88 protein-coding genes, 3 tRNA genes and 1 other RNA gene (1 of these 92 cut by a window edge) are annotated in these 94,492 nt (G+C 64.9%); 61 read left to right on the forward strand and 31 right to left on the reverse strand.

Features of this window, described 5'->3' with window-relative positions; genetic code table 11:
* From QZ409_RS02970 to QZ409_RS02990, 5 genes are all read left to right on the forward strand, one after another.
* Positions 1-1,588: the 3' portion of a putative nucleotidyltransferase substrate binding domain-containing protein gene (locus QZ409_RS02970; RefSeq protein WP_296706949.1), read on the forward strand. Its footprint begins 209 nt before the window's first position; only the last 1,588 of its 1,797 coding nucleotides appear in the window; its start codon lies off the left edge, out of view; its stop codon occupies positions 1,586-1,588.
* Between the two features lie 9 nt (positions 1,589-1,597).
* Positions 1,598-2,269: a 3'-5' exonuclease gene (locus QZ409_RS02975; protein WP_296706951.1), complete on the forward strand. Its 672-nt coding sequence runs from the start codon at positions 1,598-1,600 to the stop codon at positions 2,267-2,269.
* A 52-nt stretch (positions 2,270-2,321) separates the two neighbouring features.
* Positions 2,322-3,113 carry an enoyl-CoA hydratase gene (locus QZ409_RS02980; protein ID WP_296706953.1) on the forward strand — a complete coding sequence of 264 codons (792 nt, stop codon included), beginning with the start codon at positions 2,322-2,324 and terminating at the stop codon, positions 3,111-3,113.
* 10 nt (positions 3,114-3,123) lie between these two features.
* Positions 3,124-3,885 carry a class I SAM-dependent methyltransferase gene (locus QZ409_RS02985; RefSeq protein ID WP_296706956.1) on the forward strand — a complete coding sequence of 254 codons (762 nt, stop codon included), beginning with the start codon at positions 3,124-3,126 and terminating at the stop codon, positions 3,883-3,885.
* Positions 3,886-4,151: 266 nt separating this feature from the next.
* A complete protein-coding gene (locus QZ409_RS02990; protein WP_296706957.1) occupies positions 4,152-4,541 on the forward strand; it encodes a helix-turn-helix transcriptional regulator in 390 nt (129 codons plus the stop codon).
* An 81-nt stretch (positions 4,542-4,622) separates the two neighbouring features.
* Here the strand turns inward: QZ409_RS02990 and QZ409_RS02995 are convergent, their stop codons facing one another.
* Together QZ409_RS02995 and QZ409_RS03000 are read right to left on the reverse strand one after the other, a co-directional pair.
* Positions 4,623-5,630, reverse strand: coding sequence for an NAD(P)H-quinone oxidoreductase (locus QZ409_RS02995; protein ID WP_296706959.1), 1,008 nt, complete (start codon positions 5,628-5,630; stop codon positions 4,623-4,625).
* A 13-nt stretch (positions 5,631-5,643) separates the two neighbouring features.
* Positions 5,644-6,393, reverse strand: coding sequence for a sulfite exporter TauE/SafE family protein (locus tag QZ409_RS03000; protein WP_296706961.1), 750 nt, complete (start codon positions 6,391-6,393; stop codon positions 5,644-5,646).
* A 210-nt stretch (positions 6,394-6,603) separates the two neighbouring features.
* On the opposite strand from QZ409_RS03000, the gene QZ409_RS03005 reads away from it, so the two are divergent.
* Positions 6,604-12,066, forward strand: a complete 5,463-nt coding sequence (locus QZ409_RS03005) for a glycosyl transferase family 36 (RefSeq protein ID WP_296706964.1) — start codon at positions 6,604-6,606, stop codon at positions 12,064-12,066.
* Positions 12,067-12,076: 10 nt separating this feature from the next.
* Here QZ409_RS03005 and QZ409_RS03010 read toward each other — a convergent pair whose 3' ends face one another.
* From QZ409_RS03010 to QZ409_RS03030, 5 genes are read right to left on the reverse strand one after another with little or no spacing between them, the layout of a single operon-like run.
* Complete coding sequence (locus tag QZ409_RS03010) at positions 12,077-13,288, reverse strand: sodium:proton antiporter (RefSeq protein ID WP_296706966.1); 1,212 nt, start codon at positions 13,286-13,288, stop codon at positions 12,077-12,079.
* 18 nt (positions 13,289-13,306) lie between these two features.
* On the reverse strand, positions 13,307-14,467 hold the full coding sequence (locus tag QZ409_RS03015; RefSeq protein ID WP_296706967.1) for an ABC transporter permease: 1,161 nt from the start codon (positions 14,465-14,467) through the stop codon (positions 13,307-13,309).
* Positions 14,464-15,393 carry an ABC transporter ATP-binding protein gene (locus tag QZ409_RS03020; RefSeq protein WP_296706969.1) on the reverse strand — a complete coding sequence of 310 codons (930 nt, stop codon included), beginning with the start codon at positions 15,391-15,393 and terminating at the stop codon, positions 14,464-14,466. The genes QZ409_RS03015 and QZ409_RS03020 overlap by 4 nt, the downstream gene beginning before the upstream one ends.
* Positions 15,390-16,382 carry an HlyD family efflux transporter periplasmic adaptor subunit gene (locus QZ409_RS03025; RefSeq protein ID WP_296706971.1) on the reverse strand — a complete coding sequence of 331 codons (993 nt, stop codon included), beginning with the start codon at positions 16,380-16,382 and terminating at the stop codon, positions 15,390-15,392. Before QZ409_RS03025 ends, QZ409_RS03020 begins: the two co-directional genes overlap by 4 nt.
* Positions 16,379-17,002, reverse strand: coding sequence for a TetR/AcrR family transcriptional regulator (locus QZ409_RS03030; RefSeq protein WP_296706974.1), 624 nt, complete (start codon positions 17,000-17,002; stop codon positions 16,379-16,381). Before QZ409_RS03030 ends, QZ409_RS03025 begins: the two co-directional genes overlap by 4 nt.
* A gap of 150 nt (positions 17,003-17,152) precedes the next feature.
* On the opposite strand from QZ409_RS03030, the gene QZ409_RS03035 reads away from it, so the two are divergent.
* On the forward strand, positions 17,153-17,872 hold the full coding sequence (locus QZ409_RS03035) for a CBS domain-containing protein (RefSeq protein ID WP_296706977.1): 720 nt from the start codon (positions 17,153-17,155) through the stop codon (positions 17,870-17,872).
* On the opposite strand, the gene QZ409_RS03040 is transcribed toward QZ409_RS03035, so the two are convergent.
* Positions 17,869-19,782: a hypothetical protein gene (locus tag QZ409_RS03040; RefSeq protein WP_296706980.1), complete on the reverse strand. Its 1,914-nt coding sequence runs from the start codon at positions 19,780-19,782 to the stop codon at positions 17,869-17,871. The two genes, QZ409_RS03035 and QZ409_RS03040, sit on opposite strands and share 4 nt — an antisense overlap.
* 216 nt (positions 19,783-19,998) lie before the next feature.
* On the opposite strand from QZ409_RS03040, the gene ettA reads away from it, so the two are divergent.
* Positions 19,999-21,651 carry an energy-dependent translational throttle protein EttA gene (ettA, locus tag QZ409_RS03045; protein WP_296707136.1) on the forward strand — a complete coding sequence of 551 codons (1,653 nt, stop codon included), beginning with the start codon at positions 19,999-20,001 and terminating at the stop codon, positions 21,649-21,651.
* Between the two features lie 69 nt (positions 21,652-21,720).
* Here ettA and QZ409_RS03050 read toward each other — a convergent pair whose 3' ends face one another.
* From QZ409_RS03050 to QZ409_RS03070, 5 genes are all read right to left on the reverse strand, one after another.
* Complete coding sequence (locus QZ409_RS03050) at positions 21,721-22,026, reverse strand: hypothetical protein (RefSeq protein ID WP_296706982.1); 306 nt, start codon at positions 22,024-22,026, stop codon at positions 21,721-21,723.
* Between the two features lie 101 nt (positions 22,027-22,127).
* Positions 22,128-22,607 carry a ferritin family protein gene (locus QZ409_RS03055; protein WP_296706984.1) on the reverse strand — a complete coding sequence of 160 codons (480 nt, stop codon included), beginning with the start codon at positions 22,605-22,607 and terminating at the stop codon, positions 22,128-22,130.
* Positions 22,608-22,698: 91 nt separating this feature from the next.
* Complete coding sequence (locus QZ409_RS03060) at positions 22,699-23,598, reverse strand: 2Fe-2S iron-sulfur cluster-binding protein (RefSeq protein WP_296706987.1); 900 nt, start codon at positions 23,596-23,598, stop codon at positions 22,699-22,701.
* Positions 23,599-23,997: 399 nt separating this feature from the next.
* Entirely contained in the window at positions 23,998-24,882 is an 885-nt protein-coding gene (locus tag QZ409_RS03065) for a pyridoxamine 5'-phosphate oxidase family protein (RefSeq protein WP_296706989.1), read from the reverse strand.
* 3 nt (positions 24,883-24,885) lie between these two features.
* Positions 24,886-25,521, reverse strand: coding sequence for a glutathione S-transferase (locus tag QZ409_RS03070; RefSeq protein ID WP_296706991.1), 636 nt, complete (start codon positions 25,519-25,521; stop codon positions 24,886-24,888).
* 118 nt (positions 25,522-25,639) lie between these two features.
* Between QZ409_RS03070 and QZ409_RS03075 the strand changes: the two genes are divergently transcribed.
* Both QZ409_RS03075 and QZ409_RS03080 read left to right on the forward strand, forming a co-directional pair.
* Positions 25,640-26,530, forward strand: a complete 891-nt coding sequence (locus QZ409_RS03075; protein WP_296706993.1) for a LysR family transcriptional regulator — start codon at positions 25,640-25,642, stop codon at positions 26,528-26,530.
* 122 nt (positions 26,531-26,652) lie between these two features.
* Positions 26,653-27,441, forward strand: coding sequence for a GDSL-type esterase/lipase family protein (locus QZ409_RS03080; protein ID WP_296706995.1), 789 nt, complete (start codon positions 26,653-26,655; stop codon positions 27,439-27,441).
* 13 nt (positions 27,442-27,454) lie between these two features.
* Here the strand turns inward: QZ409_RS03080 and QZ409_RS03085 are convergent, their stop codons facing one another.
* Genes QZ409_RS03085 through mobA form a run of 3 tightly spaced genes read right to left on the reverse strand, consistent with a single transcriptional unit; the run spans position 27,455 to position 28,817 of the window.
* On the reverse strand, positions 27,455-27,958 hold the full coding sequence (locus tag QZ409_RS03085) for a DUF2478 domain-containing protein (RefSeq protein WP_296706997.1): 504 nt from the start codon (positions 27,956-27,958) through the stop codon (positions 27,455-27,457).
* Positions 27,955-28,179 (reverse strand): sulfurtransferase TusA family protein, encoded by a 225-nt coding sequence (locus QZ409_RS03090; protein WP_296706999.1) that lies wholly within the window; start codon positions 28,177-28,179, stop codon positions 27,955-27,957. The genes QZ409_RS03085 and QZ409_RS03090 overlap by 4 nt, the downstream gene beginning before the upstream one ends.
* The gene (gene mobA / locus QZ409_RS03095; protein WP_296707001.1) at positions 28,176-28,817 is read right to left on the reverse strand and encodes a molybdenum cofactor guanylyltransferase MobA; all 642 of its coding nucleotides are present in this window, start codon (positions 28,815-28,817) and stop codon (positions 28,176-28,178) included. Before mobA ends, QZ409_RS03090 begins: the two co-directional genes overlap by 4 nt.
* Positions 28,818-28,890: 73 nt before the next feature.
* On the opposite strand from mobA, the gene QZ409_RS03100 reads away from it, so the two are divergent.
* The 3 genes from QZ409_RS03100 to metH all read left to right on the forward strand — a co-directional run bounded on the left by QZ409_RS03100 (position 28,891) and on the right by metH (position 34,753).
* Positions 28,891-29,889 (forward strand): metalloregulator ArsR/SmtB family transcription factor, encoded by a 999-nt coding sequence (locus QZ409_RS03100; protein WP_296707003.1) that lies wholly within the window; start codon positions 28,891-28,893, stop codon positions 29,887-29,889.
* A 7-nt stretch (positions 29,890-29,896) separates the two neighbouring features.
* A complete protein-coding gene (gene metF / locus QZ409_RS03105) occupies positions 29,897-30,811 on the forward strand; it encodes a methylenetetrahydrofolate reductase [NAD(P)H] (protein ID WP_296707005.1) in 915 nt (304 codons plus the stop codon).
* A gap of 222 nt (positions 30,812-31,033) precedes the next feature.
* On the forward strand, positions 31,034-34,753 hold the full coding sequence (metH, locus tag QZ409_RS03110) for a methionine synthase (RefSeq protein WP_296707007.1): 3,720 nt from the start codon (positions 31,034-31,036) through the stop codon (positions 34,751-34,753).
* A gap of 37 nt (positions 34,754-34,790) precedes the next feature.
* Here the strand turns inward: metH and QZ409_RS03115 are convergent, their stop codons facing one another.
* Positions 34,791-35,858: an HPP family protein gene (locus tag QZ409_RS03115; RefSeq protein WP_296707010.1), complete on the reverse strand. Its 1,068-nt coding sequence runs from the start codon at positions 35,856-35,858 to the stop codon at positions 34,791-34,793.
* Between the two features lie 191 nt (positions 35,859-36,049).
* Here QZ409_RS03115 and QZ409_RS03120 point away from each other — a divergent pair, with 191 nt between their 5' ends.
* The 3 genes from QZ409_RS03120 to QZ409_RS03130 all read left to right on the forward strand — a co-directional run bounded on the left by QZ409_RS03120 (position 36,050) and on the right by QZ409_RS03130 (position 38,016).
* Positions 36,050-36,955 (forward strand): extensin family protein, encoded by a 906-nt coding sequence (locus tag QZ409_RS03120; protein WP_296707012.1) that lies wholly within the window; start codon positions 36,050-36,052, stop codon positions 36,953-36,955.
* Between the two features lie 130 nt (positions 36,956-37,085).
* Positions 37,086-37,394 (forward strand): DUF2853 family protein, encoded by a 309-nt coding sequence (locus QZ409_RS03125; RefSeq protein WP_296707015.1) that lies wholly within the window; start codon positions 37,086-37,088, stop codon positions 37,392-37,394.
* Positions 37,395-37,497: 103 nt separating this feature from the next.
* The gene (locus QZ409_RS03130; protein WP_296707018.1) at positions 37,498-38,016 is read left to right on the forward strand and encodes a DNA-deoxyinosine glycosylase; all 519 of its coding nucleotides are present in this window, start codon (positions 37,498-37,500) and stop codon (positions 38,014-38,016) included.
* On the opposite strand, the gene QZ409_RS03135 is transcribed toward QZ409_RS03130, so the two are convergent.
* On the reverse strand, positions 37,988-38,740 hold the full coding sequence (locus QZ409_RS03135) for an N-acetylmuramoyl-L-alanine amidase (protein ID WP_296707021.1): 753 nt from the start codon (positions 38,738-38,740) through the stop codon (positions 37,988-37,990). The genes QZ409_RS03130 and QZ409_RS03135 overlap by 29 nt on opposite strands.
* A gap of 78 nt (positions 38,741-38,818) precedes the next feature.
* Positions 38,819-39,109 carry a hypothetical protein gene (locus tag QZ409_RS03140; protein ID WP_296707024.1) on the reverse strand — a complete coding sequence of 97 codons (291 nt, stop codon included), beginning with the start codon at positions 39,107-39,109 and terminating at the stop codon, positions 38,819-38,821.
* 246 nt (positions 39,110-39,355) lie between these two features.
* On the opposite strand from QZ409_RS03140, the gene rnpB reads away from it, so the two are divergent.
* From rnpB to QZ409_RS03265, 25 genes are all read left to right on the forward strand, one after another.
* An RNA gene (rnpB, locus tag QZ409_RS03145) (RNase P RNA component class A) lies at positions 39,356-39,746 on the forward strand.
* Between the two features lie 356 nt (positions 39,747-40,102).
* Positions 40,103-41,083, forward strand: a complete 981-nt coding sequence (gene rsmH, locus QZ409_RS03150; protein ID WP_296707026.1) for a 16S rRNA (cytosine(1402)-N(4))-methyltransferase RsmH — start codon at positions 40,103-40,105, stop codon at positions 41,081-41,083.
* 1 nt (position 41,084) lies between these two features.
* On the forward strand, positions 41,085-41,543 hold the full coding sequence (locus QZ409_RS03155) for a hypothetical protein (protein ID WP_296707029.1): 459 nt from the start codon (positions 41,085-41,087) through the stop codon (positions 41,541-41,543).
* A 3-nt stretch (positions 41,544-41,546) separates the two neighbouring features.
* Positions 41,547-43,454, forward strand: a complete 1,908-nt coding sequence (locus QZ409_RS03160; RefSeq protein ID WP_296707031.1) for a penicillin-binding protein 2 — start codon at positions 41,547-41,549, stop codon at positions 43,452-43,454.
* Positions 43,454-44,896: a UDP-N-acetylmuramoyl-L-alanyl-D-glutamate--2,6-diaminopimelate ligase gene (locus QZ409_RS03165; RefSeq protein ID WP_296707033.1), complete on the forward strand. Its 1,443-nt coding sequence runs from the start codon at positions 43,454-43,456 to the stop codon at positions 44,894-44,896. Before QZ409_RS03160 ends, QZ409_RS03165 begins: the two co-directional genes overlap by 1 nt.
* Positions 44,893-46,338 carry a UDP-N-acetylmuramoylalanyl-D-glutamyl-2,6-diaminopimelate--D-alanyl-D-alanine ligase gene (locus QZ409_RS03170; RefSeq protein ID WP_296707035.1) on the forward strand — a complete coding sequence of 482 codons (1,446 nt, stop codon included), beginning with the start codon at positions 44,893-44,895 and terminating at the stop codon, positions 46,336-46,338. The genes QZ409_RS03165 and QZ409_RS03170 overlap by 4 nt, the downstream gene beginning before the upstream one ends.
* Before the next feature lie 2 nt (positions 46,339-46,340).
* Positions 46,341-47,483 (forward strand): phospho-N-acetylmuramoyl-pentapeptide-transferase, encoded by a 1,143-nt coding sequence (gene mraY / locus QZ409_RS03175; RefSeq protein ID WP_296707037.1) that lies wholly within the window; start codon positions 46,341-46,343, stop codon positions 47,481-47,483.
* A complete protein-coding gene (murD, locus tag QZ409_RS03180; RefSeq protein ID WP_296707039.1) occupies positions 47,483-48,904 on the forward strand; it encodes a UDP-N-acetylmuramoyl-L-alanine--D-glutamate ligase in 1,422 nt (473 codons plus the stop codon). Before mraY ends, murD begins: the two co-directional genes overlap by 1 nt.
* A gap of 58 nt (positions 48,905-48,962) precedes the next feature.
* Entirely contained in the window at positions 48,963-50,120 is a 1,158-nt protein-coding gene (locus tag QZ409_RS03185) for a putative peptidoglycan glycosyltransferase FtsW (protein ID WP_296707041.1), read from the forward strand.
* A 2-nt stretch (positions 50,121-50,122) separates the two neighbouring features.
* Positions 50,123-51,214, forward strand: a complete 1,092-nt coding sequence (gene murG, locus QZ409_RS03190; protein ID WP_296707042.1) for an undecaprenyldiphospho-muramoylpentapeptide beta-N-acetylglucosaminyltransferase — start codon at positions 50,123-50,125, stop codon at positions 51,212-51,214.
* A 27-nt stretch (positions 51,215-51,241) separates the two neighbouring features.
* On the forward strand, positions 51,242-51,745 hold the full coding sequence (locus tag QZ409_RS03195; protein WP_296707045.1) for a DinB family protein: 504 nt from the start codon (positions 51,242-51,244) through the stop codon (positions 51,743-51,745).
* Positions 51,746-51,769: 24 nt separating this feature from the next.
* A complete protein-coding gene (gene murC / locus QZ409_RS03200) occupies positions 51,770-53,179 on the forward strand; it encodes a UDP-N-acetylmuramate--L-alanine ligase (RefSeq protein WP_296707046.1) in 1,410 nt (469 codons plus the stop codon).
* Entirely contained in the window at positions 53,176-53,877 is a 702-nt protein-coding gene (locus QZ409_RS03205) for a glutamine amidotransferase (RefSeq protein ID WP_296707048.1), read from the forward strand. Before murC ends, QZ409_RS03205 begins: the two co-directional genes overlap by 4 nt.
* A complete protein-coding gene (gene murB, locus QZ409_RS03210) occupies positions 53,874-54,803 on the forward strand; it encodes a UDP-N-acetylmuramate dehydrogenase (protein ID WP_296707051.1) in 930 nt (309 codons plus the stop codon). The genes QZ409_RS03205 and murB overlap by 4 nt, the downstream gene beginning before the upstream one ends.
* Positions 54,804-54,969: 166 nt before the next feature.
* A complete protein-coding gene (locus tag QZ409_RS03215; protein WP_296707052.1) occupies positions 54,970-55,893 on the forward strand; it encodes a D-alanine--D-alanine ligase in 924 nt (307 codons plus the stop codon).
* Positions 55,894-56,036: 143 nt separating this feature from the next.
* Positions 56,037-56,879: an FtsQ-type POTRA domain-containing protein gene (locus tag QZ409_RS03220; protein ID WP_296707053.1), complete on the forward strand. Its 843-nt coding sequence runs from the start codon at positions 56,037-56,039 to the stop codon at positions 56,877-56,879.
* A complete protein-coding gene (ftsA, locus tag QZ409_RS03225; RefSeq protein WP_296707057.1) occupies positions 56,876-58,189 on the forward strand; it encodes a cell division protein FtsA in 1,314 nt (437 codons plus the stop codon). Before QZ409_RS03220 ends, ftsA begins: the two co-directional genes overlap by 4 nt.
* A 93-nt stretch (positions 58,190-58,282) precedes the next feature.
* Positions 58,283-60,112: a cell division protein FtsZ gene (gene ftsZ / locus QZ409_RS03230; protein WP_296707059.1), complete on the forward strand. Its 1,830-nt coding sequence runs from the start codon at positions 58,283-58,285 to the stop codon at positions 60,110-60,112.
* A 360-nt stretch (positions 60,113-60,472) separates the two neighbouring features.
* A complete protein-coding gene (gene lpxC / locus QZ409_RS03235; protein WP_296707061.1) occupies positions 60,473-61,423 on the forward strand; it encodes a UDP-3-O-acyl-N-acetylglucosamine deacetylase in 951 nt (316 codons plus the stop codon).
* 311 nt (positions 61,424-61,734) lie between these two features.
* A complete protein-coding gene (locus tag QZ409_RS03240) occupies positions 61,735-62,616 on the forward strand; it encodes an outer membrane protein assembly factor BamD (RefSeq protein ID WP_296707063.1) in 882 nt (293 codons plus the stop codon).
* Positions 62,617-62,672: 56 nt separating this feature from the next.
* Positions 62,673-64,343 (forward strand): DNA repair protein RecN, encoded by a 1,671-nt coding sequence (gene recN / locus QZ409_RS03245; RefSeq protein WP_296707064.1) that lies wholly within the window; start codon positions 62,673-62,675, stop codon positions 64,341-64,343.
* A 49-nt stretch (positions 64,344-64,392) separates the two neighbouring features.
* Positions 64,393-66,489, forward strand: coding sequence for an NAD-dependent DNA ligase LigA (gene ligA, locus QZ409_RS03250; RefSeq protein ID WP_296707067.1), 2,097 nt, complete (start codon positions 64,393-64,395; stop codon positions 66,487-66,489).
* Between the two features lie 91 nt (positions 66,490-66,580).
* Positions 66,581-66,862 carry an acyl-CoA-binding protein gene (locus QZ409_RS03255; RefSeq protein ID WP_296707070.1) on the forward strand — a complete coding sequence of 94 codons (282 nt, stop codon included), beginning with the start codon at positions 66,581-66,583 and terminating at the stop codon, positions 66,860-66,862.
* A gap of 79 nt (positions 66,863-66,941) precedes the next feature.
* Entirely contained in the window at positions 66,942-67,391 is a 450-nt protein-coding gene (locus QZ409_RS03260; protein ID WP_296707072.1) for an iron-sulfur cluster assembly scaffold protein, read from the forward strand.
* 149 nt (positions 67,392-67,540) lie between these two features.
* Positions 67,541-68,038, forward strand: coding sequence for an Hsp20/alpha crystallin family protein (locus QZ409_RS03265; RefSeq protein ID WP_296707074.1), 498 nt, complete (start codon positions 67,541-67,543; stop codon positions 68,036-68,038).
* Between the two features lie 134 nt (positions 68,039-68,172).
* Here the strand turns inward: QZ409_RS03265 and xth are convergent, their stop codons facing one another.
* Both xth and QZ409_RS03275 read right to left on the reverse strand, forming a co-directional pair.
* Positions 68,173-68,952: an exodeoxyribonuclease III gene (gene xth / locus QZ409_RS03270; RefSeq protein WP_296707076.1), complete on the reverse strand. Its 780-nt coding sequence runs from the start codon at positions 68,950-68,952 to the stop codon at positions 68,173-68,175.
* 3 nt (positions 68,953-68,955) lie between these two features.
* Complete coding sequence (locus QZ409_RS03275) at positions 68,956-70,230, reverse strand: FAD-dependent monooxygenase (protein WP_296707078.1); 1,275 nt, start codon at positions 70,228-70,230, stop codon at positions 68,956-68,958.
* Between the two features lie 125 nt (positions 70,231-70,355).
* Here QZ409_RS03275 and QZ409_RS03280 point away from each other — a divergent pair, with 125 nt between their 5' ends.
* Positions 70,356-70,928, forward strand: coding sequence for a redoxin family protein (locus QZ409_RS03280; RefSeq protein ID WP_296707080.1), 573 nt, complete (start codon positions 70,356-70,358; stop codon positions 70,926-70,928).
* Between the two features lie 61 nt (positions 70,929-70,989).
* Here the strand turns inward: QZ409_RS03280 and QZ409_RS03285 are convergent, their stop codons facing one another.
* The 3 genes from QZ409_RS03285 to QZ409_RS03295 all read right to left on the reverse strand — a co-directional run bounded on the left by QZ409_RS03285 (position 70,990) and on the right by QZ409_RS03295 (position 73,611).
* Positions 70,990-71,529: a hypothetical protein gene (locus tag QZ409_RS03285; RefSeq protein WP_296707081.1), complete on the reverse strand. Its 540-nt coding sequence runs from the start codon at positions 71,527-71,529 to the stop codon at positions 70,990-70,992.
* A 51-nt stretch (positions 71,530-71,580) separates the two neighbouring features.
* Complete coding sequence (locus QZ409_RS03290; protein ID WP_296707083.1) at positions 71,581-72,723, reverse strand: MBL fold metallo-hydrolase; 1,143 nt, start codon at positions 72,721-72,723, stop codon at positions 71,581-71,583.
* A gap of 213 nt (positions 72,724-72,936) precedes the next feature.
* Complete coding sequence (locus QZ409_RS03295; protein WP_296707085.1) at positions 72,937-73,611, reverse strand: alpha/beta hydrolase; 675 nt, start codon at positions 73,609-73,611, stop codon at positions 72,937-72,939.
* A 52-nt stretch (positions 73,612-73,663) separates the two neighbouring features.
* On the opposite strand from QZ409_RS03295, the gene QZ409_RS03300 reads away from it, so the two are divergent.
* Positions 73,664-74,011 carry a hypothetical protein gene (locus tag QZ409_RS03300; RefSeq protein ID WP_296707087.1) on the forward strand — a complete coding sequence of 116 codons (348 nt, stop codon included), beginning with the start codon at positions 73,664-73,666 and terminating at the stop codon, positions 74,009-74,011.
* A gap of 33 nt (positions 74,012-74,044) precedes the next feature.
* On the opposite strand, the gene QZ409_RS03305 is transcribed toward QZ409_RS03300, so the two are convergent.
* Both QZ409_RS03305 and QZ409_RS03310 read right to left on the reverse strand, forming a co-directional pair.
* Positions 74,045-74,605, reverse strand: a complete 561-nt coding sequence (locus QZ409_RS03305) for a TetR family transcriptional regulator (protein WP_296707089.1) — start codon at positions 74,603-74,605, stop codon at positions 74,045-74,047.
* A 23-nt stretch (positions 74,606-74,628) separates the two neighbouring features.
* The gene (locus QZ409_RS03310) at positions 74,629-75,099 is read right to left on the reverse strand and encodes an HXXEE domain-containing protein (RefSeq protein ID WP_296707091.1); all 471 of its coding nucleotides are present in this window, start codon (positions 75,097-75,099) and stop codon (positions 74,629-74,631) included.
* A 159-nt stretch (positions 75,100-75,258) separates the two neighbouring features.
* On the opposite strand from QZ409_RS03310, the gene pyrC reads away from it, so the two are divergent.
* Genes pyrC through dprA form a run of 3 tightly spaced genes read left to right on the forward strand, consistent with a single transcriptional unit; the run spans position 75,259 to position 78,391 of the window.
* Positions 75,259-76,584, forward strand: a complete 1,326-nt coding sequence (gene pyrC / locus QZ409_RS03315; RefSeq protein ID WP_296707094.1) for a dihydroorotase — start codon at positions 75,259-75,261, stop codon at positions 76,582-76,584.
* The gene (gene plsY, locus QZ409_RS03320) at positions 76,584-77,183 is read left to right on the forward strand and encodes a glycerol-3-phosphate 1-O-acyltransferase PlsY (RefSeq protein ID WP_296707097.1); all 600 of its coding nucleotides are present in this window, start codon (positions 76,584-76,586) and stop codon (positions 77,181-77,183) included. The genes pyrC and plsY overlap by 1 nt, the downstream gene beginning before the upstream one ends.
* Entirely contained in the window at positions 77,180-78,391 is a 1,212-nt protein-coding gene (dprA, locus tag QZ409_RS03325; RefSeq protein ID WP_296707098.1) for a DNA-processing protein DprA, read from the forward strand. Before plsY ends, dprA begins: the two co-directional genes overlap by 4 nt.
* Positions 78,392-78,401: 10 nt before the next feature.
* Here dprA and QZ409_RS03330 read toward each other — a convergent pair whose 3' ends face one another.
* Together QZ409_RS03330 and ruvX are read right to left on the reverse strand one after the other, a co-directional pair.
* The gene (locus QZ409_RS03330) at positions 78,402-78,722 is read right to left on the reverse strand and encodes a hypothetical protein (protein ID WP_296707100.1); all 321 of its coding nucleotides are present in this window, start codon (positions 78,720-78,722) and stop codon (positions 78,402-78,404) included.
* Positions 78,723-78,976: 254 nt separating this feature from the next.
* Positions 78,977-79,387 (reverse strand): Holliday junction resolvase RuvX, encoded by a 411-nt coding sequence (ruvX, locus tag QZ409_RS03335; protein ID WP_296707138.1) that lies wholly within the window; start codon positions 79,385-79,387, stop codon positions 78,977-78,979.
* Positions 79,388-79,565: 178 nt separating this feature from the next.
* On the opposite strand from ruvX, the gene QZ409_RS03340 reads away from it, so the two are divergent.
* From QZ409_RS03340 to QZ409_RS03370, 7 genes are all read left to right on the forward strand, one after another.
* A complete protein-coding gene (locus QZ409_RS03340) occupies positions 79,566-80,264 on the forward strand; it encodes a metal-dependent hydrolase (protein ID WP_296707102.1) in 699 nt (232 codons plus the stop codon).
* A gap of 24 nt (positions 80,265-80,288) precedes the next feature.
* Positions 80,289-80,792, forward strand: a complete 504-nt coding sequence (locus QZ409_RS03345) for a DUF3455 domain-containing protein (protein ID WP_296707104.1) — start codon at positions 80,289-80,291, stop codon at positions 80,790-80,792.
* Between the two features lie 121 nt (positions 80,793-80,913).
* Positions 80,914-81,201: an Asp-tRNA(Asn)/Glu-tRNA(Gln) amidotransferase subunit GatC gene (gene gatC, locus QZ409_RS03350; protein ID WP_296707106.1), complete on the forward strand. Its 288-nt coding sequence runs from the start codon at positions 80,914-80,916 to the stop codon at positions 81,199-81,201.
* 51 nt (positions 81,202-81,252) lie between these two features.
* Complete coding sequence (gene gatA, locus QZ409_RS03355) at positions 81,253-82,749, forward strand: Asp-tRNA(Asn)/Glu-tRNA(Gln) amidotransferase subunit GatA (RefSeq protein ID WP_296707108.1); 1,497 nt, start codon at positions 81,253-81,255, stop codon at positions 82,747-82,749.
* A gap of 16 nt (positions 82,750-82,765) precedes the next feature.
* Positions 82,766-83,101, forward strand: a complete 336-nt coding sequence (locus QZ409_RS03360; protein WP_296707110.1) for a chorismate mutase — start codon at positions 82,766-82,768, stop codon at positions 83,099-83,101.
* Entirely contained in the window at positions 83,098-84,567 is a 1,470-nt protein-coding gene (gatB, locus tag QZ409_RS03365; protein ID WP_296707112.1) for an Asp-tRNA(Asn)/Glu-tRNA(Gln) amidotransferase subunit GatB, read from the forward strand. Before QZ409_RS03360 ends, gatB begins: the two co-directional genes overlap by 4 nt.
* A gap of 1,082 nt (positions 84,568-85,649) precedes the next feature.
* Positions 85,650-86,450, forward strand: coding sequence for a hypothetical protein (locus tag QZ409_RS03370; RefSeq protein WP_296707114.1), 801 nt, complete (start codon positions 85,650-85,652; stop codon positions 86,448-86,450).
* Positions 86,451-86,575: 125 nt separating this feature from the next.
* Here the strand turns inward: QZ409_RS03370 and QZ409_RS03375 are convergent, their stop codons facing one another.
* The gene (locus tag QZ409_RS03375) at positions 86,576-87,049 is read right to left on the reverse strand and encodes a hypothetical protein (RefSeq protein ID WP_296707116.1); all 474 of its coding nucleotides are present in this window, start codon (positions 87,047-87,049) and stop codon (positions 86,576-86,578) included.
* Between the two features lie 144 nt (positions 87,050-87,193).
* Positions 87,194-87,287: transfer RNA gene (locus QZ409_RS03380), tRNA-Ser, on the reverse strand.
* 242 nt (positions 87,288-87,529) lie between these two features.
* Here QZ409_RS03380 and QZ409_RS03385 point away from each other — a divergent pair.
* The 8 genes from QZ409_RS03385 to QZ409_RS03420 all read left to right on the forward strand — a co-directional run bounded on the left by QZ409_RS03385 (position 87,530) and on the right by QZ409_RS03420 (position 94,017).
* Positions 87,530-89,443 (forward strand): OmpA family protein, encoded by a 1,914-nt coding sequence (locus QZ409_RS03385; protein WP_296707118.1) that lies wholly within the window; start codon positions 87,530-87,532, stop codon positions 89,441-89,443.
* 10 nt (positions 89,444-89,453) lie between these two features.
* Positions 89,454-90,671 (forward strand): hypothetical protein, encoded by a 1,218-nt coding sequence (locus QZ409_RS03390; protein ID WP_296707120.1) that lies wholly within the window; start codon positions 89,454-89,456, stop codon positions 90,669-90,671.
* A 223-nt stretch (positions 90,672-90,894) separates the two neighbouring features.
* Positions 90,895-91,476: a cold-shock protein gene (locus tag QZ409_RS03395; RefSeq protein ID WP_296707123.1), complete on the forward strand. Its 582-nt coding sequence runs from the start codon at positions 90,895-90,897 to the stop codon at positions 91,474-91,476.
* Positions 91,477-91,625: 149 nt separating this feature from the next.
* Positions 91,626-92,102, forward strand: a complete 477-nt coding sequence (locus tag QZ409_RS03400; RefSeq protein WP_296707126.1) for a DUF192 domain-containing protein — start codon at positions 91,626-91,628, stop codon at positions 92,100-92,102.
* A 55-nt stretch (positions 92,103-92,157) separates the two neighbouring features.
* A tRNA-Pro gene (locus QZ409_RS03405) sits at positions 92,158-92,234 on the forward strand.
* A 69-nt stretch (positions 92,235-92,303) separates the two neighbouring features.
* Positions 92,304-92,609 (forward strand): ETC complex I subunit, encoded by a 306-nt coding sequence (locus QZ409_RS03410; protein WP_296707128.1) that lies wholly within the window; start codon positions 92,304-92,306, stop codon positions 92,607-92,609.
* A gap of 56 nt (positions 92,610-92,665) precedes the next feature.
* Positions 92,666-92,742, forward strand: a tRNA-Arg gene (locus QZ409_RS03415).
* Between the two features lie 219 nt (positions 92,743-92,961).
* Positions 92,962-94,017 (forward strand): saccharopine dehydrogenase NADP-binding domain-containing protein, encoded by a 1,056-nt coding sequence (locus QZ409_RS03420; RefSeq protein WP_296707130.1) that lies wholly within the window; start codon positions 92,962-92,964, stop codon positions 94,015-94,017.
* Positions 94,018-94,296: 279 nt separating this feature from the next.
* Here the strand turns inward: QZ409_RS03420 and QZ409_RS03425 are convergent.
* A partial coding sequence (locus tag QZ409_RS03425) for a hypothetical protein (RefSeq protein WP_296707132.1) occupies positions 94,297-94,492 on the reverse strand: 196 nt, incomplete at its 5' end.

Here is a 94,492-nt window from a genome sequence, read left to right on the forward strand (position 1 = left end):
CAAGGATTTCTTCGACAGCCGCGCCGTGGTGCAGGGCGTCGGGGTCAGCGGCTTCACGGCGCGCGAGGAAACCCTCTGCGCCCTCGCGCCCCGCGCGGACGTGCTGCGCCTCATCAATTCCAATCCGCGCTTCGGCGCCTTCTTCTACAGCGACATTTCGCGCAAGCTCGAAGCTCTGGCTCAGAAGGACGAATCGAGCCAGATCGAATCCATGATGCGCGCGCGGGTGAGGGATCTCTACCTGATGCCCGCCGCGATCATCGACTCGTTCCAGAGCATCGCCTCGGCCGGCCGCATCATGCGCGACATCGACTGCAACGCGCTGCTGGTGCGCGACGGCGAGCGCACCGGCATCGTCACCGGCATGAATCTGTCCAAGGCGGTCGTGCTCAAGGGCATGACCATCGAGGAGCCGGTGAAGAGCCTCGCGCAATTCGATCTCGTCACCGTCGAGCCGGACGATTTCGTCTCGCAGGTTTTGCTGCTGATGACGAAATACAACAAGCGCCGCATCGTGGTGAAAGAGGGCGACCTATATGTCGGCATCCTCGAAGACATCAATGTGCTGAGCTTTTTCGCTGGCAATTCCCAGCTGGTGGTCGGCCGCATCGATCGCGCCTCGACCCTCACGGAGCTGAGCGCGGCCGCTAGGCAGATCGCCGAGCAGGTGCGGCCTTTGCGCCGCCAGGGTGTGAAGTTCGAAGTGGTGGCGGAGATCATCTCGGACCTGAACCGCCGCCTGTTCGCCAAATTATTCGATCTCCTGTGCCCGCCTGAAATGCGCGACAAGGCCTGCCTCATCGTGATGGGCAGCGAGGGTCGTGGCGAACAGACCATCCGCACCGATCAGGACAATGGCCTTATCCTGTCCGAACCGGTAGACGAGGCGGCGCTGAACCGTTTTCGTGAGCAGTTTTCCGCCGCGCTGGCGGAGTTCGGGTTCCCGCCCTGTCCCGGCCATGTGATGGTCGACAACCCGCTATGGTCGCGCACGATCGCCGAATATATGTCCGACTTCAGGTCGTGGACCACGACGCCCGACGAACAGTCGTCGATGAATATTGCGATCTTTTTCGACGCCGAGGCGGTGGCGGGCGACGCCTCGCTGCTTGCCCGCGCCAAGAAGGATCTTGTCGAAAAGATCGCCAACGAACGCGTGTGCCTCGCGCGTTTCGCCAAGGCCATCGAGGCCTTCGAGCCGCCCATCGGCCTGTTCAATACGCTGAAGACCGCGGAAGGCGAGGGCGACGCGCTGGATCTGAAGAAGGGCGGCATCTTCCCCATCGTCCATGGCGTGCGCTCGCTGGCCATCGAGCAGGGGCTGGAGGAGACCAACACCTTCAAGCGGCTGGCGAAACTGGCGGAGCTTGGCATGATCAAGGAGGATTTTGCGCGCGATCTCGCCCGCGCGCTCGATTATCTCATGACCATCCGGCTCGATGCGCAGATCGACGCGGCGAAGAGCGCCAGCCTGCTGAAGCCGGCGACGCTGACCAGTATGGACCGCGACCTGCTGCGCGATTCCTTCCAGATCGTGAAGCAATTGCGGGAACTCGTCCGCCGTCGCTTCAACCTGCATATGTTCTAGGACTCCGTCATGGCTCTGCGCTGGCTGATGCGGAAGTTGGATCACGTGACGCTGCGCGACAAGAGCTATCGCTTCTTGTTCGAGCCCGGCCCGCCCGACGAGGTCGTGTCGATCGATTGCGAAACGACCGGCCTCGACCCCAGCCGCGACGAAATCATCTCGGTGGCGGCGATCAAGATCCGGGGCGATAGGATATTGGCGAGCGAGACCTTTCAGGCCGTGGTGAGGCCGCGCGTGGCGATCGCGGCGGAGGCGATCAAGGTGCATGGCCTGCGCGAGATCGATGTCTGCAACGCGCGCCCGATGATCGAGATCATGCCCGATCTGCTGCGTTTCATCGGCGGAAGGCCGCTGATCGGCTATTATATCGATTTCGATATCGCGATGCTCAATAATGACGTCGCGGAACTGCTCGGCATCCATCTGCCCAACCCGCGCATCGAAGTGTCCGGCATATATTACGAGCGCAAATATGGCGATGCGCCGCCCGGCACGCAGATCGACCTGACCTTCGCCAATATCCTGCGCGATCTGAACCTGCCGCTATTCAACCAGCACGACGCCTTCTCGGACGCGCTGATGACGGCGATGATCTATGTGAACCTGAAGGATTACGTGGCGCGCGACATCCGCATCGCCCGGCCGCGCATCAAGCCATCCAGCGATTTCCATGGCATGTAAACCTGGGCCGAGAGCGTTGTAAGCTTGCCTGGATCGGCTTATTCAAGGCGCGATGAGGCCACAGGAGCGAGCTTTGAGCGACGTCACCCTTTTCGAGAACCGCGACGGCATCGCGCATTTCGTGTTCAACCGCCCGCAGGCGCGCAACGCGCTTACATTCGAAATGTACGAGCATTTGCGCGAGGCCTGCGAAAAGGCGAATGAGGATCGCTCCATCCGCGCGCTGCTGATCTATGGCGCAGGCGACAAGGCCTTCGCCGCCGGCACGGATATTGCGGAATTTCGCGCGCTGCAATCGGCTCAGGACGCCGTCGATTACGAGATCAAGATCGAGCGCGTGCTCTCCGCTCTGGAGACATGCCGCGCGCCGACCATTGCGGCCATCGCCGGGGCCTGCACCGGCGGCGGCGCGGCCATCGCCGCCTGCTGCGACCTGCGCGTCGCGGCCAGCAACGCCAAATTCGGCTTTCCGATCGCGCGCACGCTCGGCAATTGTCTGTCGGTCGCCAATTACGGCCGTCTCGCTCACATTATCGGCGCGGCGCGGGTCAAGGACCTGCTTTTCACCGCCCGCCTGATCGACGCCGATGAGGCCCGGCTGTTCGGGCTGGTCGGCGAGATCGTCGCGCCGGAGGCGCTGGCCGCTCGGGCCGAGGAACTGGCGAAAACCGTGGCGGGCCATGCGCCCCTCACCCTGCGCGCGACCAAGGAGGCTTTGTTGCGGCTGCGCCCGCCGATGGAGACGGGCGAGGATCTCGTCGTCATGTGCTATCGCAGCGCGGATTTCCAGGAAGGCATGGAGTCCTTTCTCGCCAAAAGGCCGCCGCAATGGCGCGGAGAATAGGATCGCGGTGATGCAAGATCATGATGCGCTGACAGAGCGCCAGTTTGGCGCTCATGCGCGGGCCTATGTCGAAAGCGCGGTCCATGCCGGTGGCGCCGATCTCGCCGCGCTGACCGCGCGCGCCGCGCGGGTCGCGCCAAAGCGGGCGCTGGACCTCGGGGCTGGCGGCGGCCATGTCGCTTATGCTTTGGCGGGCGTTTCGGGCGCCGTCGCGGCTGTCGACCTGTCGGCGGATATGCTGGCGGTCGTCGCGGCCGAAGCAGAACGCCGCGGACTCGGTAATGTCGAGACCGTTCAGGCCTCGGCGGAAAACCTGCCTTTCCCCGACGCCTGTTTCGACTTTATCGCCAGCCGTTTTTCCGCGCACCATTGGCGCGACGCCCGCGCCGGATTGCATCAGGCCCGCCGCGTGCTGCGCGCGGGCGCCCCCGCTGTCTTTATCGATATTGTTTCACCCGCCGACCCAGCGCTCGACACACATCTCCAGGCGATCGAATTGCTGCGCGACGTCTCGCATGTGCGCGATTACAGCCTTGCCGAATGGGGCGCGATGCTGGCGGAGGCGGGCTTTTCCGTCGAGTCTCGCGAAAGCTGGCGTCTGCGCATGGATTTCGCCGTCTGGACCAGCCGCATCGGCACGCCGGCCCCGCTCGCGGAGGCGATCCGTCTGCTTCAGCAAAAGGCCAGCGCCGAAACCCGCTCTTTTTTCGCGGTCGAAGACGACGGTTCCTTCCTGCTCGACGCCGCGATGTTCATTGCTGTCGCCACGTAACATTAATGTTTTTCGCGGAAAGGGTGAGTGGGACGGAAGCATTGCTTGCGAGTAATCGTTAAGTATTTAACATTGTTTGCTGACGTAACGTGAAAACATGCTTAAATTCATGATTAACCCTTCATTAAGTTGCATAGCTGCCGCATTTTTGTAGAAATTTATTCAAATGCAAACGAATTCCCGCCCGCCCTCCAGAGCGGCCTGTATGGCCGCAAAACAGGCGGCGGAAGGACGGTTTGCCCCATTTCGATCCCGTGAAAAATCACATGAAGACCAATAATTTCATCGACCGGCATGTCGGAGCCAGATTGCGTTTCCTGCGGCAGGACCGGGGCGTGACGCCGGATGTCCTGTCCCGGATACTTGGGATTTCGCCCAGCCGCTTGGACGATCTCGAAGAGGGCCGGGAGCGCATTTCAGCCGATCTGATGCGGGTATTGTCGCGCGTCCTGCGGGCGCCGCCATCGGCGTTTTTCGAAGGCTTCTCGGTGACGGCGGCAGGCCTGGTGCGGTTGACGGACGACGACGCCCGGGCGGCGAATGACGAAGAGCGGCTGTTGCGCGATTTCGCCCGTATCCGCGATCATGACGCGCGCCAGCTGGTCCTGACGCTCGTTTCGAGCTACGCGGAATTCGAGGGCATGGCCAATGGATGAGTTCGGCCAGCGCGTTGCGACAACGGACTCGGCAATAACGTGCATCTGACGGCGGAAATTCTCCCCTTGCGGGTGAGTTGATTACTTTCCAGTCAGCAGCACGATCTTGCCGAGATGGGCCGAGGTTTCCATCAGCTCATGGGCGGCGCGCGCCTGTTCCAGCGGGAAACGCGCGTGGATCATCGGCTTCACCGCGCCTCTGTCGAGAAGGGGCCAGACCTGTTCCCGCAGGGCGGCGGCGATCGCGGCCTTGGTCGCCAGCGGGCGCGAGCGTAGGGTCGAGCCGGTGAGCGTCAGGCGCTTGAGCATCACGCTCATGAAGTCGAAATCCTTGACCTTGCTGCCCTGCAGGAAGGCGATCTGCACCAGGCGACCATCGGGCGCCAGCGCCGAGACATTCTTCTGCAGATAGGGGCCGCCGACCATGTCGAGGATCACATCCGCGCCCTTCTTGCCGGTGAGCGCTTTCACTTCGGCGACGAAATCCTGCTCGCGGTAATTGATCGCGACATCCGCGCCGAGGCCCTTGCAGAATTCGACCTTTTCCGCCGAGCCCGCCGTGGCGAAAACCCGCGCGCCGAAATGTTTGGCGAGCTGGATCGCGGTGGAGCCGATGCCGCTCGATCCGCCATGGACCAGAAACGTCTCGCCGGCTTTCAGCGCGCCGCGCGTGAAGACATTGTCATAAACGGTGAAGAAGGTTTCCGGCACGCCTGCCGCCTCGATCAGGCTCAGAGGCTTGGGCCTCGGCAGGCAGAGAGCGGCGTCGGCGAGGCAGAATTCGGCATAGCCGCCCGAGCCGACCAGCGCGCAGATTTCGTCGCCGATCTTCACATTGTCCACATTTTCGCCGACCGCCACGACCCGACCGGCGATTTCAAGGCCGGGGACTTCGCTTTCGCCGGGCGGCGGCGGGTAGAGCCCCGCGCGCTGGATGCAATCGGGACGGTTGATTCCGGCCGCGACGACCTCGACCAGAACCTTGCCCGCGCCCGGCGTGGGGACCGCGGCCTCGCGCAGCTTGATCACCTCCGGGCCGCCGGCGCCGTCGAAGAAGATTTCGCGCATTTTTGCGGGCAATGTGGACAAGGCGAGCTCCCGGTCAGAAGGCTTTGAGATAGAAATGCAGGCTCAGCGCGAGGCCGATGAAGATCACGAACAGGCGCACGAAAAGCGGCGGGATGCGCGATCCGGCATGGGCGCCCGCGAAGCCGCCGGCGATGGAGCCCGCCGAGAGGATGATCGCCTCCAGCCAATGGATGCGGCCGGAAAACAGGAAGACCCCGGTCGCGGTGGCGTTCATCAAAGTGGCGAGCAGCATTTTCAGGCTGTTCATCAATACGATGTCCTTCAGCCCGTAAAGCGTCAGCGCCGCCAGCATCAGGATGCCGATGCCGCCGCCGAAATAGCCGCCATAGATCGCCACGAAACATTGCGCGACCAGCACGCCCGTCGCGCTGAGCAATTGTTTCTCGGCCTGCTGGGGCATGACCATGCCCGCCGCGAAGACGAGGGTCGCGCCGAGCAGCAGGAAAGGCACGGCGCGCTCGAAGAACTGCTCCGGCGTCGCGAGTAGCAGAAGCGCGCCGAGAAAGCCGCCGACGAGCGAGATGATCGCCAGTATCTTGCCGTCGATGCGCGGATCTTCGAGCGATTTCTTCAAGCTGCTGCGATAGGCGAAGGTCGTCGCCACCTGCGCGGGAAAAAGCGCGATGGTCGAGGTGGCGTTGGCGTCGATGGCCGGCAGGCCCGCCGCGATCAGGGACGGAAAGGTGAGGAAGGAGCCCCCGCCCGCCAGGGCGTTGATGAAACCCGCGCCAAAGCCGGCGAGAACGACAACGAGGAACTGCATGGATGGGATTTCCGGCGGCGCCGCAAGGCCGCCAGCGCGGCTTCTCCTTTAGCCTTATTCCTCCAAAAGGCCAAACTGTTGTTGAAAGGACAGGCAAATTCGCCGCGTGACGCGGGTCAGGCGCTCAATTCGCCAAAATTGCACTATCATGGCTGCCTGAACAGGCCGATTCCTTTCCGCTCGCCGCCAGATCAAACGCGAAGGCCCAGAATGTTGGCTCCTGCTCCGTCCAAATTCGCCACGCCCGCGCAACATGGCCCGTTGCGCTTTCTGAGCGCCTTGCTGCTGGCCGGCGCGGTGTGGGCCTCGAGCCAGGGCGCGGCGTCCACCGCCCTTTATGGCGGCGCGATGGGCGCTCTGGCCTTGCTCGGCTTTTCCATCGCGCTTTCGGGCGCCGGACGTGGGCGGCTCGCCTTCGCCGTCGATTTCGTCGCCCTGTCCGCGCTCGGCCTGGCGGTCGATCCGCATCTCGCGCTCTGGGCCGCGCCGCAGAATTATCCCGATATACTGCGTCTCTCCCCGGTCGGGGGCCTTGTCGCAATTCTGCTCTATTACGCGGGAGCGCTGGGCGGCTGGATGACGCGCGGGAAGCGAACCGGCGTCGAAGCCTGCGTCGCTCTGCTGGTCCTGCCATTCGTGTTCAATCTTCTGCTCGGCCTCGGCTCGCCTCTGCTCGACCGCGCGGCCGGCGCGCTCACCTTCGGCGCGCCGCTGCCGCTGGCGCGCGTTTTTTTACGCGGCCTCGTTCTCTTTGTCGTCAACGAGGCCATAGTCTATGGCGCCTGCCTCGCCATGGGCCGTCGCGTGGCCCATGGCGCACTACTTCACGGCGTCTTGCTGCTCGCCGCTTTCTGCGCCGCCGCTACGCCGCCGATCGCCGCCGCCGGTTCGACGCCCTTTGTCGCCGGACTCGTCGCGCCTTTGCGCATCGCGGTTTCCGCTTTCGCGGCGGCGCTGGCGCAGGCAGGGCTGTGGGCCGAGGTCTATCTCGTCACCGCCGTGCTTGGCGATATTTTGCACGACGCGCCGCCGGTCGGGCGCAAGCTCTATGAGATCTGGCGCACGGGCGCCGCCAAGGGCGCCGTCTATGGCGCGGTCTTCATCGGCCTGCTGCTGGCCTTCGACGCCTTCATCGGCCAGCCCGAGGCGGTCGCGCTTCTGCTGCGCTCGGGCTCGATCGGAGCGGCGATCGTGGGCGCGCTGCTGTTCCCGCTGGCGCGGACCATTCTGGAATCGACCGATTCCACGCCGCCCTTCCACAAGCGCCTTGCCGCGCAATATCATTCCGCGAGCAATTTCTGCGCGGGCGCCATTTGCGGAATCGGCCTGTTGCAAGCGTTCGGGCGCGGGTTGCCCTCGGCGCCGGGCGATGAGCGCTTCCTGTTCGGCTTGGCGGTCGGCGCGCTCGCCTATGTCGGCGCCTTGCTCTATGGCGATATTTCGGACATGGCCGGCGGGCTGCGCACCCGCCCGCGCGGCTGGCGTCCCTATGCGCTCGGGGCGCTGCTTGGCGGCGTGCTCGGCGGCGCGATCTCGTGGTATTTCGACCTCGGCCAGCTCGGCGTCGTGCGCGCCCATTTTTTCGATCACGTCGCGGTCAATTACGGCGCGCTGGGCCATGCCGAAAGCGCTTACGTCATCACGCCCTTCTTCTCGAAATGGGGCGCGACCAATATGGGCATGGTCGAGGGCGGCGTGAAACTGCTCTATCTGGAATCGCTCTCGGGCGTGATCCAGTGGATTTTCGCCGCGCCTTTGTTCAGCATCAACATCTTCTTCCTGACGGCGCTGCTGAAGCGCGATCTCGCGCCGCTACGCCAGCTGTTCAGCGCGGAGGGCGCGCGCGCCCTTGCCGACAACGCCATCGTGGTGCTGCGCTGGGGCCTGTGGATGGCGCCGATCATCTATGCCTTCCTCAAGGTCGCGCCCGATCCGCAATGGTATAATCAGGACGGCCTGATCCGCACGACTGTCGCGACCTATATGAGCGCCGCGCTGCCGCCGTCGCAGTTCCGCGACTGGAGCCTCGCCGTGTTCACGGCGCTGCTGACCTATGACTGGCTGCGCGTGCTGATCTGGTTCGACCACATGGGCCTTCGCGTCGCCACATTGGTGAACCTGTCCTTCGTCGGCGGCGACATGGCCGACGAGCGCGCCGCGCGCTTCCTCGGCGCCAAGGCGCGCTCGCGCGTGATCCCGGAAGGCATTCGCCGTTTCGGCACCTGGGCGCCGCTGCTCATTCCTTTCTACATTCCGCGCGGGGCCGAATGGGACAAGGCCTGGAGCGGTGCGGAGGCGGCGGCGAAGGGGCCGGTCGCCCCGCTCTCCAGCCTGCTGATCGGCTATGGCCTGTTCGCGCTCGGCGCCTGCCTCGCCTTGACGATCTTCATCCTGACCCGCCCGCGCGCGGGGGCCAAAAGCGCCGCCGCGACCGGCGCGGTCGGCAACGGCCTGCTCACGCTGAATCTGGGGCGCGACGGACAGGGCTCCTTCCGCGTCGAGGCGGCGGCGCGGCGCGGGCCGCCAATCGACATGACCCGCATGGCGGACGATCCGATCCTGCCTCGCGGCGCCTTCCTCTATTTCAGCGAGGCGCGGGAGAGCGGCGCGCCGCGCCTGTGGTCGCTCGGCAAGGCGCCGACCGGCGCGGGCTTCGGCGAATTCGAGAGCGTGTCGAAGGTCCAGGCCCTTTTACGCGGCGAGCGCAATGGATTGCGCTGCGAGGCCGTCGTCGAACTGGCGCCGGGCGAGGCCGTCGCAATCTGGCGCGTCCGGCTGACCAACCAGCTCAATGTCGCGCGCAAATTGCGCGTCGCCAGCTATCGCGACCTGGTGATGAACGATGGCGGCGTCGAGCGGCGCGACGCGGCCTATAACGCGCTTCATGTCGGCACTTTTTTCGTGCGTCCCCTCGGGGCGATCTTCGCCCGCAACCGCCTGCTAAAGAATCAGGCCGGCGACTTCGCCGACAAGCGCCTTTCGCGCGAGATCGCCTTCCACGCCGCGCAGCCGAATGAAGCGGCGCGGCTGATCGGCTATGAAGATTCGCGCGGCCGCTTCTTCGGCCTCGGCCAGCGCCGCGACCCGGATGTGTTCGCGCAGGGCCTGACCCTGCGCGACCCCGCCGACGAAGGCCTGCTCTATACGTTCGAGCCTTGCGCCGCCCTGATGCTGGAGGTCGATCTTCCCGCCGAGGGCGCGATTGAACTGGTCTTCCTCGACGGCTGGGCCGAAGACGAAGTCAGCGCGGCGAAGCTCATCGCGCGGCATGGCGGCGCGACGCTCGCGCCCGACCAACTGGCCGAAACCTTCGCCCGTCGCCGCGTCCTCGCGCCCGCCATCGTGCCCGCCGGGGCGCGCTTCGCCTTTTCCGCCGATGGCCGCGAAGTGAAGACCGCGCCGGGAGCGCCGCGCCCCTTCGCCCATGTCATGGCGGGACCGCATGGGTTGGGCGTCGTCGCCTCGCATGACGGCGATCTGTTCGCCTTCCATCGCAACGCCCGCGCCAACAGCTTGACGCCCTTCCGCATGGGCGAGGGCCGCAACGCCCCGCCCGGGCAGGCGATCTATGTGGTGGAAAAGGAAAATGGCGAGGCGCATTGCGCGACCCTGCTGCCTTTGCGCCGCGCGGACACGCGATATGATGCGGCCTTCGGGCGCGGCTACGCGCTCCATCGCAGCGAGAGCCCACGGCTCGGTCTGGAGCTGACGAGTTTCGTCGCGCCCGACGAGGCGGTCGAGGTGCTTCAGCTCACCTTGCGCAACCGCACCGACCGCGAGCAGTTCTACCGCGTGGTTCCGATGCTGGAGATCATCCTGGCCGAAACCCCGCCCGACGGTCTCGGCGCCGTAAGGACGCAAGCCGACCCGAGCGGTAACGCGCTTTATTTCGCTAATCCGGGCAATGCCTTCGTGGGCGGCTGGGCCTTTGTCGCCACCTCGCTCGACGCCGACGCCAGCGAAACGTCGCGCGCCAAAATTCTTGGCCGTAATCCTGGCCGCGCGACAAGCGATCCGCTGCCGCCATTCCTGGCCGAATTCGGCCATGCCGACTCCGGCGCGGAAGATGACGGCCGCCGCGCGGCGGGTTTCTCCGGCGTGATCGCCGCACCGCCCAACGGCGAGGCGCGGGTCTGCGTCGTCCTCGGCGCGGCGCCCACGCTCGAAGCCGCGCAGGCCTTTGCCGCGCGCGCCGCCTCGCTCGATTTCGCGACAGAGAAATTCGCGGCGCTGGAGAAATTCTGGGAGGACCTGCTCGGAACCTTGCGCATCGAGACCAACCGGCCTGAATTCGACCGCCTCGTCAACGACTGGCTGCCCTATCAATTATTGACCGCGCGCCTGTGGGGGCGCACCGGCCCGTCGCAGCGTTCGGGCGCCTATGGCTACCGCGATCAGTTGCAGGATGTGCTGCCGCTGGTCGCGCTCGCGCCGGAATTGGCCCGCAAGCAGATCCTGCTGCATGGCCGCCAGCAGTTCGTCGAAGGCGATGTGCTGAAATGGTGGCATGAGGCGCCCTCGGGCGACGTCGGCATCGGCGAGCGGACCCATGCGTCCGATCCGCATCTCTGGTTGCCCTATGTCACCGCGCGCTACGTCGCGGCGACCGGCGACATGGCGGTTCTCGACGAGATACTGCCCTTCGTCGAAGGCGCGGACCTGCCGCGCGGCGTCGAGGGCGCGGTGGTCGCGCCGACGCTTTCGCACGAGAGCGCCAGCCTTTACGACCATTGCCGCCGCGCCATCGCTTATACATTGGGCCGCGTTGGCAAGAACGGCCTGCCTTTGATGGGGGCCGGCGACTGGGACGACGGGATGAATCTGGTCGGCTTCCGGGGCAAGGGCGAGAGCGTCTGGGTCGGCTTTTTCCTCTATGACATCCTCACGCGCTTCGCGCCGCTCGCCGAGGCGCGCGGACAGCAGAAGCTCGCGGAAGATTACCGCGAGCGCGCGCTGAACTTGCAGGCGGCGCTTGATTCCTGCTGGCGCGGCGACCGTTTCGTGCGCGCCTTCGGCGACGACGGCGCGGAATTCCTGCCGCTCGGCGCGATGTCCTCCGCGTGGCCGGCGCTCTCCGGCGCCGTGCAGAGCGAGCGCGGGCGCAAGGCGCTGGAAAACGGCCTCGCCGCGCTCGACAAGGGCGATCGCGTGCTGCTGGTGACGCCGCCCTATGACGAGAACTCCAAGCCCTTCCCGGGCCGCAGCGCGGATTATCCGCCCGGCGTGCGCGAAAACGGCGGGCAATATACCCATGGCTCGTCCTGGTTCGTGGACGCTCTGGTCAGGCTGGCGGAAAAGGCGGCGGCGGAGGGCGACGCCGCGCAGGCGTCGCGCGATCTCGCCCGGGCGTTTCAAGTCTGGGAATCGCTGTCTCCGCTGACCAAGACCGGCCCTGACAAGATCGACCTTTACGGCCTGCCGCCGCACCAGCAGCCAGCCGACGTCTATGATGGACCGGGCTATGAGGGGCGTGGCGGCTGGGCCTGGTACACCGGCGCCGCCGCCCGCATGACCTCCGCCGCTTACGCCTTGCTGGGCGTTCGCGTCGAGGAAGGCGAGCTGAAGCTGCGCGCCGACGCCTTCGATGACAAGGCCGGCCTGCGCCTCAAGAGCGTGACCTTCAAGGGCAAGCGGATCGAGGCCGAAGCGCGCGAGGGCGTCGAGGCCTCCTGATCTTCGACGCTCAATTCGGCTTCGGCAGGAAACCCAGCAGCCGCAGCAGAGGCGGCATGGTCAGGCCCTGCACGACGATGGAAAAAGCCACCACGCCGAAGGTGACGACGACGATCTCGTCGCGCAAAGGCAGCGAGGCGGGCAGCGACAGGGCCAGCGCGAGCGCGAGCGCCCCGCGCAATCCGCCCCACCACAAGACATGCTGCTCCGGCAGCGAGACGGCGCTTTTCGCGCCGCGCAAGGCGAGGCTCAGCGGATAGACGGCGGCGGCGCGGGCCGCGAGCGCCAGCGCGATGATCGTGGCGATCACGCCTTGACCATAATGCTCATAATGCATGACGGCGACATTGGCGCCGATCAGCAGGAAGATCACGGAATTGGCGAGAAAGGCCGCGAATTCCCAGAAATTGCTCATGGCCTCGCGGCCTTGCCGGCTGAGGAAGGACCGCTCCCCGGGGCTGAACACGCCGAAATTGCCCATGATCAGCCCGGTCGTGACGGTGGCCAGCACGCCGGAGACGTGAAGCTTTTCCGCCGCCAGAAAGGACGCGAAGGCGGCGATGGTCGAGAGCGTCAATTCGACCAGATGTTCCGACGTGTTGCGCGAAAGCAGAATGGCGGCGGCTCCCGCCGCCGCCCCGATCCCAACGCCGCCTCCGACGATACGGGCGAGCGTCAGCGCCGTCTCGGCGGCGCCCGGGGCATGTTCCCCGGCCTGAATCCAGGCGAGGACGAGGGCGAACAGCACGGCGGCGGCGCCGTCGTTGAACAGGCTCTCGGCCTCAACCAGCAGGCTGAGGCGGCCGTGAAACTTGTTGTCCTTGAACATGGCGATGATCGCCACCGGATCGGTCGCGGAAATCAGCGCGCCGAACACCAGCGCGGGGGCCAGCGGCCAGTCCAGCAGCCAGACCAGCCCCATCGCCATGACCGCCATGGCGAGGATTGTGCCGAAGATCGAAAAGGTCAGAATCGGCGCGAGATCGGCGCGCAGGTCGCGCCAGCGCAGGGCCAGCGCCGCTTCGAACAGCAGCGGCGGCAGGATGAGATCGAGAATGAGTTCCGAGGTGAGGTCGGGGCCGACGTCGAACCTGGAAAAAGCGAGCAGCGCGCCGACGCCGACGAGGCCGATGGTGTAAGGCAACTTGACGCGCCGCGCGGCGATGGCGACCAGCATCGCCACGCTGAGCAGGACGAGAATTTCTTTCAGGCTATCACCCATCGCGGTTCAATCTCTCGTTCAGTCCAGTGTCTGGCGGAACCGCAGCACCGCGATGGTCATGGCGGCGAGGGTGAAGGCGCCGAGCGCCGCCGTATCAGAGGTGAGATCGGCAAAGCCCGCGCCTTTCAGCATCACGCCGCGCACGATGCGCAGATAATGTGTGAGCGGCAGGATCGAGCCGATGTCCTGCGCCCAGTCCGGCATGCCCCTGAAGGGGAACATGAATCCGGACAGCAGGATGCTCGGCAGGAAGAAGAAAAAGCTCATTTGCATTGCTTGCAGCTGGTTCTTGGCGATGGTCGAGAATGTATAGCCCACGGAGAGATTGGCCACGATGAAAAGCATGGTCAGCGCGACGAATGTGCCGAGATTGCCGACCACGGGCACGTTGAAAATGAAGCGCGCGGCAAAGGCGATGAGCGCCATCTGGAGAAAGCCGACCATGGCGTAGGGCAGGATCTTGCCGAGCATGATCTCGACCGGGTTGATCGGCATGGCGAGCAGGGATTCCATCGTGCCGCGCTCGACCTCGCGGGTCACCGAAAGCGCGGTGAAAATCAGCATGGTGAGGGTGAGAATGGTGCCGACGAGGCCAGGTACGATGTTCAGCCGGGTCTCGCCCGCCGGATTGTACCGCTTTTGCAAACGCACCTCGTAAGGCGCGGGTTTGGAGGAAAGGCGATGCAAAGGCCCGAGCAATTCGCGTGTGAAGACCTGCGCGGCCATGCCGTTCAGCGCCATGGCCGCGCCATTGACGGCGGTGGGGTCGGCGGCGTCGGCGATGACGAGAATGGCCGGATTTTCCCCGGCCGCCAGATTTCGGGCGAAGTCCTGCGGAATCTCGACGACAAAATTGACATCGCCCGCGAGCAGCAATGGATCGATCTGTTCGGGGGCGGCGAGGGCGTAGCGGATATCGAAATAATCCGTCGCCTTCAGCGAGGTGATGAAGAGGCGCGAGAAGGCGCTGTGATCATTGTCCAGCACGGCGGTCGGCAGGTGCTTGGGGTCGGAGTTGATCGCGAAACCGAACAGGATGAGCTGCATCACCGGAATGGCGATCATGGTGGCGAAGGTCAGCCGGTCGCGCCGCAGCTGGATCAATTCCTTGACGAAGACGGCGTAAAGCCTTTCCAGCGAGGCCGGCAGAAGCGAAGGTTTTTCGGGCGCGGCGCTCATGAATAATTGTCCTGAGCGCGGCTCATCATGTCGATGAAGACATCTTCGAGATTGGGGGCGTCGCGCTCCCACACGAGTTCCGGCGAGGAAAATTGTTTCGCGACTCGCTCAAGCGCGGCGGCGTCGCGGCCCGCGACATGAAGTTTGGCCCCGAAGGGCGCGACCATGTCCACGCCGGGCGTATGCTTCAAGGTCTCGACGAGTCCCGCCAGATTGTCGCCGGAGACGACGAAGGTCGAGAGTTGCGACTGGGCGATGATTTCCGCCACGGTCCCGCGCGCCAGCAGATGGCCATAGGCGATATAGGCGATCTCATGGCAGCGCTCGGCCTCGTCCATGTAATGGGTCGAGACCAGCACGGTGAGGCCCTCATGGGCAAGCTGGTGGATCTCGTCCCAGAAATCGCGCCGCGCCTTGGGATCGACGCCGGCGGTCGGCTCGTCGAGCAGCAGCAGTTCCGGCTTCGGCATGATGCATGCGCCCAGCGCGAGACGCTGCTTCCAGCCCCCCGACAATTCGCCCGCGAGCTGGTCGGCGCGTCCGCCAAGACCAAGCCGCTCGATCGCTTCGCGCGCGCGGGCGGCGGAATCGCGCAGGCCGTAGACGCGGCCGATGAATTCGAGGTTTTCGCGGATGGTCAGATCGGCATAGAGCGAGAATCGCTGCGTCATATAGCCGGTGCGGCGCTTGATCTCGCGCTGCTGGGTCAGGATGTCGAAGCCGAGGCAGGTTCCGTCGCCGCTGTCGGGCGTCAGCAGACCGCACAACATGCGGATGGTCGTGGTCTTGCCGCTGCCATTGGGACCGAGAAAACCATGGATGCGGCCCCGCCGTACCTGCATCGACAGGTCTTCGACCACGCGCTTGCCGTCGAAGCTCTTGTTGAGCCCGCGCACGTCGATGACGATTTCGGGCGCCTCGCTCATTTCGGCACCTCCGCCGCGACGAGCCGCGCCGTGATAGGCAGGCCGAGCGGCAGCAGGACGGAGGGGTTATCGAGCCGCGCATCGACGCGGAACACCAGCTTGCCGCGCTCCTGCAGCGAGAAAATGACCGGCGGGGTGAACTCCGCCTGTTGCGAAATAAAGGTCACGCGCGCTTCAAGGCCGGGCGGGCAATTGTCGCAAGCGACCGCAATTTTCGCCCCCAGTGAGAGACGCGCGAGCTGCGGCTCGGGAACGAAGAAGCGGATCTTGCGGTTCTCGGGCGGCAACAGGACGAGAATGGGCTGACCGGCGCCTACGATTTCGCCGGGCCAGAAATAGACGTCCTGCACGATGCTCGCCGTGGGCGCGGAAACCGACTGGCGCGCGATTCGCACGTCGATTTGCTCCAGCTGCGCGCGCGCTTGATAGACGGCGGCTTCGGCGCCGGCGATTTCTTGATTGCGCGACGGCAGCAACCCAGCCTCGATCTGACGTTCGGCTTCGGCGAGGCTCGCCTTGTCGCGGTCCAGCGCGAATTTCGCCTGGTCGCGCGCGGCGATCGTGGTCGCGCCCCGGGGCAGCATAGCCTGCTGGCGGTCATATTCCGTTTGCGACAGGACCAAGGACGCCTTGGCGCGCTCCAGACCCGCGCGCAGAACCGCGATCTGCTCCGGCCGCTGCAGAGACGCCTGAAAATTCTTGAGATTGGCTTCCGCCTGTTCGACGCGCGCCTTGGCTTCGACGCGTTGCTGGTCGAGCACGGGCGTCGCCATGGTGAAGAGCGGCGCGCCCTTGGCCACTTGCGCGCCCGGCGCGACCTCGAGCCGCAACAGGCGCTCGCCCTCGATGGGGCCGATCTGGACGAGGTCGCCTTCGACATAGCCGGTGAACAGATCCTGCGGCCTGGATGTCGCGAAGATCTTGCTCCCGAGCCAGCCGAGCGTCAGCAGGACGAGAATCGGCGCGATATATTTAAGGCGGTTTTTCATGTGGTTTTCTTGGTGAGGGCGCGGATGAGCAGGTCGAAATGGGCTTCGATCAACGCGTGGGAATCGAGCGGCTCGATGCGGGCGAAGACGACGCTCCAGATCACGGCGACGAGGGCGGGCGCCATGATTAGATGCGGGAAGCGTGCGGGCTCGTCGGAGACGAATTCGCCGCTGGCGACGCCCTTGGCGACAATCGCCCGGATCATCACCATGCCGCGCGAAATGATCTCGCGATGGTAGAATTCGGCAAGCGCGGGGAAGCGGCCGCCTTCGGACAGGACGAGATGCAGGACGCGCCTGCGGTCGGGGTCCTGCAGCGCGGAGCCGATGGCCTGGCCGACAAGCCGCAGCAACTGGCTCGCGGGAGCTGGGGAGGCGGCGACGGCAAGTTCGACAGACTGCAAGGTCACGCCGATCGTGCTCTTCACGATGGCTTCGAGCAGGTCATCCTTGGATTTGAAATAGAGATAGATCGTGCCCTTGGCGACGCCCGCCGCCATGGCGACATCTTCCAGCCGCGCGGAGGAAAAGCCTTTTGCCGCGAAGACGTCCAGCGCCGCCGCGCGGATGGCGCGCATGCGGTCCTCGCGCTCGCCTTCGGTGCGGGCCTGCCGCGCCATGTTCGCTCCGGGCTCAGATTTATGACTGACCATACAGTCATAATTGAATTCCCGCAATCCCTCGCATTGATCGGCGTCAAGGATTAGACTCACGCGAGGATTACACTGATGTCGCGCCGGCGCATGACGCCGCGCGAAGGGGAGGCGACCATGTTTGCGTCCGAATTCATGACGAGCCCAGTCAAGACGATCGGTCCTGACGCGACGATCGAGGAGGCCATCGCGCTCCTGCTGTCCTTGCACGTCTCAGGCCTGCCGGTGACGGATGCCGAGGGGCGGCTGGTGGGGCTGGTCAGCGAGGGTGATTTTCTGCATCGCGCCGAACTCGGCACGGCCAAACGCAAGCCGCGCTGGATCGAATTCCTGCTCGGTCCGGGCGAGGTCGCCGAATCCTATGTGATGAGCCATGGGCGCAAGGTCCATGACTTCATGACGCGCGACGTTGCGACAGTTGGCGAAAGCGCCTCCGTCAACGAAGTGGTTGAAGTGATGGAGCGCCGCAAGGTGAAACGTCTCCCGGTGGTGAGCGGCGATCGCGTCATCGGCATCATCACCCGATCCGACTTGTTGCGCGTGCTTTCGAAAGTGGTCGCGCCCAAGCCGGCGAGCGCCGCCGACTGCACGGACGAGGCCATTCTCGACAGGCTGCTGGCGGAACTGCGCGAGCAGGGGTTCGCCTCGCCCAAGACCCTCGACGTGACTGTGGAGCAGGGCGTTGTCACCTTGATCGGCGAGATTTTCGACGAAAGGCAGCGTCCGGCGCTGGTGGTCGCGGCAGAAAACATTGCCGGCGTGAACAGGGTGGTCGACAAGCTGGTGTGGATCGAGCCCTTCTCCGGCATGACCATTGGCAAGACCCAAGGTTTTTAGGCGAACAGCTCCATCGCGACGTGGCGGGCGAGCGCGGCTGCGCGCCACGCCTCGTCGCGGCTGATCGGCCCGCCAATGGCGGCGACCTTCGCGAGCGTCTCCTGCAGTGCCGCCGAGCCTTTCGGCGCGAAAATCTCAAGATTCGCTGACAGGGCCTGTTCCAGAGCCTGCCGATCGGCCGGCGTCGCGCCGATATCCGCGGCGAGGAACAAGGCGAGGGCGGCGGCGAGTCCCGGCGTCGCGTCCGAGGCCGGATGAAGGAAGCGGAACAGGTTGCGCAAGCGCTTTTGCGCGCGTGGGTTCTCTCCGGCCAGCGGCGCGAGCGCCTCCACGAGGCTTGATTCGAGCGGCGACAGGGCTGAGTCGAGTGGGGCCAGCGCGAGAGGCGCGTCCAGGGCGCCGACGACGAGCCGCAGAGGCAGCTGGACGCGGCGGGCGAGGGTTTCGGGCGCCGCGCGGAAAAGCTGGGCGTCCAGCGCATAGACCGCGATCAGGCCGGGGCGCGCGAGCAGGTCGTTGAGCCGGTCGAGCAGCGCGGCGGGGGCGGCGATGCTTTCGAAACCATCGACCGCGACCACGATCCGGCCCGGCGCGCCGGGGAACGCGGCGCTCCCGAGCAGGTCCGAAACGGATGCAAGGAAGCCCAGCGCGACGTCGCGCTTACGGGCGGCTTCGTCGGTTTCCATGAACAAGGGCGGGTTCTTGGCCGCGCCTGCGGCGGCGGCGCGGCGCTCGGCCTCCTCCACCTTCCCGGCGAGAGCATGGGCTTCGCTTCCCAGCATTTCGACATTGCGCGCATGATGGGCGACGCTCTGATCGATTTCATGGCGCTTGGCCGCGACGTCCTCGTCGAGCAGGCCGGCGGCCTGGACGAGCGGATGCATGAAGTCGAAGGCGCGCCAGACATTGAGGCCGAGCAGGGCGAGCGCGATCAAGGCGAAACCCTGCGCCGCCAGCGGCAGCCAGTCGAGCCGGCTTTGCAGGAAATCGGCGGTCTGCGCGCCGATCGAGCCGGAGCTGGCGATCACGCCGAGCCAGACCGGCTTGTTGGCGGCGAGCCAGGCCAGGCCCGTGTTGACAGCCAAGCTCGCGGCGGAGAGCAGCAGCAGCCGGGTCTGGCCGCGAAAAGCGTAAAGGCCGCGCAGCGAAGCGAGCAAGCGGGAGACGAGTCCGCCGCTCTCATTGACGTCGCGGGTCAGGTCCTTGAACACCGCGAGCGGTTCGCCGGTGAAGCCGAACCGGCGCAGGCGCGGCTCGACGGCGCTGCGCATCTTGCGCGCATAGACGTCGACGCGGGTTCCCGGGGTGTCATAAAGCAGCGTTTCCTTGATGGCCGCGCGGCGGGTCTCGTTCTGGGCGAGCGCCTGCTTTTCCTGGCTTAGCTTGCGCCGCAGGGCGTCGAGCCGCTCATGGGCCGCCCGGGCGAGGGTGGCGGGATCGGCGCCGAAATGCGCGCCTTCCTGCGCCGCTTCCTGCGCCAGCGCGCCATGACGCAGCGACAGGGCGCGATAGAGCGCGGCGGCCAGCGCCCGCTCCGGCTCGGCGGCGATGTCGCCGGCGCGCAGGGCGACGACCATGGTCGCGCCGGGCGCGGCGAGGCTTTCCGTCAGCCAGCGCAGCGCGCTCGATTTGCCGGCGCCGGCGGGCGCGAACAGGCCGGCGGCGAAGGGCGAGGGCGCGTCAGGCCGGCGAAGAAGGTCAGAAAGGCGCTTCAGAAGGGCTTGGGTCTGCGGCGCGAAACCCGCCTTGTCCGGCTTGGCGGGGGCGTCGTTCTCGAAGGCGCTGGCGGCGGCAAGCGGAGCGGGGGCCGCCGCAGCAGGATTGGTCCAGGGCATTAAAGGCTCGGTCCGGCGCGAATCCGTGGCGGGGTGAAGCTCGGGCATGCGATGTTCGGGATGGACTGCGGACAAGGCTGAGCTCCTGTATCGGGCGCGGCGGCCATTTTAGCCTGAATAGCGGAAATCCGAAGCGCTGATAGGGCCAAAAGTGACTTTTTCTGCGGCGCTTCATATTGGCGCAACGCCAAAAAGGTTTTCTCTTTTCTGCCTCTTGCTCTAAAAGACGGCCAGCGAAATTCCCCTCCGCCGGCGCCAGTCGCCGGCCCAATCTTGAAAGCATTCACGCCCATGGCGCGGCAATTCGTTTATCACATGCAGGGCCTTACCAAGACCTGGCCCGGCGGCAAGAAGGTTCTCGACAACGTCAATCTGTCCTTCTACCCGGACGCCAAGATCGGCGTGCTTGGCGTCAATGGCGCGGGTAAATCGACCCTGTTGCGCATCATGGCGGGCATAGACAAGGAATATTCCGGCGAGGGCTTCGTCGCGGAAGGCGCCCGCGTCGGCTATCTGCCGCAGGAGCCCAAGCTCGACGACAGCCTCGACGTGCGCGGCAATGTCATGCTCGGCGTCGCCGACAAGAAGGCCGTGCTCGACCGCTACAATGAACTCGCCATGAATTATTCCGACGAGACGGCGGACGAAATGACCGTCCTGCAGGACGAGATCGAGGCCAAGGGCCTGTGGGATCTCGACAGCCAGGTCGATCAGTCGATGGACGCGCTCGGCTGCCCGCCCGACGACTGGCCCGTGGAAAAACTCTCGGGCGGCGAGCGCCGCCGCGTCGCCTTGTGCAAATTGCTGCTTGAGCAGCCGGAACTGCTGCTGCTCGACGAGCCGACCAACCATCTCGACGCCGAGACGGTGAACTGGCTCGAAGGCCATTTGCGGACCTATCCGGGCGCGATCCTGATCGTCACCCATGACCGCTACTTCCTCGACAATGTCACCGGCTGGATTCTCGAACTCGATCGCGGCCGCGGCATACCCTATGAGGGCAATTATTCCAGCTGGCTGAAGCAGAAGCAGAAGCGCCTGACTCAGGAAGGCCGCGAAGACGAGGCGCGCCAGCGCGCCATCGAGGCGGAAAGCGAATGGATCGCGGCTAGCCCCAAGGCGCGCCAGGCCAAGTCCAAGGCGCGTATCCAGCGCTATGAGGACCTCGTCGCCAAGCAGAACGACAAGGCGCCGACGACCGCGCAGATCGTCATTCCGGTCGCCGAGCGGCTGGGCCAGAACGTCATCGAATTCAACCATCTCTCCAAGGGCTTCGGCGACAAGCTGCTGATCGACGATCTCAGCTTCAAGCTTCCGCCGGGCGGCATTGTCGGCGTCATTGGCCCCAATGGCGCGGGCAAGACCACGCTGTTCCGCATGATTACCGGGCAGGACAAGCCGGATTCCGGCGAGATCTCCATCGGCGAGAGCGTGCAGCTCGGCTATGTCGACCAGTCGCGCGACTCGCTCGACGGCAAGAAGAATGTCTGGGAAGAAATTTCCGGCGGCAATGACATCATCTATCTCGGCAAGCGCGAGATCAATTCGCGCGGCTATTGCTCGACCTTCAACTTCAAGGGCTCCGACCAGCAGAAAAAGGTCGAGATGCTCTCGGGCGGCGAGCGCAACCGCGTGCATCTCGCCAAGATGCTGAAGAAGGGCGCGAATGTCCTGCTGCTCGACGAACCGACCAATGATCTCGACGTCGACACCCTGCGCGCGCTGGAAGACGCCTTGGCGGATTACGCGGGCTGCGCTGTCATCATCAGCCATGACCGCTTCTTCCTAGATCGCGTCGCCACCCACATGCTGGCCTTCGAGGGCGACAGCCATGTGGAGTGGTTCGAGGGCAATTTCGCCGATTACGAGGAAGACAAGAAGCGCCGGCTCGGCGTGGACAGCGTCATCCCGCACCGGATGAAATACAAGAAATTCTCGCGCTGATTTTTCTTGCGCGACTAAAAAGTTAGCCGGGCCTTTGGGGCCCGGCTTTTTCGTTTGGGGCAATTGAGTTCAGCCCCAGGTTTTCCCCAGCGCGCCGAGGTTCGAGCGCGCCAGATCCTCGGGGGTCATGGCGACGCGGAATTCGACATCGGCTTCGAAGGTCAGATACCAGGGTTCTGCAAGGGCCGGGATCGCCGAGGCGTCCTTGACGTCCACCACCAGCGTCCCGCCGCGCTGGCCGGCCATTTCCGTGAAATAGGCCGCCTCGGGTTTGATCGTTTCGAGAATTTTCCCGATTCTCGGCCCGGCGGAACCGTCGCGCACGAAGCTGTTGAAGGGTTCCGTGGGTAGAGTGACAAACATGAGCATGCGCATGGGCGACCTCCCCGATCGTTGCCCTTGCAGGCTATTCGCTCGGGGCGCTCTCGCCAAGGCCGCATTAGGAGCGCCGCCTACCGGGAAGGCGTCGCGGAAGCTCAGCCTTCGGCGGGCAGCGGCTCGCCTGCCCGCGAGGCCGCGAGCCATTTCTTCAATTCGCTGACGTGCTCCTGCTCCTCGGCGACGAATTCGGTGGCCAGCGCCTTGACTTCCGGGTCGTTTGTCGTATCGAGGACGGACTTGTAATAGGCATAGCCGGCAGTTTCGGCCGCCAGGGCGATCTGCAAGGCCTCTTCGCGGCCAAGCATCGGGTCCGCGCCCCAGACGGCGGCGGCTTCCGGGCTTTCGAGATCGGGCCAAACGAAATCCTCGGGCTTCATCTCGGGCATGTCGTGGAAGCCGGACCGGGCCGTGGCCGTTTCCAGATGAAGTTTGGAATAATGCGCCAGACGCCGGAACAGGCGGGCGACCTCGCGATTGCCGCCGCTCTCCATGGCGTCGGCCAATTCGCCGAACCGCGCCGCCGCCTCGCGTTCGAGATGAACCGAATAGACCAGAAATTCTTCAACCGTCTGCATTGTCCCATGCTCCTGATTTTACACGAAAGACGTCGGCGGCGGGTGACGCCAAGGCTCACAGGCGAGAACCTGTGAGCCTTGGTTAGCCGCATCAGACCGCGTGCGACTTGCTGAGCCATTCCTCGCGGGCGATCCAGGCTTCCAGCACTTTCACATGCTCGGCTTCTTCCTTGACGAATTCCTTCGCCATGGCGACGACGTCGGGCAGCTTCGAGGTTCCGGCGACGGCGTAATAGAATTCATAGCCGCGCTTTTCTCCGGTCAGAGCCGCGCGAAGGGCGTCGAGACGCGTAAGGTCGGCGTCGCCCGCGAGCAGCGAGGTGCGCTCCGGCGTGACGTGATCCGGCCAGACATAATCGGCGGGTATCTGCGCCGTCAGGTCCTTGCCATTGGCGCGCGACTTAGCCTCGTTCAGATGCAGGCGCGAATAGCCCGAAAGCTGGCGGAAAAGCTTCCCCACTTCGGCATTGCCGCAAAGCTCCATCGAGGCGGCGAGGCCGTCGAAATGCAGCGCGGCGTCTTCCTCGACCTTGATGGCGTGGGCGAGGAAATCGTCGACGGAGGCGATCTCGATGGTCGTGCCCTTGTAAACCTTGGCGGCGGTCGAGAGATGCGGCGGCTGGGCGGGGACCGTTTCGTCGCCCGCGAATTTAACGAGGATGTCCTCGTTGCGGACGAAGCACTGGCAGGCAAGGCGATGCAGCGGCGGGATGTCGTTGACTTCCGCCTCCTTGATCTCGTCCTTGGTGATCTTGCCGAGCTGGCGCAGGGCTTCCTTTTCCTTTTCCGTCAGCGCCATGCCATAGGGCCGCTTGGCGCTGAGGATCTGGACTTCGACGAGGCAGGAGCCGCATTCGCCATCCTGGCAGTCGAAGGGAATCGGAATCTTGTTGGCTTTGGCGACGGCGAGGATCGTGCCGCGATCGCCCGCCACGGCATAGACCGTCACGTCACGCGACAGGGACGGCGATGTAAATGTGATATTGGCCATGCAAATCTCCGGGAGTAGCGTTCGCCCCGCGCGGAGGAGGGCGCGTCCGCCGCAGATTCGCGACAGGCGGCGTCACCGCTCCGATGCAAAGGCGAATCTGGCGTCTTGACGGCGAAATTTTCCGCCGCACTCTCGGTCAGCACGCTCCATGCCAGCGGCGGCGGGGCTCGGCAAGACGACGGCGAGACAATCAGCGTCGCTTCGTAACAAAGATGTCCACTGCCGGACCAGAATGTTCGACAATAATGTCCTGACCCAAGCAGTCTTTGTCATGTTTTGCTAAGCGAAATGGAGTCTATTATATAGGCGCCATATAATACGACAAAATATTGAAAACCTGCCAGTTGTTTTGTGCGACGCACAATCATAATACTTAAGGCCAAGCTTTTGCGCCCGGACTCAGGTCTCCGTCGCCGAGGGGGCGCCAAAGGCCTGCGGGGCGGACAGAAGCCACGCCGCGCGCGGCGCGAAGGTCCAGAACCGCTCGCCGATCGAGAGATGCACGCGCGCTTCTCCGGCGAGATGGAGCGCGCGTCCCCCGGGAAAATCCACGAACAGCAGCGCGGCGCGCGGGTCGTGCAGCAGATTGCCAAAACTGTTGAAATAATTATTGCCCGGAAAATCAGGAATTTGCAGCACGCCGTCCCGCCCGACCCGGACGAAGCCAGGGGGGCCGCCACGATGGGACATATCGACCCCGTCAGGCCCGCGCGAGGCGATGAAAAACACATCCGCCTTGGCGATCATGGCGCGCAGGCCGGCGTCGTCGGGGGGCATTTCGGTCCAGACGCCGGGATCGTTTCCGCCCGAGAAAATTTCGCGCGGCGCAATATATTTTGGACAATTGCCAAAGGCTTCCTCGACCGCCAGATCCAGCCCGCCGGCGCGCGCCTCGGCGATCCGCCCATTGACGCGGTTGCGGCGGCGCGCGGCGAAATCAACACCGATCAGGGCGAAGGGCGCGCCCGCTTGCGCCAACAAGCGCTCGCCCGAGGGGAGGCGCGCGGCGATCTCCATATGATGCGGCTCCGGGCACGTCAGGAATCCTGGCGCGCCATGCAGCAGCGACGCGGCGGGATGGCCCGCCTTGTCGAGGCCCGCCACGAAAACCAGCGGCAGACGCGCGAAGAAATCGCGCTGCTGCGCGCTGAGAGCGGTCCGTATCACAGGCCCGATCTCCGGCGCCCCGGCTGCGCGCCGCGCCGCTTCTTCGCCCGCGTGCCAAGGGCGGCGGTCTGGCAAGGGGCGGTCGGGCAGGGGCAGGTCGGGCAAAGGCGTCGCCATGGGTCAGGCCGCCAACAGACCCGCCTTGGTGGCGGGCATGGGCGCGAATCCAGGCAGCGCTTCGATGCGGCGCAGCCAGGCGACGAGGTGGGCGTGCGGCGTCAGCGCAACGCCGCCTTCCGGCGCATGGGCGATATAGGAATAGAGCGCGACATCGGCGATGGTCGGCCGTTCATTGACGAGGAAAGTCCGTTTCGCCAGCAGGGCGTCGAGTGTCGTGAACAGGCGCTCCGCGACGGCCTTGGCGCGGGCATGATCGAAATCCATGCCGAAGACAGTGACGAGCCGCGCGCTGCAGGGGCCGTTGAACACAGGCCCCTGCGCGACCGAGAGCCAGCGCTGGACCTGGGCCGCGCCCTCGGCGTCGCGCGGCAGCCAAAGCCCGTCCGCGTCATATTTTGTCGCGAGATAGACAAGGATCGCGCAGGAATCCGCGACGACCACGCCATCGTCCTCGATCACCGGAACGGTTCCGAAGGGGTTGAGCCGCAAGAAGGACTCGCTGCGCTGCTCGCCGCCGGCGAGGTCGACCTGATGAAAGTCGAAGGGCAGATCGAGCAGGCGCAGCATCAGTTTGGCGCGATGGGAATGGCCGGACAAGGGGAATCCGTACAGCAGAATTGGCTTTGACGGACGCATGTGGTTCTCCCGGGATCGTGTGGGCCGTTGCGGCCTTGCCAGATCAAACTAATCCTTTTCATTTGCGCGTTAATAAGCAAATTTCTCATCAGACTATTGCGTAAATCGGAACAATCACATGGACCGGCTGGACTCCTTGTCGATCTTCGTCGCCGTCGCCGAACGCGGCGGCTTCATTGCGGCGGCGCGGAAATCGGGGCGCTCCCCGGCCGCCGTCAGCAGGGCCGTGGCGGCGCTGGAGGAGCGCTTTGGCCAGCGCCTGTTCAATCGCACCACCCGGGCCTTGTCTCTGACCGAAGCGGGCGAAAAACTGCTGGAGCGCGGGCGGCGGCTGCTGGCGGATTTTGATGACATGTCAGATGCGCTGCAGGGCGGCGACGCGCCGCGGGGCGTCCTCACGCTCACCGCGCCGGTCATGTTCGGGCGGTTACACATCATGCCGATCGTGCGCGATTTCCTCCACGAGCATCCGGGCATTGACGTCAACCTGCAGCTATTCGACCGCGTCGTGTCGCTGGTGGAGGACGGGATCGATCTTGGCCTCCGCATCGGCAAGCTGCCGGATTCCTCGCTGATCGCCGTCCGGGTGGGCGCTGTGCGCCGGGTATTGGTGGCCTCGCCCGATTATCTGGCGCGGGCGGGCGTTCCCGCCGACCCCGCCGGTCTGGCGGATCACGCCTTCATCGCGGTTTTGGGCGCGGCGGCGCCGAGCCATTGGAGCCTTGGGGCGGAAGAGGATAAGACGATCCGCTTTCGTCCGCGCCTGACCGTCAATTCCATCGATGCGGCGCTCGACGCAGCCACGGCCGGGCTGGGAATCGTGCGGCTTTTTTCCTATCAGGTCGCCGATTCCGTCGCGCAGGGGCGGCTGGTCCGCATATTGCAAGATTTCGAACCGCCCGCCGCGCCGATTCATCTGGTGCGGCCGCCAGGCCGCGCGCCGCGCAAGGTCGTGCTGTTCATCGAAATGGCGGCCAATGCGCTGCGAGCAAAATTTGGCGCCGTTTAAGGCCGGAAAGCAAAAAATAGCTTTTTTGACCGGGAAAAAACGCAGTTTCGACTTAGTCGAGAGGCTCGGTTGACCGCGAGCGGGGGCATAGGCAAAGTCATCCGCTTGGAGAGATGTTCGGGATGCGCAAGCCGTTTGTCGTACTTGCCGCTTCGCTGAGCCTGGGGCTGGCGCTGCCGCTGGTCTTTCCCGGCAAGAATTCCGCGCGCCGGTTTCAGGTCGCGAGCGAGGACATCTGCCGCGGCGCCGCCAGCGTGCCGCTGAAAATTGGCGCTTTTCCGAATTTTTCCAAAGCGATCCGCGAAGAGGGCAGGGTGCGGATCGTCGCCATCGGCTCGTCCTCGACAGAAGGCGTGGGGGCCAGTTCGCCGGCCGCGAATTACCCCTCGCAACTGCGCGACATGCTTGAAAAGGCGCTGCCGTCGGAATCGGTCGAGGTCGTCAATCTCGGCATTGGCGGCGAGAAGGCCGCGCAGACCGTCGAACGTATGCGGGGCGAAGTTCCGCGTCTCGGCCCGGATCTTGTGGTCTGGCAGGTCGGCACCAATGATGGGGTTTCGGGCGTCCCGCCGCGCCAATATGAGGCGACGCTGCGCGCGGCGCTGCGCTTCCTGAAACACAGCGAAGCCGATGTGCTGCTGGTTGGCATGCAGTGGTCGCGCAAGCTCGCGGCCAATCCCAATTATGGCGCAATCCGTGAGGTCACCGCGCGGATCGCGCGCGAGGAAGGCGTCACGCTTGTTTCCCGCTATGAGGCGATGCGGCAATTGGGTGAGGCCACCGGGCGCGAGGATTTCATCGGGCCGGACAATCTGCATATGAATGATCGCGGTTATCGCTGCCTCGCCGAGCAGATCGCTGCGACCCTCTCCCATTCCTTCGATCAGAGGACGGCGGGCGGCAAGCTCTGAGCTTGGGCTGGCTTCAGGCTTTAGGCGCGACGGCGGCCCACCATTCGAGCGCGGCGTCCAGCGTGCAGGACAGGGTTTCGCCAAGATCGCCCGCGAAAGCGCGCCAGCCCGGCTCACGCATGGCGCCGACGCCGATCAGGGTGGGAACGCCGAGGCTCGCCGCCTCGCCGATTTCCGCGATCAGGCCGCCGCCCTCGATTTCGACGCGCCCAAAACGGGCGAGCAGCAGCAGGTCGGGCGGCGAGGCGAGGCTTTGCGCCAACAGTCCGGCGGCCTCGGCGAGCGCGGCGGTGTCGAGCCGGCAGCCTTCCGCGCAGGCGCCGAGATCCTGCGTGATATTGATGCGCTGGCCGCTGCCAAGTTCCGTCACGAAGATCGAATCCCCGCACGGCTCCTGAAGCAATCCGCCGACGCGAAAGCCCTGCGCGGCGACGATCTCGCGCAAGGAGGCGAAAAGCGGATCCACCGATTCGCCTTCGCGGTAGATCATGGCCGCCAGCGCGGCGCGCGTGCTCATGCGCCGGCCTTCCGAATGACGAAGACCAGCGCGCCGTCCGCCTTGATCTGGCTTTCGAGAAGGTCGCCGGTTTCGCGCAGCAGATTGGGCAGGTCGATCGCGCTCAAAGGATCGGTGCAGGCGACCTCGACCGTTTCGCCAGGGGCAAGGGCGGTGAGATAGCGGCGCGTCTTCAGAACGGGCAGGGGGCATTTCAATCCCCGCAAATCGAGCGTCTTCAAGGGGCTTGCCTCAACATCTCCTCGGCGCGGGCGAGATCTTCCGGCGTGTTCACGTTAAAGAAGGGATCGCGCCCGGTCGCCGGCCATTCGACGACCGTCATATCATAATCGCGCTGGAACTGGCCCACGCCGCGCATGTCTTTTTCGAGCAAGGCGCGGCGCAAATCGTCGCGCAAGCTGAGCGGCCAAAGCGCGACCACCGGATGGACGCGCCCGCCGGAGGCCGCGCAGGCAAGGCCGGAACGCGTTTTTTTCCACGCGGCTTCGAGCAGCCGGGAGGCGAGATCGTCCGGGAGGAAGGGGCAGTCGCAGGGCAGGGTGAGCAGGAATTCGACGCCCGGCGCATGAGCGGCGGCGAAATCGAGGCCGCCGAGAACGCCCGCGAGCGGACCGAGCCGTCCGGGCGCGGCGTCCGGCGCGATGGGGAGGTTCAAATCCACGAAAGGCGCGAGGGTTTCGGCGTCGGGCTCATGGAGATTGAGCGCGACCGCGCCGCATTGCGCCCGCGCGACATCGGCGACGCGGTCGATCAGCCGCCGGCCGCCCAGCGGCAGCAGCGGCTTGGCGCGGCCCTCCATGCGGCGGCCGAGGCCTCCGGCGAGGATCAGGGCGAGAAGTTTTCCGTGTGGCTCTGTCATAGCTTCGGTTTCGTGAGGTTGCTTTGGGCCTCGATGACGTATAAAGATATGTTTATATCCTTCTGGACCATAAATGACCGATCAGCCCGCAACCCTGCACGACGCTTTGGCCAGCCTCGCCGCCATCGGCGAGGAATCGCGCCTGCGCCTCTATGTGCTTTTAGCGGAAGCCGAGCTTGCGGTCAGCGAATTGGTGACGATTTTGGGCCAATCGCAGCCGCGCGTGTCGCGGCACCTCAAACTCCTGCTGGAGGCTGGCCTCGTCGAGCGGCGCCGCGAGGGCGCCTGGGCTTTCTTCCTTGCGCCGGAAAAGGGCGCTTCCGCCGCGCTGGCGCGGGCGATTCTGGCGCGGCTGGACCTCAATGACAAGGTGCTTGCGGCGGATCGCGCGCGTCTGGCCGAAGTACGCGCGGCCCGCGCCGCGCAGGCGCAGAAATATTTCGCCGAGCACGCGCCGGTCTGGGACGAGACCCGCCGCCTGCACGCGCCCGAAGCCGAGGTCGAGGCCGCGATTCTTGCGGCGGCTCTGGAAGGCGCCCCGCGCTGGCGGCGGCTGCTCGACATCGGCTGCGGGGCGGGGCGCATGCTGGAGCTGCTGGCGCCGCAGGCCGAGAGCGCGCTCGGCGTCGATCTGTCCGCCGCAATGCTCGGCGTGGCGCGGGCGCGCGTCGAACAGGCCGGGTTGCGCAATGTGCAATTGCGGCAGGGCGACATTTACGCGCTGCCCGTGGAGCCGGGGTCCGTCGATCTCGCCGTCGTGCATCAGGTCCTGCACTATCTCGACAATCCCGCCCGCGCGCTGCGCGAGGCCGCCCGCGCTCTGGCGCCGGGCGGACGGCTGATCGTGGTCGATTTCGCGCCGCATCACTGCGAGATGCTGCGCGAAAAACACCAGCACCGTCGTTTGGGTTTCGCGGCGGAAGAGGTCGCGGATCATTTGCGCCAGGCGGGGCTGGAGCCCTTGTCGCATCGCGACCTCGCGCCGGGCGATTCCGCCGGCGACGACAAGCTCACCGTTTCCCTCTGGCTGGCGCGCGATCCGCGCCAAGCGATTCATCAAGCCGACCAGTGAGAGTTTCATGATGCAGGAGCAGAGGCTCAGCCGCCGCAATCACCGGCCGATCGACGTGTCGTTCGAATTCTTCCCGCCGAAGTCGCCGGAAATGGAGACGGCCCTGTGGGAGGCGATCTCGCGCCTCGCGCCGCTCGGTCCAAAATTCGTCTCCGTGACCTATGGCGCCGGCGGCTCCACCCGCGAGCGCACCCATTCCACCGTCGCGCGGATCCTGCGCGAAACCGACATCAAACCGGCGGCCCATCTCACCTGCGTCGGCGCGACGCGGGCGGAAGTGGACGAGGTCGCCCGCGCCTATTGGGACGTGGGCGTGCGCCATATCGTCGCCCTGCGCGGCGACCCGCAGGGCGGGCTCGGCGGCGACTATGCGTCCACGCCCGGCGGCTACGCCCATTCGACCGATCTCGTGGCTGGCCTGCGGGCCATCGGGGATTTCGAAATCTCGGTCTCGGCCTATCCGGAAAAACATCCCGAGAGCGCGAGCTTCGAGCAGGACATCGACGTGCTGAAGCGCAAGATTGACGCCGGCGCGACCCGCGCGATCACGCAATTCTTCTTCGACAATGACCTCTATTTCCGCTTCCTTGACCGCGTGCGCGCGGCGGGGATCACGATTCCGATCGTGCCGGGCGTGACGGCGGTGCAGAATTTCAAGCAGACGGCCAATTTCGCCAAGCGCGCGGGGGCGAGCGTGCCGGACTGGCTGGGCGAGCGCTTCGAGGGGCTCGACAATGATTTGCCGACCCGCCGCCTGATCGCGGCGGCGGTGGCGGCGGAACAGGTGTTCGACCTGCTGGACCGCGGCGTCGAGCAGTTCCATTTCTATACGATGAACCGCGCCGACCTCGTCTATGCGGTTTGTCATTTGCTCGGCGTGCGCGCGGCGCCGGCGAAAGCGGAGACAGTAGCGACGATCTAGCTGCGACCCCTTCTCCCCCCAGGCCGTTCGTCCGGACGGCCGTCCTTGCGGACGGACTATGGCGGGAGAAGGTGGTCCGAAGGACCGGATGAGGGGGCGTCAGCAGCAAGGAACGGACCTCTCATCCGTCTCGCCGCCTTATGGCGACGATCCACCTTCTCCCGCAAGGGGAGAAGGAAAAGCGCGCCGGAAACTTGCGTCGGTATTCAAGAGGATGGACAGATGACCACGAAAAATCGCTTCGGCGGCAAGACGGCGCTTCAAGCCTTGACGGAAGCGGCGCGCGAAAAAATTCTCGTGCTCGACGGCGCCATGGGCACGATGATCCAGCAGCGCAAATTTTCCGAAGCCGATTTTCGCGGCGACCGTTTCGCTGACTGGCCCCGCGACCTGCGCGGCAATAATGATCTGCTGATCCTGACCCAGCCCGACGCCATCCGCGCCATCCATCTCGCCTATTTTCAGGCGGGCGCGGATATTGTCGAGACCAACACCTTCTCCTGCACCACCATCGCCCAGGCCGATTACGGCATGGAATCCCTGGCGCGCGAGCTGAATGTCGAAGGCGCGCGGCTGGCGGTCGAGGCGGCGATCGAGGCCGAGAAGCGCGACGGCAAGACGCGCTTCGTCGCGGGCGCGCTGGGGCCCACCAACCGCACCGCCTCGATCTCGCCGGACGTGTCCAATCCGGGCTTTCGCGCCGTGACCTTCGACGAGCTGCGGGTGGCTTACAAGGAAGCGGCGAGCGGGCTGATCGAGGGCGGCGCCGATATTCTTCTGCTCGAAACCATCTTCGACACGCTCAACGCCAAGGCGGCTCTGTTCGGCATCGACGAGGCCTTCGAGGAGACGGGCGTCATGCTGCCGGTTATGATCTCCGGCACCATCACCGACCTTTCCGGCCGCACGCTCTCGGGTCAGACCCCGGCCGCATTTTGGCATTCCCTGCGTCACGCCAAACCCTTTTCCATCGGCCTCAATTGCGCGCTCGGCGCGCGTGAAATGCGCGCCCATATCGCCGAGCTGTCGCGTATCGCGGACACTTTCGTCTGCGCATATCCCAACGCCGGCCTGCCCAATGAATTCGGCCTCTATGACGAGAGCCCGGAGGCCATGGCCGAACTCGTCGGCGAATTCGCGGACAGCGGGCTGGTCAATGTCGTTGGCGGCTGCTGCGGCACCACGCCGGCGCATATTCACGCCATTGCGAAGAGAGTTTCGGGCGTGACACCCCGCGCGGTCCCGGTCATCGAGCCGCTGCTGCGGCTTTCCGGCCTTGAGCCCTTCACGCTGACGCCGGACCTCAATTTCGTGAATATCGGCGAGCGCGCCAATGTCACCGGCTCGGCGAAATTCCGCAAACTCATTCAGGCCGGCGATTACGCCGCCGCGCTCGACATTGCGCGCGATCAGGTCGCCAATGGCGCGCAGATCATCGACGTCAATATGGACGAAGGCCTGCTGGATTCGCAGAAGGTCATGGTCGAGTTCCTCAATCTCGTCGCCGCCGAGCCGGATATCGCGCGCGTTCCAGTGATGGTCGATTCCTCGAAATTCGAGGTGATCGAAGCTGGCCTGAAATGCCTGCAAGGCAAGGCTGCGGTGAATTCGATCTCGATGAAGGAAGGCGAGGAAAAATTCATCGAACAGGCCAGGATCGTGCGCCGCCACGGCGCGGCGGCGGTGATCATGGCCTTCGATGAAAAAGGGCAGGCAGACACTTTTCAACGCAAGATCGAAATCTGCACGCGGGCTTACAAGATCCTGACCGAGAAGGTCGGCTTCCCGCCCGAGGACATCATCTTCGATCCCAATGTCTTCGCCGTCGCCACCGGCATCGAGGAGCACAATCATTACGGCGTCGATTTCATCGAGGCCGCGCGCGAAATTCGCGAAAAACTGCCGCACGCCCATGTCTCCGGCGGCGTGAGCAATCTCTCCTTCTCGTTCCGCGGCAATGAGCCGGTGCGCGAGGCGATGCACAGCGTGTTCCTCTATCACGCCATTGCCGTCGGCATGGACATGGGCATCGTCAATGCCGGCCAGCTCGCGGTCTATGAGAAGATCGACCCGGAATTGCGCGAGGCCTGCGAGGATGTGGTGCTCGACCGGCGCCCCGACGCCACGGAGCGCCTGCTGACGCTCGCCGAGCAATATCGCGGCAAGGCGGGAGAGATTCGCGAGAAGGACGCGGCCTGGCGCGAGGCGAGCGTCGAGGCGCGGCTCGAATATGCGCTCGTCAATGGCGTGACGGATTTCATCGACGCTGACGTCGAGGAGGCGCGCAGCCGTTCGACGCGCGCGCTCGACGTCATCGAAGGCCCGCTGATGGCCGGCATGAACAAGGTCGGCGACCTGTTCGGCGCAGGCAAAATGTTCCTGCCGCAGGTGGTGAAATCGGCGCGCGTGATGAAGGCGGCGGTCGCCTATCTGCTGCCTTTTATCGAGGCCGGCAAGGCCGAGGGCGACGAGCGCAAGAACGCCGGAAAGATCCTGCTCGCCACGGTCAAGGGCGACGTTCACGACATTGGCAAGAATATCGTCGGCGTCGTGCTCGCCTGCAATAATTTCGAGATCGTCGATCTCGGCGTGATGGTCCCGGCGCAGCGCATTCTCGACGAGGCGAAGAAACAGAAGGTCGATATCATCGGCCTCTCCGGCCTCATCACGCCTTCGCTCGACGAGATGGCTTTTCTCGCCTCCGAAATGCAGCGCGAGGGTTTTGACGTTCCGCTGCTGATCGGTGGCGCTACCACCAGCCGCGTCCATACGGCGGTGAAGATCGCGCCCAATTATGTGAAGGGCCAGGCGGTCTATGTCACGGACGCCAGCCGCGCAGTCGGCGTGGCGCAATCGGTGCTCGGGGCGGACAAGGACAAATACAAGCAGGATTTGCGCGCCGAATACCAGCGCGTCGCCGAAGCCCACGCCAAGGCCGAAAGCGAGAAGCGCCGCGTGCCTTTGTCCCGCGCGCGCGCCAACGCGTTCAAGATCGACTGGGAAGCCTACGCGCCGCCCAAGCCGAGCTTCACCGGCATTCGCATCCTCTCCTCGCTCGATGTGGCGGAGCTGATCCCCTATATCGACTGGACGCCCTTTTTCCAGACCTGGGAATTGAAGGGCCGTTTCCCAAAAATTCTCGAAGACGAGAAGCAGGGCGAGGTCGCGCGGCAGTTGTTCGAAGACGCGCAGAAAATGCTCAAGCGCATTGTTGACGAACGCTGGTTCAATCCGAAGGCGGTGCTGGGTTTCTGGCCGGCCAACGCCATCGGCGACGACATCGCGCTTTACACCGGCGAGTCGCGGCAGGAGAAGCTGGCGACGCTGCACACTTTGCGCCAGCAGCTCGCGCGCCACGACGGCAAGTCCAATACCGCCTTGTCCGATTTCGTCGCGCCGCATGACAGCGGCAAGGCGGATTATGTCGGCGCCTTCGTTGTGACAGCCGGGCCGGAGGAGGGCAAAATCTCCGACAAGCTCGCCCGCGCCAATGACGACTACGGCTCGATCATGGTCAAGGCGCTGGCCGACCGCATCGCCGAAGCCTTCGCCGAATATTTGCATGAGCGCGTGCGCAAGGAGTTCTGGGCCTATGCGCCGGACGAGGCCTTGAGCCCTGAATCGCGGATCGCGGAAGATTATCGCGGCATCCGCCCGGCGCCGGGCTATCCGGCCCAGCCCGACCATACCGAGAAGCAGACCATTTTCGATCTGCTCGCCGCGTCGCGCCGCATCGGCGTTTCGCTGACCGAGAGCTTCGCCATGCTGCCGGGCTCATCGGTCAGCGGGCTCTATTTCGCCCATCCGCTGGCGCATTATTTCGGCGTCGCCAAGGTCGAGCGCGATCAGGTCGAAGATTACGCCGCGCGCAAGAACATGAGCGTTGGGGAGATCGAACGCTGGCTGTCGCCGGTGTTGAACTACACGCCCACGGGCGCGTGAGGGCTGTCGCTCGACAAGCGCCTTCTGTCATGCGTCGTCAATCGGCTTCCTGTCGCGCCAGGGCGACGAGCAGATCGGTCTGCGTGAGCAGGCCGATCACGTGACGCCTGTCGTCCACCACCACGACTTCATGCGCCCTGCCGTCAGTCAGTTGCGCGACAAAATTCAACGCGGGGCGGTCCGCCTTGGCGACCAGCGCCGGCTTGGCGACGGCGGAGACAAAGGCGTCGTCGCCGATCAGGTCGCTCGCCGTCACCATCCCCGCCAGCACGCCGAACCGATCGATCACCGGCAGCCGGCGCAGGCGCCGCTCCCGCATGAGTTTGCGCGCCTCGTCGGTCGTCGCGTCGAGTTCGACGCTGATCACATCCTTCGACATGATGTCGCCACAGGACAGCGGACCCGTGATGCGGTGGAAGACGCGCAATTCCACCTGCTGCACCAGTCGTTCAAGATCATCGCGGTCGATGTCGAAGGCTTCGTGCAATTCCGCCAGAACCGCATCGACGTCTTCGGCGCGAACGCCGCCGCGCGTCTGGGGCGGCTGGTCCTGGGTCCCGTGCAAATGGCCTGGCGCCGCCGCAGCGACATGCGGATAGGAATGCCGGGTGAATCGATGGAAAATCCAGCCGAGGACGACGAGAATGAGCGAGTTGGCGCCGACCGGATTGAAAGCATAGAGAAAGTTCGCGCCATGGCTCCCATGCGTCGCCATCACGGTCATCAGGGCCACGGCGCCGCCAGGCGGATGCAGGCAGCGGGTCAGCGACATCACCACGATAGCGAGGCCGACCGCGGCGCCGGTCGCCAAAATCGGATCGCCGACGGATTGGCCGACGGCGATTCCGACCAACCCCGAAAGGACATTGCCGCCAATAATCGACCAGGGTTGCGCCAATGGACTGGACGGCACCGCGAACAATAGCACCGACGAGGCGCCTATCGGCGCGACGATCAACGGCGTCATGCCGGCTTCTGGAAACGCCCGGCTGGAAATGTAACCGGTGAGCCCAATCCCGAGCAGCGCGCCCAAACCGGCGAAGACCCTATCAAGCGCCGTAGCGCCCGCGAGCGCCGGCGCCCATTGGCGTTTGCCTTGCGCCATATTTTCCTCGGCGGCTTGCTGATCGAACGGATCATGAGTCGGGATGCTTATTTTATAGGCATACTGACGGATGCCGACAAGTCCGCCTCGCTAAGTTCACAATTCGCAGCGTGGTCTGAAACCGATCTGCGCCGCGGGCATTGTCTTCTTGAGGGCGCGGAGCGAAGGCCTCGGCTCCGACGGGAGGAAATATGCGCGCAAGTGTCATTCGGCGCGTCTGGACCGCCTCCGCCTTCGCGCTGATGCTTGCGGCTTCCGCGACGGCGGAGAGTCCAGCGCCGCCACCCCGTCCGGACGATTTGCCGTCGCCAGCAGTCGAGACGCCCTTGCCGCCGCAGCGACCGGCCGAATTGCAGCCGCCATCTCCCGAGGCGTCTCCGGCTCCGGCGTTTCCGCCGTCGCGCCCGCAAGACCTTCCGCCCCCGAAACAAGATGTGACGCCGCCCAAACAAGACATGCCGCCGCCGAAAGCCGAGACGCCGCCAGCTGAAACGCCTGCGCTGCCCATCGCCGTGTCGCCGCCGCTGAACGAGCGGCCGGAAGAGCTCGCGACCTGCGACGCGCTGCTGGCCGGCGGGACAGTCGCCGCCACCCGGGTCGCGCCCATCCCGGACGAGAATGGCTGCGGCATCGCGGCGCCGGTTTCGCTGGAGGCGGTGATCCTGCCCGACAAGCGCCGCGTCGATATCGAGCCGCATCCTGTCCTGCGCTGCGACGTCGCGGCGGAAGCGGCGCGCTGGATCGCGCAGGATGTGATCCCCGCCATGGAAGACGGGAAGAGCCGCGTCGCTAGCATCTCCGGCGTCGGCGGCTATGAGTGCCGCGCGCGCAATCGCGCGCCGGGCGGACATCTTTCCGAACATGCGCGCGGCAACGCCATGGACATCACGGCGATTGTTTTCGCCGATGGCCATGTCGTCACGCTGGCCAGCCGGTCCAATGACCTGACGGCGGCGACAAGCCTGCGCGACTCGGCCTGCGCCCGCTTTGCGACGGTGTTGGGTCCGGGCGCCGACGCTGCCCACGAAAGCCATATTCACGTCGATCTCGAACCGCGCCGCAACGGCGGCAAGATCTGCCAATGGGATCTGCGCTGAATCCGGCTGTGGGCGCCGCGTCCGCGTCTAAAAAGGCGCTTGCGCGCCCCGCGCGGCTGCGGTTTGCTAAGGCGGCGCCGTTGGACCGGATGGCGTCGAGGTCATTGGGGCCCGTGCGGGAGGAAAATAAATGGACCACGCTGCCGAAGTAAAAAAATATGCGCCGGACGCCGATCAGGCCAAGGTGGATGCCCTTTTGAAATATTTGAGCATCGCTTTGCGCAATCCCGATTCGGCGCTGGTCGCTTCGTCGGACCCGGACGAATTGAAAACGGTGCATAACAACTGGGCCAAGAAGAAGCTCGGGGTGACGGATGACGCCGCCATCGACGCCGCGATCAAGACGGTCGTGGAGAAAATGAAGGGCAATAATCACAAGTCGCGCGCCGCGTTCTACTATCTGGTCGCCGAAGCGCTGGGCAAGCTCGACGCAGTTTGAGCGATTTCCGCCTGGAGTCGCGCCGCATCTATCCGTCCCAATGCGGTCGTCCGTCGGCGCAATCCGACGACGGGCGACGCGCTGATGCAGAACGGTGGAGGGCATGACGAATTGCACGGGTTTCGCGCCAATTTCGCGGCCTGACGCGCGCGTTCTCATTTTGGGTACGCTTCCCGGCGCGGAATCCCTGCGCCGGCAGGAATATTACGCGAAGAGCCAGAATGCGTTCTGGCGCATATTGGGCGAACTGATTGGGGCTGGCCCCGATCTGCCCTATCAGCAAAGACTCGAAACGATCAAAAGCGCCGGGCTGGCCCTTTGGGACGTTTGCGCTTCCGCTCACAGGGAGGGCAGTCTCGACGCCAATATCCGGGAGCTGGAGCCTAATGATTTCGGGCGCTACTTCCAGGCGCACCCGCATATCGGCCTGATCTGCTTCAATGGCCAGACAGCCGGCAAGCTGTTCGAGCGTTTTGTCATCCCCGATCTGACCGCCGAAGCGAGAAAAATTCCCCGCAAGATTTTGCCATCGACCAGCCCCGCCCATGCATCGATGCGTTTCGCGCAAAAGCTGGAGCATTGGCGCTGCGCGCTTATGCCGACGGCGGCAGGCGCTCGATGAGCGCGCGCAATGTCATCACCGTGGATAGATCGGCGACGCCATCGACGCGTTCGGGTCGGAAATGGCGCTGGAACGCGGCGACGGCGGCGCGCGTGGCTTCGTCGTAAATCCCGCTCGCGGGGGTTTCATAGCCATAGGCGGCGAGCATCGTCTGCAATGCGCCGACGGGCGGGCCCATCGCGCCCGGCTCATAGACCGGGCCGGGCCGGATCGGCGTCGGCGCGACCCAATGGCCGACGCCCGCCTCATGCAGCCGTGACCACGGAAAAAACTCGCCGGGGTCCTTCTTGCGCGCGGGCGCGATGTCGGAATGGGCGAGAATGCGCTCGGGCCTGATCTTCAGCCGCCCCGAAATGTCCCGGCACAAGGCGATGACGGCGGCGATCTGCGCCTCAGGATAGGGCGGCGCGCCGCCGTCATGGCCGGGATGGACGATCTCGATGCCGATCGAGCGCGAATTCAGGTCCGTCTCGCCGGCCCAGAAGCTCTTGCCCGCATGCCAGGCGCGGCGCGATTCCGCCGCGAGCTGCCAGATGCGCCCATCTTCCCAGACCAGATAATGGCAGGAAACCTGCGCCTCCGGGCTGCACAGCAGGCCAAGGGCGGCTTCGCCGGTCGCCATCCCGGTATAATGCAGAATGAGCGCGTCGGCGGGTCCGCGCAGTCGCTCGCCGTGATTGGGGGAGGGCTCGCAATGGGTGACAAGCGGGCTGTCGGGACTCATGAGGCTCTGAATCAGGGGCGTCGGAATCGAAAAGGCGGCCCGCACGGGCCGCCTTGAAGGCAAATTGCTCGGGTGGGATTAATACCACGCCACGCAATGACGGCCGCCGTAGGGATCGACCTCGAATTCGGCGCAGCGGCGGCGCGGCGGAGGCGGCGCAGTGTTCGCGCCGATGATGCCGCCCGCGGCGGCGCCCAAGATGCCGCCGGCGACCGCGCCGCCGGCGGTGCCCGAAGCAAGTCCGCCAATGGCCGCGCCGGTTGCGCCGCCAAGGGCGGCGCCGCCGACCGCCCGGTCCTGGGGCGTATAGCAGCCGGAGAGGCCAAGGCAGCTCGCGAATGCGATCGTCGCCAATATTGTTTTCTTCATCGAAAATCCTCCGATCCGCCCGGAGCGCTGGCTTCCGGACCCTAATTCTCAGACTGCGGGCCGATATGGCGCACGGCTTTCCAGCGCCAACGTCGTACGGAACAGGCGCGAAGCACCAATATCAGGTCGGCTTGGCCGTTCAAGGGCAAAAATACTCTATCCCCCGAAGCCTGTCCGGGCCGTGTCTGGCCGTAGGGATTGTCGAAAAGTCTTGACGCGCGGCCGCCTGCTGCTAAGCGAGGGCGGTCAGTCGGCTGGATGGCCGCTGTCCTTCGGGATAGAGGAAAGTCCGGGCTCCACGGAGAAACGGCGCCGGATAACGTCCGGCGGGGGCGACCCCAGGGAAAGCGCCACAGAAAGTATACCGCCTCCGCCAAGGGACATTCCCTTTCGGAGGTAAGGGTGAAAGGGTGCGGTAAGAGCGCACCGCGCGGGCGGCAACGTCAGCGGCATGGCAAGCCCCGCCGGGAGCAAAACCGAATAGGGACGACAGGGCGGGGCCAAGGCCGCGTCCACCCTCTCCGGGGCGTCGTCCGGGTTGGTTGCACGAGGCGGCCGGCAACGGCCGTCCCAGATGAATGGCCATCGCGCGCCGCAAGGCGCCATACAGAACCCGGCTTACAGGCCGACTGGCTCTTTCTCTTGATTTTTGACGGGTAATTTTTGCCCGAGTGGCGGTGTTTGCCGCGCGGCGATGACCCCTGCGTCAACAAGTTCTTAACGCTAACGATGCTTTAATGGACGGCAATGCATTTTCCCGAAGCCATTGCTTCCGCGTTGACGCCCCACATGTCGCATGTTAGCCGAAATCACACCCCAAGCGGCGCTTCGCCGGCGCCCTTCGGCGGAGTCCGGAGGCTTGTGCGTCGCGTGGGCGCGACTGGCGGCGCGCGTCGAAACGCGCCGATTGCGCGGAAAAAACGTCAGCCAGGCCGAGATTTTGACCCTTATCTCTTCCGCGCCAGCGGCCACCCTGTTTGCGCGAGGCTGCATATGACTGGAAGACAGGCGGACCAGAAGGCTGATTCGCCCCACCTGCCCGTGATGGCGGAAGAGGCGCTCGCTGCGCTCGCCGTCGCCCCCGGCGGGCTCTATCTCGACGGCACCTTTGGCGCCGGCGGCTACACACGACTCATTCTGGCGCAGGGCGGACAGGTTCTGGCGCTCGACCGCGACCCCAGCGCGATCGCGGCCGGCGCGCCGCTGGTCGCCGAGAGCGGCGGGCGGCTGGTTCTGGCCCAGACCCGCTTCTCCCGGATGGAGACGGCGGCGCGCGAGCACGGCTTGGGTCCATTTGACGGAATCGTGCTCGATATCGGCGTCTCCTCGATGCAGCTCGACCAGCCGGAGCGCGGCTTTTCCTTCCGTTTCGACGGCCCGCTCGACATGCGCATGGAAAAGGCGGGCCGCAGCGCTGCGGATCTCGTCAACGAGCTGGAGGCGGAGCCGCTGGCCAATCTGCTCTATCTTTATGGCGAGGAGCGCGCTTCGCGCCGGATCGCCCGCGCCATCGTGGCAGAGCGCGCCAAGGGGCCGATTACGACCACGGCGGCGCTGGCGCAGATCATCGCCCGCGCCAATCCGGGCAAGCCGCAAGAGATCCATCCGGCGACCCGCTCCTTCCAGGCGCTGCGCATCGCGGTCAATGAGGAGCTGGACGAACTGACCCGCGCGCTTGAAGCCGCTGAACGGCTGCTCCGCCCGGGCGGCCGTCTCGCCGTGGTCACGTTCCATTCGCTCGAAGACCGGATCGCCAAACAATTCTTCGCATCGCGCTCCGGGCGCGGCCGCGCCGCGTCGCGCCTGCTGCCCGGCGAGACGCCGCCGCCCACGCCGACTTTCGCCCTGAAAGCTTCGCAGCCGGTCGCCCCATCTCACGCCGAATGCGCGCGCAACCCGCGCGCCCGCTCGGCGAAATTACGCTGGGCCGAGCGCACGGACGCGCCGCCCACGCCGCACAAGGAGGGCCGCTGACATGTTGCGCATCCTCAACGTCCTCGCGATCATCGTGCTGGTCGGATCGGCCGTTTACGCCTATTCGATCAAATATGCGACGCTCTACCAGGCCGAGAAAATGGCCGAGTTGAAACGCAGGCTGGTGGTGGAGACCAATTCCCTCGCCACGGTCCGCGCCGAATGGGCGCAGGTCGCCAATCCCGTGCGCGTCGAGGTCCTGGCCGATCAATATCTCGGCGGCCAGGTGATGCAATTGTCGCAGATCGCCACGCTCGCCAGCCTCCCGGACAAGGCGTCGCGGGGCGACGAGATCGGCGCGAAACTTCAGGATCTCGGCCTCTCCGAGCCGACCAATACGCCCGGCGCCGCCGCGCCCTCCGCGACCCCCTCCGCCAAACCGGCTGAGACCAAATCGTCCGCGACCAAGCCCGGCGCGGCCAAACCGGCGGCCGTCGCCGGCGCCAAGCCGGGAAGGTGAGCCATGAAAGCCGCTTCCGCGCAGATCTATCCCGATCCCGAACCGGCCCCTGAAATGCCGGCGGTGGAGCAAATGGCGCCCGAATGTGCGCAGCCGTCGGCGGCTGAGATCCCGCCGCCGCCCGCGCCCGCACTCCCTCCCGCGCCTGCGCCTGCGCCAAAAAAGCAGCGCCGCCCGTTCGAATTGAAAAAGACGCTGCGCGATATCTTCTCGACTCATCCGTCGAAGAGCAGCAGCCGGATCCGCATCACGGCCGTCGCCTTTGGCGCGCTTTTTCTCGTGTTTGTCGGCCGTCTCGCCTATTTCGGCGCCAAGCCCGAGCAGCATTCGATCCGGCGCGAGGCCTCGGAGGCGATCTCCGCCGCGCGGCCCGAACTGGTCGACCGCAATGGCGAAGTGCTGGCGACCGACATCAAGGTCATGTCGGTCTTCGCGGAGCCGCGCAACATTATCGACAAGGACGAGGCTACCGAGTTGATCACGGCGGTCCTTCCGGACGTCAACGCCAGCGAATTGCGCGCCAAGCTCGGCTCGCGCAAGGGCTTCATCTGGATCAAGCGCGGCGTGACGCCGCGGCAGCAGCAGGAAATTTTCCGGCTCGGCTTGCCGGGCGTGGGCTTCGTGCCCGAGAACAAGCGCGTCTATCCCAACGGCCCGCTTGGCGCCCATGTGCTCGGCTTCACCAATTCCGACAATAATGGGATCGCGGGCGTCGAGAAATATATCGACGGGCAGGGGCTGTCCGACCTGCATGACGCGGGCTTCAACCTCGCGCCGGAAAATCTGAAGCCGATCGCGCTGTCGCTGGACATGCGCGCCACGCATGCGCTGCGCGACGAGCTGGTCCACGGCATGGAGCGTTTCCAGGCCAAGGCCGCCGCCGCCGCGATCCTTGACGTGAACACTGGCGAAGTCATCGCCGAGGCGTCGCTGCCCGATTACGATCCGAACAATCCGACCGATGCGCTCAAGCCCAACAACATCAACCGCCTTGCGGTCGGCGTCTATGAAATGGGCTCGACCTTCAAGGCGCTGACCACCGCGATGGCGCTGGATTCCGGCAAGGTCAATCTCAACTCCCGCATCGACGCGCGCGGCGCCCTCTACTGGGGCCGGGGCGCGATCCATGACTACCACGCGCAGAACCGTTTCCTGACCGTGCCGGAAGTGTTCAAGTTTTCCTCCAATATCGGCACGGCCCGCATGGCGCTGATGGTCGGCGTGACCGGCCACAAGGCGTTTTTGCGCAAGATGGGCCAGATGGACCGGGTGCGAACCGAATTGCCGGAAAGCGCAGAGCCGATCGTGCCGCGCAACTGGAGCGAAGTCTCGACCATGACCATCGCCTTCGGCCATGGCCTCGCGGTTTCGCCTTTGCAGGCGATGATGGCCGTGGGCGCACTGGTCAATGGCGGCTACATGATCACGCCCACCTTCCTGAAGCGCCCGGCCGAATTTGACAAGGAAAGCATGCCGCGCGTCATCAAGCCGGAAACCTCGGAATCGCTGCGCTACATCATGCGCCTCAACGCCGAGGACGGCTCCGCGCGCAAGGCCAATGTTCCGGGCTATTTCGTGGGCGGCAAGACTGGCACGGCGGAGAAGGTCATCGCCGGTCATTACAGCAAGACCAAGCTGTTCACGACCTTCATGGCCATCGTGCCGGCCGACAAGCCGCGCTATCTTCTGATGACAGTGATGGACGAACCGCAGGGTCTCGCGCAGGACGGCCATTACGCCACGGCGGCCTATAATTCGGGCTATGTCACCGGGCGCCTCATCGAGCGCGTCATTCCGCTGCTCGGGCTGGAGCCGCGCCTCGACCTGCCGACCCTGCCGTTCCCACTGCTGGCGAAGCTCGGCTATGGCTTCGCCAATACGCCGGCCAAGCCCGGCGCCGGAGAACATTGATGCGGCTCGACTCGCTTGTGCCCGAAGCGTCCCCGGCGCTCGCCGCGCTGGAAGTCGCCGGCGTGACCGCCGACAGCCGCGCGGTCGCGCCGGGCGCGCTGTTTTTCGCCATTGCCGGGGCCAAGGCCGACGGCATGCGGTTCGCGCCGCAGGCTCTCGCCGCCGGCGCCGTCGCCATCGTCGGCGAGACGACGCCGCAAGGCGAACTGTCGGGCGCGCCTTTCGTGCAGGTGCGCGACGTGCGCAAAAGCCTGTCGCTCGCCGCCGCCGCGCTTTATCCGCGCCAGCCGGAGAAGATCGTCGCCGTCACCGGCACGTCGGGGAAAACCTCGGTCGCGGATTTCACCCGGCAGATTTTCGCATCTTGCGGCCTGGCCGCCGCATCGCTTGGCACCATTGGCGTGGTCAAGCCTTCGGGCGCCGTCTATGGCTCGCTGACGACGCCGGACCCGGTGACCTTGCACAAGACGCTCGACGCTCTGGCGGGCGAGGGCGTGACCCATCTCGCCATGGAGGCCTCCTCGCATGGCCTTGACCAGCGCCGGCTCGATGGCGTGCGGCTCACCGCAGCGGGCTTTACCAATCTCTCGCGCGACCACCTCGATTATCATTCCGATCTCGACGATTACCTCTCCGCCAAGCTGCGGCTGTTCAACGACCTTCTCCAGCCGGGGCAGACGGCGGTGATCGCGGCCGATGGCGATTTTTCCGCCCGCGTCATTGAAGCTTGCCGCGCCCGTGGCCTCAAGCTGTTCACCGTCGGCGCGCGCGGCGAAGCCCTGCGGCTGAAGGACACCCGCGCGGAAGGCTTTTCGTTGCGGCTCGATCTGGAATTCGAGGGCCGGGACATTGCCGTGAACCTGCCGCTCGCCGGCCTGTTTCAGGCGGAAAACGCCCTGGTCGCGGCGGGCCTCGCCTTGGCCGGTGGCGCGCCGTCCGAAAAGGTCTTCGCGGCGCTCGAAACCTTACGCGGCGCGCCGGGACGGCTGGAGCGCGTCGGCGATAGAAAAGGCGCGCCGGTCTTCGTCGATTACGCACACAAACCCGACGCGCTGGAAAAGGCGCTCGCCGCCTTGCGGCCTTTCGCCAAGGGCCGCCTGATCGTGGTGTTCGGCTGCGGCGGGGACCGCGACGCGGGCAAGCGCCCGATCATGGGCGAAATCGCGACGCGATGCGCCGATATCGTCCTCGTCACCGACGACAATCCGCGCAGCGAGGATCCGGCGTCGATCCGCGCCCAGATCCTTTCGGCCGCGCCCGGCGCCATCGAGATCGGAGACCGCGCCGAAGCCATCCGCGCCGGCGTGAAAATGCTGGGCGAGGGCGATCTGCTGCTCATCGCCGGCAAGGGCCACGAGACCGGTCAACTGGTTGGCAAGACAGTGCTGCCGTTCTCCGATCATGACGAGGCGCGCGCCGCGCTCAGGGAGCTGCCGGCATGAGCGATTATCTGTGGAGCGGACTTGGCCTCGTCGCCCCCTTGCGCGCCCGCGTCCTCGGCTTGCCGCCCGATGGCGTCGGCGGCATTTCCATCGACACCCGCACCTTACAGCCGGGCGATCTGTTCTTCGCCATCAAGGGCGATAATAGCGACGGCCATGATTATGTCGGCGCGGCCTTCGCGCGCGGCGCGGCGGCCGCCGTGGTGGACGAGGCCCATTCCGACGCGCTGAAACATCTTGGGACGCTTTATATCGTCCATGACGTACTGAAGGCGATGGAAGGTCTGGGCCGAGCCGCGCGCAAGCGCAGCAAGGCGCGGATCATCGCGGTCACCGGCTCGGTCGGCAAGACCTCGACCAAGGAGGCCCTGCGCAAAGTGCTTTCGGACGCCGGGCCGACCCACGCCTCGGACAAGTCCTACAATAATCATTGGGGCGTGCCGCTGATGCTCGCCCGCTTGCCGGAAAGCGCGCGCTACGCCGTTTTCGAGATTGGCATGAATCATCCCGGCGAGATCACGGCCCTGGTCGATATGGTGCGCCCCCATGTCGCCGTCGTGACGAATGTCGCGCCGGTCCATCTTGAGCATTTCGCCAATGTCGAGGCCATTGCACAGGCCAAGGCGGAAATTTTTCCCGGCCTCGTCAAGGGCGGCGTCGCCATCGTCAATCGCGACATCGAAACCTTCCCCATTCTGGAAGAAGCGGCCAGGGCCTCGCCCGCCGCCTATGTCCTGACCTTCGGCGCGGATAGCGCGGCGGACGCGCATCTCGCGCAATTCGACGCGGAAGAGACTTTTTCGCGCGTATCGGCGCGGGTGCTGGGCCAGGACGTGAATTTCCGGCTCGGCGCGCCGGGCCGCCACATGGCGATCAATGCGCTTGCCGTGCTGCTCGCCGCCCGCGCCGTCGGGCTCGATTTCGCCGCCATCGCGGCCTCGCTGGCGGATGTCGCGCCAGCGCAGGGACGCGGTGCGCGCGAGACGCTTCAGCTCGACCGCGACGACGCTTCAAGCGGTTTCGTGTTGATCGACGAAAGCTACAACGCCAATCCGGCTTCCATGCGCGCGGCGATCGACCTTCTTGGCTCCGCGAAGCCCTCGGGCGAGGGCCGCCGCATCGCCGTGCTCGGCGACATGCTGGAGCTGGGGCCGGGCGGGCCGGAGCTTCACGAGGCGCTGAAGGACGATCTTCTGCGCAATGAGGTCGACCTGACCTTCGCCGCCGGACCGCTCTCCCGTCATCTTTTCGACGCGCTTCCGTCCGAGAAGCGCGGCGCCTGGGCTGAAAGCGGCGCCGCGCTGGAGCCTCAGGTGGCCGAGGCCCTGCGTCCCGGTGACGTCGTGATGGTCAAGGCCTCCAACGGCTCGAAATTGCACGCGCTCGCCGCCGGCCTCAAGGCGCGCTTCGCCGCGCCTGAACTGCAGAAGATCGAGGACTGAAAATGCTCACCTGGCTCGCGGAATTCTCGCATTACCTCAGTCTTCTCAATGTCTTTCGCTACATCACTTTTCGCGCCGCCGGCGCCTCCGCCACGGCTTTGGCTTTCGTCTTCTTTTTTGGTCCCGCGATCATCGCTTCGCTGCGGCTGAAGCAGGGCAAGGGCCAGCCGATCCGCACGGACGGCCCGCAATCGCATCTGGCGAAAAAGGGCACGCCGACCATGGGCGGCCTGATGATCCTGTCGGGTCTCGTGGTCTCCACCGTGCTGTGGGCCAATCCCAAGAGCGCCTATGTCTGGATCACGCTTTTCGTGACGCTCGGCTTCGGCGTCATCGGTTTTTATGACGATTATCTCAAGGTCACCAAGCAGAGCCACAAGGGCTTTTCCGGCCGTTCACGTCTCGCGGGCGAGGCGGGTATCGCCATGCTCGCCGCCTATTTCATGATGTGCGCGTCGGCCTCCGGCCCGGTGGCGTCGATCGGCGATTTCTTCCACGCCTTCATCTCGCCCTTTACCGCGGCTTCGCCTGCGACCAAGCTGGCAGCGCCCTTCGTCCATGGCTGGATCGTCGATCTCGCCTGGCTGTTCCTGCCCTTCGCGGCTTTCGTCATCGTCGGCTCCGGCAATGCGGTCAATCTCACCGACGGCCTCGACGGCCTCGCCATCGTGCCGGTGATGATCGCCTCCGCGACCTTCGGCATCATCGCCTATCTCGCCGGCAACGACATTTTCGCGCATTATCTTGGCATCAATTATGTGCCGGGCGCCGGCGAGCTGACGGTGATGTGCGGCGCGGTGATCGGCGCGGGGCTCGGCTTCCTCTGGTTCAACGCGCCCCCGGCGCAGATCTTCATGGGCGACACCGGCTCTCTCGCGCTCGGCGGCATGCTCGGGGCCATCGCCGTGGCGGTGAAACACGAGATCGTGCTGGCCATCGTCGGCGGCCTGTTCGTGATGGAGGCCTTTTCCGTCATCGTGCAGGTGGCGTCCTTCAAGATGACCGGCAAGCGCGTGTTCAAGATGGCGCCCATCCATCACCATTTCGAGCAATTGGGCTGGTCCGAGCCGCAGGTCGTTGTGCGCTTCTGGATCATCGCATTCGTTCTGGCCCTGTTGGGCCTCACCACGTTGAAGGTGCGCTGATGATTCCGATCACCTCCCTCGCCGGGCAATCGATCGCTCTGTTTGGCCTCGGCGGCTCCGGCCTCTCCACCGCCAAGGCGCTCGCCGCGGGCGGCGCTTTGGTCAACGCCTGGGACGATTCGCCCGCCGCGCGCGACAAGGCGTCGGCGGAAGGGATCTATCTGTTCGACTTGCGCGAGGCCGATTGGTCCAGCTTTGCGGCTTTGGTGCTGGCGCCGGGCGCGCCGCTGACCCATCCGGCTCCGCACTGGAGCGCCGAGAAAGCCAATGAGGCGGGCGTCCCGGTCATCGGCGACATCGAGCTATTCTGCCGCGAGCGCGCGCTGGTCGCGCCGGGCGCGCCGCTGGTCGCGATCACCGGCACCAATGGCAAGAGCACGACCACGGCGCTCATCGCCCATATCCTCCGCGAGGCTGGTTTCGACGTGCAGCTCGGCGGCAATATTGGCGTGCCGATCCTCGATCTGGAGCCGCCGGCGCTCGACCGCGTCCATGTGATCGAATGTTCGAGCTTCCAGATCGATCTCGCGCCCTCGCTCGATCCAAGCGTCGGCCTGCTGCTCAATCTGACGCCGGACCATCTTGACCGCCACGGCACGATGGAAAATTACGCCGCCATCAAGCAACGCCTGGTCGAGGGCTCGGAATTCGCCATCGTCGGGCGCGACGACGACTGGTGCGAAGCGATCTTCCAATATTTGAAGCGCGCGTCTCACTCGGTCGTCGGCATCGCCAACAGCCGGCCGAATGCGCTCGCCAGCATTTGCTTCGAAGCGGGCCGGTTGCGCCGCGCTTTCGCTCTGCCCGCGCTCAAGACACTGGAAGAAAACCTGTTCGACCTTGCCCGCGCCCCGGCCTTGCGCGGCGCCCATAATGGCCAGAACGCGGCGGCGGCTTTTGCCGCCTGCGAACGGCTCGGACTGGCGCATGACGAAATCGGCCTCGGCATGCGCTCCTTCCCCGGCCTCGCCCACCGCATGGAGCAGATCGGGCGCAAGGGCGCGGTTCTCTTCGTCAACGACAGCAAGGCGACCAACGCCGACGCCGCCGAAAAGGCGCTGCAAAGCTTCGACGATATTTTCTGGATCATCGGCGGCAAGGCCAAGGCGGGCGGCATCGAGCCGCTGCGGCCTTTGTTCGGCAAGGTGCGCAAGGCCTATCTGATCGGCGAGGCGGCGCCGGATTTCGCCGCCACGCTGGAAGGCGCGGTTCCTTACGAGCAGTGCGGGACGCTCGAGGTCGCGACAGCGGCGGCGGCGCGGGACGCCGCCGAGAGCGGCGCGGCGGAGGCGGTCGTGCTGCTGTCGCCCGCCTGCGCGTCCTATGACCAGTTCGCCAATTTCGAGAAGCGCGGCGACGCCTTTCGCGAGCAGGTTCAACCGTTGCTGGGTGAGAATGGCGCGCAGGGCGCGTTATTTTGAGTGTTCAAACCGCGTGATCTGAACAGGGCGGAAATCCGCCGCCAAAAAGGAGGTTCCCATGGTCTCTCGCGCGGAGCGCTCCATCGCCGCCGCCTGGTGGTGGACGGTGGACCGCTGGCTTCTCGCCGCCATCGGCGCCGTCATCGTGTTGGGCCTCGTCCTGATCATGGCGGGCAGCCCGCCGGTGGCCGATCGCCTGCATCTGCCGTCGTTCCATTTCGTCAACCGGCAGGTCGAATTCCTGATTCCCTCGATCGCCTTGATGCTGGGCCTTTCCTTTCTGCCGCCGCGTCATGTGCGCCGCGCGGCTTTGGCGCTTTACATTGTCTCGATGGGGCTGGTGTTTGCGGCGCTGTTGTTCGGTCATGAGGTCAAGGGCGCGCGGCGCTGGATCTTCGGCGTGCAGCCCTCCGAATTCCTCAAGCCCGCCTTTGTCATCCTTGCCGCCTGGGCGATCTCCGAAGGCGCCAAACGCCGCGACGTGCCTGGAAACTGGATCGCCGTCCTGCTGCTCCCCCTGACGGTAGTGCCGCTCGTGCTCCAGCCCGACTTCGGCCAGACCATGCTGATTTGCCTGGTCTGGGGCCTGATGTTCTTCATGGCGGGACTGCACTGGATCTGGCTCGCGGGGCTGGTCGGCTTCGCCTCCAGCGCGATCGTGCTGGCCTATAAATTCGTGCCGCATGTGCGTGCCCGCATCATGCACTTTCTGGAGCCAGGCCAGACCGGAGGCGTCGCCGACACCTTTCAGGTCGACACCGCGCTCGACAGCTTCATTTCCGGCGGCTGGTTCGGCAAGGGGCCGGGCGAGGGCGTGCTGAAGCGCATCCTGCCGGATTCCCACACCGACTTCATCTTCGCAGTGACCGGCGAGGAATTCGGCCTGCTATTCTGCATGGGCATCGTCGGGCTATTCGCCTTCATCGTGCTGCGCGCGCTGTTGAAATCCGCGAAGAACGAAGATCCTTTCTGCCGCTTCGCCACGGCGGGGATCGCCCTTCTGTTCGGCCTCCAGGCCTCCATCAATATGGCGGTGAACTTGCACCTCATGCCGGCCAAGGGCATGACCTTGCCCTTCATCTCCTATGGCGGCTCGTCCTTGATCTCGCTCGGAATTTCCATGGGCTTCCTCATCGCCGTGACGCGCAAGCGCCCGAAATCGGACCTGATGTTCGATCGGCGCGTCAATGCGCCCATCGCGGCGCCGGCGGAATGACAATGGACAACCTCATTCTCGTCGCCGCCGGGGGCACCGGCGGCCATCTCTTTCCGGCGCAGGCGCTTTCCCACGCCTTGGTGGCCCGCGGCGCGCGCGTGCGCCTCGCAACCGACGAGCGCGCGCTGAAATATGGCGCCGACTTTCCCGCCGAGGAGATTCATGAAATCGCCTCGGCGACGCCGACCTCGGGCGGCGCCGTCGCCAAGGGTCTGGCGGCGCTGACGCTGATGAAGGGCGTCGTCGAGGCCTATCGCCTGCTTGGCCGGATCAAGCCCCGTGTGGTCGTGAGCTTCGGCGGCTATCCGACCGTGCCGCCCGCGCTCGCCGCTTCGTTGCGGGGGATTCCGCTGATACTGCATGAACAGAATGCGGTGATGGGCCGCGCCAATCGCTTCTTGAGCCAGCGCGCGCAGGTCATCGCCAGCGGCTTCCCCACGCTCGACGGACTTTCCGAAACTTTGCGCGCAAAGGTCGTGCTGGTCGGCAATCCGGTGCGCCCGGCGGTGCTGGAGGCGGCGGCGCTGCCTTTCCCGGATTTCGCCGATGGCAAGCTCCATCTTCTGGTGACGGGCGGCTCGCAGGGCGCGCGCATCATGTCCGACGTCGCGCCCGCCGCCATCGCCTTGCTGCCGCCCGAACTGCGCGCGCGGCTGGTCATCGTCCAGCAGGCGCGCGGCGAAGATCTCGCGCGGGTGCAGGAAGCTTATACGCGGCTGAACGTCGCCTTCGAGGCGGCGCCCTTCTTCGCGGACCTGCCGTTGCGCATCGCCCAATCGCATCTCGTGCTGGGGCGCTCCGGCGCCTCGACCGTGTCGGAGCTGGCGGTGATCGGGCGCCCGTCGATCCTGGTGCCTTTCCCCCACGCTTTGGACGCCGATCAGGCCGCCAATGCGGCCCATTTGGCGAAGACCGGCGCGGCGGAGGTGATGCGACAGAACGGATTCACCCCGGATTGGCTGGCTGAACGGCTCTCTCAGGCGCTCGCCGAGCCAAAAGACTTGACGCGGCGCGCGCAAGCGGCCAAGAGCGCAGGCATTCCCGACGCCGCCGAACGTCTGGCCGATCTGGCGCTCAAGACCGCCGGGCTTTGACGGCGGTCCCCAGCGCGAGCGAGGCCCATGATCGAACCCGGTTATGTCCAGACTTTTGCCGCCTATAACAAATGGCAGAACGCCAGCCTGCTCGCCGCCGCCTCGGGCCTGACCGACGCGCAAAGGCGCGAGGATCGCGGCGCTTTTTTCAAATCGGTCCACGCCAGCCTCAACCACCTGCTCTGGGCGGATGAAATGTGGATGAGCCGCCTCGCCGGCCTGCCGCGCCCGGAAACGCCCTTTCCCGGCGTCGAACACTTGGCCGATTGGGACTTTCTGGTCCAGCGCCGCGCCGAACTGGACGATTTCATCGTCACCTGGGCGGACGGTCTCGCTCCCGCCGATCTTGCCGGCGACCTCGTCTGGCGCTCCGCTTTGCTGGGCGGCGAGGCCCGCCAACCACGCTGGATCGCCGTCACGCATATGTTCAACCACCAGGCCCATCATCGCGGGCAGGTCCATGCGCTGCTCACCGCCCTTGGCGCGCAGCCGAACGACACGGACCTGATCCTGATGCCGCGCGTGGCCTGAGCCCAATTCATTGGAGTCGCAAAAATGAAATTGCCGAGCAAACTTGGCCCCATTCATTTCGTCGGAATCGGCGGCATCGGCATGTCGGGCATAGCCGAAGTGCTTCTCAACCTCGGCTATGACGTGCAGGGCTCGGACGCCTCCGACAACGCCAATGTCAAGCGCCTGCGCGACAAGGGCGCGCGCATCTTCCTCGGCCACAACGCCAAAAACCTCGGCGAAGCGGCGGTGGTGGTGGTCTCGACCGCGATCAAGCGTGACAATCCGGAACTGGCCGGGGCGCGCGAAAAACGCCTGCCGGTGGTGCGCCGCGCCGAAATGCTGGCCGAGCTGATGCGGCTCAAGCAATGCGTCGCCATCGCGGGCACCCATGGCAAGACCACGACGACCTCTCTGGTCGCGACCCTGCTCGACGCCGGCGGCCTCGATCCGACCGTCATCAATGGCGGCATCATCAACGCCTATGGCACCAACGCCCGGCTCGGCGCGGGCGAGTGGATGGTGGTGGAGGCCGACGAGAGCGACGGCACCTTCCTGAAGCTGCCCGCCGACGTTGCGGTCGTCACCAATATCGACCCCGAGCATCTCGATCATTTCAAGACCTTCGACGCTATCAAGGAGGCCTTCCGCTCCTTCGTCGAAAACCTGCCCTTCTATGGCTTCGCGGTGATGTGCCTCGACCATCCGACCGTGCAGGAGCTGGTCGGCAAGATCGAGGACCGCCGCGTCGTCACCTATGGCGAAAACCCGCAGGCCGACGTGCGGCTTTCCAATATCGACCTGACCGGCGGCGTGTCGCGCTTCAATGTCACGCTTCGCGACCGTCTGCACGGGCGCGAGGAAGTCCTGGCCGATCTGGTCTTGCCCATGCCCGGACATCATAATGCGCTCAACGCTACGGCGGCGATCGCGGTCGCCTGGCAGCTCGGCGTCAGCATCGAGAACATCACCCGGGGGCTGGCGGCCTTCGGCGGCGTCAAGCGCCGCTTCACCCGCACCGGCGAATGGAAGGGCGCGATCATTTTCGACGATTACGGCCATCACCCGGTCGAAATCGCGGCCGTGCTGCGCGCCGCCCGCGCCTCGACCGAGCACAAGGTGATCGCCGTGGTGCAGCCGCATCGCTACACCCGGTTGCAGAGCCTGTTCGACCAATTCGCGACCTGCTTCAATGACGCCGATGTCGTCATCGTCGCAGACGTCTATGCGGCCGGCGAGGCGCCCATCGAGGGCGTCAGCAAGGAGGCGCTGGTCTCCGCCATCAAGGCGCACGGCCATCGCCAGGCTCTGGCCCTGCCGCGCGCGGACGACCTGCCGGACATCATCCGCGATCTCGCCGCGCCGGGCGATTATGTTGTCCTGCTCGGCGCCGGCAACATCACGCAATGGGCCTATGCGCTGCCGGACCAGCTGGCGGCGGGAGACGCCTTGTGAGCCAGCGCTGCCTCGTCCTGCGCCATCTCGCCTTTGAAGGGCTTGGCGTTCTGGCGGCGCAACTTCACGCCGGCGGCTTCGTCACCCGCATCTGTGAGGTTGGCGTCGATCCCTTTCCGGCGGAAGAAATCCAATCCTGCGATCTGCTGGTCGTGCTGGGCGGGCCGATCGGCGTTTACGAAACCGAGGCCTATCCCTTCCTGATCGAGGAGATGGCGGCCATCGGCGCGCGGCTCGCCGCCAGGAAGCCGACGCTTGGCGTCTGCCTCGGCGCGCAATTGATGGCGGCGGCGCTCGGCGCGCGGGTCGCGCCGGGGCCTGCCAAGGAAATTGGCTATGCGCCGCTGACGCTTACGGATGAAGGCCGCGCCTCGCCGCTCGCCGCGCTGGAGCGCGAAATGGCCCTGCATTGGCATGGCGACGCCTTTGACTTGCCGGAGGGGGCGCGGCGCCTCGCTTTCACGGACGTCTGCCCCAATCAGGCCTTTTCGATCGGCTCTTATGCGCTCGGACTGCAATTCCACGCCGAGGTCGAACCCTCCGCGCTCGAAGCCTGGCTGATCGGTCATGCGGTCGAGTTGGGCAAGGCCGGGATCGACCCGCGCGATCTGCGCGTTCAGGCCGCGCGCCACGGCGCGGCGACAGCGGAAGCGGGCAGGAAGCTGTTCCGCGCCTGGTTCGAGGGAGCCTTCGCATGAGCGTAGAAACGAAGGATCTCGCGGCGGCGCTCGCGGAAAAAATGCCGGAGCTGCGCGGGCGGCTCGCGTCGCGCCAGCCACTGGCGCCCTTCACCTGGTTTCGCGTCGGCGGTCCGGCGGAAGTTCTGTTTAGCCCGGCCGACGAGGCCGATCTTGCCTATTTTCTGAAAATTCTGCCGCTTGACGTCCCTGTCACGACCATCGGGCTCGGCTCCAATCTGATCGTGCGCGACGGCGGCGTCGACGGCGTGGTGATCCGGCTTGGCGGCAAGGCCTTTGGCGAAATCTCGGTCGAGCCTGGCCATCGCCTGCGGGCGGGCGCCTGCGCGCCCGACATGCGCGTCGCCAAGGCGGCGGCGGATGCGGGTCTTGGCGGGCTAGCCTTTTTGCGCGGCATTCCGGGCGCCATCGGTGGCGCCTTGCGGATGAACGCCGGCGCCCATGGCGGCGAGACCAAGGATGTTCTTGTCTCCGCGGGCGGGGTGGATCGCAGCGGCGCGATCCGAGAATTCACGGTCGCCGACCTGCAGATGACCTATCGTCACAGCGGCGCGCCCGAGGACATTATTTTCACCAGCGCCCTGTTTCAGGGCCGCCCCGGCGACCCGGCGGAAATCCTGGCCGAAATGGACCGGATCACCGAAGCGCGTGAGAATTCGCAGCCGATCCGTGAAAAGACCGGCGGCTCTACCTTCAAGAATCCGCCCGGCGAGAAGGCGTGGCAGTTGATCGACCGCGCCGGTTGTCGCGGCCTCGTCGTCGGCGACGCGCAGGTCTCGGAAATGCACTGCAACTTCCTCATCAATCGCGGCGCGGCGACGGCCGCCGACATTGAAAATCTCGGCGACGAGGTGCGCGCCCGTGTGAAAGCCGAGACGGGCGTGGAGCTGCATTGGGAAATCAAGCGCATCGGCGTGAAAAGCTAGGCTGAAACCCTTCTCCCCTTGCGGGAGAAGGTGGCGCGATAGCGCCGGATGAAGGGGGCGTTCCTGGCGCCTGGCGTCCGCTCAACCGTCTCGCCGCCGCAGGGCGGCGATCCCCCTTCTCCCACAAGGGGAGAAGGGGCGTTGTGGAGAAATTTGAGGGAAAACCATGACCAAACATGTCGCGGTTCTGATGGGCGGCCTTTCGAGCGAACGCAGCGTCAGCCTGCGCTCCGGCGAGGCCTGCGCCGGCGCGCTCGAAGCGGAAGGCTTTCAGGTGTCGCGCGTCGACGTCTGCCGCAACGTGGCCGACGTCCTGACCAAGCTCAAGCCCGATGTCGCGCTCAACGCCTTGCACGGGCCGGGCGGCGAGGATGGAATCATCCAGGGCGTGCTGGAGCTGCTGCGCATTCCCTATACCCATTCGGGCGTGCTCGCCTCGGCGCTTGCGGCGAACAAGGACAAGGCCAAGATCGTCATGGCGGCGGCGGGGGTTCCGGTTCCGTCGGGCAAGGTCGTCACGCGGTTCGAGGCGGCGAAGGAGCATGTGCTGCCGCCGCCCTATGTGCTGAAGCCGGTGTCGGAAGGCTCGTCCTATGGCGTTTTCATTGTGCAGGAGGGAACCTCCCATCCGCCGCAGGAGCTGCTGCGCCCCGATTGGTCCCATGGCGACCTGATGCTCGCGGAAAAATACATCGCCGGACGGGAGCTGACCTGCGCCGTGATGGGCGATCGGGCGCTTGGCGTGATCGAGATCAAGGCCGCCGGCGGAGGCTGGTACGACTTCAATGCGAAATATGCGCCAGGAGGGTCTATTCACGAACTTCCGGCAAAAGTTAAAGAAAATATTTACCAAATCATCCAAGAGTTGGCTTTGAAGGCGCACAGGTCTCTGGGCTGTCGCGGCGTAAGCCGGACCGACTTCCGTTACGACGATCGCCCCGGAGGTACGGGCGAGCTCGTCGTGCTGGAAGTCAATACGCAACCGGGCATGACAGAGACCTCGCTAGCGCCGGAATTGGCCGCATATGCCGGCATTTCGTTCGGTGAGCTTGTGAAATGGATGGTGCACGACGCCTCCTGCGATCGGTAAACGGGCTGGATCCAGCCCTGGCTTCGCCGCGCGCCGCATTTGCCGGGCCGGCGAGCCAGGCGGCTGGTTTCTCCCTGCTGCGTCCGCACGGCCTGGGCCAAAACAAGACTTCCGGGAACAAGAGCGCCAGGAATTCGGCTTCGATGCGTTCGCGCCGTGGATCGCGCGGCGGTGAAGGCAAGCTGGTTGGATTCCTGCGCCTTCCGGGGCTCGGCTCCGGCCTTGTCATCGCCTTCCTCGCCGGAATCACTTATCTCGGCGCGTCGTCCGGTGGGCAATACCAGGATTTCATCCATGATTACGGGCGGCCGCGCGACATGGCCGCGCGCGCGCTCGGCTTCGGAATCGATACCGTGACCATCGCGGGCCAGGTCGAGCTGACCGAGGCGCAAATCCTGAGCGCTGCGGGCGTGGACGCCAAGCAGTCGCTGATGTTCCTCGACGCCGACCAGATGCGGAGCAAGCTGCTCGCGCTGCCGCTGGTCAAGAACGTGAGCGTGCGCAAGCTTTTCCCTGATCGCCTCGTGATTGACGTGACCGAGCGCCGCCCCTACGGCCTGTGGCAGAAGGACGGCGCGGTTTCGATCATCGCCGCCGATGGCGAGCCGATCGACGCCTTGCGCGACCCGAAATTCGAATCCCTGCCTTTCGTGGTGGGGGAGGGCGCAAATCAGCGCATCGACGAATATCTCGGCCTGCTCGAAGCCGCCGGCGACCTGCGCGGCAAGATCCGCGCCGGAATTCTGGTGTCTCAACGCCGCTGGACGCTGAAAATGGCGTCCGGCGTGGACGTCATGCTGCCGGAAGTCAACGCCAAGGCCGCCGTGGCCCGCCTCGCGCGGCTCGAACAGGAGGCCCGTGTGCTCGAAAAGGACGTCGTCTCGCTCGACCTGCGCATTCCGGGCAAGCTCTACGTCCGCCTCACGGAAGAAGCCGCCGCCGCGCGCGAAGCCGCGAAGCCGCATGGCAAGGGAGCGCATATATGATCGCTTCCGTGCATCTGCCCCGGATCAAGCCGATCTCAACGCGCAAGAGCTCAATTCTCTGCGTGCTCGACGTCGGCGCCTCCAAGGTCGTCTGCCTGATCGCCAAGCTGATCCCGGCCGAGCCATCCGACATGTTGCGCGGGCGTACGCATCGCACCCGCATCCTTGGCATCGGCCACCAGCGTTCGCGCGGCATCAAGGGCGGCGTCGTCATCGACATGGACGAAGCCGAAGCGGCGGTGCGCCTCGCGGTCGACGCCGCCGAGCGCATGGCCAAGGTCCAGGTCGAAAGCGTCATCGTCGCCAATCATGGCGGCCGGCTCGGCTCCACTTATTATCAGGCCAGCGTGCCGCTGGTGAACGGCGTCTCCGAGACCGATCTTCATCGCGTGCTGGAGGCGACCAGCCTGCGCACGGCCCGGCATGGCCGCGCCATCCTGCACAGCCTGCCCACCGGCTTCTCGCTCGACGGCGCCTCCGGCATCCGCGATCCCAAGGGCATGATCGGCGAACGGCTGGGCGCGGATCTGCATGTCGTCAGCGCCGACGCCGCGGCGCTCAGCAATCTCCTGCTCGCCATCGAGCGCTGCCATTTGTCGATCGAAGCCGTCGTCGCCACGCCTTATGCATCCGGCCTCGCCGTGCTGGTCGATGACGAAGCCGTGCTCGGCGCGACCGTGATGGACCTTGGCGGCGGCTCGGTCGGCATGGGCGTGTTTCGCGACGGGCGTCTCGTTCATGGCGACGCGATCGCGGTCGGCGGCAAGCATGTCACCATGGACATCGCGCGCGGCCTCAACACGCGGCTCGCCGACGCCGAACGGCTCAAGACGCTCTATGGCAGCGCGATCTCCTCGCCCTCCGACGACCGCGAGACGCTCGCGGTGCTTCAGGTCGGGGAAGAGGGCGAAAGCCCCATGCATATTCCGAAATCGCAGCTTTCGCGCATCATCCGTCCCCGCGTCGAGGAAATCCTCGAACTGGCGCGCGATCGGCTGAAGGCCGCCGGTTTCCCGGCGACGTCGGGCGGCCGAATCGTCCTGACCGGCGGCGCCAGCCAATTGACGGGCCTGCCAGAAGCCGCTCGCAGAATCCTCGGCGGGCAGATTCGCGTCGGGCGTCCGCTCGGCGTGCAAGGCATGCCGGAATCGGCGAAAAGCCCGGGCTTTTCGGCGGCGGTTGGCCTGCTGGTTTATCCGCAATTCTCCAATGTCGAATATTTCGAGCCGAGCCGTGCGGGGCAGGGGATCGAGCGACAGCAAGCGGGCTATTTCGGCCGGGTCGGCCGATGGCTCAAGGAAAGTTTCTAACGAGTGCAGCTCAGGGCCTGCGTTTTCGGTCCTGAGGTTCAAAAAAACGGCAAACAGCGCGGGCGTGGCGCCCACAAGACAAGAGGCCATACCATGACGATCAATCTGAAAGCGCCGGAACTGCGCGAACTCAAGCCCCGCATCATGGTGTGCGGCGTGGGCGGCGCGGGCGGCAACGCGGTGAACAACATGATCACCTGCGGCCTGGCCGGCGTCGACTTCATCGTCGCCAACACGGACGCCCAGGCGCTGATGAGCTCGAAGGCCGAGCGCATCATCCAGATGGGCCTGCAAGTCACCGAGGGTCTCGGCGCCGGCTCGCAGCCGGAAGTCGGCCGCGCCTCGGCCGAAGAGGCGATCGAGGAAATCCGCGACCATCTCACCGGCGCGCACATGGTTTTCGTCACCGCCGGCATGGGCGGCGGCACCGGCACCGGCGCTGCGCCTGTCATCGCCCGCACCGCGCGCGAAATGGGCATCCTCACCGTCGGCGTCGTGACCAAGCCGTTCCAGTTCGAGGGCCAGCGCCGCATGCGCCTCGCCGACGGCGGCATCGACGAGCTGCACAAGTCCGTCGACACGCTGATCGTCATCCCGAACCAGAACCTGTTCCGCGTCGCCAACGAAAAGACGACCTTCGCGGACGCCTTCTCGATGGCCGACCAGGTGCTTTACTCCGGCGTCGCCTGCATCACCGACCTGATGGTGCGCGAAGGCCTGATCAATCTCGACTTCGCCGACGTCCGCGCCATCATGCGCGACATGGGCAAGGCCATGATGGGCACCGGCGAAGCGACTGGCGAGCGCCGCGCGATCCTTGCCGCCGAGGCGGCCATCGCCAATCCGCTGCTCGACGAAGTCTCGATGAAGGGCGCCAAGGGCCTGCTCATCTCGATCACGGGCGGCAATGACCTCACCCTCTATGAAGTGGACGAAGCCGCCAGCCGCATCCGTCAGGAAGTGGACGAGGACGCCAATATCATCCTCGGCGCGACCTTCGACTCGGGTCTCGAAGGCGTGATCCGCGTCTCCGTCGTCGCCACCGGCATCGACAAGCCGGCCGGCGTCGCCGACGTCAACGACCAGCGTCTTGCCGAGGCCGTCGAGCGCATGCGCGCCCAGGCCGCGGCCCGCCAGGCCGAGACGGTCCAGGCCACCGCGCGTCCGGCGGCTCCGGCGCCCGCGCCTGAGACCTATTATTCGCAGGCTCCCGTGAACCAGGCGCCCGCGCAGCAGGCGGCGGCTCCGGCTTATGCCCCGCAGCCCGCCCCGGCCCCGGTTTACGCCCAGCAGGCGCCTCAGGCTCCGGCCTATGCCCAGCAGCCGCGTGCGGCCGCGGAGCAGGCCTATGCGCCGCATCATCCCGAGGTCCAGATCAAGCCAGCCTCGGCGCCCCCGGCGGTCTATCATGAGCCGGCGCAGGCCCCGGCGCGCCGCCCCGAGCCGCCGATGATGCAATCGGCCTTCGTTCCGCCGCCGGCTGAACAGCCGCTCCGCGCGCGGGCCATGCCGAACATCGACGAATTTCCGGTTCCCGCCCAGAACCTGATGCGCGCCGCCGGCCACCAGGCCTCCGCCGCCCCGGCCGCGGAAACCCGCCGCCGCACTCTGCTGGAGCGTCTCGCCACCTTCGGGATGAGCCGCGCCGAAGAGCAGGCCGCCCACGCCCCGCAGATGGCCCCCCAGATGGCGGCGCCTCAGATCGCTCCGCAAATGGCGCCTCCCGCCATCCCGGCTCCGGCGCCTGCCCAGGTCGCCTATGCGCCGCGTCCGGCCCAGCCTTCACCCGCGCACGCCGAATACGCCAAGCGCCCGCCGGCGCAGCGTCCGGCCTCGGCGGTTGACGCCAATGGCCGCGGCTATCCCCGCGCCGAGGAAGACCATCTGGAAATTCCGGCCTTCCTGCGCCGCCAGTCGAACTGACGAATCAGTTCATTTGGACGAAAAAAGCAAAAACCCGCCGAAAGGCGGGTTTTTTTCGTTTAGAAGCGCCAGCGCAGGCTAAAGGCAAATGTTTCATTAAGGCGACTGGGACGAAAATGCGGTTAATTTGTAACAGGGCCGTAAGAAAGAGTGATTTGGTATGTCGCGCCCTGCGAGATACCTTCGAGATGACGAATCGAGGAAACTCATGGGGCCGCCCTTGGTTCCGGGTCTCTTCGGGGATTTCTTCCTGCCCTTCGTCGAACCGCTGCCGGCAAACCAAGCCGGGCTTCTTGCGGCGAGACAATGGCGAAAATGCAACGATCCTGCCATTCGGCGAGACGAGCAGACGGAAAAAATATGAAGCCGCGCTTCCAGACGACTCTCCGCGATCGCACTGTCCTGTCCGGGGGCATTGGCGTTCATTCCGGCAAGCCCGTCCGCCTCGTCCTGAATCCCGCCAAAGCCGATAGCGGCCTGGTCTTCCTGCGCAGCGGCCTGCCCAATGGCGGGAGCCGCCGCATCGAAGCCAACTGGTCCAAGGTGACCATGACCGAACTCTGCACCGTCATCGGCGACGGCGCGCAGCACATGGTCGCGACCATCGAGCATCTTGTCGCGGCCCTGCGAGGTCTGGGCGTGGACAATTGCCTCGTCGAAGTCGACGGACCGGAAGTTCCGATCATGGATGGTTCGGCCGCCGCCTTCGTCGAGGCGATTGACCGCGTCGGCGTCAAGCAGCTGGCGGCCTCGCGCCGCTACATCAAGATTCTGAAGCCCATCCGCGTCGAACAGGGCCGCGCCTTCGCGGAACTCCGCCCCGCCGACAGCGGCTTCCGCCTCGACGTCGAAATCGATTTCAAGAGCGAGGCGATCGGCCGCCAGCGGAAAATTCTCGATCTCGATCCCGCCGCCTTCCGTCGCGAACTTGCCGGCGCCCGCACCTTCGGCTTCCTGGCCGACGTCAAGCGCCTCATTGCCGCTGGCTTCGCGCTCGGCGCCTCGCTGGACAATTCGGTCGGCATCGACGATGACCGCGTGATCAATCCGGAAGGCTTGCGCTATTCCGACGAATTCGTGCGCCACAAGATGCTCGACGCCGTCGGCGATCTTGCTTTGGCTGGCGGACCGCTCGTCGGTGAATATCGCTCCTATTGCGGCGGCCACAAGCTGAACGTCGCCGTTCTGGCGGCGCTGTTCTCCGACCGCACCGCCTATCGCTTCGTCGACGCCGCGCCGGCCCCGCGTGAAGGCGTTCGCGCCGATCTCGGCCTCGCCGCCTCCCCAGTGTTCATGCCCGAGCGCAGCTGAGCCTAGAAGGCCGGAACATTTCAAAGCCGAACCGTTTCCTCCGCCCCTCGCGTTCCTTCCGGGGGGCGGCTGCATTCTGGCCCATGGTCGTTCCTAGGTCGTTCCAACGGCGTCGGCGCCGGAGGCGGGCGGCGTCGCCAGAACCGTGAAGTCTTAAAATTGCCGTAAAAAATCGCTTTTTCTTTTGCGCGCGCGGCGCTATTCGCGTGGGGGAACGGCGCGCGGGACCGAGGTTCTGAAAGCGTTTCCGTAAGAATGTCTGAAGCAAGAGTGGGCGGTCAGCGCGCCCGCCTTACCGCGAGCGTGTTTGAATGATCCATACGAACCCTAAAAGCCTCAAGACTTTGCGCGTCGCCGTCCTGGCGGGCGTGGCGACGATGGGGTTCGTTTCATCCGCGCAGTGTTTTTCGTTGGAGGATCTCAATCCCTTCGGCGGCAGTAAATATGAGATGAAGGTCGATCCGAACGTCCCGGCGGAACGCTATTATAACGAAGGCCTGATCAAGCTCGAAAAACACGATTATGAGTCCGCCGCCAAGGACTTCGCCATACTCCAGAAGCAATATCCGTTTGGCGAATGGGCGCGTAAAGGCCTGGTGATGGAAGTTTACGCCAATTATCTGGCGGGCTCCTATGTCGAGGCCTCCACCGCCGCCGACCGCTTTAACACCCTCTATCCCAACGCCTCCGACGCGCCTTACGTGAATTATATGGCGGGTCAGGCCATGTATGGCGAAATGCCCGATGTGCAGCGCGACCAGGACCGCATGATCAAGGCGCTGAAATATTATCAGACGGTGGTCGATAAATATCCGAAGTCCCAATATGCCGATGACTCGCGCTACAAGATCCAGATCTGCCGTGATCAGCTCGCCGGCCATGAACTCGAAGTGGGCCGCTATTATCTCAAGCGCAAGAATTACACGGCGGCGATCAACCGTTTCCGCGAGGTTTTGTTCAAATATCAGACGACTCGCGAGGCCGAGGAGGCGCTCGAGCGCCTGACTGAAGCCTATCTCGCCATTGGAATCACCAATGAAGCGGAGACGGCGGCGGCTGTGCTCGGCGCGAATTTCCCCAATTCGGTCTGGTACAAGGAGGCCGTCGAGCGCCTTCGGGCGGATGGCCTGACGCCCCAGGATCATCAGGAATCCTGGATTTCCAAATCCTTCAAAAAGGTCGGATTGAGCTGATCGGCGTTTCGTCTTATTCCTGCTGACGAGATCATACCCGGGTCGAGGCAGGTTTTATGCTGGTCCAGCTCGCGATTCGCGACATCGTCCTGATCGACAGGCTGGAGCTTGATTTTGGCTCCGGCCTGACCGTGTTGACCGGCGAGACCGGCGCGGGCAAATCCATACTTCTCGACGCCTTTTCGCTCGCGCTCGGCGGGCGCGGCGACGGTGGGCTGGTGCGCACAGGCCAGTCGCAGGGGCAGGTGATCGCCGTATTCGATCCGCCGGCGGGTCATCCCGCGCGGCTTGCCGCCGCCGAACAGGAGCTTTCCGTCGAGGGCGACCTGATTCTGCGCCGCGTGCAAATGGCCGACGGCCGCAGCCGCGCCTTCGTCAACGACCAGCCCGTCAGCATCCAGGCCCTGCGCGCCATCGGCGACGCTCTGGTCGAAATCCACGGCCAGCATGACGATCGCGCCCTGGTCGATCCCAATGTCCATCGCGCTTTGCTTGACGCCTTTGGCGGGCATGGCGACCTTCTGGCCGCGACCCGCGCCGCTTTTTCCGCGCTAAGGTCGGCAGAAAAAGCCCTGCGGGAAGAAAAGGCGGCGGTGGAGGCGGCGCGGAAGGAGGCCGATTATCTCGGCCACGCCCATGAGGAATTGTCGAAGCTCGACCCGCGCGCGGGCGAGGAGGAGGCGCTTTCCGCTCAGCGCGCGGCCATGATGCAGGCGGAAAAGGTGGTCGGCGATCTGCGCGACGCGCAGGAAAGCGTTTCGGGCGACGGCTCGCCCATGTCCACGCTCTCGGCGGCTTTGCGGCGGCTGGAGCGCCGGCAGTCCCAGGCCCCGCAGCTGATCGAGCCGGCGCTGAAGGCGCTCGATTCGGCGTTGAACGCGCTCGATCTGGCGCAGCAGGCGATCGACCAGGCTTTGCGCGACGCCGAATTCGACCCCCGCGCGCTGGAGCAGGTCGAGGAGCGGCTGTTCGCCTTGCGCGGCGCCTCGCGCAAATACGCCACCCCCGCCGACAACTTGGCCGCGTTGGCGGAAAAATTCGCGGCCGATCTCGCCGCGCTCGACGCAGGCGAGGCGCGCCTTGTCGCGCTGGGCAAGGCGTGCGAGACGGCGAACGCGCATTATCGCCAATGCGCCGCCGCGCTCACCGCGGCGCGGGTCAAGGCGGTTGTGGGCCTCGACGCCGCCGTGACGGCCGAATTGCCGCCGCTCAAGCTCGAACGCGCCGTATTCACCGCTCAGGTCGTCACCGATGAATCGCAGATCGGGCCGGAAGGCGCCGAGCGGGTGGAGTTTTGGGTGCAGACCAATCCCGGCGCGCGCCCCGGCCCATTGATGAAGGTCGCCTCGGGCGGCGAATTATCGCGTTTCATGCTCGCGCTCAAAGTCGTGCTGGCCGATCGCGGCTCGGCGCCGACTTTGGTGTTCGACGAAATCGATTCGGGCGCGGGCGGCGCGGCGGCGGACGCCATCGGGCAGAGGCTGGCTCGGCTCGGCGCGCGGGTGCAGGTGCTTTCCGTCACTCATGCGCCGCAGGTCGCCGCGCGGGCCACCACCCATATGCGGATTTCCAAGGACCTCGCGGACAAGGGCGCGCGCGCCGCGACAACGGTCTCGCCGCTATTCGACGAGCATCGCCGTGAGGAGATCGCCCGCATGTTGGCCGGAGCGACCATTACCGAGGAAGCCCGCGCCGCCGCAGCGCGCCTGATCGAAAACGCGCAATAACGCGCTGTCAGCCGTCGCCTCGGCAAAAAAATTCCGCTAATTCTTGGGCATGAGCAAGAGCGACGAATTTTCGCGTGCGCGCGAGGAACACCGAAAGCTCGGCGAGGAAATCGCCGCGCATGACCGCGCCTATTACCAGAACGACGCGCCGGTGGTTTCCGATGCCGAATACGACGCCCTGCGCCGGCGCTACGAGGCGCTGGAAGCCCAGTTTCCCGAACTCGCCGGCGAGGATTCGCTCAGCAAAAAGGTCGGGGCGGCTCCGGCGGAGAAATTCGCCAAGATCACGCATGCCGTGCCCATGCTCTCGCTCGGCAATATTTTCGCCGATGACGAACTGGAAGAATTCGTCGCCCGCGTGAAGCGCTTTCTCGGCCTGGCGCCCGAAGCGGAAGTCGCTTTCACCGCCGAGCCCAAGATCGACGGCCTGTCCTGCTCGCTGCGTTATGAGAACGGGTTGCTGGTCAATGCGGCGACGCGCGGCGACGGCCTCGTCGGCGAAGACGTCACCGCCAATGTCCGCACCATCGCCGATATCCGGCATCGACTCGTGGGCGCGCCGCCGCAAATCCTCGACGTTCGCGGCGAGGTCTATATGAGCCATGCGGATTTCGCGGCGCTCAACGCACGGCAGGCGGCGGCGGAAAAGCCGCTGTTCGCCAATCCTCGTAACGCGGCGGCGGGCTCTCTGCGCCAGCTCGACGCCAATGTGACGGCGTCGCGGCCGCTGAAATTTTTCGCCTATGCCTGGGGCGCGGCGGAGCCGGGGCCGCCAGCCGACACCCAACTGGGCGTAGTCGAGGCGTTCCGCGCCTATGGCTTCACGGTCAATCCGCTGACCGTTCTGTGCCGTTCGGCGGCGGCCATGCTGGCGCATTTCCGCCATATCGAGAGCCGGCGCGGGTCGCTGGGCTATGACATCGACGGGGTGGTCTACAAGGTCAATGAGCTGGCCTTGCAGCAGCGGCTGGGCTTTGTCTCACGCGCGCCGCGCTGGGCCGTGGCGCATAAATTCCCGGCGGAAAAGGCGACCTCGGTCCTGCGCGGCATTGAGATCCAGGTCGGCCGCACCGGCGTGCTGACGCCCGTTGCGCGACTGGACCCTGTCACGGTCGGCGGCGTGGTCGTCTCCAACGCTACGTTGCATAATGAGGACGAGATCGCGCGCAAGGATATTCGCATCGGCGACACGGTGATCGTGCAGCGCGCGGGCGACGTCATTCCGCAGATACTCGGCGTCGTGCCGGAGAAACGCCCGGCGGGCGCCGAGCCTTACAAGATGCCGGACGTCTGCCCGGCTTGCGGTTCGGCGGCCTTGCGCGAGATCGACCCCAAGACCGGCGAGGCCGACGTCGCCCGCCGCTGCACCGGCGCTTTGGTCTGCCCGGCGCAGGCGGTGGAGAAACTGCGCCATTTCTGCTCGCGCAACGCCTTTGATATCGAAGGGCTCGGCGACAAGCAGATCGCGTTTTTCTTCGAGAAAGGGCTGATCAAGACGCCAGCAGATATCTTCACGCTTCAGGAGCGTGACAGCAAAAGCCTGACCCGGATCGAGAATTTCGAGGGCTTCGGCAAGGTCTCGACCAGGAAATTGTTCGACGCCATCGAGGCGCGGCGCGAGATCGTGCTGAACCGTTTCATCTTTGCTCTGGGCATCCGCCATGTCGGGGAGACCAACGCCATCAGGCTGGCGCGCTCTTTCGAGACGTTCGAGGCCCTGCGCGAGGTCGCTCGGCAGGCGGCGCCGGACAGCGAGGCGCGAAAAAGGATCAATGATATCGACGGGATCGGTGAGGTCGTCGCCGAAGCGGTCGCGGATTTCTTCACCGAGCCGCATAACGAGCAGGCTTTGGACGCTCTGGTGCGGGAAGTGCGCATCGTGCCGATGGAGGCGGTGAAAAGTGACAGCCCCGTGGCGGGCAAGACCGTGGTCTTCACCGGCGCGCTGGTCAAGATGACCCGCGACGAGGCCAAGGCCATGGCCGAGCGCCTCGGCGCCAAGGTGTCGAGTTCGATTTCCAAAAAGACCGATCTGCTGGTTGCGGGCGCCGACGCGGGGTCAAAACTGGCCAAGGCGCGCGAGCTGGGCGTCGAAACCATCGACGAGGACGCCTGGCTCAGGCTGGTCGGAGCAGAGCAGTCCTGACAAACAGGCACTGGCTTTTCGTTATTTAGTTGATATATAAACCATCTTGTTTGCGATTTCGGCTTTGAGGCCGGAAGGGGAGAGGATGGACATGATTCAGCAGCGTTTCGATGAAGTTGTCGCGAGGATCAGGGCGCTGCCGCCCGAGGGGCCGGCGCAGCCGTCGAACGAATTGAAACTCAGGCTTTACGGCTTATTCCGCCAGGCGCGGGACGGCGACGCCCATGGCGAGAAGCCAGGCATGTTCGATCTGGTCGGCAAGTTCAAATATGAGGCCTGGTCGAAGAACCAAGGCGTCCCGAAGGGCGAGGCGATGCGCCAATATGTGGCGCTGGCGGAAGGTTTCGCGCGCGAAAACGGCGTCGAGATCTGAGCGCCCTCGCGCGCGGCGTCTTGCGGGCGAAGCTTTGGCGCTCTATTTGAGTGGCGGGCGGCGCGCCCTGTGAGACGCCATGTTTGACGATATTTACAACCAGAAGATCCTCGAACTCGCGGCCAATATTCCGCGACTCGGCCGATTGTCGGCGCCGCAGGCTTCCGCTTCGGCGCACTCGCGGCTGTGCGGCTCCTCCATCACCATAGATCTTTCGCTGGCGGAAGGGCGCGTCTCGGATTACGCGCAGGACGTCAAGGCCTGCGCGCTGGGGCAGGCGGCGTCGTCCGTGATGGGACGACACATCATCGGCGCCGCGCCGGAGGAATTGCGCTCCTTGCGCGAAGACATGCGCAAAATGCTGAAAGAGAACGGCCCGCCGCCGCAGGGCCGCTTTGCCGACGCCGGGGTGCTTGAGCCCGCGCGCGACTACAAGGCGCGCCACGCCTCGATCCTGCTGGTATTCGACGCTGTCGCCGAGGCTCTGGACAAGATCGAGCAGGGCGTCGCCGCCGAGGCGCGTCAATGATCCCGGTCAATGCATTTTTCGGCGAATAGATTATATTAGCGAATGTAGCGAGGGGTTACGCCCTTTACGCAAGTCGGGCGTCGTCCTTCGGGCGCCCCGCCAGGATGCGAGCCTAGTACTCGCGGCTGCGGGGCGGACAGGAGGCTGTCATGAAAACCCTGCTTCCGGATCTCTGGACGCGCGAATTTATGACGGATCCCTTCCGCACTCTTCAAAGGGATCTGTTGGGGCGCGAGCTTCCGAAAATGTTTGAAGTTCCCGAGATGAAAGAGGGCATGCCGCATGTTCCGGCGATGAATATCGCCGAGACTGAGACGGCCATCGAGGCGACGCTCGAAATTCCGGGCGTCGACGAGAAGGACATCAAGGTTCGCGTCGAGGGCGATCGTCTGATCGTCTCCGGCGAGAAGACCATGGAAACCAAACGCGAGGAGAAAGATTGGCATGTGACCGAGCGCCGTTTCGGCTCGTTCTATCGCACAATCGGCCTGCCGTTCGAACCCGCGACGGACGCGATCGCCGCCCATTATGACAAGGGCGTGCTGCATCTGACCGTTCAGAAACCCGCCGCCAAGGTCACGGCCGCCAAGACCATCCCGGTCACGATTGGAGCGCCGAAGGTCGAAGAACCGCCGACCGCGCATTGACCGCGCAATAGCGCAAATAAAGTGAACATCGAAGCTTCTGGCCGGCCCCCTCAAATGGGGGCCGGAGCTTTTTCCCCTCATCCGTCTCGCCTTTCAGGCGAGCCACCTTCTCCCGCGAGGGGAGAAGGCTCCATTCAATCCCGCAAATCCACCCGGATCGGCACATGGTCCGAGGGCTTGTCCTTCGCGCGCATGTCCCTGTCGATGGTCACGCTCTCCAGCCGGTCGGCCGCCTGCGGCGACAGCAGCAGATGGTCGATGCGAAGCCCGTTGTTTTTCTGCCAGGCGCCGGCCTGATAATCCCAGAACGTATATTGTTTCGCCGCGTCGGTGGTCGCGCGCAGGGCGTCGGTGAAGCCGAGCGCCAGCAGCTCGCGGAACTTTTCGCGCGTCGGCGGCGCAAAGAGCGCGTCGCCGAGCCAGGCGGCGGGGTCATAGACGTCGCGGGCTTCGGGAATGACATTGTAATCGCCGCACAGCACCAGCCGCTCCTCCAGCGCGAGCAGCTTTTTGGCATGGGCGGTCAGCCGGTCCATCCAGGCGAGCTTGTAAGGATATTTCTCCGTGCCGAGCGGATTGCCATTGGGCAAATAAAGGCAGCCGACGCGCAGCACCGTCGCGCCCCAGGGGATCACCGCCTCGATATAGCGCGACTGCACATCGGCTTCGTCGCCTGGAAGGCCCACGGCGATTTCCATCGGGACCTTGGAGAGAATGGCCACGCCATTATAGGACTTCTGGCCGTGGATCGCGACATTATAGCCCGCCGCCTCGACCTCAAGGCGCGGGAACTGCTCCTCCTGGCATTTCAGCTCCTGCAGGCACAGCACGTCCGGCTGGACTTCGTTCAGATAGGCCAGCAGCGCCTCGACGCGCTGGCGCACGGAGTTCACGTTCCAGGTTGCGATACGCAAAAGTCAGGCCTCTCTGGCGGCGGGGCGGCGAACCGGCGGGCGGGCGCGCATGAGCTTCGGCGTCGGGCCATGTGGCGTCACGCCTTCGCGCATGAGCGCGCGGCGCAGCGGACCGAAGGCCGAGAAAAAGGTCAGCGCGAAGGCGCGGGCGAAATCGACCGGCAGGGCGTGGATCAGCAGCGAGCGGTTGAGAATATCGACGCCATTGATGCGCAGGCCGATGTCGCGCGCGCGCTGGCGTTCATAGGTTTCCAGCGCGCGGGCGATCTCGTCCGGCTCGTCGAGGTTCACGCCCTCGAGGCAATCGACCAGATTGGCGATGTCGCGCAGGCTCAGGTTAAGCCCCTGCGCGCCGATCGGCGGGAACAGATGGGCGGATTCGCCGATCAGGGCCATGCGCGTTCCGGTGACGCGCGAGGTTTTCATCGCGCCCATCGGAAAGGCGCCGAGCGGGTCGTCGAGCCGGATGGAGCCAAGCAGGCCGTGCGATTCATCCTCGATTTCGGCGGCGAGCATGTTCGGGGGCAGGGCCTGAAGGCGCAGGGCGTCGCGCGGCGACACCAGCCAGACCAGGCTGGAGCGGTGCGGCGCGCCTTCGCGCCCGCGCAGCGGCACGAAGGTAAAGGGGCCGGAGCGTTTGTGGAACTCGGTCGAAATATTGTGATGCGGCTTGTCATGCGCCAGCAGCGCGGTCAAAGCGATCTGCGGATAGGACCAGGTCTGGACGGTGATTCCCGCGATCTGGCGAGCCTGCGAGTTGCGGCCCTCGCCGGCGACGATGAATTGCGCCTCGATCCGCCCGCCCGACGCCAGCCGCGCGCGCGCGCCGGAGAAATTCAGCTCGAAGAAGTCGATCAGGTCCTCGATCAGCGTGATGGCGGGGTTTTCGCGCGCCGCCTGCGCCAGTTCCGCGACGAGGGCGTTGTTCTCGATATTCTCGCCAAAGGCGTCGAGGTCGATCTCGCGCGAGCGGAATTCCTTGGGCGAGGTCGGGAAGATCGAGCCTGTGTCGTCGATCATCCGAATCCCTTCCATGGGAGCGGCGTGAGCGGCGCAGCGCGGCCACAGGCCCAGCGCCCGATAGAAACGCAGCGAACCCTCGAACAGCGCCACCGTGCGCCCGGCGAGATGGGTCTCGATCTTGCCGACGATCACGACCTTGCGGCCTTGCGCCGCGAAGGCGTGGGCGGCGGAGAGTCCAGCGGAGCCCGCCCCGGCGACGAGCACGTCGCATGCGATCACATGCGGCTCCGCGTCTTTTGCGTTCGCCTGGCTCATGATGCGTCCTCTCCTTAACCAGACTCACTTTAAGGCCCGCAGTTTTAGAACGGCAAGCCGCCTTTGGCGACAAGACGATTTGCCGCGCCAACGCGGCGTTAACGCCCATGCGCCAGAGTCCGCGCATGAACACAGAAGACTACCCCGACACCAATCGCCGCGCGCTCTTGCTCGGCGCGGGCATTCTGGGCGCCGGCGCGGCCGGAGCCGGGCTTTGGCAGGCGCGCCGGCATGGCTTGTGGGAGCGGTTGCTCAACCCTTTCGCCGCCGATCATTTCGACCTGCCGGCTCTGGCGGGCCTGACCGACGCCTCCGGCGCGCCCATTCCGGGCTTTTCTTCCGCCGGGATCGCGGGGCAGGCCGTTTATGTCAACGCCTTCGCCTCATGGTGCCCCACCTGTCGCGAGGAGCATCCTGCCTTGATGGAATTCGCCCGATCCGGCGTGAAAATCTATGGCGTAGCTTCGCTCGACGAGCCTGCAAAGACGCTTGCCTTCCTGCGTGAGCAGGGAAATCCCTTCTTCAAGGTCGGCGTGGATCGCAAGGGCTATTTGTTCCGCGCGCTGGGCGCGCGCGGCGTCCCGGCGCATTTCGTATTCGCGCCAGCGCCGAAGCTGGCATTCGCGGCGCAAGGCCCGATGGATTACGCGCAATTGCGCGAGCGCATCGCGCCGCTCCTTGCCGTCCCCAAAGCGTGATGCGCCGTAGCAGGGCGTCGGATCGTAAATGATAGCGGGGCGACCTGGTCGCCCCGAAACTTCATTTCACCGGCAACATCAGGTGCTCATATGGCGTATCCGGCCACATCACATAGGGCTTGGTCGGGTCCGGATCGAGCGTGCGCGGATAGCCTGGCATCGACTTGGCGCTCACACCCAGGATCATGACATGCGGTCCGGTCTTGACCCAATGATTGTCCGGGGTCGGCGCCGGGGCTCCAGGCGCCGCATTGCTGGTCCCATTGTCGCCGGCGAGCATATACATGAAGCCGATCTTGTCCGGCGGCGCCGCTTTGGTCATGAGCGCATGGACCCAGGCCATTCCGGCCGCATCCGTGCACATTGGCACGCCGTCGGGCATGATCATGCAGGTCCATTCGTTGGAGCCCTTGTGCAGAACGCGCATGGAGGCGCCCTCCATGGCGGAGACGGTGGCCCCCTTGGCGACAGCCTCGGGCGCGGCCGTCATCGCTTTGGCGATATAATCCGCATCGCTCATTTTTTGCTGTTCCGCATGGACGGCGGTCGCGAGCGCGATCGTCGCGGCGGCTGCAAGAATTCCGCGCCATCCTGTCGTCATGGTTTTTTTCCTCCCTTGATTTCCCCCTCGCAAAAACAAGTCGCGCGCCCGTCAAGCCGCGAAGACGAACTCCGTGCCCGTATAGCCACGCAGCAGCTTTGTCGGCATTTCCGCCTTCATGATTTCAAAGAACGGTTCGCCACTGCAATGCAGCGGGATGACGAAGTCGGGGTTCAGCGCGCCCAGAGCCTTGACGGTCTCGCGGAGGTAGTCCTCCTTGTGAGGCGCCAGATGGAAGCCACCGACGACAGCATGGACCTTTTCCACGCCCGAAGCCGCCTGCGCCTGCTTAACGACATTCACCACGCCCCGGTGGCTGCATGACGTCAGCACAATCAGGCCTCGCCCTTTGAGATTGAACGCCGTCCCGATTTCATGGCGGAACTGGTCGGGAATGACGCCCTTCTGCCGTTCTTCTTCGCTGAACTCTTCCGCGAAGCAGCCGAAAGCGCCGCTCCGGCCAATCGTCATTGCGCTCGGCGAAAGAACTTTCTCGAAGGATGTCAGGTCGATCCGGCCTGTCGTGAACCCGTGATCGGCGACTTTCGCCGGTCCGGGGGAGGACATGATCGACAATCTGGCGCTTTTCAGCGCATCGCGGTCGATGGCGCCGAAATCGCCCTTCATGGGAGGCGCGAGCCATTGGCGGGCGCAAAAGCACTCTTCGCCGCCGAAATAGAATGGAAGGTCCGGCTTCAGTTTGCCGCTCGTGGCTTGCAGGAATCCCGCGAGCCCGCCGAAATGGTCGTAATGGCCGTGCGAAAGGACGAGGGCGTCAATGGCGCCCGGATCGATGCCCAGAAGCTCCAGATTGTTGAGCAGCGTCTGTGGCGTATAGCCAAAATCCACGAGGACGTTTCTCTGTTGCGACCCGAGCATTGAGGACGCATGCATCGAGAGTCCGAACTCGCTCAGGATGGCCTTGCTGGGCGGATGATCGCCAACCGCGAAGCCAAAACGCTTGATCTCGACATTGCCGACCTTGGCGTTCTGCGCCGTCGCCATCTGATAGGAGTCGGTCACGATCCGCAGGACCAGTTGATCGATTTCGGGCGCGCCGCCCCGTAGTGGAGCCGCCAGCGCCCGCGATGCTCCCGAAAAGAGCAAGGATGTCAAAGCGCCGAATGAAAGGCTGGCGCCTCCTCGCATGACGTCGCGGCGATCTGGAAATGACAGGTGATTGGAAAAAGCCATAGCTCGCTCCCCTCACGCCTCTGCTGCCGGGAAGCGTCGAGATGGGTCGAAGTACGGAAGCGCCGAATTGCGTTTTGCGGCGCTTGTTGGGCCGCTGGCGCTTGGCAGGCCGCCGTTGAAGGCAAAAAGGCAATATCTGCGGGTTAACGCCTGCGGCGCCTGTTCGTTCCAGTCGAGGCCGCGCGCAGCGAGCAGCGAAGGGAATGAAAAAATTCAGTCCCCGCGCGAGGCGATGGCGATTCTCGCCGGATTGCCGAGGCGCTTGTCGAGATAGAGTCCGACCTTGCCGATCAGGTCCTCGACCCGGTCCTCGAAGAAATGATTGGCGCCCTCGACGACCGCATGTTCGATCTGGATGCCCTTCTGGGTCTTCAGCTTCTCGATGAGGCCGGTGACTTCCTTGATCGGCGCGACGCGGTCCTGGTCGCCATGGACGAACAGCCCCGAGGAGGGGCAGGGCGCGAGGAAGCTGAAATCGAAGCGGTTAGCCGGCGGAGCGATGGAGATGAAGCCTTCGATTTCCGGCCGGCGCATCAGTAATTGCATGCCGATCCACGAGCCGAACGAAACGCCCGCGATCCAGCAGGCGCGCGCCTCGGGGCTGATCGCCTGCGCCCAGTCGAGCGCGGCCGCCGCGTCGGACAATTCGCCCTGGCCGTGGTCAAACGCGCCTTGCGAGCGGCCCACGCCGCGAAAATTAAAGCGCAAAACGGAAAATCCGCGCTCGGCGAAGGCATAATAAAGCTGATAGACAATCTGATTATTCATCGTCCCGCCAAATTGCGGATGCGGATGAAGAATGATCGCGATCGGCGCCCCACGCTGCTTGGACGGATGGAAGCGCCCTTCGAGACGACCGGCGGGTCCGTTGAAAATAACCTCGGGCATGGGCTTGGTCTCGGATGAAGGACAAGAAGGGCCTTCTTAACGAAACGCGGGGTTGCAAAGCAAACTTTTTCGTCATTTTCTCGCGGAGCGTCTCGTGCTGCTTGTCTTTCGTATCTTCTGGCTGACGCTTTTCGCAGCCTTCGAGCATTTCTCGGACGGCCTCGCCTATCCGACGCTGGCCCTTGCGGCCCTGATCGGCTGGCGGGGATGGCGGCCCTGGTGGATGCTGCCGCTGATCGTGGCGCCCGCGATCTACGCCTCGGACCTTTATTCCCACGCCAGCGGGCCGGGCAAACTGCCCGGCGCCATGAGCAATATTGTGTTCCAGCTCGGCGCCTTCACGCTTCTGGCGCTGATCGGCTTCGCGATCGGCTGGCTGGTCCGGCGGCGGGGGACATGATCAGGCCTCTGCGGGAGCCTCGGGCGCCGGAGGCTATTTCCCGCGCGGCGCGCGTTTCTGGGCGAAAAGAGTGAAAACGGCGTCGAGCGCCGCCTTCGACCGGGCTTCCCCATTGGTTCGGCCCGTCGCAAGGTGGGTGACGGAAAGGCCGATAAAGAGCGCGTGCAGAATGTCGGCATGCGCGGGGATCGGCTTCAGGCCCAGTTTTGACAACAGCGCCATCAGCAGGCCGATCGAGCCGTCCGCAAGTGTATTGAACAGCGCGCGGACGTCGGGCTCCTGCTCGGCGGCTTCGCATAGAGCCAGCAGCACACGCGTGTTTTCATGCCGGGCTGTTCCGCATGCGATAACATCGGCGGCGTCTTCCCGCGTGACGATGCGTTGGGCCATCGCCTGGGCGTTGGCGGCCTGAATCTCGGTCGCGGCGCGGGCGACCGCGACGAGGAGATCGGTCCGGGTCGGGTAATAATAAGTCAGATGGCTTTGACGAAGGCCTGTTCGCGCGGCGATTCGCGGTTGGGTGAACCCTTGCAGGCCCTCCTCGGCAAGGATGGCGAGGCCCGCGTCAATGATCTGTTTCCGCCGATCTTCCACATCCGCTCTCCACGACAGTCAGTTCAGGCCTGCCGAAAATAGGGCCAAGACTTCACCTTGAGCATGACGATGGGGAAGGCAAGCGTTGCGCCGCCGATCACGAGGCCGAGGACAAGATCGCTTAAGGTGGCGACGCCGGTGGTCCATGCAGTCCAGTAGGTCGCGATGCTGAGGGGCAGGAACAACAAGACGCCTGTGACCACGCCGGGCGAAAAACGCCCCCCCGTACGGATCACCGGCGTCACGTGCATCAGAACGGCATTGATGAATTGGAGACCCGAGAAGCCCAGGACCGCGAGGGGGAGCGTCGGCGCCAGCATGGCTTGCGCGATGCCGAGAGCGATCACGACGCAATTTGTCACATAGAAATCATTCCACTCGGTCGGAAGGCCGAGGACGTTGCGCGACCAGTTGAGCCAGTCGAGCGCGTATTCTTCGAGGATATGCATCGCGTAAGCCGCCATGCCCAGCCAGGCGAGGGTCGTCATCGTCATATCGTTTCTCCCGGCGTGTGCGCCATTGCCTGATGTTGAGTATTTAGTATTGGTAGTTATACCAACCAAAAAATCGCATCAACCGGAAAATCACGCGTTGTGCGTCGAATTCGCTCTGACCTGCATTGCCCCGCCACGCGCCGCGCGCTATCCAAAACCATGGTTGAGACAAAGCCCCATCCGCCCCTGGCCTTCGTCAATGCGCGCCTGATCGATCCCGAAAGCGGCGCCGAGACGCGCGGCGGCGTGCTGGTCGAGGACGGCGGGATCAAGGTTTTCGGCGCGGAGATCGCGGCCGCGAACCTGCCGCGCGAGATCGCCGTGATCGATTGCGGCGGCGATGTCGTCTGCCCCGGCCTGATCGACCTGCGCGCCTTCGTCGGCGAGCCCGGCGCCGAACATCGCGAATCCATCGCCACGGCCACGGCGGCCGCGGCGGTCGGCGGCGTCACCACGCTCGTCGCCAGCCCGGAGACCAGCCCCCCGGTGGACGATCCGGCGGTCGTGGATTTTCTCAAGCGCCGCGCCCGCGACCATGGCAGGGTGCGGGTGCTGCCCATGGCCGCCATCTCCAAGGGGCTGGAAGGGCAGGAGATCGCCGAATTCGGCCTGTTGCGCGAGGCGGGCGCCGCCGGTTTCACCGACGGTTCGCGCTCGATCCGCAACAGCCAGGCCCTGCGCCGCGCCATGACCTATGCGCGCGATTTCGACGCCCTCATCGTCCATTTTCCGGAAGACCGCGACCTCGCCGGCTCCGGCGTGATGAACGCGGGCGAGCTGGCGACCCGGCTCGGCCTTTCCGGCGTGCCGCGCGAAGCCGAGGCCATCGCGCTCGACCGCGACATCCGTCTGGTCCGCATGACCGGCGCGCGCTATTGCGCCGCGCCCATTTCCACCACGCTGGCGCTGGAGGTCATCGCCAAGGCCAAGGCCGAAGGCCTGCCGGTGTCCTGCGGCGTCACCATCAATCATCTAACGCTGAACGAGAACGACATCGGCTCCTATCGCACCTTCCTCAAGCTCAAGCCGCCGCTGCGGCGCGAGGAAGAGCGGCTGGCGCTGGTCGAGGCGGTCGCCAGCGGGCTGATCGACGTGATCTTCTCGGACCATAATCCGCAGGACGTCGAGACCAAGCGCCTGCCCTTCGGCGAGGCGGATTTCGGCGCCGTGGGGCTGGAGACCCTGCTGTCGGCCGGGCTACGGCTGGTCCATGCCGGACAGGTTCCGCTCGCCAACCTGCTGCGCGCCATGACGACCCGGCCGGCCGATATCCTGCGGCTGGAGCAGGGGCGGCTGAAGCGCGGCGCGCCCGCCGACCTCATCCGCTTCGACCCGGACGAGCCCTATGTGCTAGACAAGGCCAATCTGAAATCGCGCAGCAAGAACACGCCCTTCGACGAGGCTCGACTGCAGGGCGTGGTCAAGGCCACCATGGTCGGCGGCCATATCGTCCATGGCGTGGTCGAAATGATGGAGCGCGCGTGATGGTCTTGCCTTCCCTGCAACTCGGGCTTGCCGCCCTCGTCGTCGGCTACGGCTTCGGCTCGATCCCCTTCGGCCTGCTGCTGACCAAGGCGGCCGGCCTTGGCGATGTGCGCTCGATCGGCTCCGGCAATATTGGCGCGACCAATGTGCTGCGCACCGGCCGCAAGGACATTGCGGCGGCCACCTTGCTGCTCGACGCGCTCAAGGCCACTGCCGCCGCGCTGATCATGTCCGCCTTTTCGCCGGAGGCCGGCGCTTTGGCGGGTTTCGGCGCCTTTCTCGGGCATATTTTCCCGGTCTGGCTGAAGTTCAAGGGCGGCAAGGGCGTCGCGACCTTTCTGGGCAGCCTTCTGGGAATCGCCTCGCCCGCGGGTCTGGCTTTCATCGCCATCTGGCTCTCAGTCGCGTTCCTGTCGCGTTACTCCTCGCTCGCCGCTCTGGTCGCCAGCGCCGCGTCGCCTTTCGTGCTTTTTGCGATGGGCCTGCCGGGTCAGGCCCTGCTGCTTGGCGTCATGGCCGCGATCCTGTGGTGGAAGCACAAGGAAAACATCGCCCGCCTGTTCGACGGGACGGAGGGAAAGATCGGCCAGAAATCATGAAGCAGGGGGCGGAACCCCGGCGCCTCACGGCGGAGCAGAAGCTCGACTGGCTGCATCTCATCCGCTGCGAGAATATCGGCCCGCGCACCTTTGCAGCCCTGATCCAGCGCTATGGCGACGCCGGCGCCGCGTTGCGCGCGCTGCCCGATCTGATCCGGCAGGGCAAGGGCCGCCCCGTGGTCATGGCCTCCCGCGACGCGGTTTTGCGGGAGTGGGATCAGGCCGAACGCCTCGGCGCGCGTCTGATCGCGCGCATTGAGCCCGATTATCCCGCCAGCTTGCGCGCCATCGATTCTCCTCCGCCGCTGATTTTTGTGCGCGGCGACGTCGCGCTGTTGCAAAAGCCGATGGTCGCGCTGGTCGGCTCGCGCAACGCCTCCGCCGCCGGTCTCGCCATGACCGAAAGGCTCGCGCGCGGGCTTGGCGCGGCGGGCTATGTCGTCGTTTCCGGCCTCGCGCGCGGCATCGACGCCTGCGCCCATCGCGCCTCGCTGGCGACCGGCGCGGTCGGCGTACTGGCGGGCGGGCTCGACAAGCCCTATCCGCCGGAAAACCTCGCCCTGATCGACCAGATGGCCGAACGCGGCGCGGTCATATCGGAAATGCCCTTCGGCTATGAGCCGCGCGGGCGCGACTTCCCCCGCCGCAACCGCGTCGTCTCCGGCCTGTCGCTCGCGACCGTCGTGGTCGAGGCGGCGCGGCGCTCCGGCTCGCTCATCACGGCGAATTTCGCCCAGGACCAGGGCCGGGAGGTTTTCGCCGTGCCCGGCTCGCCGCTCGATCCGCGCGCGGAAGGAACCAATGACCTGATCCGTGGCGGCGCTCTGCTTTGCGCCAGCGTGCAGGACATTGTCGATGTCGTCGCGCCCTTGGCCGCGCGCGGCGCGACGCGTTACGATCTGCTGTTCGAACCCGATCCCGCGCCTTATGATGAGACCCTGTGGGACGAATGGGACGCCGAACTCGCGCCTGCCGCCCAGCCGGAAGTCGCCCCGCTCGCGCCGCCGCGCGAACCGGCGCAATCCACGGACGATCTCTCGCCGCACGAAAGAATCGAACGGCTGCTTGGGCCGGCGCCCGTCGCCGTGGACGACCTCGCCCGCGCCAGCGGCTGTTCGGCCGGCGAAATTCGCTTGATTCTGCAGGAGCTGGAGATCGAAGGACGGATCGAACGCCAAAGCGGCGACCGCGTGGCGCTGATCTCCTGATGGATCGGGTTCAGTCGTTTTCGGGTGCGATTTCGCTCTGGCGAGCCTGCATTTCGGCCTCGACCCGCGCCATGTCGAGCAGATAGGTCAGCAGGTCGAGCTTGGCCTCGCGCGCAATATAGGCGAGGGACGCGATCATGTCGGCGATGTAACGGGCCGTGTCTTCCACGGAATCGACATCGATCTCGACATCATCGTCGTAGCTGAAATCCTGACCGTAGCTGAAGTCCTGCCCGGCGGGGGCGGTCGCCAGGAGCGCCTGTTGAGACGGCAGCGCAGTGCTGACGAACGCCGACGGATCGCAGGAGCCGGTTTTGGATTTCTTGAGCATAAATCACCGCAATCCATGCAAGAATTAAAATCGGAAGCTGAAGCGCAGGCGCCGCCGTGCTGCGTAAAAAAGCTCAACCCAAGATTGTCTTTCGCCGCGACCGCAATTCGCCTCGGTTTCCATTTCGTCATTTCCGGTCCGAATGCGCCTGGCTTTCTGAAAGGGCGCTTCTACAGTGGAAATCATTGTAGAAAAGGTACATTTGGGTCGCTGAAAAGAAAAGAGCCTCCGACAAAATTTCGCCATTTTGTGCTTCAGCCAAGACGCCGCAAACGGTCCAGCGCGCCTTGCAAAATATAGGCCGCGGCCATGCGGTCCACAACTTCCGCGCGCTTTCCGCGCGAGACGTCCTGGGCGATCAGCTCCCGCGTGACGGCGGCGGTCGAGAGGCGCTCGTCACAAAAAACGAAGGGGCGCCGCGCCAGAGGCGCTGTCTGCCTGACGAAGGCGCGGGTCGATTGCGCGCGCGGCCCTTCGGTCCCATCCATGTTCAGCGGCAGACCGATGACGAAGGCCGCGACCCCATGCTTGTCCGCCAGCGCCAGCATTCTCTCGACATCGGGCGTATATTTGACTCGTTTGATCGTCTCCAGAGGCGTGGCGAGGCTACGCTCGACGTCGGACAAGGCGAGGCCAATGGTTTTCGTGCCGAGGTCGATCCCCATCAGCCGGTCGTTGCGCCGCAGCAGGCCGGACAAAGCCTCCAGCGTGACGATTGCCTCGAATTTCTGCTCTTTATGCTGCTCTTCGCTCATGTTTTTGGCTAGCATGAGCGGCGGGCGAAGGCCAGCGCGGATGACCCCGGCTCAATCGACACATGGCTCTGCACCAGAGGCTCATTCCATGAAAATCACCTGGCTCGGCCATTCGGCCTTTCGCGTCGATCTGGGGACGTCCCATATTCTCATCGACCCTTTCCTCACCGGCAATCCGAAATTCACCGGCAGCCTCGACGAGGCGGCGGCGGGGATCACCCATGTCGTGCTGACCCATGGCCATGACGATCACATCGGCGATACGGTCGAGATCGTCCGCAAAACCGGCGCGGAGGTCGTCGCCAATTTCGAGATCTGCATGTTTCTCGGCGGACAGGGCGTGGAAAACATCAATCCCGGCAATACCGGCGGGGTGATTCCCTGCGGCGATTTCTCGGTCGCGCTCACGCCCGCCCTGCATTCCTCGGGCGCGGTCGTGGACGGCAGGTCGATCTATCTGGGCAATCCCAACGGCGTTGTCCTGCTGCCGGAAGACGGGCCGCCCGTCTATCATTTCGGCGACACCGCGATCTTCGGCGACATGGAGCTGATCCGCGAAATATATCAGCCGGAAATCGGCCTGATTCCGGTCGGCGACCGCTTCACCATGGACGGACGGGCGGCGGCCTTGGCGGCGAAACGCTATTTTTCGTTCAGCGATGTCATTCCCTGCCACTATGGCACTTTCCCGATCATCGATCCGACCCCTCAGGCGTTTCTCGACGCGATGCAGGGGACAGCGACGAAGATCCATGTTCCGTCGATCGGCGAGGCGCTTCTTTTTTGAAGCTTTTCAAGTTAGGAGGTCGAAATGGACTGCTTGAAATCCAACCTCCACGTCGTCCTGAGTGGGATGCTAATGGCTGGCGGCGGAGCCCGCGCCGAAGATTTGCCGCCGTCGATCCAGGCGGCGGGCCTCTCTGTTTTCCTCACCCTCCATGCCGAGGGAGCGCAGATCCATCAATGCAAGGCCGGTCCCGACGGCAAGCTGGTCTGGACCTATCGCGAGCCGATTGCGACATTGCTGCGTGACGGCGTGACGGTCGGCCGCCATTTCGCCGGCCCCCATTGGCGGCTGGACGATGGCAGCCAGGCGCAAGGCAAGGTCGTTGGCAAAGCGCCCGGCGCGACGCCGGCGGATGCTCTCTGGCTCAAGCTGGATGTAACGGCGCGAGAAGGGCAAGGGGCGTTGAGCGAAGCCGTCGCCATCCAGCGCGTCCATACCCATGGCGGCGTCCTGGAGGGCGCCTGCGAAACCGATGGCGCTTTTCGTAGCGTTTCCTATTCGGCCGATTATGTCTTCCTTAAAAAGTGAGCGCCTCCTGTCGCCGGGATTTTCCGTAGTGACTCTTGCGCGTGTCGGGCGCGTGGAACGTTGCGCCTGGGGGCGGCCTTCTGTATAGGCTTTACACCTTTCCTTTCCCCACGGAGTCCCCATGTCGGTCGATCTGGCGACGGTGCGGCGCATCGCCCATCTCGCGCGCATTCGCGTGAGCGAGGAAGAAGCGCCCTATCTGCAGAATGAGATCAATTCCATCCTCAGCTTCGTCGAGGAGCTGAACGCGGTCGATGTCGAAGGCGTCGAGCCCATGACCTCGGTGCTGCCGATGACGATGAAGAAGCGCGCCGACGTCATCACCGATGGCGCTATCGTCGACAAGGTTCTCGCCAACGCCCCCGCGCGCGAGGACGGCTTCTTCGTCGTGCCGAAAGTGATCGAATAGGAATCGTCGCGAGAGATTTTCCGCGAAAAGATTTGCCGAGAGAGATTTGAAATGTCCGACCTGACCCGCCTGACGCTTGCCGATGCGCGCGAAGGCCTCGCCGCCAAGACGTTTTCGGCGGTCGAACTGACCCAGGCCCATCTCGACGCCATGACGCGCGCGAAGGGCCTCAACGCCTTTATCGTCGAGACGCCAGACAAGGCCTTGGCCATGGCGCGGGCGAGCGATGCGAGACTCGCCAAGGGCGAGGCTGGCCCGCTTGAAGGCATTCCGCTCGGGATCAAGGACCTCTACGCCACCGAAGGCGTGCAGACCACCGCCGCCAGCCATATTCTCGAAGGCTTCATCCCGCCTTACGAATCCACCGTCACCGCCAATCTGTGGCGCGACGGCGCGACCATGCTGGGCAAGCTCAATCTCGACGAATTCGCGATGGGCTCGTCGAACGAGACATCTTATTTCGGCCCCGTCGTTTCGCCCTGGCGGCGTAAGGGCTCGGACGGCGAGATATCGGACGCCAAGATCGTGCCCGGCGGCTCGTCTGGCGGGTCGGCGGCGGCGGTCGCGGCGCAGCTGTGCCTCGGCGCCACGGCGACCGACACCGGCGGCTCGATCCGCCAGCCGGCCGCCTTCACGGGCACCGTCGGCATCAAGCCGACCTATGGCCGCTGCTCACGCTTCGGCGTCGTCGCTTTCGCCTCGTCGCTCGACCAGGCCGGCCCCATCGCCAAGACTGTGCGCGACACGGCGATCCTGCTGCGCTCGATGGCGGGCCATGACCCCAAGGACACCACCAGCGTCGATGCGCCCGTGCCGGATTATGAAAAGGCCGTCGGCGCCTCGATCAAGGGCAAGGTGATCGGCATTCCGAAGGAATATCGCCTCGACGGCCTGTCCGCCGAGATCGCCGCCCTTTGGGAGCAGGGCGTGGCGTGGCTGCAGGCTGCGGGCGCCGAAATCCGCGAGATTTCCCTGCCGCATACGCGCCATGCGCTGCCGGCCTATTATATCGTCGCCCCGGCGGAGGCCTCGTCCAATCTGGCGCGCTATGACGGCGTGCGCTACGGCTTGCGCCACACCGGCAAGGACATCGTCGATCTTTACGAACTGACGCGCGCCGAAGGTTTTGGCAAGGAAGTGCGCCGCCGCATCATGATCGGCACTTATGTTTTGTCGGCAGGATATTATGATGCTTACTATCTTCGTGCGCAAAAGATCCGCTCGCTGATAAAGCGCGATTTCGATCTCGCCTATCAGTCCGGCGTGGACGCCATTCTGACGCCCGCCACGCCGTCGCCAGCTTTCGCGCTTGGAGAAAAGGGCTCGGCCGATCCGGTGGAAATGTATCTCAACGACGTGTTCACTGTGACGGTGAACATGGCCGGCCTGCCGGGACTGGTGCTGCCGGGCGGCTTGTCCTCCGACGGCCTGCCGCTGGGCTTGCAATTGATCGGCCGCCCGTTCGAGGAAGAGACCTTGTTCTCTCTCGCGCAGGTCATCGAGGAGGCGGCGCCGAAGATCGGCCTGCCCGAGAGCTGGTGGGGTTGAGCCGGAGCGCGAAGCGATGAGCGGAACAGGCGAAATCGACGGAGCGGCCAATGCGGAAATGGCCGCCTTGCGAGCGAGGATCGACACGCTCGACGCCGCTCTCGTCGAACTGCTTGCCGACCGCCAGCGGCAGATCGAAGCCGCCGCCGAAATCAAGAGCCGCATCGGCTGGCCCGCCCGCATCCAGCCGCGCGTGGACGAGGTGCTGGCGCGCGTCGCGGCCCGCGCCAGGGAAAAGAATCTCGATCCCGATCTCGCGCGGTCGCTGTGGACTGCGCTCGTCGAATGGTCGATTGGCTATGAAGAGCGTCTGATGAAAAAATCGTCGGACGGAAAGATGGATCCCGCATGAGCACGCATGTCAATTCGTCCAAACTGATTCCGGGCGCGACCGGCGAATGGGAAGTCGTCATCGGCCTTGAAATTCACGCCCAGGTCACGAGCAAATCGAAGCTCTTTTCTGGCGCCTCGACAGAATTCGGCGGCGCGCCGAACAGCCATGTCTCGCTGGTGGACGCCGCCATGCCGGGCATGCTGCCGGTGATCAACGAGGAATGCGTCAAGCAAGCGGTTCGCACCGGCCTCGGCCTCAAGGCGCAGATCAACCTGCGCTCGGTGTTCGACCGCAAGAACTATTTCTACCCGGATCTGCCGCAGGGCTATCAGATCAGCCAGTATAAATATCCTATCGTCGGCGAAGGCGTGGTGCTGGTCGATCTTTCGCCGACCGAGCAGATTTCCGTCGGCATTGAGCGCCTGCATCTCGAACAGGACGCTGGCAAGTCGCTGCACGATCTCGGCGCCAATGACTCGCATGTCGATCTCAACCGCTCGGGCGTGGCGCTGATGGAGATCGTCTCCAAGCCCGACATGCGTTCGGCGGACGAGGCCAAGGCCTATGTCACCAAGCTGCGCACAATCCTGCGCTATATCGGCAGCTGCGACGGCAATATGGAGCAGGGTTCCCTGCGCGCCGACGTCAATGTTTCCGTGCGCAAGCCCGGCGAGCCGTTCGGCACGCGCTGCGAGATCAAGAACGTCAATTCGATCCGGTTCATCGGACAGGCCATCGACGTCGAGGCGCGCCGCCAGATCGGCATTCTCGAAGACGGCGGCAAGATCGATCAGGAGACGCGGCTCTACGATCCCAACAAGGGCGAAACGCGGTCGATGCGCTCGAAGGAAGAAGCGCATGACTATCGCTATTTCCCCGATCCCGATCTGCTGCCGCTCGAATTCGACCAGGCCTTTGTCGATGAGCTCGGCGCCCATCTGCCGGAACTGCCCGACGAGAAGAAGGCGCGTTTCGTTTCGCAATATGGCCTCTCGCCTTATGACGCGGGCGTGCTGGTTCTGGAGCGCGCCTCGGCGGATTATTTCGAGGCGGCGGCGAAAGGCCGCGACGCCAAGCTCGTCGCCAACTGGGTCATCAACGAATTGTTCGGCCGCCTGAACAAGGAAGGCAAGAGCATTGAGACCTCACCGGTTTCCGCCGCGCAGATCGGCGGCATCGTCGATCTCATCGCCAGCAATGTGATCTCCGGCAAGCTTGCCAAGGACCTGTTCGAAATCGTCTGGACCGAGGGCGGCGACCCCGCGCTGATCGTCGAGGCGCGCGGCATGAAACAGGTCACCGACACCGGCGCGATCGAGCGCGCGGTGGACGAGATCATCGCGAAAAATCCCGACAAGGTCGCGCAGGCGCAGGCCAAGCCGACCATGCTCGGCTGGTTCGTCGGACAGGTGATGAAGGGCACGGGCGGTAAAGCAAATCCGCAGACGGTCAATGAGATCCTGAAGAGCAAGCTGGGAATTTGAGCGCGCGTTTTTTAGTGCGTCCCCGTGTGATTTTGAAAAATGCGCGGCCTTTTCGCCGCGCATTTTTACTTTGACGGAAATTTTTTTCTGGTCGGCGGCGCGCATCATATGTGCGAATTTCGTTGTCTCCCTCCGCATGCTTTTTTGCCGAGCAAAGAGCCATCCAGAAGAATTTCGCTGGGTGGAGCGATTGGCCGGATCGGCGCTCTTCGCCGAGCAACGCAAACTGCGTGCGAAATAAACCTATGTTTTCAATTCAGAATCTTGCCGGCTTTCGCTGGTCGCGCGGCGCGAGTTTCGTCGCGTTCGCCTGACTCTTTTGTGTTCGACGCGGCGACGTCGGGATCATTTTGCGACGAACCGCGAGCGTGAAAACTTCCGCAGCCGCGCCGCCGCGAATCGTTCGAACGCGCGCGGCGCGCGTTAAAGCGTCACACCCTCTCTTGCAAGAGTTTTCAACAGGTTTAGGCTGCTTGCGCCAAATCCGGCTGGGCAAGCGCCGGCGACGTATGGGGGTAGAAATGGCGCAAACACCAACGAAGAAATCCGCCGCGAAAAAATCCGCTGAACCGAAGGCGAAAGCCGGAGCCGAGACCGTCGAAAAAAAGCCTCGCGGAACCAAGGCCAAAACCGCCGTCGCCAAGCCCGCTGCCGCCAAGACTGGCGCCACGAAGTCGGCAGCTGCCAAAACCAGCGTCAAGCCTGGCGCCAAGGCGGGAAGCAAATCCGCGACGAAGTCGGAATCGGTTGCAAAGACGGATGGGAAAAAGGCCCAGGCCAAACAACCAGCGACCAAGAGCGCGACCAAGAGCGCGACCAAAACGGCGGCCAGAAGTTCAGGGAAAAGCGCAGCTGAAAAGTCCGCCAAAAAATCAGAGTCAGTCAAATCCGCGCGCGCGCCCAAAGCGGCCGCGACCAAGCCGACGACGGCCAAGTCTTCAGCGGCCAAGTCTTCAGCGGCCAAGTCTTCAGCGGGCAAGTCTTCAGCGGGCAAGTCTTCATCGTCCAAGTCTTCAGCATCCAAGCCTTCAGCGGCGAAAACCAGCGCGGCGAAAAAAACAGCCGCCGCGAAAACAGGCTCCGTGAAATCCGCGCCCAAGGCGCCGGCCAAGACTGCGAGCAAGACTGCCACCAAGACTGCCGTCAAGACGACTGCCAAGGCGGCAGCCAAGACCGCTGCGAAGGAAGCCGCCCAGACAGCGAAAAAGGGAAGGGCGAAGGCGACGGAGCCGAAGAAATCAGCAAGCGCGAAGAAGTCCGCGAGCGCGAAAAAGACGTCGGCGAAAACGGCGGCCGAAAATCCGGTTGTCAGCAAGGCGGCCGCCAAGAAGGCAGTCGGCAAAACGTCGACAGAAAAGAAATCGGCGCGGAAAAATTCCTCCGCCAAGGAAGCGGCCGCCGCCAAATCCGTCGACAAGAAAGCCGCTGCGAAAAAGCCCGGCCCGAAGCCGGCCAGCGCGAAGAAAAACGCCGCCAAATCCTCCGCGAGCGAGAATGCGCGTTCGAAGGCCGGAGCGCCGAAGGGACGCGCGGCCTCGACAAAGAAGGCTGCGACCAAGGAAGCAGTCAAGGCTGACGCGGCCAAGACTGACGCAGCGAAGACTGACATCGCCAAGACGGGGCGCGGAAAGAAAGCCCCCGCCAAGACGCGGGCCAAGCCTGCGGCGCGCACGGCGGCAGCCTCGCGCCGCGTCACTGGGAAAGTCGCGGCGGAGGCTCTCGCCGCTCCCGCGTCTGTCGCGGATAAGGCGGAGCCCGCCCCGGGCAAACCCAAGGCCAGACGCAGCGCGCCGCGCAAGCCCAAAGTGGCCAGCGCCGAATCGCAGCCCGTCGCCACGGACGCTCCGGCGCCAGCCGCCCAGCCGACAGATGGACAAAGCTGAGCCGAGCGTTATTCGCCCGCCTTCGGCGTTCAACAAGACGGGATATTGAAGGCGGCGCGTATAACTTTCCTCCTTGACCGCGACTCATCGCGGTCAAGGGAAGCGTTCGGCTGAGAGTACTGGGGTTAGTCCTGCCCGGGCAGGCACTTCTCGGCGAAGGCGCGCCAGGTCAGACCCACGCTTTTTCCCGCCATCTTGAGATCGCGCCAGCGCTCGCCGCACAGGCGCATGCGCTGCCGCGAGGCGGGCGGCAGATTATAGGGCTGCAATTTTTCGGGATCGATATCGACCGGCGCGCGTTGCGGGGGCGCTGGGCTCGCGCCCTGCGAATCGGGCGCGGGCTGCGTGGGATGCTGCGCCGGGGGAGCGGCGTCCTTCGCCGGCGGTATGGCCGGGCTGACCGGTGTGGGTGGCTTGACGGGCTTCGACGGCTTGGCTGGCTTCGTCGGTTTGGCAGGCTTCGTCGGTTTGGCAGGCTTGGCGCGCTTGTCTGGGCTGGCTGGCCTGTCCGGGCTGGCGGGTTTGGCCTGCGCGGCCGGAGCCGGCTCTGTTCTGGCGCTCAGCGAGGCGCAGTTGAACAGCAAAGCAGGGAGAATCAACGCCGCCAGTCTTGCGCGCGGCGCCGCGCGCCGAAAAAGGCGACAAAGTCCCGCGATGTTTGAAATCAGAAGGCCTCGCGAAAATCGCCGCATTGACATCTCGCGTAGAGCCCCCGCCCCCGAACCCTGTACGGGTGCGGGTAATGGCGGAGACGGAGGGATTCGAACCCTCGATAGGGCTTTACAACCCTATAACGGTTTAGCAAACCGCCGCCTTCAGCCTCTCGGCCACGTCTCCAACCGGCGCTACGCTTTGCAGCCGGCTGGCCGCAGCGGAGCGCGTGGCGCAGACATATGCCCGACCGTGAGCCGATTGGCAAGCGCTTCCCGCGATTGCCCGGACAGCTTTCGCGGGGAAGACAGGGCGATGGCGCGATCGGCCCGGCGCGGCTAGTCTCAGGCGGATCGCGGCGCAAATGGTTCGCGGCGCAAATGGATCGCATCGGAGCAGCAGTCATGCGTTGGCCGGGGATTTGGTGGATGGGTCTGGCGCCGGTTCTGGCGCTCTGGCTCGCCCTGATCCAGTTCGAAACCGGGCCTTTCGAGCAGGGGCTGGCCGGCCGCGCCGACGCTGTGCTGCGCGAGCGCCTCGGCGACGGCGCCTCCGCCATGGCGCAAGGCCGCGATGTCACGGTCAGCGGGATGATCTTCGACGAATCGGCGCGGGCTGCCGCGCTGGCGGAGGTCGCCGCGCTTCCTGGCGTGCGGCGCGTCGCCGATGCGCTGGTTCCGCCGCCGCCGCTTGCGCCCTATGCCTGGCGCGCGGCCCGGGATGGCGCGACGGTGAGTCTATCGGGCGGCGTTCCTTCGCCGAAAGTCCGCGCGGCGCTGGTCGCGGCGGCGCAACAGGCGGCGCCGCAGGCGCAAATCGTCGATGACATGACCTATGCGTCAGGCGCGCCACCCGGCTTTGCCGAAAAGGCCGCCGCCGCCCTGCCGCTTCTGGGGCATTTGCAAAGCGGGGAAGCGCAATGGCGCGACGGAGAACTGACGCTGGCGGGGCAGGCCGCGACGCCGGAAGACTATCAGGCCGCGCTCGCCCTCGCCGGACCGGCGGGCGCCGTTAAAACCCGGATCGCGCCGCCGCGCGCGGAAAAGTTCGCCTTCGCGGCAGAGAATGACGGCAGGGTCTTGCGCCTGGCTGGGCAGGTCGGCTCCGAGGCTGAGCGCGCCGCGCTGCTGGCGCAGGCGCGCAAAATATTCCCCGACGTCAAGGTTGCGGACGGGTTGCAGGCGCGTTCCGGCGCGCCGCCGCGCTTCGCGGCCGAGGCGGGTTTCGCTTTGCGCGCTTTGGCGCAGCTGAAAAACGGCAAGGTCGCGCTGGACGGCGGGCGGGCTCGGCTGTCGGGCGTCGCGCGCGCCGGAATGGACGCGGCGGGGGTGGTCGCGGCCGTGGCGCCGGAGCCGGGCGTCGCCCTCGATGCCGGCGGCGTCGCGGCGGGCGAGATCTCGCCCTATGTGTTCAGCGCCGAGAAAGACGACAAGACGCTGACGCTGACAGGGTTCTGCGGCGACGAGGACGCCTGCGCGAAAATCCGCGCGGCCGCGCAGGAGAAATTCGCGAGTCTGGCGCTGGCCGATTCGATGCGGCGCGGACCGGGCGCGCCAAAGGGCTTTCTGACGGCGGCGCTGGGAGGGCTGGAGCAGCTCTCCCGTTTGGGCGTCGGCCGCTTCGGCTTGCGGGACGCTTCCGCCCGATTGCGCGGCGACGCCGTCCGCGCGACGGAGGCCGAGGCGGTCAGGACCGCTTTCATCGCCGCCATGCCGGAGGGCTTCGCCGTTCAGGCCGACGTCACCGGCGCCGAGCGCGAAGAGCCTGCGCCGCCGCAGCCCGCGCCCACGCCCGCAACGCCGACGCCCGCCAAACCCCCTGCGCCTCCTGCGCCAGCTTCGCCGCCCGCGCCTGCGCCAATTCCCCCACTGGAGTCTGCGCCGCCCGCGCCCTCCGCTCCCGCGCCCGCCGCTCCTGCGCCGCTTCCCTTATCTCCGCCTGCAGTCCCGTCGATTCCGCCATTGACGTCGCCCAAAGCCGCTGAATCCTGCAAGCGGCGCCTGCCCGAGCAGGCGCGGGCGGCGGTCATCTGGTTCGATTACGCCAGCGCGGACATTTCGCCCGCAGGCGCCGCGCTGCTGGACGCGCTGGCGTCGGAGGCCGTAAAATGTCCGCAGGCGTCGCTGGAAATCTTCGGCCATTCCGACGATGTCGGCAGCATTTCGCACAATTTCGCATGGTCCTGGCGCCGCGCCGAAACGGTGGCCGCCTTTCTGCTCGCCGCCGGCGTCGCGCGGGATCGGCTGATCATCCAGGGCCTGGGCGAGACGGCGCCGCTGGCGCCCAATGACAGCGACGAGAACCGGGCGAAAAATCGCCGCATCGAGATCCATGTGAAGTAAGGGAGGGGCGATGCTGGTTCTGCTGCAGAGTCTTTTCCCATGGATCGCCGCCGCGCTCGCCCTCGGCCTGACCTTTGGCCTGCTTGCCTGCGGCGCGGGGCAGGGGCCGCCGCGCTCGAGTGGATGGAGCGCGCTGCTGGTGCTGGCTTTTCTGGCGGGATTATGCGCGGCGGCTTTGCAAATCGCGCCGGGCCGCTGGGGCTTCCAGATTGAAACCGCGCTGGCGATCTTCGGCGCCTATGGATTCGGTGGCTTGTGCGGCTGCGGCCTTCGGCGCCTTTTCCGCGAGCGCACGGTCACGCCGGCGCCGGACTGGATCGCTGCGGCGCAAGACTTTCTGCATCAGGCGGAAGGTTTTGCCTCCGCCGCGCCTCGCGCGCTGTCCGCGCTCGCGGCGGCGTCGGGCCTGCTCGCTTCGAGCGAAAGTCAATCATCGCCGCCCAATAGCGATTCAGGAGCGGCGCAAGCGATCAAGGTGCCTCGGCCCGAGACGGAAGCCGCAAGGTCCGGACCATCCGAGCCAGAGCTGGATTGGCCGGAACGGCGCGAATCCGAATTTGCGTGCGATCAGGATAATCTGGCGCTCATTCACGGGTTGGGCTACGCCGAGGCGCGGGGCTTGCGTGGTCAGGGAATTGCCAATCTTGCCGGTCTCGCGCGACTGACCGGCGAAGACCAGGCTGCGATCGCGATCAGGCTGGGGCGGGGCAGCGCCGTCGTCGCCTATTGGGCGGCGCAGGCGCGTTTGCTCGCCCATGGGGTTGAGACCGATTACGCACGCGAGCGTTTGGCGCATGCCGGAGCGAACGCGAGAGATTCCGGCGAGCGGTCGGCGCATGCCGGAGCGAGCGAAGGCGCTTCCCGCGACGGTGGGCAACCGGAGTCGCTCGACGAGGGGACCGCGCAATTCTTGAGCGCGGCGCTGCCGCAGGTCGTCGCGCCCCAGGCCAATGACCGGCTCTATCCTGGCGAAAGGCCGCTCGGTCTGCTGGCCCCGCCGCACGGCGAAGGCGACGATATCCAGAGGATGGCGGGCGTCGGCGTCGTGACCGCCAAACGGTTGAACCAGCTTGGAATCTGGACGTTCCGCCAGATTGCGGCCTGGTCGCTGGACAATGAACGCTGGGTCGATTCCTATCTGGCGTCGCCGGGCCGGGTCGCCCGGGAACAATGGCGCGAACAGGCCGCGACCCTCGCGGGGTTGACGCGGGAAAGCTCCGAATGTTGATGCGGCGCCGCGAAAACTTGGCCGCGGCAAGTCGTTTCCGTCTCTTGTCCGTCGCTTGCGAAAATTTGTGTGGGATAATCTTGTCGACGCAAAAAACGGCTAGGAACGCCGATCTTGGATGCTATCCTTAATCAAGTGATTCTCAGTTCGTTCGGACACAAGATTCGCGGCCGGCCAACGGTTCGAGAACGGGCAATAGCAATTTAGATCGGGAGCCGCTTCATTGGGCGCCAGAGAACACATTGGAAATTCGCAGGATTTCGAGACTGGCTCGGCCAATGACGCCGCCGCCGAGGTGATCGAGGTCCGGGGCCGCATCAAATGGTTCGATATGGCCAAAGGCTTTGGCTTTATCGTGCCCGACAATGGTCTTGCGGATGTTCTGCTCCATGTCACGGTGCTGCGGCGCGACGGCTATCAGACCGCGCCGGAAGGCGCGGAGGTGGTCTGCCAGGCGCAAAACCGGTCGCGCGGCCTGCAGGTGTTCCGCATCCTGTCCATGGACGAATCGACCGCTGTCCACCCCGCGCAATTGCCGATGGCCCGCACCCATTGCGCGGCGGAATCGGTCGGTGGATTTGAGATCGTCGTCGTCAAATGGTTCAACCGCGTGAAAGGCTTCGGCTTCCTCACGCGTGGCGAGGGCACCGAGGATATCTTCATCCATATGGAGACATTGCGCCGCTATGGCATAGCCGACCTTAAGCCCGGCGATTCGCTTCTGGCGCGATTCGGGCCGGGGCCAAAGGGGCTCATGGCCGCCGAGGTTCGGGTTCTGGAGACCCGAATTCCCAGCGCGCATTGAGCGTTTCACGGCCGCCGGGAGCTTGATCGTCCCGGGGGCCAGGAATCTTGTGAGAGGTCGTAATGGCGCGTTTGTTTGGGTCTGCCGCCCCGATTTGCCGGCGTGCGCTTTTTCGCCTCGCGCGCGGCATGGTGCGCCCTGCACGCGGAATGGCGCTGTTACTGGCGCTATGCGCCGCGGCGCCTCTTGTTTTTCCCCAAAACGCGCTTGCGCTTGAGGCCGGCGCCCCCGCCGCGCTGGAGAATCTGACGCTCGTCACGGACCCCAAGGGCGCGCATCCAGCCGATCACGCCCTGTCGGTCGAGGTCATGCGCACAGAGGCCGAGCGCGAGCACGGCCTGATGGACAGGCGCTATCTGCCCGCCGATCGCGGCATGCTGTTTCAGTTCGACAAGGTTCAAAACGTCCTGATGTGGATGAAGGACACTTATATTCCGCTCGATATGATCTTCATCTCGCGGGACGGAGTCGTGACCCATATCCATGAAAACGCCGAGCCGATGTCCCAGGCCATTATTTCGTCGAACGGCCCAGTTTATAGCGTGCTGGAGGTCAACGCCGGCTTCGCCCGGAAAATCGGGCTGAAGCCGGGCGATCTCGTGCGGCATTCCCTTTTCAAGCCCTGACGGTCGGACGGCTTGTCGGGAAGCGCCGCCCATGCTAGCGAAACGGCGGCGCAGTCGGGGTATAGCGCAGCCTGGTAGCGCGGAAGTTTTGGGTACTTCAGGTCGCAGGTTCGAATCCTGCTGCCCCGACCACCGGCCCGCTGAAGACGTTCGGTCCGCCGCCGTCCCGGCGCGGCGAAAGGATGGGAGATTGTAACGGTCATGACGGCTCGCATTTATCGTCCTTCGAAGAACGCCACCCAATCGGGCATGGGCAAGACCAAGCTCTGGCGACTGGATTACCTGCCGGAAAGCCCGCGCACGATCGAGCCGCTGATGGGCTGGACCTCGTCGAGCGACATGAACAGCCAGATTCGCCTGGATTTTGAAAGCCGGGAAGAGGCCGTGGCCTATGCGGAGCGGAACGGCATCGCCTATCGCGTCGAGGAGCCCAAGGAGGCCCACCGCCGCACCGTCTCCTATTCGGATAACTTCCGCAATAATCGCGTCGCGCCCTGGACGCACTGAAGGCTCGATCGGCCGGGCCAGCCTCCGGGCCAAGCCTCCGGACCGACAGGGCTTTGGGCCCCGTAGCTCAGCCGGATAGAGCAACTGCCTTCTAAGCAGTAGGTCGCTGGTTCGAATCCAGCCGGGGTCGCCATCTAATTGATTGAAAATAAAAAATATTAAGCGGAATCTCTGCCTTATTTAGGAAGCGCTACAAATAAGGGAAATAGGCGTAACGTTGCAGCCTCCCGGTGTTGTATGGCGCGCGGCTCTGCGCCGATCATACCGGCTATTGAGTTTTGAAAGACGCCGTGACATTGGCGGAACGGTGTGCCAACCTCGTCCAGCATTTCCGACGACGGGGAAGCGCCTCATGGATGGAGCCATCCTGATCTATGGTGTGACCGGTTATACCGGCAAACTCATTGCGAAGGCGGCTGTCGAATTCGGTGTGCGCCCTATCCTAGCCGGACGAAATATCGAAAACGTCAAAGCTGTCGCCGAGTCGCTTGGGCTGATCGCCCGGGCGTTTGATCTTGGGGCCGCCGCCGCGATTGACGCGGGGCTCAAGGACGTTTCGGTCGTACTCTGTGCCGCTGGACCTTTTTCCGCGACGGCGCGGCCGATGGCGGAAGCGTGTATCCGCAACCGAGTTCATTATCTCGACATCACCGGGGAAATTGACGTCTTCGAGGCGTTGGCGCTGCGCGATGCCGAGGCTAAGCGGCAGGGTGTCATGCTGTTGCCAGGAGTTGGCTTGGACGTCGTGCCGAGCGACTGCCTCGCCGCGCATTTGAAACGACGGCTGCCAGACGCCAGCGACCTGAAACTCTGCATTTCGCTCGGTAACGAGATGTCGCGCGGTACGGCCAAGACCGTGATTGAAGCGATCGCCACCGGTACGCGCATGCGCCGAGGCGGTCGTCTCGTCTCCAGTGATCGCGTGGACGCGGGTTCGTGCGATTTCGGGGAAGGCGAGAGGCCTACCTTTCAAGTCAGCTGGGGCGATGTCGCGACCGCTTTCTATTCGACTGTTATCCCTAATATCGAAGTCCAAATGGAGGCGACTTCGGTTGTCAAAGCGTTCGCTCGGATGCCGCGACTGGTCAAGGTGTTCCTGGGGCTTGGCTTCATGCAAAGCATTCTCAAAGCCAGAGTTGACCGTTTGCCGGAAGGTCCAAGCGAAGCGACGCGGCGCGCTGGACGGGCTATTCTCGTGGGCGTCGCGCGCAATGACAGGGGCGAGTCGGTTCGCTCTCGACTGAGGACGCCGGAGGGTTATTCGTTGACGGTCGTGACGGCGCTCGACGCCGCGCGGCGCGTCGCCGCTGGACAGGTCAAGCCTGGGTTCCACACGCCCAGCCTCGCGTTCGGTGCGGATTACATCCTCAGCTTCGAGGGGGTGACGCGCGAGGACATCTACGCCTGAACGCAAATCCACCCACAATCGCCCGCCTGAAAGGCAGGAGCGACGATAGTGTCGACGTAACGTCAGCAGCTGTCGGCGGTTGGAGTCGAACCCCTTCGACGTCCTTGCGCTGCCACTTCGAAGCAGTAGGTCGCTGGTTCGAATCCAGCCGGGGTCGCCAATAATTTCAATGAGTTAAGCATATAATTTTTGCGCCTCGCAGAATCATGTGCGGTTGTCTGCGAGGGAAAAAACGCGCGGGAAGACGCCGCGCCTGACGTTCTCTGGCAAAGCGCGCCGTCAATGTGCGTTCGTGAAATGCCTGTGCGAGGATCCAAATCCGACGCGGTCGAATCGCACGGCGCCTCGGGAGCACAAAGCTTCCTGATCGGTCAGAAGTTTTTCCGAGCACCCCGAGCGGCCGTCCACCAAGGCCTTTGCTTCCTCAGCCCTGACTTTGGCGTCGACATGACTGATTCCGAGTCCGATAAATCCC

It is taken from the genome of Rhodoblastus sp., from assembly GCF_019449565.1.
Taxonomy (GTDB): Bacteria; Pseudomonadota; Alphaproteobacteria; order Rhizobiales; family Beijerinckiaceae; genus Rhodoblastus.

What these genes read in the sequence shown, in the direction of transcription:
- QZ409_RS02975 (WP_296706951.1), top strand. Translation starts at nt 1,598, where the DNA reads ATGGCTCTGCGCTGGCTGATGCGGAAGTTGGATCACGTGACGCTGCGC.
- QZ409_RS02980 (WP_296706953.1), top strand. Translation starts at nt 2,322, where the DNA reads ATGAGGCCACAGGAGCGAGCTTTGAGCGACGTCACCCTTTTCGAGAAC.
- QZ409_RS02985 (WP_296706956.1), top strand. Translation starts at nt 3,124, where the DNA reads ATGCAAGATCATGATGCGCTGACAGAGCGCCAGTTTGGCGCTCATGCG.
- QZ409_RS02990 (WP_296706957.1), top strand. Translation starts at nt 4,152, where the DNA reads ATGAAGACCAATAATTTCATCGACCGGCATGTCGGAGCCAGATTGCGT.
- QZ409_RS03000 (WP_296706961.1), bottom strand. Translation starts at nt 6,393, where the DNA reads ATGCAGTTCCTCGTTGTCGTTCTCGCCGGCTTTGGCGCGGGTTTCATC.
- QZ409_RS03005 (WP_296706964.1), top strand. Translation starts at nt 6,604, where the DNA reads ATGTTGGCTCCTGCTCCGTCCAAATTCGCCACGCCCGCGCAACATGGC.
- QZ409_RS03010 (WP_296706966.1), bottom strand. Translation starts at nt 13,288, where the DNA reads ATGGGTGATAGCCTGAAAGAAATTCTCGTCCTGCTCAGCGTGGCGATG.
- QZ409_RS03015 (WP_296706967.1), bottom strand. Translation starts at nt 14,467, where the DNA reads ATGAGCGCCGCGCCCGAAAAACCTTCGCTTCTGCCGGCCTCGCTGGAA.
- QZ409_RS03020 (WP_296706969.1), bottom strand. Translation starts at nt 15,393, where the DNA reads ATGAGCGAGGCGCCCGAAATCGTCATCGACGTGCGCGGGCTCAACAAG.
- QZ409_RS03025 (WP_296706971.1), bottom strand. Translation starts at nt 16,382, where the DNA reads ATGAAAAACCGCCTTAAATATATCGCGCCGATTCTCGTCCTGCTGACG.
- QZ409_RS03030 (WP_296706974.1), bottom strand. Translation starts at nt 17,002, where the DNA reads ATGGCGCGGCAGGCCCGCACCGAAGGCGAGCGCGAGGACCGCATGCGC.
- QZ409_RS03035 (WP_296706977.1), top strand. Translation starts at nt 17,153, where the DNA reads ATGTTTGCGTCCGAATTCATGACGAGCCCAGTCAAGACGATCGGTCCT.
- ettA (WP_296707136.1), top strand. Translation starts at nt 19,999, where the DNA reads ATGGCGCGGCAATTCGTTTATCACATGCAGGGCCTTACCAAGACCTGG.
- QZ409_RS03050 (WP_296706982.1), bottom strand. Translation starts at nt 22,026, where the DNA reads ATGCGCATGCTCATGTTTGTCACTCTACCCACGGAACCCTTCAACAGC.
- QZ409_RS03055 (WP_296706984.1), bottom strand. Translation starts at nt 22,607, where the DNA reads ATGCAGACGGTTGAAGAATTTCTGGTCTATTCGGTTCATCTCGAACGC.
- QZ409_RS03060 (WP_296706987.1), bottom strand. Translation starts at nt 23,598, where the DNA reads ATGGCCAATATCACATTTACATCGCCGTCCCTGTCGCGTGACGTGACG.
- QZ409_RS03065 (WP_296706989.1), bottom strand. Translation starts at nt 24,882, where the DNA reads ATGGCGACGCCTTTGCCCGACCTGCCCCTGCCCGACCGCCCCTTGCCA.
- QZ409_RS03070 (WP_296706991.1), bottom strand. Translation starts at nt 25,521, where the DNA reads ATGCGTCCGTCAAAGCCAATTCTGCTGTACGGATTCCCCTTGTCCGGC.
- QZ409_RS03075 (WP_296706993.1), top strand. Translation starts at nt 25,640, where the DNA reads ATGGACCGGCTGGACTCCTTGTCGATCTTCGTCGCCGTCGCCGAACGC.
- QZ409_RS03080 (WP_296706995.1), top strand. Translation starts at nt 26,653, where the DNA reads ATGCGCAAGCCGTTTGTCGTACTTGCCGCTTCGCTGAGCCTGGGGCTG.
- QZ409_RS03085 (WP_296706997.1), bottom strand. Translation starts at nt 27,958, where the DNA reads ATGAGCACGCGCGCCGCGCTGGCGGCCATGATCTACCGCGAAGGCGAA.
- mobA (WP_296707001.1), bottom strand. Translation starts at nt 28,817, where the DNA reads ATGACAGAGCCACACGGAAAACTTCTCGCCCTGATCCTCGCCGGAGGC.
- QZ409_RS03100 (WP_296707003.1), top strand. Translation starts at nt 28,891, where the DNA reads ATGACCGATCAGCCCGCAACCCTGCACGACGCTTTGGCCAGCCTCGCC.
- metF (WP_296707005.1), top strand. Translation starts at nt 29,897, where the DNA reads ATGATGCAGGAGCAGAGGCTCAGCCGCCGCAATCACCGGCCGATCGAC.
- metH (WP_296707007.1), top strand. Translation starts at nt 31,034, where the DNA reads ATGACCACGAAAAATCGCTTCGGCGGCAAGACGGCGCTTCAAGCCTTG.
- QZ409_RS03115 (WP_296707010.1), bottom strand. Translation starts at nt 35,858, where the DNA reads ATGGCGCAAGGCAAACGCCAATGGGCGCCGGCGCTCGCGGGCGCTACG.
- QZ409_RS03120 (WP_296707012.1), top strand. Translation starts at nt 36,050, where the DNA reads ATGCGCGCAAGTGTCATTCGGCGCGTCTGGACCGCCTCCGCCTTCGCG.
- QZ409_RS03125 (WP_296707015.1), top strand. Translation starts at nt 37,086, where the DNA reads ATGGACCACGCTGCCGAAGTAAAAAAATATGCGCCGGACGCCGATCAG.
- QZ409_RS03130 (WP_296707018.1), top strand. Translation starts at nt 37,498, where the DNA reads ATGACGAATTGCACGGGTTTCGCGCCAATTTCGCGGCCTGACGCGCGC.
- QZ409_RS03135 (WP_296707021.1), bottom strand. Translation starts at nt 38,740, where the DNA reads ATGAGTCCCGACAGCCCGCTTGTCACCCATTGCGAGCCCTCCCCCAAT.
- QZ409_RS03140 (WP_296707024.1), bottom strand. Translation starts at nt 39,109, where the DNA reads ATGAAGAAAACAATATTGGCGACGATCGCATTCGCGAGCTGCCTTGGC.
- rsmH (WP_296707026.1), top strand. Translation starts at nt 40,103, where the DNA reads ATGACTGGAAGACAGGCGGACCAGAAGGCTGATTCGCCCCACCTGCCC.
- QZ409_RS03155 (WP_296707029.1), top strand. Translation starts at nt 41,085, where the DNA reads ATGTTGCGCATCCTCAACGTCCTCGCGATCATCGTGCTGGTCGGATCG.
- QZ409_RS03160 (WP_296707031.1), top strand. Translation starts at nt 41,547, where the DNA reads ATGAAAGCCGCTTCCGCGCAGATCTATCCCGATCCCGAACCGGCCCCT.
- QZ409_RS03165 (WP_296707033.1), top strand. Translation starts at nt 43,454, where the DNA reads ATGCGGCTCGACTCGCTTGTGCCCGAAGCGTCCCCGGCGCTCGCCGCG.
- QZ409_RS03170 (WP_296707035.1), top strand. Translation starts at nt 44,893, where the DNA reads ATGAGCGATTATCTGTGGAGCGGACTTGGCCTCGTCGCCCCCTTGCGC.
- mraY (WP_296707037.1), top strand. Translation starts at nt 46,341, where the DNA reads ATGCTCACCTGGCTCGCGGAATTCTCGCATTACCTCAGTCTTCTCAAT.
- murD (WP_296707039.1), top strand. Translation starts at nt 47,483, where the DNA reads ATGATTCCGATCACCTCCCTCGCCGGGCAATCGATCGCTCTGTTTGGC.
- QZ409_RS03185 (WP_296707041.1), top strand. Translation starts at nt 48,963, where the DNA reads ATGGTCTCTCGCGCGGAGCGCTCCATCGCCGCCGCCTGGTGGTGGACG.
- murG (WP_296707042.1), top strand. Translation starts at nt 50,123, where the DNA reads ATGGACAACCTCATTCTCGTCGCCGCCGGGGGCACCGGCGGCCATCTC.
- QZ409_RS03195 (WP_296707045.1), top strand. Translation starts at nt 51,242, where the DNA reads ATGATCGAACCCGGTTATGTCCAGACTTTTGCCGCCTATAACAAATGG.
- murC (WP_296707046.1), top strand. Translation starts at nt 51,770, where the DNA reads ATGAAATTGCCGAGCAAACTTGGCCCCATTCATTTCGTCGGAATCGGC.
- murB (WP_296707051.1), top strand. Translation starts at nt 53,874, where the DNA reads ATGAGCGTAGAAACGAAGGATCTCGCGGCGGCGCTCGCGGAAAAAATG.
- QZ409_RS03215 (WP_296707052.1), top strand. Translation starts at nt 54,970, where the DNA reads ATGACCAAACATGTCGCGGTTCTGATGGGCGGCCTTTCGAGCGAACGC.
- QZ409_RS03220 (WP_296707053.1), top strand. Translation starts at nt 56,037, where the DNA reads ATGCGTTCGCGCCGTGGATCGCGCGGCGGTGAAGGCAAGCTGGTTGGA.
- ftsA (WP_296707057.1), top strand. Translation starts at nt 56,876, where the DNA reads ATGATCGCTTCCGTGCATCTGCCCCGGATCAAGCCGATCTCAACGCGC.
- ftsZ (WP_296707059.1), top strand. Translation starts at nt 58,283, where the DNA reads ATGACGATCAATCTGAAAGCGCCGGAACTGCGCGAACTCAAGCCCCGC.
- lpxC (WP_296707061.1), top strand. Translation starts at nt 60,473, where the DNA reads ATGAAGCCGCGCTTCCAGACGACTCTCCGCGATCGCACTGTCCTGTCC.
- QZ409_RS03240 (WP_296707063.1), top strand. Translation starts at nt 61,735, where the DNA reads ATGATCCATACGAACCCTAAAAGCCTCAAGACTTTGCGCGTCGCCGTC.
- recN (WP_296707064.1), top strand. Translation starts at nt 62,673, where the DNA reads ATGCTGGTCCAGCTCGCGATTCGCGACATCGTCCTGATCGACAGGCTG.
- ligA (WP_296707067.1), top strand. Translation starts at nt 64,393, where the DNA reads ATGAGCAAGAGCGACGAATTTTCGCGTGCGCGCGAGGAACACCGAAAG.
- QZ409_RS03255 (WP_296707070.1), top strand. Translation starts at nt 66,581, where the DNA reads ATGATTCAGCAGCGTTTCGATGAAGTTGTCGCGAGGATCAGGGCGCTG.
- QZ409_RS03260 (WP_296707072.1), top strand. Translation starts at nt 66,942, where the DNA reads ATGTTTGACGATATTTACAACCAGAAGATCCTCGAACTCGCGGCCAAT.
- QZ409_RS03265 (WP_296707074.1), top strand. Translation starts at nt 67,541, where the DNA reads ATGAAAACCCTGCTTCCGGATCTCTGGACGCGCGAATTTATGACGGAT.
- QZ409_RS03275 (WP_296707078.1), bottom strand. Translation starts at nt 70,230, where the DNA reads ATGAGCCAGGCGAACGCAAAAGACGCGGAGCCGCATGTGATCGCATGC.
- QZ409_RS03280 (WP_296707080.1), top strand. Translation starts at nt 70,356, where the DNA reads ATGAACACAGAAGACTACCCCGACACCAATCGCCGCGCGCTCTTGCTC.
- QZ409_RS03285 (WP_296707081.1), bottom strand. Translation starts at nt 71,529, where the DNA reads ATGACGACAGGATGGCGCGGAATTCTTGCAGCCGCCGCGACGATCGCG.
- QZ409_RS03290 (WP_296707083.1), bottom strand. Translation starts at nt 72,723, where the DNA reads ATGGCTTTTTCCAATCACCTGTCATTTCCAGATCGCCGCGACGTCATG.
- QZ409_RS03295 (WP_296707085.1), bottom strand. Translation starts at nt 73,611, where the DNA reads ATGCCCGAGGTTATTTTCAACGGACCCGCCGGTCGTCTCGAAGGGCGC.
- QZ409_RS03310 (WP_296707091.1), bottom strand. Translation starts at nt 75,099, where the DNA reads ATGACGATGACGACCCTCGCCTGGCTGGGCATGGCGGCTTACGCGATG.
- pyrC (WP_296707094.1), top strand. Translation starts at nt 75,259, where the DNA reads ATGGTTGAGACAAAGCCCCATCCGCCCCTGGCCTTCGTCAATGCGCGC.
- plsY (WP_296707097.1), top strand. Translation starts at nt 76,584, where the DNA reads ATGGTCTTGCCTTCCCTGCAACTCGGGCTTGCCGCCCTCGTCGTCGGC.
- dprA (WP_296707098.1), top strand. Translation starts at nt 77,180, where the DNA reads ATGAAGCAGGGGGCGGAACCCCGGCGCCTCACGGCGGAGCAGAAGCTC.
- QZ409_RS03330 (WP_296707100.1), bottom strand. Translation starts at nt 78,722, where the DNA reads ATGCTCAAGAAATCCAAAACCGGCTCCTGCGATCCGTCGGCGTTCGTC.
- ruvX (WP_296707138.1), bottom strand. Translation starts at nt 79,387, where the DNA reads ATGGGGATCGACCTCGGCACGAAAACCATTGGCCTCGCCTTGTCCGAC.
- QZ409_RS03340 (WP_296707102.1), top strand. Translation starts at nt 79,566, where the DNA reads ATGAAAATCACCTGGCTCGGCCATTCGGCCTTTCGCGTCGATCTGGGG.
- QZ409_RS03345 (WP_296707104.1), top strand. Translation starts at nt 80,289, where the DNA reads ATGGACTGCTTGAAATCCAACCTCCACGTCGTCCTGAGTGGGATGCTA.
- gatC (WP_296707106.1), top strand. Translation starts at nt 80,914, where the DNA reads ATGTCGGTCGATCTGGCGACGGTGCGGCGCATCGCCCATCTCGCGCGC.
- gatA (WP_296707108.1), top strand. Translation starts at nt 81,253, where the DNA reads ATGTCCGACCTGACCCGCCTGACGCTTGCCGATGCGCGCGAAGGCCTC.
- QZ409_RS03360 (WP_296707110.1), top strand. Translation starts at nt 82,766, where the DNA reads ATGAGCGGAACAGGCGAAATCGACGGAGCGGCCAATGCGGAAATGGCC.
- gatB (WP_296707112.1), top strand. Translation starts at nt 83,098, where the DNA reads ATGAGCACGCATGTCAATTCGTCCAAACTGATTCCGGGCGCGACCGGC.
- QZ409_RS03385 (WP_296707118.1), top strand. Translation starts at nt 87,530, where the DNA reads ATGGGTCTGGCGCCGGTTCTGGCGCTCTGGCTCGCCCTGATCCAGTTC.
- QZ409_RS03390 (WP_296707120.1), top strand. Translation starts at nt 89,454, where the DNA reads ATGCTGGTTCTGCTGCAGAGTCTTTTCCCATGGATCGCCGCCGCGCTC.
- QZ409_RS03400 (WP_296707126.1), top strand. Translation starts at nt 91,626, where the DNA reads ATGGCGCTGTTACTGGCGCTATGCGCCGCGGCGCCTCTTGTTTTTCCC.
- QZ409_RS03410 (WP_296707128.1), top strand. Translation starts at nt 92,304, where the DNA reads ATGACGGCTCGCATTTATCGTCCTTCGAAGAACGCCACCCAATCGGGC.
- QZ409_RS03420 (WP_296707130.1), top strand. Translation starts at nt 92,962, where the DNA reads ATGGATGGAGCCATCCTGATCTATGGTGTGACCGGTTATACCGGCAAA.